Source organism: Humibacillus sp. DSM 29435 (genome assembly GCF_001758225.1).
In the GTDB taxonomy this organism is placed as follows: Bacteria; Actinomycetota; Actinomycetes; order Actinomycetales; family Dermatophilaceae; genus DSM-29435.
The window spans coordinates 1-115,343 of record NZ_MAST01000017.1; the positions used below are offsets into that span (position 1 = coordinate 1).

The 115,343-nt window shown below is 67.9% G+C and carries 100 protein-coding genes, 1 tRNA gene, 3 pseudogenes and 1 riboswitch (1 of these 105 running past the window's edge); of the genes and pseudogenes, 42 read left to right on the top strand and 62 right to left on the bottom strand.

What is annotated here, in order from left to right:
* Positions 1–290: transposase (locus tag BA895_RS12485; RefSeq protein WP_139142629.1), on the top strand; the 290-nt coding region annotated here is incomplete at its 5' end.
* 22 nt (positions 291–312) lie between these two features.
* Here BA895_RS12485 and BA895_RS23545 read toward each other — a convergent pair.
* The 8 genes and pseudogenes from BA895_RS23545 to BA895_RS12525 all read right to left on the bottom strand — a co-directional run.
* A pseudogene (locus tag BA895_RS23545) lies at positions 313–1,152 on the bottom strand (IS1634 family transposase); the annotation flags it as partial.
* A gap of 86 nt (positions 1,153–1,238) precedes the next feature.
* Complete coding sequence (locus BA895_RS12495) at positions 1,239–1,535, bottom strand: hypothetical protein (protein ID WP_070192240.1); 297 nt, start codon at positions 1,533–1,535, stop codon at positions 1,239–1,241.
* Between the two features lie 117 nt (positions 1,536–1,652).
* Positions 1,653–2,375 carry a class I SAM-dependent methyltransferase gene (locus BA895_RS12500; RefSeq protein ID WP_083283294.1) on the bottom strand — a complete coding sequence of 241 codons (723 nt, stop codon included), beginning with the start codon at positions 2,373–2,375 and terminating at the stop codon, positions 1,653–1,655.
* A complete protein-coding gene (locus tag BA895_RS12505; protein WP_139142630.1) occupies positions 2,362–2,655 on the bottom strand; it encodes a hypothetical protein in 294 nt (97 codons plus the stop codon). Before BA895_RS12505 ends, BA895_RS12500 begins: the two co-directional genes overlap by 14 nt.
* A gap of 1,794 nt (positions 2,656–4,449) precedes the next feature.
* A complete protein-coding gene (locus BA895_RS12515; protein ID WP_139142631.1) occupies positions 4,450–4,767 on the bottom strand; it encodes a hypothetical protein in 318 nt (105 codons plus the stop codon).
* A gap of 177 nt (positions 4,768–4,944) precedes the next feature.
* Positions 4,945–5,725 (bottom strand): annotated as a pseudogene (locus BA895_RS24485) (transposase); the annotation flags it as partial.
* Positions 5,726–6,299: 574 nt separating this feature from the next.
* A complete protein-coding gene (locus tag BA895_RS12520; RefSeq protein WP_175442313.1) occupies positions 6,300–6,962 on the bottom strand; it encodes a response regulator transcription factor in 663 nt (220 codons plus the stop codon).
* 38 nt (positions 6,963–7,000) lie between these two features.
* Positions 7,001–9,403: a hypothetical protein gene (locus BA895_RS12525; RefSeq protein ID WP_139142632.1), complete on the bottom strand. Its 2,403-nt coding sequence runs from the start codon at positions 9,401–9,403 to the stop codon at positions 7,001–7,003.
* Positions 9,404–9,873: 470 nt separating this feature from the next.
* Between BA895_RS12525 and BA895_RS12530 the strand changes: the two genes are divergently transcribed.
* From BA895_RS12530 to BA895_RS12545, 4 genes are all read left to right on the top strand, one after another.
* A complete protein-coding gene (locus BA895_RS12530) occupies positions 9,874–11,091 on the top strand; it encodes a toxic anion resistance protein (protein ID WP_070192247.1) in 1,218 nt (405 codons plus the stop codon).
* A gap of 139 nt (positions 11,092–11,230) precedes the next feature.
* Complete coding sequence (locus BA895_RS12535) at positions 11,231–11,743, top strand: hypothetical protein (protein WP_070192248.1); 513 nt, start codon at positions 11,231–11,233, stop codon at positions 11,741–11,743.
* Positions 11,743–12,306, top strand: a complete 564-nt coding sequence (locus tag BA895_RS12540; RefSeq protein WP_070192249.1) for a TerD family protein — start codon at positions 11,743–11,745, stop codon at positions 12,304–12,306. Before BA895_RS12535 ends, BA895_RS12540 begins: the two co-directional genes overlap by 1 nt.
* Before the next feature lie 557 nt (positions 12,307–12,863).
* Complete coding sequence (locus BA895_RS12545; RefSeq protein WP_139142633.1) at positions 12,864–13,379, top strand: hypothetical protein; 516 nt, start codon at positions 12,864–12,866, stop codon at positions 13,377–13,379.
* A gap of 1,591 nt (positions 13,380–14,970) precedes the next feature.
* Here BA895_RS12545 and BA895_RS12555 read toward each other — a convergent pair.
* A complete protein-coding gene (locus BA895_RS12555) occupies positions 14,971–16,227 on the bottom strand; it encodes an HpcH/HpaI aldolase/citrate lyase family protein (RefSeq protein ID WP_070192252.1) in 1,257 nt (418 codons plus the stop codon).
* Positions 16,228–18,061: 1,834 nt separating this feature from the next.
* Between BA895_RS12555 and BA895_RS12560 the strand changes: the two genes are divergently transcribed.
* Entirely contained in the window at positions 18,062–18,640 is a 579-nt protein-coding gene (locus tag BA895_RS12560) for a TerD family protein (RefSeq protein WP_070192253.1), read from the top strand.
* Between the two features lie 58 nt (positions 18,641–18,698).
* On the opposite strand, the gene BA895_RS12565 is transcribed toward BA895_RS12560, so the two are convergent.
* The 15 genes from BA895_RS12565 to BA895_RS12635 form a co-directional block, all read right to left on the bottom strand.
* Positions 18,699–19,256 carry a TerD family protein gene (locus tag BA895_RS12565; protein ID WP_070192254.1) on the bottom strand — a complete coding sequence of 186 codons (558 nt, stop codon included), beginning with the start codon at positions 19,254–19,256 and terminating at the stop codon, positions 18,699–18,701.
* The gene (locus BA895_RS12570) at positions 19,253–20,110 is read right to left on the bottom strand and encodes a hypothetical protein (protein WP_139142634.1); all 858 of its coding nucleotides are present in this window, start codon (positions 20,108–20,110) and stop codon (positions 19,253–19,255) included. Before BA895_RS12570 ends, BA895_RS12565 begins: the two co-directional genes overlap by 4 nt.
* 98 nt (positions 20,111–20,208) lie before the next feature.
* The gene (locus tag BA895_RS12575; RefSeq protein WP_070192256.1) at positions 20,209–21,276 is read right to left on the bottom strand and encodes a hypothetical protein; all 1,068 of its coding nucleotides are present in this window, start codon (positions 21,274–21,276) and stop codon (positions 20,209–20,211) included.
* Positions 21,277–21,372: 96 nt separating this feature from the next.
* Positions 21,373–23,289: a hypothetical protein gene (locus tag BA895_RS12580; protein ID WP_070192257.1), complete on the bottom strand. Its 1,917-nt coding sequence runs from the start codon at positions 23,287–23,289 to the stop codon at positions 21,373–21,375.
* A 1-nt stretch (position 23,290) separates the two neighbouring features.
* Positions 23,291–25,399, bottom strand: a complete 2,109-nt coding sequence (locus tag BA895_RS12585; protein WP_139142635.1) for a hypothetical protein — start codon at positions 25,397–25,399, stop codon at positions 23,291–23,293.
* Between the two features lie 132 nt (positions 25,400–25,531).
* A complete protein-coding gene (locus BA895_RS12590) occupies positions 25,532–26,377 on the bottom strand; it encodes a hypothetical protein (RefSeq protein ID WP_070192259.1) in 846 nt (281 codons plus the stop codon).
* 14 nt (positions 26,378–26,391) lie between these two features.
* Entirely contained in the window at positions 26,392–29,022 is a 2,631-nt protein-coding gene (locus BA895_RS12595; protein WP_070192260.1) for a hypothetical protein, read from the bottom strand.
* Positions 29,015–32,629: a tubulin-like doman-containing protein gene (locus BA895_RS12600; RefSeq protein ID WP_070192261.1), complete on the bottom strand. Its 3,615-nt coding sequence runs from the start codon at positions 32,627–32,629 to the stop codon at positions 29,015–29,017. The genes BA895_RS12595 and BA895_RS12600 overlap by 8 nt, the downstream gene beginning before the upstream one ends.
* 92 nt (positions 32,630–32,721) lie before the next feature.
* Positions 32,722–35,538, bottom strand: coding sequence for a VWA domain-containing protein (locus tag BA895_RS12605; RefSeq protein WP_175442314.1), 2,817 nt, complete (start codon positions 35,536–35,538; stop codon positions 32,722–32,724).
* Complete coding sequence (locus BA895_RS23950) at positions 35,538–35,753, bottom strand: hypothetical protein (RefSeq protein WP_175442315.1); 216 nt, start codon at positions 35,751–35,753, stop codon at positions 35,538–35,540. The genes BA895_RS12605 and BA895_RS23950 overlap by 1 nt, the downstream gene beginning before the upstream one ends.
* A 661-nt stretch (positions 35,754–36,414) precedes the next feature.
* Complete coding sequence (locus tag BA895_RS12615; RefSeq protein ID WP_070192264.1) at positions 36,415–36,996, bottom strand: TerD family protein; 582 nt, start codon at positions 36,994–36,996, stop codon at positions 36,415–36,417.
* A gap of 70 nt (positions 36,997–37,066) precedes the next feature.
* Entirely contained in the window at positions 37,067–37,777 is a 711-nt protein-coding gene (locus tag BA895_RS12620) for a Tellurium resistance (RefSeq protein ID WP_070192265.1), read from the bottom strand.
* A gap of 131 nt (positions 37,778–37,908) precedes the next feature.
* Positions 37,909–39,072, bottom strand: a complete 1,164-nt coding sequence (locus BA895_RS12625; RefSeq protein WP_371327714.1) for a DUF475 domain-containing protein — start codon at positions 39,070–39,072, stop codon at positions 37,909–37,911.
* An 81-nt stretch (positions 39,073–39,153) separates the two neighbouring features.
* Positions 39,154–39,732: a TerD family protein gene (locus BA895_RS12630; RefSeq protein ID WP_070192267.1), complete on the bottom strand. Its 579-nt coding sequence runs from the start codon at positions 39,730–39,732 to the stop codon at positions 39,154–39,156.
* Between the two features lie 318 nt (positions 39,733–40,050).
* Positions 40,051–40,635: a TerD family protein gene (locus tag BA895_RS12635; RefSeq protein WP_070192268.1), complete on the bottom strand. Its 585-nt coding sequence runs from the start codon at positions 40,633–40,635 to the stop codon at positions 40,051–40,053.
* Between the two features lie 446 nt (positions 40,636–41,081).
* Between BA895_RS12635 and BA895_RS12640 the strand changes: the two genes are divergently transcribed.
* Positions 41,082–41,429 (top strand): transposase, encoded by a 348-nt coding sequence (locus BA895_RS12640; protein ID WP_070192269.1) that lies wholly within the window; start codon positions 41,082–41,084, stop codon positions 41,427–41,429.
* A 799-nt stretch (positions 41,430–42,228) separates the two neighbouring features.
* Entirely contained in the window at positions 42,229–43,911 is a 1,683-nt protein-coding gene (locus tag BA895_RS12645) for a hypothetical protein (protein WP_139142636.1), read from the top strand.
* Between the two features lie 353 nt (positions 43,912–44,264).
* On the opposite strand, the gene BA895_RS12650 is transcribed toward BA895_RS12645, so the two are convergent.
* The 4 genes from BA895_RS12650 to BA895_RS24920 form a co-directional block, all read right to left on the bottom strand.
* Entirely contained in the window at positions 44,265–45,089 is an 825-nt protein-coding gene (locus tag BA895_RS12650; protein ID WP_070192330.1) for a hypothetical protein, read from the bottom strand.
* Positions 45,090–45,130: 41 nt separating this feature from the next.
* Positions 45,131–46,339, bottom strand: coding sequence for a cysteine protease StiP family protein (locus tag BA895_RS12655; RefSeq protein WP_070192271.1), 1,209 nt, complete (start codon positions 46,337–46,339; stop codon positions 45,131–45,133).
* Positions 46,336–47,868: a phosphoribosyltransferase family protein gene (locus tag BA895_RS12660; protein ID WP_371327715.1), complete on the bottom strand. Its 1,533-nt coding sequence runs from the start codon at positions 47,866–47,868 to the stop codon at positions 46,336–46,338. The genes BA895_RS12655 and BA895_RS12660 overlap by 4 nt, the downstream gene beginning before the upstream one ends.
* A 258-nt stretch (positions 47,869–48,126) precedes the next feature.
* Positions 48,127–48,399: an HpcH/HpaI aldolase/citrate lyase family protein gene (locus BA895_RS24920; RefSeq protein WP_175442316.1), complete on the bottom strand. Its 273-nt coding sequence runs from the start codon at positions 48,397–48,399 to the stop codon at positions 48,127–48,129.
* A 443-nt stretch (positions 48,400–48,842) separates the two neighbouring features.
* Between BA895_RS24920 and BA895_RS12665 the strand changes: the two genes are divergently transcribed.
* The 6 genes from BA895_RS12665 to BA895_RS12695 all read left to right on the top strand — a co-directional run bounded on the left by BA895_RS12665 (position 48,843) and on the right by BA895_RS12695 (position 54,301).
* Entirely contained in the window at positions 48,843–49,040 is a 198-nt protein-coding gene (locus BA895_RS12665) for a hypothetical protein (RefSeq protein WP_070192272.1), read from the top strand.
* Between the two features lie 217 nt (positions 49,041–49,257).
* The gene (locus tag BA895_RS12670) at positions 49,258–50,382 is read left to right on the top strand and encodes an ATP-grasp domain-containing protein (protein WP_070192273.1); all 1,125 of its coding nucleotides are present in this window, start codon (positions 49,258–49,260) and stop codon (positions 50,380–50,382) included.
* A gap of 313 nt (positions 50,383–50,695) precedes the next feature.
* Complete coding sequence (locus BA895_RS12680) at positions 50,696–50,875, top strand: hypothetical protein (protein WP_070192275.1); 180 nt, start codon at positions 50,696–50,698, stop codon at positions 50,873–50,875.
* Positions 50,876–50,931: 56 nt separating this feature from the next.
* A complete protein-coding gene (locus BA895_RS12685; RefSeq protein ID WP_070192276.1) occupies positions 50,932–51,765 on the top strand; it encodes a type IV secretion system protein in 834 nt (277 codons plus the stop codon).
* Entirely contained in the window at positions 51,762–53,204 is a 1,443-nt protein-coding gene (locus BA895_RS12690) for an SCO6880 family protein (protein ID WP_070192277.1), read from the top strand. Before BA895_RS12685 ends, BA895_RS12690 begins: the two co-directional genes overlap by 4 nt.
* 125 nt (positions 53,205–53,329) lie before the next feature.
* On the top strand, positions 53,330–54,301 hold the full coding sequence (locus BA895_RS12695) for an IS481 family transposase (protein ID WP_070192332.1): 972 nt from the start codon (positions 53,330–53,332) through the stop codon (positions 54,299–54,301).
* A 1,059-nt stretch (positions 54,302–55,360) separates the two neighbouring features.
* Here BA895_RS12695 and BA895_RS12700 read toward each other — a convergent pair.
* A tRNA-Tyr gene (locus tag BA895_RS12700) sits at positions 55,361–55,444 on the bottom strand.
* Positions 55,445–55,574: 130 nt separating this feature from the next.
* Here BA895_RS12700 and BA895_RS12705 point away from each other — a divergent pair.
* Positions 55,575–56,069 carry a YajQ family cyclic di-GMP-binding protein gene (locus BA895_RS12705; RefSeq protein WP_070192278.1) on the top strand — a complete coding sequence of 165 codons (495 nt, stop codon included), beginning with the start codon at positions 55,575–55,577 and terminating at the stop codon, positions 56,067–56,069.
* A 4-nt stretch (positions 56,070–56,073) separates the two neighbouring features.
* On the opposite strand, the gene BA895_RS12710 is transcribed toward BA895_RS12705, so the two are convergent.
* A complete protein-coding gene (locus tag BA895_RS12710; protein WP_070192279.1) occupies positions 56,074–56,856 on the bottom strand; it encodes a DUF4031 domain-containing protein in 783 nt (260 codons plus the stop codon).
* Positions 56,857–57,029: 173 nt separating this feature from the next.
* Between BA895_RS12710 and BA895_RS12715 the strand changes: the two genes are divergently transcribed.
* Positions 57,030–57,320 (top strand): WXG100 family type VII secretion target, encoded by a 291-nt coding sequence (locus tag BA895_RS12715; RefSeq protein WP_070192280.1) that lies wholly within the window; start codon positions 57,030–57,032, stop codon positions 57,318–57,320.
* A gap of 122 nt (positions 57,321–57,442) precedes the next feature.
* On the opposite strand, the gene BA895_RS12720 is transcribed toward BA895_RS12715, so the two are convergent.
* The 6 genes from BA895_RS12720 to BA895_RS12745 all read right to left on the bottom strand — a co-directional run bounded on the left by BA895_RS12720 (position 57,443) and on the right by BA895_RS12745 (position 63,193).
* Positions 57,443–57,958: a DinB family protein gene (locus tag BA895_RS12720; RefSeq protein WP_070192281.1), complete on the bottom strand. Its 516-nt coding sequence runs from the start codon at positions 57,956–57,958 to the stop codon at positions 57,443–57,445.
* Positions 57,959–58,071: 113 nt separating this feature from the next.
* Positions 58,072–58,956 carry a carbohydrate ABC transporter permease gene (locus BA895_RS12725; RefSeq protein WP_070192282.1) on the bottom strand — a complete coding sequence of 295 codons (885 nt, stop codon included), beginning with the start codon at positions 58,954–58,956 and terminating at the stop codon, positions 58,072–58,074.
* On the bottom strand, positions 58,953–59,951 hold the full coding sequence (locus BA895_RS12730; protein WP_070192283.1) for a carbohydrate ABC transporter permease: 999 nt from the start codon (positions 59,949–59,951) through the stop codon (positions 58,953–58,955). Before BA895_RS12730 ends, BA895_RS12725 begins: the two co-directional genes overlap by 4 nt.
* Complete coding sequence (gene ngcE, locus BA895_RS12735) at positions 59,948–61,372, bottom strand: N-acetylglucosamine/diacetylchitobiose ABC transporter substrate-binding protein (RefSeq protein ID WP_070192284.1); 1,425 nt, start codon at positions 61,370–61,372, stop codon at positions 59,948–59,950. Before ngcE ends, BA895_RS12730 begins: the two co-directional genes overlap by 4 nt.
* 32 nt (positions 61,373–61,404) lie before the next feature.
* Positions 61,405–62,196 (bottom strand): sugar isomerase domain-containing protein, encoded by a 792-nt coding sequence (locus BA895_RS12740; protein WP_070192285.1) that lies wholly within the window; start codon positions 62,194–62,196, stop codon positions 61,405–61,407.
* Complete coding sequence (locus BA895_RS12745; protein ID WP_070192286.1) at positions 62,189–63,193, bottom strand: MurR/RpiR family transcriptional regulator; 1,005 nt, start codon at positions 63,191–63,193, stop codon at positions 62,189–62,191. The genes BA895_RS12740 and BA895_RS12745 overlap by 8 nt, the downstream gene beginning before the upstream one ends.
* Positions 63,194–63,264: 71 nt before the next feature.
* Here BA895_RS12745 and BA895_RS12750 point away from each other — a divergent pair, with 71 nt between their 5' ends.
* Both BA895_RS12750 and BA895_RS12755 read left to right on the top strand, forming a co-directional pair.
* Positions 63,265–64,353 (top strand): N-acetylglucosamine kinase, encoded by a 1,089-nt coding sequence (locus tag BA895_RS12750; RefSeq protein ID WP_070192287.1) that lies wholly within the window; start codon positions 63,265–63,267, stop codon positions 64,351–64,353.
* A gap of 105 nt (positions 64,354–64,458) precedes the next feature.
* Entirely contained in the window at positions 64,459–66,420 is a 1,962-nt protein-coding gene (locus BA895_RS12755) for a DUF5107 domain-containing protein (RefSeq protein WP_070192333.1), read from the top strand.
* A gap of 46 nt (positions 66,421–66,466) precedes the next feature.
* Here the strand turns inward: BA895_RS12755 and BA895_RS12760 are convergent, their stop codons facing one another.
* The 3 genes from BA895_RS12760 to BA895_RS12770 all read right to left on the bottom strand — a co-directional run bounded on the left by BA895_RS12760 (position 66,467) and on the right by BA895_RS12770 (position 71,516).
* On the bottom strand, positions 66,467–68,953 hold the full coding sequence (locus tag BA895_RS12760; RefSeq protein WP_070192288.1) for a polysaccharide lyase 8 family protein: 2,487 nt from the start codon (positions 68,951–68,953) through the stop codon (positions 66,467–66,469).
* Positions 68,954–69,229: 276 nt separating this feature from the next.
* A complete protein-coding gene (groL, locus tag BA895_RS12765; RefSeq protein WP_070192289.1) occupies positions 69,230–70,873 on the bottom strand; it encodes a chaperonin GroEL in 1,644 nt (547 codons plus the stop codon).
* 217 nt (positions 70,874–71,090) lie between these two features.
* Positions 71,091–71,516 carry an HIT family protein gene (locus BA895_RS12770; protein WP_070192290.1) on the bottom strand — a complete coding sequence of 142 codons (426 nt, stop codon included), beginning with the start codon at positions 71,514–71,516 and terminating at the stop codon, positions 71,091–71,093.
* Positions 71,517–71,551: 35 nt separating this feature from the next.
* Between BA895_RS12770 and BA895_RS12775 the strand changes: the two genes are divergently transcribed.
* Positions 71,552–72,415 carry an MBL fold metallo-hydrolase gene (locus BA895_RS12775; protein WP_070192291.1) on the top strand — a complete coding sequence of 288 codons (864 nt, stop codon included), beginning with the start codon at positions 71,552–71,554 and terminating at the stop codon, positions 72,413–72,415.
* 93 nt (positions 72,416–72,508) lie between these two features.
* On the opposite strand, the gene BA895_RS12780 is transcribed toward BA895_RS12775, so the two are convergent.
* From BA895_RS12780 to BA895_RS12800, 5 genes are all read right to left on the bottom strand, one after another.
* Positions 72,509–73,492 (bottom strand): type IV toxin-antitoxin system AbiEi family antitoxin domain-containing protein, encoded by a 984-nt coding sequence (locus BA895_RS12780; RefSeq protein ID WP_070192292.1) that lies wholly within the window; start codon positions 73,490–73,492, stop codon positions 72,509–72,511.
* Positions 73,493–73,650: 158 nt separating this feature from the next.
* The gene (locus BA895_RS12785; protein WP_070192293.1) at positions 73,651–74,112 is read right to left on the bottom strand and encodes a GNAT family N-acetyltransferase; all 462 of its coding nucleotides are present in this window, start codon (positions 74,110–74,112) and stop codon (positions 73,651–73,653) included.
* An 80-nt stretch (positions 74,113–74,192) separates the two neighbouring features.
* Positions 74,193–74,492, bottom strand: a complete 300-nt coding sequence (locus tag BA895_RS12790; protein WP_139142638.1) for a DUF3263 domain-containing protein — start codon at positions 74,490–74,492, stop codon at positions 74,193–74,195.
* A gap of 169 nt (positions 74,493–74,661) precedes the next feature.
* Entirely contained in the window at positions 74,662–76,023 is a 1,362-nt protein-coding gene (locus BA895_RS12795) for a pyridoxal-dependent decarboxylase (RefSeq protein ID WP_070192295.1), read from the bottom strand.
* Between the two features lie 53 nt (positions 76,024–76,076).
* Positions 76,077–76,766: an HAD family hydrolase gene (locus BA895_RS12800; protein ID WP_254666451.1), complete on the bottom strand. Its 690-nt coding sequence runs from the start codon at positions 76,764–76,766 to the stop codon at positions 76,077–76,079.
* 141 nt (positions 76,767–76,907) lie between these two features.
* On the opposite strand from BA895_RS12800, the gene BA895_RS12805 reads away from it, so the two are divergent.
* From BA895_RS12805 to BA895_RS12815, 3 genes are all read left to right on the top strand, one after another.
* Positions 76,908–77,585 (top strand): uracil-DNA glycosylase, encoded by a 678-nt coding sequence (locus BA895_RS12805; protein ID WP_070192335.1) that lies wholly within the window; start codon positions 76,908–76,910, stop codon positions 77,583–77,585.
* A complete protein-coding gene (locus BA895_RS12810) occupies positions 77,582–78,394 on the top strand; it encodes an SGNH/GDSL hydrolase family protein (protein ID WP_070192296.1) in 813 nt (270 codons plus the stop codon). Before BA895_RS12805 ends, BA895_RS12810 begins: the two co-directional genes overlap by 4 nt.
* A gap of 139 nt (positions 78,395–78,533) precedes the next feature.
* Entirely contained in the window at positions 78,534–79,808 is a 1,275-nt protein-coding gene (locus BA895_RS12815; RefSeq protein ID WP_070192297.1) for a threonine/serine exporter ThrE family protein, read from the top strand.
* Positions 79,809–79,906: 98 nt separating this feature from the next.
* On the opposite strand, the gene BA895_RS12820 is transcribed toward BA895_RS12815, so the two are convergent.
* The 5 genes and pseudogenes from BA895_RS12820 to BA895_RS12835 all read right to left on the bottom strand — a co-directional run bounded on the left by BA895_RS12820 (position 79,907) and on the right by BA895_RS12835 (position 84,958).
* The gene (locus BA895_RS12820; RefSeq protein WP_256388448.1) at positions 79,907–80,902 is read right to left on the bottom strand and encodes a putative PEP-binding protein; all 996 of its coding nucleotides are present in this window, start codon (positions 80,900–80,902) and stop codon (positions 79,907–79,909) included.
* 33 nt (positions 80,903–80,935) lie between these two features.
* Positions 80,936–81,031, bottom strand: a pseudogene (locus BA895_RS24715) (PEP-utilizing enzyme); the annotation flags it as partial.
* A gap of 36 nt (positions 81,032–81,067) precedes the next feature.
* The gene (locus BA895_RS12825) at positions 81,068–83,233 is read right to left on the bottom strand and encodes a fructose-specific PTS transporter subunit EIIC (protein ID WP_070192298.1); all 2,166 of its coding nucleotides are present in this window, start codon (positions 83,231–83,233) and stop codon (positions 81,068–81,070) included.
* A 19-nt stretch (positions 83,234–83,252) separates the two neighbouring features.
* Positions 83,253–84,200, bottom strand: a complete 948-nt coding sequence (gene pfkB, locus BA895_RS12830) for a 1-phosphofructokinase (RefSeq protein WP_070192299.1) — start codon at positions 84,198–84,200, stop codon at positions 83,253–83,255.
* Positions 84,197–84,958, bottom strand: a complete 762-nt coding sequence (locus BA895_RS12835) for a DeoR/GlpR family DNA-binding transcription regulator (RefSeq protein ID WP_070192300.1) — start codon at positions 84,956–84,958, stop codon at positions 84,197–84,199. Before BA895_RS12835 ends, pfkB begins: the two co-directional genes overlap by 4 nt.
* Before the next feature lie 199 nt (positions 84,959–85,157).
* On the opposite strand from BA895_RS12835, the gene BA895_RS12840 reads away from it, so the two are divergent.
* Together BA895_RS12840 and BA895_RS23135 are read left to right on the top strand one after the other, a co-directional pair.
* On the top strand, positions 85,158–85,877 hold the full coding sequence (locus tag BA895_RS12840) for a dienelactone hydrolase family protein (protein ID WP_070192301.1): 720 nt from the start codon (positions 85,158–85,160) through the stop codon (positions 85,875–85,877).
* Between the two features lie 80 nt (positions 85,878–85,957).
* Positions 85,958–86,347 (top strand): NINE protein, encoded by a 390-nt coding sequence (locus tag BA895_RS23135; protein WP_083283302.1) that lies wholly within the window; start codon positions 85,958–85,960, stop codon positions 86,345–86,347.
* A gap of 17 nt (positions 86,348–86,364) precedes the next feature.
* On the opposite strand, the gene BA895_RS12850 is transcribed toward BA895_RS23135, so the two are convergent.
* Positions 86,365–87,306, bottom strand: coding sequence for a PKD domain-containing protein (locus tag BA895_RS12850; RefSeq protein ID WP_070192302.1), 942 nt, complete (start codon positions 87,304–87,306; stop codon positions 86,365–86,367).
* Positions 87,303–87,983: a DUF6318 family protein gene (locus BA895_RS23555; RefSeq protein ID WP_139142639.1), complete on the bottom strand. Its 681-nt coding sequence runs from the start codon at positions 87,981–87,983 to the stop codon at positions 87,303–87,305. Before BA895_RS23555 ends, BA895_RS12850 begins: the two co-directional genes overlap by 4 nt.
* Positions 87,984–88,087: 104 nt before the next feature.
* Between BA895_RS23555 and BA895_RS12865 the strand changes: the two genes are divergently transcribed.
* The 3 genes from BA895_RS12865 (at position 88,088) to BA895_RS12875 (ending at position 89,750) form a co-directional block, all read left to right on the top strand.
* Positions 88,088–88,495 carry a PPOX class F420-dependent oxidoreductase gene (locus BA895_RS12865; protein ID WP_083283303.1) on the top strand — a complete coding sequence of 136 codons (408 nt, stop codon included), beginning with the start codon at positions 88,088–88,090 and terminating at the stop codon, positions 88,493–88,495.
* Positions 88,496–88,539: 44 nt separating this feature from the next.
* Positions 88,540–89,052 (top strand): glycine cleavage system protein R, encoded by a 513-nt coding sequence (locus tag BA895_RS12870; protein WP_070192305.1) that lies wholly within the window; start codon positions 88,540–88,542, stop codon positions 89,050–89,052.
* A 293-nt stretch (positions 89,053–89,345) separates the two neighbouring features.
* Positions 89,346–89,750 (top strand): SRPBCC family protein, encoded by a 405-nt coding sequence (locus BA895_RS12875; protein WP_175442317.1) that lies wholly within the window; start codon positions 89,346–89,348, stop codon positions 89,748–89,750.
* Between the two features lie 53 nt (positions 89,751–89,803).
* Here BA895_RS12875 and BA895_RS12880 read toward each other — a convergent pair whose 3' ends face one another.
* On the bottom strand, positions 89,804–92,203 hold the full coding sequence (locus BA895_RS12880) for a TIM-barrel domain-containing protein (protein ID WP_070192338.1): 2,400 nt from the start codon (positions 92,201–92,203) through the stop codon (positions 89,804–89,806).
* Positions 92,204–92,302: 99 nt separating this feature from the next.
* On the opposite strand from BA895_RS12880, the gene BA895_RS12890 reads away from it, so the two are divergent.
* Positions 92,303–92,905 carry a DUF6318 family protein gene (locus tag BA895_RS12890; protein ID WP_139142640.1) on the top strand — a complete coding sequence of 201 codons (603 nt, stop codon included), beginning with the start codon at positions 92,303–92,305 and terminating at the stop codon, positions 92,903–92,905.
* Between the two features lie 53 nt (positions 92,906–92,958).
* The gene (locus BA895_RS12895) at positions 92,959–93,351 is read left to right on the top strand and encodes an SRPBCC family protein (protein WP_070192339.1); all 393 of its coding nucleotides are present in this window, start codon (positions 92,959–92,961) and stop codon (positions 93,349–93,351) included.
* A gap of 88 nt (positions 93,352–93,439) precedes the next feature.
* On the opposite strand, the gene BA895_RS12900 is transcribed toward BA895_RS12895, so the two are convergent.
* Positions 93,440–94,471, bottom strand: coding sequence for a cation diffusion facilitator family transporter (locus tag BA895_RS12900; RefSeq protein ID WP_371327716.1), 1,032 nt, complete (start codon positions 94,469–94,471; stop codon positions 93,440–93,442).
* Positions 94,472–94,554: 83 nt separating this feature from the next.
* Here BA895_RS12900 and BA895_RS12905 point away from each other — a divergent pair, with 83 nt between their 5' ends.
* The 7 genes from BA895_RS12905 to BA895_RS24925 all read left to right on the top strand — a co-directional run bounded on the left by BA895_RS12905 (position 94,555) and on the right by BA895_RS24925 (position 99,242).
* The gene (locus BA895_RS12905; protein WP_070192309.1) at positions 94,555–94,983 is read left to right on the top strand and encodes a cupin domain-containing protein; all 429 of its coding nucleotides are present in this window, start codon (positions 94,555–94,557) and stop codon (positions 94,981–94,983) included.
* A 39-nt stretch (positions 94,984–95,022) separates the two neighbouring features.
* Positions 95,023–95,931 carry an oxygenase MpaB family protein gene (locus BA895_RS12910; protein WP_070192310.1) on the top strand — a complete coding sequence of 303 codons (909 nt, stop codon included), beginning with the start codon at positions 95,023–95,025 and terminating at the stop codon, positions 95,929–95,931.
* 162 nt (positions 95,932–96,093) lie between these two features.
* Positions 96,094–96,561: a hypothetical protein gene (locus BA895_RS12915; protein WP_070192311.1), complete on the top strand. Its 468-nt coding sequence runs from the start codon at positions 96,094–96,096 to the stop codon at positions 96,559–96,561.
* 106 nt (positions 96,562–96,667) lie between these two features.
* Positions 96,668–97,681, top strand: coding sequence for a pirin family protein (locus BA895_RS12920; RefSeq protein ID WP_070192312.1), 1,014 nt, complete (start codon positions 96,668–96,670; stop codon positions 97,679–97,681).
* Complete coding sequence (locus tag BA895_RS12925) at positions 97,678–98,289, top strand: N-acetyltransferase (protein ID WP_070192313.1); 612 nt, start codon at positions 97,678–97,680, stop codon at positions 98,287–98,289. The genes BA895_RS12920 and BA895_RS12925 overlap by 4 nt, the downstream gene beginning before the upstream one ends.
* A 109-nt stretch (positions 98,290–98,398) precedes the next feature.
* Entirely contained in the window at positions 98,399–98,761 is a 363-nt protein-coding gene (locus BA895_RS12930; RefSeq protein WP_070192314.1) for an iron chaperone, read from the top strand.
* 241 nt (positions 98,762–99,002) lie between these two features.
* Positions 99,003–99,242: a DUF6596 domain-containing protein gene (locus tag BA895_RS24925; RefSeq protein ID WP_070192315.1), complete on the top strand. Its 240-nt coding sequence runs from the start codon at positions 99,003–99,005 to the stop codon at positions 99,240–99,242.
* Positions 99,243–99,253: 11 nt separating this feature from the next.
* On the opposite strand, the gene BA895_RS12940 is transcribed toward BA895_RS24925, so the two are convergent.
* From BA895_RS12940 to BA895_RS12970, 7 genes are all read right to left on the bottom strand, one after another.
* Complete coding sequence (locus BA895_RS12940) at positions 99,254–101,593, bottom strand: glycoside hydrolase family 3 C-terminal domain-containing protein (RefSeq protein ID WP_070192316.1); 2,340 nt, start codon at positions 101,591–101,593, stop codon at positions 99,254–99,256.
* Complete coding sequence (locus tag BA895_RS12945) at positions 101,580–103,079, bottom strand: FGGY-family carbohydrate kinase (RefSeq protein ID WP_217493900.1); 1,500 nt, start codon at positions 103,077–103,079, stop codon at positions 101,580–101,582. Before BA895_RS12945 ends, BA895_RS12940 begins: the two co-directional genes overlap by 14 nt.
* A gap of 192 nt (positions 103,080–103,271) precedes the next feature.
* Positions 103,272–104,534, bottom strand: a complete 1,263-nt coding sequence (locus BA895_RS12950) for a sugar ABC transporter permease (protein ID WP_070192317.1) — start codon at positions 104,532–104,534, stop codon at positions 103,272–103,274.
* Positions 104,535–104,538: 4 nt separating this feature from the next.
* Positions 104,539–105,492, bottom strand: coding sequence for an ATP-binding cassette domain-containing protein (locus tag BA895_RS12955; RefSeq protein WP_083283307.1), 954 nt, complete (start codon positions 105,490–105,492; stop codon positions 104,539–104,541).
* 75 nt (positions 105,493–105,567) lie between these two features.
* Positions 105,568–106,671, bottom strand: coding sequence for a sugar ABC transporter substrate-binding protein (locus BA895_RS12960; RefSeq protein ID WP_254666453.1), 1,104 nt, complete (start codon positions 106,669–106,671; stop codon positions 105,568–105,570).
* A 125-nt stretch (positions 106,672–106,796) separates the two neighbouring features.
* Positions 106,797–107,861, bottom strand: coding sequence for an alcohol dehydrogenase catalytic domain-containing protein (locus BA895_RS12965; RefSeq protein ID WP_070192318.1), 1,065 nt, complete (start codon positions 107,859–107,861; stop codon positions 106,797–106,799).
* A 90-nt stretch (positions 107,862–107,951) separates the two neighbouring features.
* A complete protein-coding gene (locus BA895_RS12970) occupies positions 107,952–108,908 on the bottom strand; it encodes a sugar-binding transcriptional regulator (protein WP_070192319.1) in 957 nt (318 codons plus the stop codon).
* Positions 108,909–109,126: 218 nt separating this feature from the next.
* Here BA895_RS12970 and BA895_RS12975 point away from each other — a divergent pair, with 218 nt between their 5' ends.
* From BA895_RS12975 to BA895_RS12990, 4 genes are all read left to right on the top strand, one after another.
* A complete protein-coding gene (locus tag BA895_RS12975; protein WP_139142641.1) occupies positions 109,127–109,393 on the top strand; it encodes a hypothetical protein in 267 nt (88 codons plus the stop codon).
* Between the two features lie 175 nt (positions 109,394–109,568).
* Positions 109,569–109,764, top strand: a riboswitch (cyclic di-AMP (ydaO/yuaA leader).
* Between the two features lie 2 nt (positions 109,765–109,766).
* Positions 109,767–110,717 (top strand): CHAP domain-containing protein, encoded by a 951-nt coding sequence (locus tag BA895_RS12980; RefSeq protein ID WP_070192321.1) that lies wholly within the window; start codon positions 109,767–109,769, stop codon positions 110,715–110,717.
* A gap of 175 nt (positions 110,718–110,892) precedes the next feature.
* Positions 110,893–111,666 carry a CHRD domain-containing protein gene (locus BA895_RS12985; protein WP_070192322.1) on the top strand — a complete coding sequence of 258 codons (774 nt, stop codon included), beginning with the start codon at positions 110,893–110,895 and terminating at the stop codon, positions 111,664–111,666.
* Between the two features lie 12 nt (positions 111,667–111,678).
* Positions 111,679–112,434, top strand: a complete 756-nt coding sequence (locus BA895_RS12990; protein WP_083283308.1) for a sortase domain-bontaining protein — start codon at positions 111,679–111,681, stop codon at positions 112,432–112,434.
* Positions 112,435–112,497: 63 nt separating this feature from the next.
* On the opposite strand, the gene BA895_RS12995 is transcribed toward BA895_RS12990, so the two are convergent.
* Entirely contained in the window at positions 112,498–113,070 is a 573-nt protein-coding gene (locus BA895_RS12995; protein ID WP_070192344.1) for a GNAT family N-acetyltransferase, read from the bottom strand.
* Positions 113,071–113,276: 206 nt separating this feature from the next.
* On the opposite strand from BA895_RS12995, the gene BA895_RS13000 reads away from it, so the two are divergent.
* Together BA895_RS13000 and BA895_RS13005 are read left to right on the top strand one after the other, a co-directional pair.
* On the top strand, positions 113,277–113,690 hold the full coding sequence (locus tag BA895_RS13000; protein ID WP_070192323.1) for a VOC family protein: 414 nt from the start codon (positions 113,277–113,279) through the stop codon (positions 113,688–113,690).
* 51 nt (positions 113,691–113,741) lie between these two features.
* The gene (locus tag BA895_RS13005; RefSeq protein WP_070192324.1) at positions 113,742–114,206 is read left to right on the top strand and encodes an HIT family protein; all 465 of its coding nucleotides are present in this window, start codon (positions 113,742–113,744) and stop codon (positions 114,204–114,206) included.
* Between the two features lie 96 nt (positions 114,207–114,302).
* On the opposite strand, the gene gndA is transcribed toward BA895_RS13005, so the two are convergent.
* Positions 114,303–115,343, bottom strand: the 3' portion of a protein-coding gene (gene gndA, locus BA895_RS13010) for an NADP-dependent phosphogluconate dehydrogenase (RefSeq protein WP_070192325.1). Its footprint extends 405 nt past the window's final position; the window shows 1,041 of its 1,446 coding nt (coding positions 406–1,446); the start codon falls outside the window, past its right edge — the gene reads right to left on this strand; its stop codon occupies positions 114,303–114,305.

Here is a 115,343-nt window from a genome sequence, read left to right on the forward strand (position 1 = left end):
TGGGCGAGTGCGAACCACACCTGATCCGGGCTCGGTTGTTCGACTTCTACGACGCTGCAGCGCGGGCTGACATGGACGAGACGACGCGGCTCGCGCGCACGATCGAGACGTGGTGGCCGGCTGTACTGGTCGCGCTCACCGAGGATGTGACCAACGCCCGAACGGAGGGCTTCAACCGGATCATCAAACAGACCAAACGTGTCGGGTGTGGGTTCACCAACATGGACAACTACCGAAGGCGCATCATGGTCCACATCGCCCTCACCCGAGGGCAGAGACCAGCAGCATGAATCAGGTGCCGCCCCGCTCAAATGCGGAGAGCCTACTGGCCCTGGAACCGACGATGAACCTCAGCCCGGCCTGATCGAGCTGGTACAGGTTGGTCGCCGACAGCATCCCGGCGTCAGCGGCGATGACCATGTCGGCCAGGTTGTGTCGGGCCGCGAACGCCTTCACGATCGGGATGATCGTGGTGGTCTCGGCCCGGTTGCCCTCGAAGCAGCCGATCTCTAGGGGGAACCCGTTCCGGTCGACCAGCAGCCCCACGACGATCTGCGGGTCCACGCGGCGTTCCTTGGAGAACCCGACCTTACGCAGGTCGTCCTCGTCTTCAGCCTCGAAGTACAACGTCGTCACGTCATACAAGCACAGCGACAGGTCCCCGCACGTCGCGGCATGGGCGAAGCACGCGGCCGCGATCTGGTCGCCGTACCCGCGCTCCTGGGCCCGGGCCAGAGACCGGAACATCATGCGCAGCGACGCGTGCCCGACGCCGATCTCAGCCAGTACCCGTACCGAGTCAGCCTTGGATGTCGGTTCCACGATCCGCGCCAACACCAACTGCTTGAACGAGGCGTCACCGACCACGTCGAACCCCAACCGGGTGTACGCGCCCGACAACACCTGCCACAACACGGCGCTGGCCTTCGCGGTGATCACTGCGTACCCGGCCGGCACCGCTCCCGCGCTCAGATCCAGCTCACCCTGCCCCGGGTACACCTTCCGGCGGGCCACCGCGACCAACGCGACCAGCTCGGCCTCGGTGTGCGCCGAACCCAGATGCTCGAGCACCCGGTCCCGCCCGTTCCGACGCTGCGCGATCTGCACCGCGGTCGCCCCAGAGGCCGTCCGGACCTTCCTCACGAACACCACCAGGTGAACCTACCGGCCCGATTAGTGTGTCAACCCACCACGGGTCACGGCCCTGAACTGCACAAACACCAGCCCGACCCCAAAAATCAGCAAAAGTGGCACGAGTCGGGCCAGAAGAATGAGAGGCAACGCTCCCAAGCTTGACCCCCACGACCTGAAGTCACTTGCCGCCCGGGGCCGGCACCCCACATGTGGACCAGCAGCAGCATTGCTTGCAGCGTCCCGAACACGCTGATCACCGCGCGACCCAAGGCTTTTCGGACGACGAGCATGGCGGCCGCCACGGTACTGGCGGTCATAGCCAGCGCCACCAGCACCTCCACCGCAAATAACCTGTTGCTGGGCACATACAAAATCGCCACGAAGAGGTTAGCCGCCAACATGGGGATGGTCAGGCCCAGTGCCAGCCTTCTCTCGCCTGATACGGTGCTCCTGCACCCGCCAACATCGGCGACTGTCAGCCAGAAACACCGCGTTGCCCGGTCAAGTTTGAAAGCCGATCAACCGACAGCTTCGGACGCCGACCTCTCACGGATCGCGTAAGTATTGAGGTGCACGGTGCCATGTACCACGCGAGCGTCAAGAGGTTCCCATGCCGAGCTCAGCCGGGCGTCATCAAGATGCTGGGCCAGATCTGAGGTTCTCCACCGGCGCACACGCAACGCCGCGCCGGGGACGCCGGTGATGATCCGCAAGAGGTTCGCGCGGGCGGCGCCGGCCCGGGAGCGACCCAGGCGTCGCTCGGTGCGCGAGAGAGCTTGTGGGTGGAGCCGGTCCACCGGCCAGGTCACCACGACGCGACCGAGGGGCGATGCGACTCTCATCGCCTCCAGCAGTACAGCGCTCGGGTCTTCGACTACGTGAAGCACATTGGCGAGCACGACGTTAGGGAAGGATGCGTCGGCCAACGGCAGTTGCGCCGCGTCTGCCTGCGTCACCCCGCGCACGCCATGTCGCGCCATGTGCCGGATCATCACGGGGTCAGCGTCGAGCGAGATCACCACGCGGCCGCCCTCAACGAGCTGCCGGGTGACCAGGCCAGTGCCACAGCCGACTTCGAGAACCGGGCCTTGCGGATCCAGAGCGCCAAGCACCTCGAGACCGATCTGCTCGGTCAGCGGCGAGTCCCAGATCGCGTCATAGGTACCAGCGTAGACAGACCAGTAACGTCGGCGAAGGCGCGACGCCAGTGATGCAGGTCCAGGCCGGTCAATAGACGACAAACCTACCGCCGAACATCACGTAGAGCCCATAGGCGCCGATCGCGACTCCGGCCACCATGGTGCCAGTCGGCGCGTCCTGCACGACGAAGATCATCAGGAAACCAACAAAAATTAGAACTGCGGCGTAGACGCGCAGCAGCACCCAGCCGATGCCGCGGCCGACGGTCTCTACCCCGGATACCGCCCTTCCCGCAGCGCCACCCTTCTCCTTGAGGTGCGAGAAGTACATTGACACACCAACTATGGCCGCAATGAACCCCACTCCCAAAACAACATCCATCTGTTTAGCCTCTCGCGAGCACGTTCACTTCTGAGGAAATGGAGCTATCTGCCCCGGTGAGGGAATCGGGCTAACTGCCCCGGCCGACGCCAACCTGAAGGTCCTGCAGGTTGTCACCAGAGTGACTCGGTTGGCTGCAATAGCTGCTGAGCATCGACACGTCAGCGCGATCGGACATGTCCCCCAACGGCCGGCCCCCGTTGGAGTTCTGCCATACATGGACAGCGTCCAACTGCTGAGCCGAGGAGGAGCTGACGAAGTCGGCGCATGACACGTGGTCGGCTGCCGTGCACGATTGAATGCCGAATATAGACGCGGCGATGACCGCCACCCCTCCCGCAACCAGGCGAATTCGCATCGAGGCCTGTGTCCCTTCTATGTACTCTAGGGTCTGCAGTCTTCGTCGCATTTGTTTACGACCGAAGGGTTTAATCCGACTTCAAGCACGTCGCTTCCCAGGTGCCCCGGACAGGCGAGAGATCTACCCGTTTGCAGGTTTCTGCGCAGCGGCGCCATCGAGTCAGCCTGCAACTGCAAACTGTCGTGGACGACAGCGATGTCCGTAAGTTCTCGCCTGCGAACAGGCTCGGCTGGCAACTGCGGCGCGCAACCCTGAGCCCGCAGAAGGCAATTGGTCTATGCGCCGGTTGTAGCCGCAGAAGGATGAATCCAAGATAGATCTCCTCATCACCGAGCGACAGAACTCAAGATCGACAGCCACGCTGCCAGCGCACGGCCACTGGCCGGCGGTGGAACTCTGCGACGTCGCAGGCAGACGCTAGCCGACTCAAGCCATCCCGGTGGGCGTTTTGGGGTTTCCCGGATCATGGAGATCTTCTTTACGCCGCCCCAGACTCGATTGCGGCCCAGGTTGCGTACTTGATGGGTGATCATCGCGAAGCGCATGTGGCCGAACCCGCCGAGTGGGACGGCCTGGTCCACGACAAGGTCCTCGGAGCGCTACGCCTCGCGGCACACCAGGAACCAGCCGCCGCCCGCCTCGCACAAGACGCTCTGGACGCGTTGAAGAGCCGCCAAAGCCGTCCGGGACGCGCTACCGGACGTGGTGATCGTGGCGGACAGGTTCCACCTCGTGGGCCTAGGCAACCTGCTGTTTCCGCGAATCTGGCAGCCTCTTAAGCCGTTCGGTCACCGCTTGGGCCTGGTCGTCGCGGCCCAGTCGGCGCCCACCGACATCAACTGATCTTGGGCGATCCTAAGACGTTCAACTTCACGGTAACCGTTGTATCTCCGCTTGTTGCGGAAACAGTCCCGACACCTGACTTCCCTTGGCTCGTTCTGAACTCAACATGGTGGTTTCCAGGTGTGACGGGAACACTGAGTCGGCCTTTCACCCTCAGTGCGCCGTAGGGTTGTCCGTCGACATAGACGTCTACTCTCGCAGCCCCGTTCAGCAAACTGGGTCTGACAAAGGTGAGTGTACTGTTCCCACCTGGGGCGGAAACCCCGCATCGTGGGCACGCTGCCGCCGAATCCGAAATTTCTGACTTACACTCTCGACACTGGATAAGCGCCATTTGGCATTTCCTTTCTTGGCGCTCTCGGAGAGAGTGCTCTCTTGTGGTTCAACAGGAAGCTGATGCTTCGTAACCGACGTTTCCCTCGTCGTTGGTCCGTCGAACTAAACTCGTTTTGAATACGAAGATCATCAAGGAATGTGGGCGGCAGCGCTGACTATTACTGACCGGGATCCCCCTCTGCAACGCCGACAACCCTTCACCCCAGAAGCCATTCCACCGTGGTTGCTCAGCCGCCAAGGACACAGTGGTGCCGCTATCGCGCGGCTGCACTTACGATCGCTGTGGCTTGCCGTTTGCCGGGTACCGAGATCGTGCGGCTCAATCCCCCGCCGAAGTAGATCTTCAGGAACTTCTCCTGGCCGCGACCATCCGAGACTTCGATCGAGGAGATTTGATTGTTTCGGATCACGGAGTAGTCTCCCGATTTCTCGAGCAGAAGGAGACGCCGAGATGTGACCGCGATCAATCTCTGGAACGTCGCTACTATGGCGACTAAGTCCTCATCGTCGGTGAGTACGTCACCAACGCGATCCACATCGGGCTGGCTCGCATCGAAATTTTGAAGTGCCATCTCAACTCTTTCTGCATTTGCTGGCGCTCCGAGGCGGTAGCGCCGTTTCCTCTAAATCCTAATCACGATCCGTATGAATCGGTGAGCGATTCGTCAAAGACGCTTGCATGGAGTCGGTGGACCTCCTGCTGACTGCTGACCTAACGTTGCTGGAGCCGGCGCCCAGCATTGGTCCTACGCGTCGCCCGCTAAGCTGATGGTGTGAAACGGATCCATGACCGTGACCGCGTCGGGCGGCTCCTCGGTGGTGGCGGTCTTGAACCGGTGAACCCGTCCGTCGCCACCACCTGCAACCCGTCACGCCAGGCCTGTGGGCGGCCAGCGGGCCACGCCTTGAAGGCTTGTTTGGAATGGCCCCTCGGGCATGTCCAACGGGCGGTCAGGCCCCGTCTTGGTGCGGCTTGGGGTCAGGTCGATGATCACGGTCACATACTTGTCACCATGCCTGTGTGCCGCCGCACGTGTTCGTCGACGCCAATGGTGCTGGCCCCCTCGAAGCGGGCCGGGTCGCTGATCAACACCCTCGTGCTCTCGGCCAGGACCGCGTCGTTCGTGGTGTTCACACCGCCCCAGGACCTTCCCCAAAGCGGGCCACGGTAAGATGCTGAGTAGCGGTCCCCTCCAACGCTTCCTCGCGGCCCACGGTGGGGAGAGCTTCGCCCGAGGATCGGCCGCGCGTGTGGTGTCCTTTCGCCACACGTGTCCGCACCCGCTGCACTCGCAGCGACGGTCCGTGACGTCCAGCATCCCCCCCGAAGGGTTGGTTCGCGAGCCGGCCCAAGACGCCGCCCCGCAAATCCCTGCCAACCCCAGCGGTGGCACCACTGATATGGCGCAATGGTCTGCGCGCCAAGACCGCGCGGGCGGGCTCAAGCCGCTGACAAATGGCAGGCTGGCCGAGATCGACCGAGCGGGTGAACACGGTCAGGTCAGGGCAAGCGAAGGTGCTGTCAGGCATGTCGCGGTCTTCCAGATGGGTAGCGTCAGAACTCCCATCATGCGATGCCATCGACCCCTACCCCGGGGACCGACTGGCCCACCCCTGCCACGTCCTGGTTTGTGAAGAGCCGGATCAGGGAACGTCATTCCCGCAGTACGGGCACTTGTAGGGTTCTCGATCTCCTCGCTTCTTGAAGCAGGTGTGTCCCTTGGGACAGGTTGCCTGGACGTCGTAGTTCCCGCTGGCGTTCTTTTGGGCTTCGGTTTTGAACATGTGATTCCTTTCGGTTATAGCCATGGGAACTTCCCAAGAGGCCTAAGAGGCTTAACCAATTTTCGTGGTTGAGCCAAGTACGTTAGTTCGAGCCTAGCTGAGGGCGGTGTCCGCGAGTGTCACCCGCTATGAGGATGTTCATGGCCTTGGTCCGTACTCGCGCCGCGGAGTTCGGTCACTTCTGTGTCGCCCCGGCCATTGAGGGGTGCTACCGTCGATGGCCGGTAGGGACGAACCTAGGCTTTCCAACAAATCGACGCACTCCCCACAATCGGGGGGTGGCCCGTGGGCGGTCCGCAGGGTGGCGGCTCAGGCCGGCTCAGGCTTTGTGATCGAGCCATCCCTCCTCGTCGGCTTCTCGGATGAGAGAGAGGGTGTTGGTGACGTTGCGTCCGAGGGTCATGTACTTCTCACGGACGGACTTCAGATGACTCCGCACCGTGCTCTCCTGAACGCCGAGCCGTCGCGCCACCTGTTGATGGCTAAGACCCTGATCGAGGCCCGTGAGAACTTGCGTCTCTCGCGGGGTGATGGCCGCCACGAGGGTCGGATCTGTGAGGAGGGCTTCGGCCACGATGCTCGAGCACGTGAACTCACTCTTGGCCGCCGCGACCAGCGCCTGGTACAGGGGCATCATCCCGTCGTTCTTGAGGACGAGGCCCGAGACGCCGACTGCTACGGCTCGCCGTAAGGGGACGGGGCGCTCCTCGGACGTGAACAAGATGACCGCCGAACCTGCTTCCCTCAGTCCGGGGATGGCGTCGATCGTGGGCTGGTCGTCTCTTCCCAGATAAAGGTCCAGCACGATCAGGCGTGGGGTCCATGTCGCTGCTGACAACGCTTCTAGGCCCTCGAACCCTGCACAGGGGCCGAATTGGTCCGGCCGGGTCAAGAGGTAGGCCATCACGCCCAACCGTGCTGCTTCGTGGTTGTCCACCACGGCGACGCTCCATGGTGGTTCGCCGAGGTCGAGAGATGCCATCGTAACTTTATAGTCGACCACCCGTGGCGTGGCCATCCTCATTTGTGGGGATCGGTCAGAAACAGCCACGAGACGAACTCATCCCCGCCCACCGCGGCCGACTCCAAGCCGTGGGCGCGCGACAAGCTAGCCATCTCGTCTTCGGACAACGGCGGGACGACCACGACCCGTACACCACGATCCTCACCGGTCAGGTAGGTGAGGATAACCCGTCGCGCGCCTACCCGGTCACGCACCAGTGCTTGCAGAAGGGCGCCCGCAGGTCCCTGTCCGGGGCCGGGTGGGAACCCAGGTCTGACGTCCACGACACCACCGTTCCTGCGGAACTCGGCCACCTCCTGGCGAAGATCCAGAGGGAAAAAGCCCGGCGCATACAGGTCATCACGCGTAGCCAAACTGAGCTGTGCTGCTTCTGCCCGGATGTCGGCCGCGTCGAGGTTGCTTCGTCCGCTGCTGACGGCTTCCAGCAGCGGAAGGACTGTCTCGATGGCACGGCTCAGGTACTGGTCCTTGACCTCTTCGACGGACGAGCGGCGCACGTCGGTCACCTGGGCTAGATGCACCTGGTGTCGCTGCTCCTCCACTTGCCGCCAGGAACGGCGCAGCGCCGTCCCTAAGAGCCAGCTGGTGACCGTGGTCGTGACGGCGGAGAGAAACCCCAATGAAGAGGTGAGGCTCGCGACTGGGTCACGCGCGACAACGAAACCGAGGACGGTCGCGTACGGGAGTACGAGCACGGCAAGGGCCGCGGGAGAGGTCACAAAAAACGCCAGAAGAATGAGAGGCAACGCTCCCAAGCTTGACCCCCACGACCTGAAGTCACTTGCCGCCCCGGGGCCGGCACCCCACATGTGGACCAGCAGCAGCATTGCTTGCAGCGTCCCGAACACGCTGATCACCGCGCGACCCAAGGCTTTTCGGACGACGAGCATGGCGGCCGCCACGGTACTGGCGGTCATAGCCAGCGCCACCAGCACCTCCACCGCAAATAACCTGTTGCTGGGCACATACAAAATCGCCACGAAGAGGTTAGCCGCCAACATGGGGATGGTCAGGCCCAGTGCCAGCCTTCTCTTCTCCGTCGTGAGGAAGTCGTGTCCGGTGTTCTCGTTCATCATGGTGACTTCGGACGCCAGGGGGCCTACTGGACCACGAAGAGTCCAAGTGCTCCCCGATCCGTCGCCTGAGCGCAGGGTAGCCGAACCACCCACCTCTTCCATTCTCGACATGATGGACGAGCTGATCCCCATTCCAAGGGTCGCCTCGCGCACAGAGAACCCGCTACCTCGATCACTCACTCGCACTTCGGCGCCCCCCACGGAAAAGTCGACTGTGAGCGTGGCCTCATTGACACCGGCATGGCGGCCGACGTTCCGCAGTGCCTCGCGCGCCGATAAGGCGAGTGCTCGGGCAACGCTCGGCGCGGGTGAGGGCCCAGCCAACGTGTGGGTGGATACGGTCAATGGAAGACCCTCCACGATGAGCCCTCCCAGGCCCGAGGCAGTCGCGGAAGCCTGAGGTCCGTCGACGCGAACGTGGGCGGCGTCCGCTGGGTCTATCAGCCGGTCGGCCGTGAGCTCACGGATGGCACGGGCCGCGTCGCGACATGCCTTGCGAGACGGCGCATCAACGGAGGTATTCGCGACCGCCACCGGCTCCGCCACGGACCGCAAGGCCGTGAGGACGTCATCGTGCAGCACCCTCCGAATGGTCTCTTGACTTGCGTGCTGCGCTTCGACCACGCGGGTCCGTAGCTCTGCGTCACGTAGCTGAGTCGCTAAGGCGTCGGAGGTGGTCACGGCACGGAAGAGCGCGTTCACCACCGCCCAGGCGGCCGTCAACATTCCTAACTGCAGAGCTCCCATCGTCGCCGCCGCCTGCCACCCACGCCCGCTCCACTGCAGTATCACCACGACGGAGGCGATCGTGAGACAGATCCCGAGTACGAGGGCGGGACGCCCCTGGATCGAGACCACCACCGCGAGAAGCAGGACGGCCGTTACCGCAGGTCCAACGAACTGGGCGAGAACAGAGAACGGCGCATAGAGGCTCGCCGCCACAGTGATGACCAAGAGGCCCGCGATCTCTCCCCAACTGAGGCGTCCGCGGGCGATACGGACAGCCAACACCAGTGACGCCGTGATGAGCATCAGGTCAGTGGGCAACGGTGACGTGGAGGCGCGATCGGTCAGCAAGACTGCCGCGGACAGCAAAGCAACCACACCAAGTGCGATGCCACAGACCATCGAGAGCGACCTCAAGACCATTGTTGAACTGCGACCCGAGACCTCCCGTAATGCGGGGTACTCCCTCGTCACCACGGCCATGACCTCATCCTCACACCACACAACCGAAAAGTTCGGTTGTGTGGTGTCGGCACGTTCACCAAGGCCCTCCACCCATGCCCGTGCACCAGGCCGGACCCGCTTGTACAGCCGCACGCGTTCATTTTGGTCAAGACTCTGGTGGCAATCGGGACTTCACAGCCTTGCGAACGAGACTTGGACTGCTTGACCAGTCGGGCGTCCAAGGTCCTTTCGTCATTGGTCAGCCACCTATCAGTCTCACCGGCCTGACTCCCACATCGCCCACAGGAATCTCGCCTCGACGGAAGACGAGCCAGCGCGCGATAGCCTCGACGTCATCCGGTCGAGCCGCGGGGCCGTCCGTGGGCTCCTCGTCGGCTGGGCGTTCACCTGTCAATAATGCAAACTTGATGACGGAGTTAATCATGTTGGTCTTCCGCAGGTGGAAGCGCAAAATAAATCGTGCCGGAACCGCCCCTTACCGACGGAACCGTAGCGGCCCGAGTACCCGTCGTCGTGCCTGGCCCCAGGTCGTGTCCAGATTGTTGGGGGCCAACGAAATGCCGCAAGTAACGATGGCCTGACCAACCCGAGGAGAGACCTGTATGTCCGAGCTCAACCTTGGCCCCGCCCCGGTGGCCGCCGCCGCCGTTCTCGAGCCCGGAGCTGACGCGCTAGTGCTGACCCCGCCCGCACCGGTCGCGACCGTGACGGCCGAACAAGCCGTGGCCGCCGTCCCGCTGGAGACAGCCGCGCAGACTACGCTGCGCACCAAGGCGGACGCGTTCGCCAGCGAGCTCGTCTCGCTCGACGTGAAGTCGCCGGTGTTCGCGCAGAAGCTCGCCTCGATCACATCGATGGGTGAGACCGAGCTGCGCTCGTCCGCGTCGATGTCCTCCCGGATGCTCGACCGGCCAGCGGCTGCCATGGGCAAGATCAACGACGGCGACGTCGCGACGCGGGTGTCCAAGACGCTCGTTGACCTGCGCACGACCGTGACCGAGCTCGACCCGAAACGCGCCAACCTCAACGTCTCGAAAAAGCTGCGCAAGTGGCTCCCGGGCGGCAACAGCATCAACGCATACTTCGCGAAGTACCAGTCGGCGCAGTCGCACCTGAACGCGATCATCCAGGCGCTCGCCTCCGGTGAGGACGAGCTTCGCAAGGACAACGCGGCCATCGAGACCGAGAAGCAGAACATGTGGGCGACAATGGCCAGGCTCACCGAGTACGGAGAGCTTGCTGCCGCGCTCGAGGTCTCTATCGCCGTCAAGGCCGGCACGCTCGAGGCGCAGGGTCGCGCCGAGGTGGCGGACACGCTGCGTTCCGACGCGCTCTTCGCGGTCCGCCAGCGCCGGCAGGACATCACGACGCAGATGGCGGTCAACGTTCAGGGCTATATGGCTCTCGAGCTCATCCGCAAGAGCAATCTCGAGCTCATCCGCGGCGTCGACAGGGCGCAGACCACGACTATCTCGGCGCTGCGCACTGCAGTCATCGTCAGCCAGGCCCTATCGCAGCAGAGGCTGGTCCTGGACCAGATCGACGCGCTTAACACCGTCGCCTCGAACCTCACCGAGTCCACGCCGATGCAACTGAGGACGCAGGGCGCCGCGATCCACGAACAGGCCGCCACCTCCACCATCGACGTGGTCAAGCTGCAGGCCGCGTTCGACAACGTGTTCGCGACCATGGACGCCATCGACACCTTCCGTACCCAGGCGAACGACTCCATGGCAGCGACCATCGGCGCCCTCGGGGAACAGATCCAGAAGGCTCGCCCGTACCTCGACCGCACACGCGCCAGCGAGCTGAAGGGCTGACAGCATTAGCCGGGCGCAGTCCTCAGCACTGGCCCACTCTCGTCACGTCGCTATCGCCCCCGCCCAGCTGATGCTGACCGAGGGGTGGAACGGCACACTTGGAGAGAACTTCAAACCACCCGATGAAGGAGCAGCACAGATGGCCTGGTTCAGGAGAGGGCACGAGCAACAGAACGCGCCCACCCCGGACGCCGCAGCGGCGGGCGCCGCGCCGGGCACCGACCTTAGCGCGAGCCCCGACGCCCTGCTCACGCGGGTCATGCAGCTGAACACCTTCATCAACGCGAACGCGGGCCGGCTGCCCGCAGCCGCCGTGGTCGCGGCCCGGCACCTCACCGACACCTTGCGCGAGGTCATCGACACCTCCCAGGTACATTCGCTCGACGTCTACGCGGTCATCACTGTCAAGGGCACCCTCGGGGACTATCTCCCCACGACACTGCGCAGCTACCTTGCGGTAGACCGCGACCTGCGCGACACCCCGCGCGGGGCCGGGCGGACCCCGACACAGTCGCTGCTGGAACAGATCGACGACCTCCAGACGTCTGTGTCTGCGACCCTCGTCGCAGTGCACAACCAGGACGCTGACGCCCTCATGACTCAGGGCAACTTCCTCCGTACCAAGTTCTCCCGATCGGACCTGGACCTCTGATGGCAGCCCCTATGCGGCGCGGCTCGAACGTCGCCCTCACGCGTGAAATTCCGAGCCTCGACGGGGTCGTGATCGGCGTAAAACTCTCCTCCGCCGAGCCTGTCGTGACCGATAATCTCGTCGTGGCGACCATCCTGTGCGATGAGGGCAGCCACGCACTGTCAGACGAGCACTTCGTCTTCTTCAACCAGTTGTCTACGCCGGAGTTGTCCGTGACCCAGCTGCGGGCCGCGGTCGGCGGTGACACCGAGCAGATCGAGGTTGACCTGCACGCAGTACCAACCGAGGTGTCCCGCATCGTCGTCATCGCGTATATCAACGAAGGCGTGGCCGCACGCCGGTCTCTTGGTCAACTGCGCGAAGCCAGCGTGCGCGTCCTCAACCTCGACGGGAACGCGGAATTGGTCCGGTCCGAGAACCTCGCGCCGGCCCTGTCAACGGAGACTGGCCTCGCGCTCGGTGAGCTCTACCGTCACCAGGGCGGGTGGAAGTTCAAGGTCATCGGCCAGGGCTACGACAAGGGCATCGTCGGCATGGCCGCCGACTTCGGGGTGTCCCTGTGAGCATCGGCAGCCCCGCAACGGCGCAGCCACGCATCGATCTGCCGTGGATGCGCCATCGGGCCCTGCGAAGGTCGGCCGGGACTCTTAGCGCCGCATCGACGACCGCCCCTCGCCCGCTGCCTGCGGTGGACTTCACCGCCGGTCGAGCCAAGCGCCCGTCCAGACGGACCTACAGCCCCGCGCCGGGTACTCCGAGCACGCCTTCAATCCCGACCGTGGACGGGTCACTGGACCTGTCCGCACTCGCTCCGCCCCGGGTCAGCGCACCAGTTGGCGTGGTGCCTCCCGCAACGGCGCCGCCGACACCGAAGGTCTCCACGTCGCTGGATCTCTCCGAGCCCAGCCCCCCGACGCACGCCCCCGAGTCGTCATCACCGGTCAGCCCGGCCGCGCCTGCCCACAGCTTAGACGGCACATCGCCGCTCGATCTGGCTGCGCCCACCGAGCCAGTCACGCCGACCTCCCCCGCTGGAAGCGGGCGACGCCCCGCGCGAGCTTTCGCAACCGCGCGCACCCGACGCGGAAGCGCCACAGTGCTGGACGCGGACCAGCCGACGGTGACCCTCACCCGCATCCAGTCCGGCGTGGGCGCGCTCACCTTGTCGGCCGCCTGCTCGGCCGCTGTCGGCGACGTCCGCCTCGGCTGTGCCTATCAACTCGCCTGCGAGCGATCCTCGCTCGTGCAGGCGGCTAGCGAGCTGACCCAGGCACCTGCGGCGACCCGCCGTCCTGTCATCGTGGCCGGACGCCACCGGTTCGAGACGCTTACCTTGGACTTGGCCCAGGTCCAAGACCTCGAACGAGTTGTCGTCTACCTCTACTCCGCGAGCGGGCAGACGTTGAACTGGGGTGGGACGCTCGTCATCGAGACCTTCGCCGACGCACGGGTCGAGGTCCCAATCTCTCGCCCCCCTTCCGGAGGGACCCTCGTCGCACTGTCGGTGTACAACGTCGACGGCGAACTCGTCCTGCGCAACGAGGACACCCTCATACGTGGGCCGGTCCGCGCGGCTGCGGCCGCATTCGGGTTCGACCGGATCAGCTGGCTCGATGACCACACCCCCCTCGACTGAGCAGCGCGGCTCCTGCCCCGGAGGCGCGTTCCCAACAGAACTGCCCTGTCCGGACCCTGCGACAGGACGACTCGATGGGGAGCTGACTAGGCGCGGAATGTTGACCTGACCTAGACGACCGTGACCGTGCAGTTCGCGTGGCCCCCCTTGCGGGCGGCCCGTCCGTCGTCATAAGCGCATTGCTACATGCCAACAACGAGAGGGTGCCCGCAGGCACCGACGTCGTCTTCTTCAAGCAGCCTGCCTACTTCAGCGGGGCTGTCCGCCACGTCGGAGTTGTTGCAGGAACCACCAGCCTGGAGGTCAACCAGCGAAGATACCTGCCTCCGTCGAGCGGATCGTGGTCGTCGCGCCCGCCGATGGTCGCACGATCGCCGCCGTGCAAGGGCTGCGAGCAGACAATGCAATCATGGAGACCGTCCTGGTCCCAGGCGAGATCTACCGGCGCGATGGCGCGCGGAAGTTCCGCTCAGGCGCTCATGGGTACATCGACAGGGTTGGCCGGTATCGCGAGGGACTTCGCTGCGCGGTCGATGACCCTGAGCCCGTGGCGGGGAGCGCGCTGCGGGTTGACTGGCTGAATTCCTCTGTTCTTCCGCTATGAGAACTGAGGAATGGTGCTTCAGTGGGATCTCGCTACCGCAAGACAGTGACACCGCTGCCACCGTGCGCACACGCGTCACCCGAAGGCCAAGTGTATTCCGCCGCCGTGCGTGGCGTCAGAGTCAGCCGATCCGCGACCGGTCGGGTCACCCGGCACTTCTCCATCCCCGGGACCGGTCACGCGCGGCGAGACCCCCTCGGTGGCGCCCGCAGACCCGCGGCGTCCACCAGCGGCCTCGCCGCGCCCTCCCGCGACAGCCGCGCTGCCGACACCGGCGGCCCCGAGACCGGGACTGTTCGCGCCCCGTCACCGCAGGGGAGCTTAATCAACCCGTCGTGCCGGCACCCGGGCCGGACGAGCTGGAGCCCTTACTCGGCGAGCCCCGGGAGGTACGCACCCTCACGGCTGCTCTCGAAGGTTCTTTCCAGTTTTTGATCGGCCTGTGCGACCGGTACACGGGAGTGCCTCGCATGGGCGTTCTCGCAGCCCGGACCCGTTCAGCCACCCAGGTCCGAGAAAGACCTCATCAGGACCACCACGACCGTCGAAGTCTCAGGCCGGGTGACAGCGACGCTGCCGATACACCGCACAGCTATCGCCCTCCCTGAGCTGCACCAGGACGCCGATGACCTCGATGCCGCGATCGCAACGACACGCCTACGCTGTTCTTCGCGTTGAGCTTGGTCGAAGCGGACCAGCACCGGGACGTGGTCGAGACCACTGACGGAATCAGCAAAGCCGACGACGTGTCCACGCTGCCGTGCGTGTTCCGCGGCGTCGCGCGAGCAGGAGTACCACGACGAAGGACGGGGAGGCGTTCATAAAGGCGCCGCTGTTCCAGTCGGGGTCTGCGGACGTCCTTCATCGCGCTCTCGTGGAGCCGGCCACCTCGTACCTGATTCAGAACCGGAACGCGCCGGCACGCGAGGACCTCGAGAAGATCCCAGCGGAGGGCTCACACGCTCCCGGCCTGGTAAAGGCGTTGGCTCAACCGCCTTCTTGGACCTTCCGACCCAGTTGGTTGGACTGGTCTGGCGGAGCAGGCTGGGTTGCGGTGAGCAAATCCACCACGCTGATGTCCTTATTTGCGACTCCGAACATCCTTGCACGGGTCAGCACCCTGCTCGCCCACGCGCGATGCGGGCCAGCCTCGTTCATCTTGTTCCGGTACGCCGACGCTGTCGCTCCGCCACCAGCCGTGTGCTGGGTGACGACGTCGAGCGCGTCGCTGTGCTCCTCATGGGACACGACGGACAGCGCGTGGACAGCCGGGATGTGGCTCGGGTGCACAACCGTCTTGCCGGTCAGCCCGTTCGCGCGGTCGAGGACGACCTCACGGATGAGTCCGTCGAGGTCCCGGCTGATCAACTCGTGCCTCAGGCGTGGTGCGTGGTTCTCCTCGAACAGGGTTTGACGCAGCTGCGGCTTGAAGAGGCGGTCCCGGTCGGGGAAGTACTCCCAGACGGGGCCGGTGATGGTGAAACCGGTCCCGTCGGCGCGACCGAGGACGTTGACAATATCGTAGATGACCTCGGCGACCGGGCCGACATCGTAGATCGTCAGCTCCCGGGAGCGGCGGATGCCGAGCGCGGCGCACAGGTCCGTTGCGCCGATCCGCACCGCGGGAATGATCTCGCGGTGGTGAGACAGCAGTGCTGCGACGCCCGCAAGGATCTCCGCGCGCGACTCCTGGTAGACGACTTCCGGGGACTCGATGACCGGCATGGCCAGCAGCATCTGGTCGTGGCGGCGGGACGCCTCGTGAACAGCCTCGAGGTAACGGGCGCCACTGACATCGGTGAATTTCGGCAGGACGAACCCGGCCAGGACGCCACGATGCTCCCCGAGCCCGTCCATGATCTCGCCGATCTGCTCCGGCTGCCGCACCCGGATGAAGGTCAGCGGCAGGCCGGTGCTCCCCCTCACACTGCCAACGCCGTCCGCTCGCGGCTCGCGCTCCAGGCTCGCGCCCAGCAGTCGGAGCTGCTCGATGGCATTGGCCTGTGCTCGTGGGACGTCGGCGTCGGCGATGGCGTCCTCAAGGCAGACGACCGAGCTGACAGCGCCGGCGGCACGCTGGCGGCGCAGGTCTGACGCGAGCCGCGGCCGCGTGGCTGGCATGTACAGCGTCGCGCCCAGGGCCATCCCCAGGTCCTCGACGCGTGTCTGCTCGTCGAAGCTTTGCGGGGGGTGGGCGAACAGCCGGCGCCGCTCCGTTTTAGGAAGGTGTTGGAAATGCAGCATGGACGCTCCCTTCGACGGTGGCCGACTTAGTCCGCTCCAGATGCCGCATGCGGCGCGCGGGTCCAGCCTGTGAACCCGCGAACGGTATCAACCATGTCGGCGCATGGGGGCCCTGGCCCGCCGCAACCGTCACGAACGCAAGTTTCGCTGGTCAAGTCCGGGTCGACGAGCTTCACGCGGGCGCCCGGGGTTTGGGCGTCGAAATCCGGACGACGAAACGAGGCCAGTAAAGATGTGGTCTAGTCCTACCTGAAGTGTGGCGGGCTGGCCCCGCCGGGATGGGTCGTGAGGGTAGCGGCCGTGGCAGGACTGTGGCTGTGGCTGTGGCTGTGGCTGTGGCTGTGGCTGTGGCTAGACGCTCGACGGTGGTTTGTCTTCCAGGACAACCAACGTCGATTCGCCGCAGTCCAGGGACCCTGGGGGTGAGGTGCGCGATCGCACCGGGGAAGGCCGGCAACGGCATCTCCCGAAACAGGTCTGGGGCCGAGTACCGGTCCCTGCAGAATCGCTCCTGACGGCGAGCGGCCAAGGGTCGCGCGCCCTGACATCCTCAACGTGGGAGTCGGTGCGCAGGGAGCACACGCGAGCTGGCGGAACAGGCTGTCCTCGTCCACGTTCTTGTCCGGCGCACCGTGCAACGCGCGATGTCCGGCGTGGCGGTCAGGCGACTGTGGGTCGGGGATACCACGGCGATCCGCAACCCGGATTCATGGTTGCTCGACAACGGCGCCCGCAGCCGATCGACGAGGGCCAGGGCGGTCACACTCGCCCAAGTCGACAACACGTCTTCGGCTGCGTGTACCTGCACGCGAACTTTCACGGGGGCCTCGCGCAGCCTAGCCATGGATGTCGTGCCGGCCGGGCGAGGCTGCTGGGGTCCGCCGCTGCCGCGTGCCTTGTCGACTCGCGCAGCCTGACACGTGCCAGCTGAACAGGCTTATTGCCCCCCCTCCTCTGGTCTCGGGTTGGCCCACTATCTGCGCGCCGATTGCGAGCTGGCGAGGGCCTCCTCGAGGGCAGCTCGCGCGCCGGCGACGGCGCGTCCGGCGGGACACATCCGTGAGCGCCACCGCGATGAGGGACTACTCATCGACCAGCCTGACGCAAGCTTCACGGCAAAGCGACGACCGAGTTCGAGTACGGCGACGCCTTGGCTTAGGACCGCCGTAACCTCATCCAGGCCCTGAAGACGCTGGCGGATCACGTGAGCCGTGGCGGCACGCAGTGCTGCCAAAGCAGGGCTAGCCGTGACGCTCGGGGATGGCTGCCGGCGTAGTCGAGCAACGTCTCTACGGTGCGCACAACGACGCGTGCGCCTCGATGCTGGCCAGCCTCGTGGAGATCTCGGCATGGTGAAGGGCCGCGTCGGCTTCGGCGCGCAGAAAAGAGCCTGTGCGGCCTCTCTGGTGAGCTGCTGGGCGTCTCCAGCGCCCCCCTGGCCCGCCCAACCGCCGTGGTGCTCCGCTGGGGCATCGATCCCCCGGCGGCCTCGTCGGCGCGTCGACCTAGGCCCGCGCGCGCAAAATGGGGTGTTGGGCGGCGTCGCCCGGCAGGCTCCCTAGGCCACCCGTCGCATGGTCGAGAAACGACGTGACGAACTCCTGGGCCCTTGCTGAGAACTCGAGCACGCCCGGTAAGGCGCACCCTGATCCGTAATAGTCCATCAATGGCTCTCGGATTTCATGACCCTGTCTGGGTCGAAAACCGTGAGCCGGCTAATGGATAGTCGCGTTCCCGGGACTATCGTGGGGTCGGTGGCTCGGCAGGCCACTAACGGCAGCCGTGACGACGAACGCCACCGAGTTCTCGGCTCGATAGCACCCAAGGAGGAGCAGTGTCCATTTCCCTGTCAAAGGGTGGCAACATCAGCTTGAGCAAGGCGTCCCCCGGTCTGATCCGGCTCCAGGTAGGGCTCGGTTGGGACGCACGGACGACCACGGGGTTCGACTTCGACCTCGACGCCTCTGTTGTCGTTTGCGATGCGAACGGGCGCTGCATTAACGACCGATGGTTTGTGTTCTACGGGCAGCTCGTCTCGCCGAACAACGCTGTAGTCCACCAGGGCGACAACCTCGACGGTTCGGGCGACGGAGACGACGAGGTCGTCAAGGTGGAACTAACCGCGCTTCCCCCCGAAGCCCAGCGACTCGTGTTCGTCGTCTCGATTCACGACGCCGAGGTCCGTGGCCAGAATTTCGGCCAGGTGCAGAACTCCTCCATCCGCATGGTCGACGAAACTACGGGCGGGGAGCTCGTACGATACGACCTCACTGAGGACTACTCCACCGAGACCGCGATGATCTTCGGCGAGTTGTACCGCCACGGCACCGAGTGGAAGTTCCGGGCGATCGGGCAGGGCTACGCCGGGGGCCTTGCCTCCGTCATCAAGGACTTCGGCCTCATCGCGGGCTGACTAGCGGCGCCTTCCCGCCGCATTTTTGGTGCGGGTGCGACGTACCCCACCCAACATGTCAGGAGATGTCGACGCCGTAATCTCGGCCGAATGCCGCAAGGCCCCCGGCATATCCCTGATCCACGGCGCGCAACTTCCACTGCCCCTGGTAGCGATAGATTTCGACAAGGATGAGGCAGGACTCGGTAGTGTACGTCCCCGAGTTCGCGTAGTCGACCAGCGTGGCGCCGTCTGCCAGATCGACGAATCGGACTGATAACCCGCCGCACTGCGCGAGGTTGCCACCCTCGGCGACGTTCGCCAGGGCGATGTAGACGCACTCGATGGCCGGCGCGACGAGGTCAAGGTTGATGAGCAGCTGGGCTCGGTCGACGGACGGTGACACGGCGCCCGGGGGCACCGAACGCAGGAATGCCTCCTTCGTCGGACTCGTCGGATGGTCCCAAAAGAGGAAGTGGTCGTCTCCGAGCACTCGCTTGTCCGGGCCGCACACGAGCGCCACGAGGTCGAGATCGGCCGCGGTGTTGGGCCACGTAACCCCGACCAAGGCCGACCCGACAGGCGGCCCGGCGGCGCTCGTCAGGACCGTGTTGGCCCCCTTGGCGAGGGTTGTCATGCCTGGACCGCCTTCATCGTCAGCAGGGTCTTCAACGGGTCGAGAACACGATAGGGGCTGATGCCGGAGGTGCTAAAACCGTCGTTCCCCGGGGGGCGCCCCAGCGCGGACACGGCGTACAGGTAGTACGGTAGGCCGCTCTCGGTGGCCGCGGCCTCGATGAGCGGAGCTCCGAGAACGGGCAGCAGGCTGCGTAGCTCTTGGCTGAGCAGCAGCCGATCCTGCGGGTCATCCCATTGGGTGACGTAGCTTGGGTCTCTCTGCATCGCGGCCCCCGGTCGCCCCATGATCGACACCCAGCGGTCGTTGTCGACGTTCTTGAGCCCCTGCAGGACGTCGAACTTGCTAATCGTCAGGGCCAGGACCTGTACCCGACCCGGGATCGCGTGCGCGGCCCGCGCCTGGAGGACACGCCGCAGAACCTGTAGATCATTACCGGCCTCCGCCGGGAGTGGGATGCCGGTGTCACGGACGATGGCACGCACGTCGGAGACCTTAAGTGGGTCGATAAGCGAGCAGATCATGTCGACCCCACCCAAGTAGGCGAAGGCATTCTGGTCGGGTGTTAGCCGCTCGAAGCTCTCACCGGCTGCATCCGCCAAGGAGAGGCAGAACCGCCGGCCCCCCATGGTGAACGACCACATCAACGGCTCAGGAACGTCAGGCGGCGTGGGGGGGATGATGCCTTCTTCACCGTATAGGTAGTTCTCGTACGTCCTCAGGAACCGATCCTCGGTGTCGTTCAGCGGCGTCAGGAAGGTGTGGTGCCTGTCGGCGAGGAACTGGCCGAAGTGCCTGATCATCACGCCGATAAAGATCGACTTGCCTGCGGAGCGAGCACCCGTGACGGCCATGGAGCACTGCACGTCCGTGAGCCAGTGAGGAGGGACCTCGAAGCCGCAGCCGCCGCAGGCCCCGGCCGCAGAGACGGTCTTAGTGCATTTCGGACAGGTCACGATTCACCCCGGCCACTGGCCCCCGGATAGAGCGCGTCGGCGACCTCGGCGGCCGCGTCGACGGCGGAGGCGAGGTCGGAGACCGTAACGAGCCGGTGATCAGGACCGCTCGCGAGCGGTACCAGTGCGGCGAACTCCTCGTCCCACCACTCCTTGGGACGCTGGGACGCGACGCCCTCGTACGCCGACCGGCCGCGGCCCACGATTCGCAGCGAGACGGTGCAGTCGGGGCTGGTCGCCCACTCGACGAGGGCGAGCGCATCCGCAGGCACTCCGTCAACAACGACGACGACTTCCCCGCCGGCGCCGACCAGCTCGGCGGCCTGCCTCACCGACGGCAGAGCCCTCGACCAGGGGCTTGGCTGGTCACCGAGCACGGACGGCCAGGCGACCTCGGCCAGGTCAAGCTGGCTCGTGAGATCACGAGGGCGCCCGGCCTGCGTGAGCAGCACGGCGTGTGGCCCCCCGCCGCGGGCCGCGGAGACGATGCCGAAGACGAGCTCCAGAAGAGGGCCAACCTCACCTCGCTGGTTCGCCACGAGCATCGACGCTGACCCGTCGATGACGAGCGCCCAGGGGCCGCGCTTGGCATTCCCACCGTCGTGGTGGGCGTGGTAGGCGAATCGACCGACGCTGTGCCAGTCGCGGGCGGTGAGCTCTCGGGGAGGGGTGATCCCGGGGTCGAAAGGGCCGATCGCGTCGGCGAGCATGAGCGTGGCGCCCCGCATCTCGATCCGCACGAGCGAGACGGTATGTCGGCCGCCCACGGACTCCGGGACGCGAACGACTGCATCCCCCGGCCCGTCCGCGGGGTGGCTGATGGTCAGCCCGACGCGCGCATCGGGCGCGAAGGGGCCCCCGACGTGCCGCACTCCGACCACGAGATCGTAAGGCTTGGGGAGGATGAAGATCTCGTTCAGCTGCCTACCGTCGGGCGCTACGGGGGCGCCGTTCTCATCCTGCAGGGTGATCTCGGCGCCGGGGCCGGCGTCGAGGTGGATCCGGAGCGGACCGGGCTTGATCCAGGGAATCCGCCCGTTCCGGGTGAGCTGGGTGATGGACATGTCAGTCGTTCCTCACAGCGGACGAATCGGAGGGAGAGGGAAGGTTTGGAGTAGGGGGGCTTGCGGCTCGTGGTCTCGCCACGGGGGTCATCATGCTCACGCCCAGTTATCGGCGACGACGCGAGCGAGCGGTCGTCCATCCGCACAGGGAAGGGACCACAGGCCAGCGGCTTGCGGCTCTGCCGCCCATCGCTCCACCTGGTCCCGACCCGCTCGACGCAGGGATGCGTTCGGGGGGTCGCACTGGACGACGAGCTCCAGGAAGGGCAGGGCAAGAAAGGCCGCCTCGTCCGGATCGAGCCCGGCGACGAAGTCGCCGAGGTCGCGGTGCCAGGCTGGCCGCTGCCCCCAAGGCAGGAGCGCGTCGCCACCGGCCGCCTCCGCCCGCAGTAGGAGGAGCAGGAGGGGGCTGAGGTAGCGGTCCAGCTGCGGGTCGTGGGCGAGCGCCGCCATGAGCCGGGCGACGTCCTCGTCGGGCAACGCCGTCGGGGCAGCCTGCGAGATGCAGTGCAGCAGGGCCAGTCGGCCGAGGGGGGGGAGCGTGAGGAGGAGGGGAACCCATCGGCGCGGCTCCCCGATGGCATCAAGGGAACAATGGCGCGCGACCATGGTCGCGGCCGGGAGCATCGATGCCGGGCCGGGATACGGCAACTCGTCGAGCAGGTCGGCCTGCCCATGCAGGTCAGGCGTGTTCTTGACGAGCATGACCTCGATCTCGGAGGTCCAGTCCGTCGTCGCGAACCGAGGCCGGGGTTCGACCACCGACGCCTCGTCGGCACTGAACACAGCGGGAGCGAGGTCGACCGTCGTGGCCGCGGCGAGAACGTCGAACTCCCGCGGTGTGGCGGCGACATTGGTCGACGATCCCGGGTCGAGTAGTGCCTGTGGAAGTGCGGGCCCAGCCTCTGCCACGAGGGGGGCGATCTGCGGGTGAGACCTCAGCTCGACCGGGAGGACGTTCTGGTCGAGCGCGGCCACGAGCATCTCACTACGCCCCATGATGACGGCACCGGGCGTCGCCAGGAGACCGAGTCGCACCGCGAGAGGTGCGGCATCGGCATATGGGAGCCCGGCAGCGAGGAGGGGGTCGTAGAGCTCGTCCCGCCGGCGCAGCGTCGTGTGCGCCGAGGCGGGGTCGAGCCAGATGAAGTCCCGCCCGACGGTGGCCCAAGCCGTGACGGGGAAATGAGTGCCGTTCGGCAACGCCCAGGAGCCCGACGTCAGTGCAGCCTCGGCGTCAACCTGCCACCGCGGGTCGAGTTCACAGACCCGGTCGCGCTGCGGCGGAAGCGGATCAGCACCGGGTACGGCGGCTAGCAGTGCACCGAGCTCGAGCGCCTTGCCCAGTGACGCGGGCTCCTCACCCGTCGAAAAGCCGATCCTGGTGCCAACGCTGCTCGGGAGCAGCCAGGAGATCAGGGCGATCCACCCCCAGGCATCCTCGGAACTCACACCGCGCAGCACGACCGGAGTCCTCGCCATCAAGGCCTGGATCGCCGTATCCACGAGCCACGACACGGCCGGCACCGCAACACCGCGCGAGCAATGGAGCCAGCGAAGGACTGCGGCGATGCCGTGGGCGGCCGGGTCCGTGGGGAGGGTGAAGTCCCCGCTGGGAGTCGCGTCGCGCACCTGGTCGGCGCCAAAGGGCGAGAGCCACTGGGGCGATAGGGCGAAGTCGGAAGGGCGGGTGTCGGCCGGGACCTGGCTGGCTACCGCATGGGTGAAGACGTTCCCGGGGCGTTGGGTGTGGTCCAGCCCGGCTTCGATCGATCGCCACCACAGGCCCACGGCCTCGTCGCGGCCGACGGCGTACCGCAGCCGAACCGGCCTCCTGGCCAGGTCCGCGGCACTGGGAAACTTCGACATCGTTGTGGGGAGGAAGACGCTTACTCCTTCGAGCAGGGACTTCTCGATGGCCGGGTCGAGGTCACCCACTCGCCGCAGGACACCCCACCCCTGGGCTTGGCGACCGGGAATCCCGTCGGCGGAACCGTAGGTCAGCTCCTGCATCTCAACACACCCCTCGCCACAGGTTGGCTGGATCCGGGTCGATAACGGCTATGCGGGCACAGTCTCGGCGGTCCGGGGGGCTGTAAAAAAGACGCACGAAGCCCATGTGCGTCCCCGGAGTGAGGTGGCCGAGGGTCTGAGTGACGTTGGCGATCAGAGGACGCAATTCACTGAGCAGCTCGCGTGCGCCCGGGTCGTTGGGCGACAGGGGTAGGCGCTGCGGGTGATGGACCACGACGAAGTGCGCCGCGTCGAGCACCTCGTTACTCAGGACGGTAACCGCGTAGCCGGCGAGATCGTCCGCGTTGACCGACCGCTGACCGTCCTGGCGAACGGCGACGATGTCGTAGGCGACCCTCGTGATCCCTGGGTAGTCGAGGGCGACGCCGTGCGAACGACGGGGCCGCCCACGCTCGTAGATCACCCCGAACAGGTGCAGCGAGCACCCGTTCGGCGGGAGGGTGCGAGTCAGGTGGATACCTCCCATCAGGACGTACTGCTCATGGGTCATCGACACGATCGGCTGAGAGCGTCCGACATCGAGCTCCTGGCTCTGACGGGGTCCTTGGTGCACCTCGACGATGACGTCGGCATCCTTAGATTGGGCGTCTGCGGCAGGCCAGGCAAACGTGATGATCTGGGTGTCGACCCGCTCGATGAGCTCGGGGTTGCGCGGAGGTCGCGGGAGCACGAGCCCCACCGTGGGGCCGACCCCCACCGCGTCTTCAGCCATGACGTGCGTTGCCACGAAGTAAGCACGGGCCCACTCGTCGGGAATGGCCACGCCTTGTATAACGGTGGTGTCGCCGAGGGAGAGCGTGGGATAGGGCAGCAACCGGTCAGGTGTGAGCCCCTGACTGCGGACGATCTCGCGGGTGCGGGATTCCTCCGACAGGCCCGCGGGGGGCGCGGACGGACTGAGGAAGACCTCGACCGCTCCGTGCTCCGGCGTCTCCCAGGAGATGTCGTACGTGCCGGGACTCACCCCGTTAGGCGAAACCGTGAGAGGCAGCGACGTCGGCCGGACCCGCACGGTAACGGTGCCCATCACGGGTTCGGACCACTCCAGGGAGCCATCACCGAGGCGCACCGAGGCGTATACGGCATAAGAGACCTCCCCGACGGGGGGGTGCGGGTCGACGAAGCCGTTTCCGACGAGAACGCTCGGGTCGAGGGCAGCGGCCTGGTTGAACCGGGGCTTGGACCCGGCACCGAACCGCTGAACCTGAATCGTGGCACCGGGTGGCACGTTAAAGGTGGCAGCCACGGTCTTGCGTGGCGTGACCTGAAGGGTCAAGCGGCTCGGGGGCCACACCACCTGCCCTTGGGCCACGAACACGGGGGCGGCCATGCGGGCCGCCACCTCGTCCTGGCCCGCATGGCACCAGACACCGATGAACGTGACGGCCGAGGTCGCGACGAGTGGTGCGGCCACGGAAGTCGACAGGGTGACGCCGACCGGCTCGGCCTGGCTCGGGTCGAGGGCCGGCCAGGTGTCGGCCGAGGCGACAACGCGGAAGATGCGCACCCGGCCGAGGTCGGCCGGGTCCTGCCAGTCCAGCGAGATGCCACCCTCGACGGCGTGGGTCAGCAGTGGCGTCAGGGGTCGGGCCTGGCCCTCACCGAAGGTCGACCAGTCCACGCCGGCGAACACGCCGGGGCTTTCCGACCACTCGCTGCCGGCGACGGGTTTCGGCTTCTCGGGCAGCTGCTCGGGGGCGGGGCGTTCGGAGACCACGGCCGCCAGCTCTCGGGCCAGACGGATATCCATGGGGATCGTGAGGCCCGCGCAGCGCGCCAAAACGTCGTCGGCGGAGTTGATGTTCTGGAAAGCAACGATCTGCAGGAGCTCCGGCGGCAGAGCAGCCACCTCAGTTCGCTCCGACTCGGCGCTCGCCCACTCACGTAGCCGCTGGAGGCGGGCCTGCTGCGGGCGCGGGTCGAACTCCTCGCTCACGGCCTGCGGAGTGTTCGGGCCAGCGTCGTGCGACGGCTCAACCTGCACCTGGGGCGGCAGCGGCGCGGCGCCGGTAGTGAGTATCTCCCTCAGGCCCGAGCCCCACTGCGCCTCGACGGCATCCTCGTTGGCCCAGAGCACTTGAGAGCGCACCGAGTCCGCAATCGGCCCGAGCGCCGCGAGCACATCGAGGTCCTCGGGTGCCGGGCGAGCCGTAGGGCCTAGGCCCAAGGCCCAGGTTGACAGCGCGTTTACGCGTTCACGGTAGCGTCGATCAGGCATGGATCACCACCCGGCCGGAGGCTGGCCCGGCATGGGCGTCGGTGCCCCGTTGCCAGGGCGTGCCATCGATGTCGGCGGCCACACGGGCGGGGCCGTCGTGGGCGCGGTCGTGGCCCGGGGACCCAGGGGCTGCGGCCCGGGCCATCCCGGGTCGGCGGTGGCGGCCAGCGGCGCCGTGTCGAGAATCAGAGTCCGCCCGCCCATCGTCACCATCCAGCCGACACAGAGCAGGAAAGAGCCAAGTACGGCGAACATCGCGCCGAGCCCGAGCTCGACGTGTGCTTCCGCGTACCCGGCCGTCAGGTTTAACGCGAGCGAGGAGGCATCGGAAACCAGCTCGGAACCGATGACCGCGAGAATCGTCATCGAGGCGAAGCCACCGGCGATGAACAGGCCGGGCAGTGAGAACCGCAAGCCCCCGTGCCACAAGTGCCCGGTCAGAAGAACTGCCGACAGGGTAACGGTGAGCAGGAGGACCACGAGCCCGAACGACGTGTCTCCGGGGCCCCCACTGGCCTGCTCGGCAAAGCGCGCCCCTTGGGCGTTCACTGCTCCGGACACGGTCGCCCACTCGCTAAATGCGGAGAGCACGATCCCGAGGAGACCCAGCCCCGCGAGGCCCACCCCGGCCAGGCGCCGCCAGCCACGGGACCTGGCCAACGATGGCTTGAGGCCAGTCGGCCGTATGACGGACGGGACGACCAGCCCTATCCACGGTATTACCCCGCCCGGAACGATGCCGACCCACAGCGGTAGACCGCGCCTGCGCGCGAGGATCGCGCCGGCATACCCGGACAGGGCCATGTTGATGACCGTTGCCACCACGAAAGCAAGAACGATGGTACCCACGAAGGCTCCCTTGGTCAGACGAACGGAACGTGCTGCGGTTCGACGGGGCCGTCGTCTCGTTCATCACGAGGTGTACCTCGCAGATCGGTGACGGGGTGGGCGTCACCGAGCTGTACGAGCACCGTAGCGAGCGTCAGTCCGTCGAACTGCTCCTGAAGAATGCTCTCCTGCACGTTGCGGACCGTGATCGACTGGGCCTGCGGTGAGAAGGCACCGTCGAGGAACTGCATTGGCGTGTGCGGGTAGTTGTGGTCCAGGCCTGCGAGGAACTGGCTGCGCGTCTGAGTTGTGACCGCCCCCGAGTGCCGGTCCGGCACCTCGACGACCGAGAGCAGGTGTGCGCGCGCCGCGTCGTCGGTGAGTGTGAGGCCCTTGACTTTGGTGACAAACCGGTGCGACGGGCCTCGGAAGGCGGCCTCTTGCGCTGCGGCGTGGCTCCACCGGGTGAGGGTCGGGCCCTGCCCGTCGAGGTTGCGGTCGGCGAGCAGCTCGCCGGCGTCGGCGGAAATTGCATACTTGAGATCGCCGAGGCCGGGCGGTACGTCCGTCAGGAACTCCGTCCAGCAGTCCGCCAGCCACCCGGCCTCGAACAGCGTGGACCGCCACCCGTTCGACACTTCGTCAATCGCGTCGGGCGCGGGCATGGCCGTACCGATGCTGATGGAGCGCGGGAGGCCTTGCCCCACGTGCAGGCCGACCCGGGCAGCATCCACGGCCCGCCCGAGTGGAGCGTGGACAAAGGCGCCGAAGGCGCGGGCCCAGTCAAGGTACTGGCGATAAACCCGCGAGATCCGCCGGAGGTCCTCCAGCGCCTCCAGCCGGTGCCGCTTGGCGGTCTCGAGGTCGGTGGCCGACTGAGCGATGCGGTGCAGATAAGCATAGAGACGACCCTGCTTCTTGAGGTACAGCATGGTGCAGCCGACCACCCACGAGACGACGGTGACGACCATTAGCAGCACGCCCAGCCACATGGCGACCCGCGAAAGGCCTGTCAGGGCCCCGAACAGGCCGAGGCCGACGAACGAGCCGAGAGTGAGGTACTTCATCTGTCGGGCGAGTGCCTCCTGGTCGTTCGCGATGTCGTCCTCAGGGGCCTGCTGGCTCAGCGCCGCGATCCCGGCGTCGAGGGCGGCGATCTCGTCGACGAGCTGGCGGTGGGCCCCACCGAGCCGCACCCCCAGTCGCCCAACGTAGGACTGGGTGGCCCGAGCCCGCCAACTGCGTAGCCGCTGCTGTTCCGCATTGGTCTCGTGAGCCAGGCTCGGGTTGGTTTGCTTGAGCTCGTCCAGCTTCTGGGAGAGCCGGCCGGCACCAATGTCGTCAGCGACCTCCAGGGTCCACCCGGGCAGGAAGGCCGCCATCATGTGTGGAAGCTCGAAGGTGTCCTCCTGAGCAGGAGCGACACGAGACGTGGTGGCGACGATGGCTCGCTGCGCTCCCTGCATCACCGGAGGCAGGTCGCCCGAGCGGCGGCCGGCATCGAGCAGAGTCATTCCCGCGTCCGCGAAGTCGGTCCAAAGTTCGGGGGTCTGCGGGGGCGACGACAGCTCGACGCCGGGCGAGCTGCGTTGGACGACCGCGTCGATGCCGCGCTCAAAGTCCGCCCATGAGGCGGGCGAGCCGTCGGCACGGACCCCCTTGACGACTACCGCGAAACCGGCATCCTGGGCGCCACCGAAGACGACGTTCTCGACACCACGGGCAACACCCTGCTTGGTCCGCGCGATGAGCTCCTCGGCGGTGCGCCGTGGAAGGTTACGCAGGGTGTTGATCAGGAACCCGAAGAACTCGCGCAGCGCCATCATGAAGTCGAGGTTGTGTTTCGCCACGGGGGGTGCGCAGACGCGTGCGTGCGGCAGCACATCGCTGTGCTTGGCGAGCAACGTATCTGCCATGCCGACCGCAACCGCCGCCTCATCCGGGGCCACGACGGCGCTCGTGCTGTCTACCCGGGGCGCTGGGTAAGCCTGGCCCACGTCGAGCAGGCGGGCGTAGAGGGCCCGCTCGACCGCCTGCGCGGAGAGCGAGCGACTATACACCCGCACGGGAACGAACTGTTCGCCCGCCGGCGCCTGGCGGTTGTCCAGCACTCCCCCGGCCTGCCCCTGCCAGAGCCCGAGGAGGGCGCACAGCGAGCCGACCACGTGGGTGATCCAGCGCGGGTCGTCGTGCGAGGGTGACAGAGGGGACGATCCCTGGCCCGGCGACGGGGAGTCCTCCGGTGAGATGACGACGTTGTGCCAGCCCAGCAGGGGCGTGACGGTACGCCTCCAGTTGTCCTGGGCGGAGCCCGCGTAAACGTGAGCCTGCACCTTAGAGGCCTGCGGCATAGACGATATGAGAGCACCCATAAGCGTCACCGCCTGAGCCTGCGTGACCACGTGGTCATCGTCTGCGGCGAAGCTGACCAGGCAGAGCCGCCCCAGCTCGTTCACCGACGCCGTGATGCCGTCCTGGAGGACCTCGACTGACGACCCGGTGGCCGTGAGGACGGTGGCGGGAATGCGCCCGTCATCGCGCTGAAGGGCGTCGACGTCGACGACCCGGACCGGACCGATGATTTCGAGTGCCACCCAATCGCGCAGGACCGCCTCGATCTGCAGGAGGGTGGCTCGACGAGCACCGATGATCGTGATGTCAGACAAAGTCCGGCCCTTCCATCAGTGGCTTGGCACCCCCGGACCCCATGGGGTCATGGAATGGGCCCTCTAGGGCAGCAGCGAGACACGCGTCCAGCAGGTCGAAAGCCTTAAAGGCTAGGGGCGCCAGCTCGATGGACAATGGAGCGCTCTGCAACTGGTCGCGAGTGTGGATCGTCAAGGCCCACCCAGGCGCGGCTTGCACATAGCCGGTGCTGCGGTACCAGGCGCGCAGGCTCTCGATCCAGTCCGAGACGGCCTTCGCCTTCGACTCGACCGGTGACGGCGGGGCCGCCTGGGCCTGGGGAGTGGGCCGCTGCTCCCAGGCCAGGCCAACGGGCTGACCGGACACCGCGCCACCCACCTGTGGCGTCGGGTTCGCTGCCAGAGATGAACGGCCCTCGGCCTCGGCGAGGATGCCCGCGAAGGCGTCGCCCTGTAACGGCGCGTCCCCACCCCCCGGCCGGGCGTTCTTCAGGGTCAACTGCCGGCCCCACAGCGCCTGTGCGAGCAGCTGAGTGCCCGCGAGATCGCGCACCTGAGGAGGCATCTGCGTCGAGCCGGAGGTGTCCATGAGTCGGCGCAGTGCGGCGTAGGGGGCCAGCGGGGTGAGGTGCGGGTCGCCGGAGCACCGGGCCAAGGCCCAGCTGTGCGACATCAGCACCGACGCAAGGAAGTCCATGGGGCCCTGGGCGGCCACCTCCCGCGACTCAAGGAGCGGCCCGAAAGCCAGCCAGCCCTCGGGTGCCCTAACCTCGGGGGCCCTGGGGTCGGTCTGGCGCACTAGGCCGAGGAGTCGCCCGAGGTACCACCCGGCGGCGATCCGGACTGCCTCGTCGGGGGACATCGCGAGGCTGGCGTGCAGTGGGCGGGCCCGCTTCCACAGCCAGAGGGACCGTTGATAGCTGGCGTCGGCCGTGGCCCAGCGATTCTTGATCGGGTCAAGTAGGGACGAATAGCAGAGCGGGCTGACCTTCTCGTAGCTGCCGAAAAGGCTGATCTTGCCGGTGGTCGCGTCGCTGCCCGCGAGCGCCCGCCCGAAGTTGTCCACGGTGCTGGGCTCGAGGTCGGCGTCACCGGCGAGCCGTTGGCGCACAGCTCGAGCGACCTCGTCGTTCTCCTCGAACGGGATCTCGCTGAAACTGTAGACGTACCTGACACTGCGGTTGCTGTGGATCCGCGGCACCATGGCGGCGTCGACCCCGACGACCGGCCGGGCGAGGGCCATCGTCTCTATGAATCGCCTTGCGAAGTCCTGCTGACGCTGCTCCCGGTCGAAGTCAGACACCGCCGGATCGCCGAGGTACTGTGCGATGGACTGCCCGGCGAACCGCTCGAAGACGTCGCCGCGCGCGGAGAGGCGGTCCTGAGCCCGGGCGATGAGGCCGGCTGCGGTCATTTCGAGGCGGTAGCTCGGCGTTGCCTGCGGGGTCGGCTGTCCGTCGAGGGCCGACCGATTGAGCACTGGAGCGCGCCAGTGGCCGCGCTGTTCGAGCACGGTGTGGGTCACGACGGGGCCGGCCGTCTGCCACTGACCGCCGATGATCTCGGAGCGGATCGCCGCGAGTCCCTCCGGGTACGTCAATGCGCGGTGCGCAGCGGTGACGTCGTCCCGGAATTGCCGGGGGAAGTCGCTCGAGGTCGTGAGGAGCACCTCGTTCTGGGCGTGGTCGAAGCGCGCGGGGACCTTCTCTGACTCGTCCGGCCAGTCGCCATAGGTGACGGAATGCAGTTGGGCCAGCCCGGCACCTGCGGCTGTCCTGCTGACCTCCGCCTCGAGGATCTTCAGCGACTCATTGGCTGTGCCCTGGAGACCGCGCAGCACCTCGCTGACGTAGGAGCGCAGCACCGCCGCCGCATACCTGGCGGCCTCACGGCGGAGCCGGTCCTCGCAGGAGCGGTTGAGCGACCCGGTGAAGGTCTGCCCCAGAGCGTGGGCACCGTTCACCACCTGCTTGCCGAGGGCGGTCGCCTGAATCACGAGCGAGGTGTCGACCGCGAGCGGGTCGGTGGCGTCCGCGGTCTGACCAGCGCTCGAGAGCTCGTCGATGAGGGCATCGCACTGCCGCGCCACCCGGGTCATGAGCTCACGGGCGTACGGCAACCCGAAGTCCGAGGTCGCGCGGACGAACTCGGCCTTGGCCGCTCCCTCGAGCGTGCCGGCCCAGCCCTCCGCCCACGAGTAGGCGAATCGTTGGATTTGGGCGACGACCTGCGGCCGGGCCATCCCCACGGCGGCCTGGGCCGTCGCGAGCCACGCCGCCGCCGGCGCCGCGCCGGTGTTCGCCATCGTCGTTGCCGCCTGAGCCGCAGCCTCACCAGCGGCGGCCTGGAGTGCGCCCGACGGGTAGGCGACACTTTGGAACCACACCAAGGCCGGCTGGCCGAGCTGAGGCAAGCCCATGTGTTGCATGCTCGCGCCCCACTGGTTGTCCATGAGCAGCCGCAGCTGGTCGAGTGACGGCAGCTGGCTCGTCGGGCTCAGATGACCCGATCGCAGGTGGTCCACCGCGGCCCGCGAGAGGCGCTGGGCTGCGTAGTCGAGGTAGCGGTCGCGCCCCAGACTGAGGCTCGCGAACCCCAGGGACCCGAACGGCAGCTGCGCGTCCCCGATCTTCCATCCGAAGAGTTCCTGATCCGTGGGCATCGGGGTCGGGTTGCCCAGGAAAGAGTCTAGGTACTGCTGGCTGGCTCTCTCCGACGTCATAATGCCGGCCAGCGCGCGGGCCACACCCCGGTAGACGCCGTCGGCAGTCCCGTCGCCGAAAAAGGCTCCGGCTCCCCCGATCCGTCGTCCGATCGGGATTACTCGAGCAAAGGCCGGCTCGTCGCCCATGAAGGTCGGAAGCCCCAGTGCGCCAAGGAGTTCCTTGTCCGCCTCGTCGCTCAACCCGGATACGGCAGCGATGACCTCACTGATGGCCGCCATCGCGTTGCCCTCCACATTGGCTCGCCTGCCGTCCGGGAGCTCACCGAAGACGTCCGCAGTGTAGAGCAGGCACCCGATGTTGGCGGCGTTGATGCCGGGAAGGGTGCCGAGCAGCCGACAGACGTCGAGGAACATCGAGGCACCAGATCCACCGGCCATGGAGGCGACGACGATCGGGATGATGACGTCACTCCCCTGCTCCGACGTGGGAATGGACCCCCAGGCGGTGGGACCGACGATCTTCGACTGCGCCTCGAGGAGGGTAGTTCTCAGCGCAGCCAACCGGGGAAGGGTGAGCATTCGACCGATGGCTCGGTACTGGCCCGCACCACTCGTGACCGGCACCGTGTTCGCAGCCGGCCGGTCCTTCGGGGCCCAGCCTACGAGTGGAGCCAGCGAGCGTGAACGGAGCTGTGACTCCACATTGAGGCTGGTCGCCTCGTACGTGTTCTGTGGCGAGCTGAAAGAGACATAAGTTCCCCCGAGGTCTCGGATGCTCCCCAAGCGCGTCGGCTCCCGATCAGGATCGACAGGGACGTCGATGTGGACGAACTGCCACGCTGCCGGGAGGTCGGCGCCGCGCAGGGACGGGTTGGCCCGGAAGTCGGCACGAATCTGGTCGATGAGCAGCCTCAGGGTCTTTCCCCCGGATCCACCACATCCCACGACGAGGAACTTACGCATGACAACTACCTTTCAGCAGGAACGTACGGTCAGTGATGGGCGGTGGGGCAGGGCTGCACACCGGAACGGGCCGAGCCGTGTGGCCAGCATCATCACCAGCCCGACGGAGGCTGGGGCGAGGAGTCAGGGTCGGGGTCTCCCTGGCGTGGGGCGGCTACAGGTGCCCCGCCCCAGGGGTCGAGCGGTGCCGTGACTGGTGGCACTCCAGGCACAGGCGGCGCGCCGACGGGGGCAGCGGGCACACCCCCGATCGGCGCACCGAAGACAGGACCGTTCGGGTTGGCAGGCTGAGCCCAGGGGTCGGCGCCCGTCCCTGCCGGGACTCGGCTCGACGCCCACGGGTCTGCGGGAATCCCTGTGTCGTCGCCAGCATCCGGCGTGGACTCCGGGATTTGACTGCGCAGCCCGCGAACAACCTCGGGAAGGGCCCGGCGCGCACCACTGACAAGGGTATCCCAGCCTGGTGCCCCCGTCACCGTGAAGAAGGTCACCTCGACTTCCCCGCCGCGCGGGTTGGTCGGGTCGAGGGCGACGCACCACTGGTTCTGAACGGCGAGCGGGAGCCTGGCGTGACCCTTGCTCTGAGCGCCGGTGGGCCCAGCAGCCGAGATACGACCTGGGTGCTCGACCCGCACGTACCCGGGCTCGGTCAGCCCGAGCCCGGCTTTGGTCATCAGCGTCTTACCATCGATGCTCACCCTCCGCGACCCGCCCTGCGGGAGTGGTTGGCTCAGGAGCTGCTGCGGCGTCAGCGAGCATCCTGCGTCGAGGAAGCTACCGCTTCCGGCGGAGACCTCGCCACGCACGCTGCCGGCGGACAGGCTGGTACCGGGGATCTTGGCTGTCACGAACTTGGCGAGGTATAAAAGTGCCACGGGAACGGCGACGCCGAGCAGGGTCAGCCCTACTAATGCGAGCAGGAAGTACCACGGATTGATGGGGCGCTGCATGTCCGCGGTAAAAGTGACCGAAACCTTGACTGGAGATGCGGTCCGGTCTTGTGGTAGCACCATCACCGTCGCAGACCCCGAGACAAGCCCGTCCCCCACGTCGTCGCTGGAAAAACTCAGCGGCAACGAGCCGCTCACGCAGTTGGCCTTATTCGTCGCCGTCGAGGTGATCCCAATCCCAGGAGCATCGGCCGGGGACGTCGTCACGGTGGGCGCGCCGTCGAGCCACACACAACCTTTACCGGTGACGGCCACGGAACCAGACACCTGGCCCGCCTCCGTGATGGTACCAAAGTCCACGCTCTTCGCCAGCGACGGATAGTTGGCGGGGGTGCGGATATCCACCGAAATGTCGTTGACTTGAGGTTCAAGGACTGTGCCCGGAACGGACCGACCCAGCGAAGCCCAATCCTTGGTCGTAACCGCTAGTGCTAACCGAAGGGTAGCGCTGCCGGGGTCGACCCCGGTGAGGTCAATGGTCTGGGGGGCTGCGATTGAGGAGCCGCTCAAACCGGTCGCCACCGGAAGGCTCGTGCCATCCGCCAGCACGAGGCTCGCGGTGAGCGTCGTCCTCGGGGAAAGTCTGGCCGGATCCACGGGGGAACCGTCGACGTGTACCAGTTGGAATGTGACGTCTTTGAGAACCTCTCCCGCGCGTAGAACTGTGCTCGTGGACGCCGGCCACTTTGGTAGGAGGTCGCCGAAGATGCGCAGACTGGACCGAGATGTCTTGCCAGCCGGATTGGGCGCAGAGAAGCGCAGACTCCATTGCCCAGTCCATGCCGTGTCGGCAGTACGCTCCACATCGACGGAAACCGACGCATCGCCGAGCCACTGCCAGGTCACCTTCCCACCTGGAAGACTGCCCGATCCACTGGCGCCTCGTGCCAAGTTGAGCCTACCGCCAGCGGGGTCGACCAACGTGATGGAGCTTCCGTCCGCATCGCTGTCCGCCAGAGCGTGGATCTTGCTGATGGACGAATCAAGGACGAAGGAGTGCGTGCCCTGAGGGCATGCCGTCGCACCGCACACCCCGCCCCTCTGCACGACCGCCGGGGTGTCTCCGCCGGCGATCTGGTCGAACCCGAAGAAGAGGTCCCGAATGTTCGCGGCTTCGATGAACGCTCCCGAGACGGGCTGGACGATCTTGCCGCACCCTCCCTCGCCGGTTGTCATTTTTCGCAAGAACCCAAAGTCGGGCTTCCTGTCGCTCGACAGACCGATACCAAACGTGATGATGTCTTGGGACCGTATCTGATCCGCGACACCTCCAGCACGACAGATGTCCTGCTCGCCGGCCCCGATCGCGGCGGCCACGTTGGCATCCGTCGAAAGATCGTTGTTGCGGTCGTAAGGTTTGGGCCCGCCAAGGTCAGCTATGCTCGGGTGGTTCCCGCCACGGGTGGTCAGCGAGTACTCGCCGTCAGTGAACAGCACAATTGCGGAGCAGCGCCCTTGCTTGCCCGCGCCTCGGCCCGCCAGCTCGCGGCGCGCCCCGGTCATCGCGTTCCAGTAGTCGGTGTCGACACCTTGGTTCCGTGCGGCGAACCGGTCGAGCGACTGGAGGAGGGCGTTGCGGCCACTTACCACCGGAGTCCAGTCCGTGACCTTCTCGTACCCCGTGTCGAACCCGGCGACGGCGATCTCGAGGGTCAGGTTGCTCCGAGAGGCAAGACTCGCCATCTGCTTGACGAGGTGCCCCGCAGCGGTGACTCGGGCGTTCTTCGGGTCAGTACCCTTGAGCGACCCAGACCGGTCGATCAGGAGGAGGAGGTGCCCCTGCCCTCCTCCCGCCAGGCAGGCACCGAATCTCTGAACTGCTTCAGGGGTTGCGCTGGCGGCAGAGGCGATAGCCCGCTCCGGCGCGGCGGCAGCGGTCGCGGGAAGGCCCGAGTTTCCCAACGCGCTGATGAGCAGTGCCCCCACGACGGCGATGGCCGCGATCCCACGTCGAGGCATCAAGACCACCGGCCCCGGGCGACGTCGTTGGCGATGAGGTACGCCGCCAGAGTGACCACCGCCAACGCACCCCCGATGACGAGGCGCCGGGCGAGGTCGCCGCCGCTGGCACCGGCGTACCAGGCGTTTTGGCGGGCCTTGGCGTCTGCCGAAAAGAACATGGCGACCGCACCGATCGCAAGAGGACCGCCGACGAGCCATGCGAGGGCACCCATGGTCGCTCCGCGGCCGGTCGCCAACGCGACGATCGATACGACTCCGCTCGCGAGGACGAGACCGGCGGCGGCGACCAACCACCGGACCGGGGTCTTGATGGGCGCATCGAGCGCCGGCTGCTCTGCGTTGAAAGACGGGGCAGCATTCGGCCCCGGGCCGTTTCCGGGAAGGTCTACATCGCCGCGGTCCGGGGCCGGAGTGTCGACGTGAGGCGGTGGAGGCTGCAGCTGGCTACCACCGGGCATCCCGCTAGGCGCGGCTGGAAACCCACCCGGCATTCCGGGCATACCTGGAAAACCCCCTGGCATGCCGGGCATGGACGGGGGGCCTTGGGCCGGCATGGCCGGGCCGCCGAACGGTGGCTGCGAACTCACGTAGACTCCCCTTGGTGCTGATGATCACTGAATTGCGATCCGAAAACCCCGCATTCACCGAAGACCCCATTCATATCAGAGGTCAAAGAGCTCCGCAGCAATGCCGGTGAACTCGGCAAGGCCCGCGCGAGATAGGCGCAACTGCGTTCTCCAAGCAGCATGACGCTCAAGTTCGCGCTGTTGAGGGCCTTCACCAGCGTCTAGGTCGGTGGCGTGAGGTCGGTGGCGGAGGCCCTAGAGACGTCCACCTCCGCGGCGGGATTCGCTGCGTCCTGGACGGTCCCTTTCACAGGTGTTGACCGATAGCCGGGAGTAGGTCGCGGAACGTCCGTCCGGACGCGGGAGCGCCGATGGCGGTCATCGCCCAGCCGGCCCCCTCACGGCTGACCTTCGCCATCACCTGAGCGTTGTGACGCCCGGACCCGGTAAGGTCGTAGCGCGCAATTTCTGTTCCACCGGAAGCCTCGTCGACGACACGGCAGAACGCGTTCTCGATCTGTGAGAAGTCCTGCCCTGTGAACGAGTTCACCGTGAAGACGAGCGTGTTCACGTGGCTTGGGACGCGGGTCAGGTCGACGGTGATCGACTCGTCGTCGCCGTCGCCGTCGCCGGTCTGGTTGTCTCCGGTGTGCTGGATGGAGCCGTCTGCGCTGCGCAGTTGCTGGAACCACACCTGGTCCACGAGCTTGCCGGAGGCGTCGAAGAGCAGACAGGACGCGTCCAGGTCGATCGTCTGGGACTTCAGGCCGCCAAAGAGGCCCTTCTTCTTCACGGCGTCCCAGCCGAGTCCCATGCGGACCCGTGTCAAGGTCTGTCCGCCGGCCTTCGTCAGTGAAACTTTCTGTCCCTTGCTGAGGCTGACACTCATGCTGATCTTCTCCCTATCGAGCGTTGTGGTGGCGACTTAAGGTTCTGATGTTCGGGCAGAGACGCGCCTGCTACTTGCGGCCTGCGGTCCAGCTAAGGTTCCAGTCGTAAGCGCGGTCGAGCTTGTCGTGACCGCTGACGTAGTTGACCTCACGGTTAACCGACAGCTCCCCGCCGCGGTTCTGAATCATCGCAATTCCGCACATGCCAGCGCCGCCGCGCGCCTCGTCGAGACGGACCTCGATGGTCGGTCCATGCGCGGGGAAGAGCGTCACGACACCATCGGCGGCGGCCCAGTTCGGGGCGCCCTCGTAGATGAAGGCGAACACGAGGATGCGTCGGATCCGGTGAAGCTGGCTCAGGTCGACGAAGAGGTTCTCGCCGGCGCTGTTCGTGCCGGACCGGTCGTCACCGTCGAGCCAGACGACAGGGTTGCCCGCCTCAGGGTTGCGGAAGGCGTTGCCGAGGGCTTGGACGACACCCTTGGACCCGTCGGTCAACTCGTAGAGGCATCCGAGGTCCAGGTCGATGCTGCTGGATGTCCCGGCGGCAGCGAGACGCTTGAGGAACCCGCCACCCTGGGCCGCGCCAGGCGGACGGGCGTTCCAGTTGAGGTTGACACGCAGCTGGCCGGTGGCCTGGCCCCGCTTGGTCAGGGACACATTCGGTAAGCTCTTGGTCAACTTGACCGGGCCGGTGGACGGCTGTGGCGCGACCGGTTGTGGCGTGGGTGGTGCGGAAGACTGCGGCGTGGCCGGACGCTTGGTGTAGTCGATCGGCATCGGTGCCTCCGGTGGTCCTGTACGGATGGATGAGTGCTGCTTGGTGCTGGTCGTGCGCGAGTCCACCTGTGGTGGACCCGGATCTTTCCGCCCGGATCAGGAGCCGCACTCTGACTCCGCTTGGGTCGTGCCTAAATGCGCGGGGACGTGGCGATGCTGGGTGGCGAGCTTCCGGTGTCCTGAGCGTGCTCGGTGTCGGCATCGTGGTGGCCGGCGTGGACCTCCTCGGCGAGTTCGGGGTGTCGACGGTTGCGCACGATCGAGGAGATAAATGCGGCGCCGATGAAGCCGACGCCGATGAGGCCGGTGACGACCTCGGGCACCTCATGCTTGATGCTGACGAGCAGGATGACGGCCAGTGCACCGATGGCCCAGAACGCGCCGTGCTCGAGGAACACGTACGACTTTAGGGTGCCCTTGCGGATGAGGTATACGGTCATGGACCGGATGTACATGGCGCCGACACCGAGGCCGACCGCGATGATGAAGATGTCCTGCGTGATGGCGAACGCGCCGATGACGCCGTCGAAAGAGAAGGACGCGTCAAGGACCTCGAGGTACATGAAGAGGAAGAACGCGGCCTTGCCGGAGGCCTTGAGGACCTGCGGAGGGCCACCGCGTCCTTCGACCCCAACCTCGGCTTCCTCGCCAGCGTTCTGGAACAACTCCCCGAGGCCGTTGACGAGCAGGTAGGTCACGATGCCGAGGCCTCCGGCGATCATGACGGCGCCGGCATCCTTGGCGAGGAACTCGGCGCCGAGCACGAGCACGACGAGCGCGACGACGACAGAGAGCTGGTCGAGCTTGCCGACCCTGGCCAGGGGGCTCTCGAGCCAGTGCAGCCACCGGATGTCGCGGTCTTCAAAAAAGAAGTCGAGGAAGAGCATGAAGAGGAACATGCCACCGAACGCCGCAATGGACGGGTGCGCTTCGTGCAGCAGGTACGCGTACGTGCCGGGCTCGGTGACCGCGCCGCCTTCACGGGCAAGGCTGACCGCCTCGACTGGGTTCAGGTGGGCCGTTGCTGCAACGATCAACAGCGGGAACAGCAGCCGCATGCCGAACACCGCGATGAGGATGCCGACGGTGAGGAACATCTTCTGCCAGAAGGCGTTCATCTTCTCGAGAATGGTCGCGTTCACGACCGCGTTGTCAAAACTGAGAGAAATCTCGAGGACACACAGAATGGCCACCAGCGCGAGCGCTGTTGGACCGCCCAGAACAAGCGATCCGACGAGAGCGACGGCGGTCACGGCAAATGACCATCCGAAAGTCTTGATAATCACGTGAGTCACTTCTGTCTGTGGGTTGCAAGTGAGAGATAGACACCGAGAGCTACGTGCCCGGTTACCTTTTCGGTGGCGCCCATGAGCTTTTCAGCCGACGTTGACCCCGTAGTCACGCGCGATGCCTGCCAGTCCGGACGCGTACCCCTGGCCAACGGCGCGGAACTTCCATTCGCCGCCGTGCCGGTATAGCTCGCCAAAGATCATGGCCGTCTCGGTAGAGGCGTCTTCGGTCAAGTCATATCGGGCGAGCTCTGAACCGTTGGCGCGGTCGACGACGCGGATGAACGCGTTCATAACCTGCCCGAACGACTGCCCGCGGGCCTGCGCGTCGTAGATCGAGACGGGGAAAGCAATTTTGTCGACGTTGCCGGGCACGGATACGAGGTTGACGTGGATGGACTCGTCATCCCCGTCGCCCTGGCCATCGAGATTGTCACCAGTATGCTCGACGGAGCCGTCTGGGGAGGTGAGGTTGTTAAAAAAGATGAAGTGTTGGTCGTCGACGACCTTGCCGGCTGCAGTGCACATCAGTGCGCTGGCGTCGAGGTCGAACTGGGCCCCAGACGTGGTGCGCTCGTCCCAGCCGAGCCCAACGGTGACGGCGGTCATGCTCGGGGCCATCTTGGTCAGGCTGACGTTTCCGCCCTTGGACAGGCTTACAGACATTGGTGAGTTCCTTCCTATTGCAGGCCCGAGCAGCCCTGCCGTTTCCCCGGCGCGAACACAGGCACCGTCTGGCGCACCATAGCCGAGTCTCGGCATTAGGTGGGGTGTTTCGCCTAAAGATGCCACATCGTACGTACCCGATCATCCGGGCTTCACTTCGCTCTCTTACTGTCAGCCAAAGCAGCGCAGTCAACACCTTCCTACCTCATATGGCGCTGCTGCGATGGGGGCGGATCCGCCTGAGCCATGCAGCAAGGGTTGAAAGCAGGCAAGACGGTGGCCCGTCCGGAGGCGACGGGCCACCGCTCAAAGTGCGCGTCAGCCGATGTTGACGCCGAAGTCCTTCGCGATGCCGGCTAGGCCGGAGGCGTACCCCTGGCCGACAGCGCGGAACTTCCATTCGGCGCTGTTGCGGTACAGCTCGCCGAACACCATCGCGGTCTCGGTGGAGGCGTCCTCGGACAGGTCGTAGCGGGCCAGTTCGGTCTGGTCGGTCTGGTTGATCACGCGGATGAACGCGTTCCGGACCTGGCCGAAGCTCTGGCTGCGCGTCTCAGCGTCGTAGATGGATACCGGGAAGACGATCTTGTCGATCTCGGCCGGCACCGCCGCCAGGTTGACCTTGATCGCCTCATCGTCACCCTCGCCCTCACCGGTGAGGTTGTCGCCGGTGTGCTCGATGGAGCCGTCCGGTGAGGTGAGGTTGTTGAAGTAGACGAAGTGCTTGTCCGAGGCCACATGGCCATCTGCCTTGACGCCGATCGCGGACGCGTCGAGATCGAAGTCGGTGCCCGTCGTGCTGCGCACGTCCCAGCCCAGGCCCACGGTGACCGCGGTGAGACCGGCTGCCCCGGCCTGCTTCGTCAGCGAGACGTTCCCGCCCTTGGAGAGGCTCACTCCCATGTCAATCCCCTTTGTGTCGAGTAGCAGCGGTGTCGACGCCACCACTGGGTGCTTCCTGATGCTTCGGGACCGCCGTCTGGGCGGCCGCTCGTGAGCGTAGCAGCGGGCTCCGTGCGCGAACTCGAACTGCGTGAGCTGGTGCCGCTGAGGCTGTAATCACCCTGCCTCGGCGGCAATGTTCGCCGAGGCAGGGAGATTTCGATCGGCAAACTCCGATCAGCGAATAAACGAGGCCTCATGAACACTCAGGGTTACGGGACGCTTCAATCAAGCCCGGATCGTTCACGTGTCGTGATCTAAAACCGGTCCCGGACGCGCGAAAGTGCCTGTCACGCAAGGAGATACGGGACTTATCTAGGGTTCAGCACTTCGTTTCGGAGGGCACTTCGCAGGTAGAGCATACGACGTGGGCGTCCGGGTTGTTTGTCGCGGCTGACGGGTCCGGGGTGATCGCCCACGCGGGGAGTGTTGCTACCCGCCTGCTGGCGGACCGGGTCGGGCTGACCGCGGAACTGTCGAGCGCGACCCGGCGGGCCGGCTTCCGGCCAGTGCATGACCGCGGACGGGTGGTGGTCGATGTCGCGGTCCTGCTCGCTGACGGTGGTGAGGCAATCGCGGACATCGACGTGCTTCGCCATCAGGGGCAGGTGCTCGGGCCGGTCGCATCAGCGTCGACGGTGTGGCGGGCGCTGGACGAGCTGACCCCGGCGGCGCTGCGCCGGATCGAGACAGGGCCATCTGTCAGGGCACCGAAACACCACAATTGGCGCGCGCTGCCCTGTCTGTCGGGGTGAGTTAAGGCAAATACGCTGGCGTACTCAGCGAGAAAGACCCCACCCGAGCGTCAGCACCCGCAGTGAGGCCGCGTTCGGCAACTTGGACGAGTTCCGGCGCAGGCGCGAGGTCGATTTCGAAGACGAGGCGTGACATCGAGTAGATCGTGCCGGGGCCCACCGGCAACGGTCCCGGCGTCAGCTCGCCGGGCATGAAGGTCGGGGACTACCCCGGCTTACCTCATGGTCGTAGGCCGCCGCCAAGACTGGCAGCTGCTCCCGGAGGTACCGCCCAAGGTACGACTCGGCAAATCTCGACATCGCCGCGGAGGCCGCGCACGAGAAAGCCGGGTGCATCATCGGCCGGTTCCAGCGAGTCATCTTCCATCCACCTGGTTTCGAGGAAACGACTGGTCGGCGACCGCCGAGGTGACCGGCGCCGACGGGGCTTCCCGCTGCTGCTGGGCGCACCTGCACGATTCCCAAGGGGACCAGCCACTCTCTGCGGCGACCTCGGCACCGACGGCCTGCGCCTGGGCGCGAACGGATTCGTCGGCGAGGAGAGGTCCTCGAAGGGGCTGCCCGACTGATCCGAAGGCATCCGTTCTTCGAGGTGGGGACCAGCTGATCCGCCGGAGGATGCGAACGTTCGGCCCCTCATGGTGCTTTCGTGGAGTCCCGCATCTCCAGTGCAGCGGCAGAGTACCTGCACTACCGTGTGGGAACGGCGCCCGGCCGGTAGCTCCGGGAAGCGTGAGTCCCACCCGGTTCGGGATGACGTAGGAGGGGCTGATGTAGCCCGGGAGCACAGGAGGCGAGCATGCGCATCTCAGGTACCGCGCCGAGGGCACGGACCGCACAGGCGGCGGCCGGCATCATTGTTCTGGCCGGGTCGCTGCTACTCAGCGGCTGCGGAGACGGGCGCAGCACGGATGCGTTTTGCACTGAGCTCAAGTCCGGCATGGGGTCGATCAATGCCAGGTACAAGCAGACCGGCAACGACGGCGTCAAGGCAATTGGCGGTCTCGTGACGAACCTCGGCGAGTTCAGCAGCATGCTGCACAAGCTCGATGAGGTTGCACCGGAAGAGATCAAGTCCGACATGACGCAGTCCGTCAAGGCGTGGGACAGCCAGGTCGGTACCGCGCAGGAGGCGGTAAAGAACCCGCTCGGCGCGCTGGCGGGTGGCCTGATGACAGGTTTGATGAGCTCAGGTTCGATGAGCGCCGTCGACAAGTTCGCATCGGCAAACTGCTCAATGTCCGTGTTCGGCTCGACCGAGCTGTCCGCTCAGCTCGGCAAGGGAACCGCCGCCGGTTCGGTATCTCCTGAAGTCGCAACCCCGGATGCTCTCGCAACTCCGGAACCGGAGACGACGACGACCGAGGTGGCACTCCAACCGGGACAGGTGAAGTCTCCAGGTCGAAACGGCGCGAATGTTGACTTCGTGCGTCGGGGCGGGGTCATCGCTCTGGAGGCAGACGGCGGTCTAGGTGAGCTCGGCCAGACCGACCAAGGCGTTTCGCAGGTCGGTGTCGTGGATGAGAAGACGTTCGAGGTCCAGACCGTCCTGCCCATGTTCGGAAATTGCAGCTGGGCGCTAGCAGCAACCCCGGGCGGCCGACCGCTCATCCTACGGGCCCGGGTCGAGACGACCCCTGCCGCAGGCGTGAACGCTGAGTCGTACCAGGCGTTCGTTGACGCGACCGACGCCCGCACGAACGCCAACGTCTGGAGCACCAAGGTCCCGGGGCATGACGCAACCGACTCGTCATGCCCTGAGTTCGACTTCGCCCAGCAGTTGCTGACACAGACGTCGGACTTCCGGTACGCGTCCATCGGCGGCCGCGCCTGGGACATCACGACAGGCGACCCCGAGGCTGACGTGAAGCAGGAGGTGAATGCGCTCGGGTCATGGTGGCTCACGGGCGCAAACGATGGGTCCGGTGAAGACTGGACGATTCTCGAACCCTCGTCAGGCAAACGCGTCGGCACTATCCCCGGCGAGGTGCTCGTCCCCCAGTGGGATGTGGCCACCTCGGAGAGCTACGCTCCGGTCTGGGAGGACGCCGGGCAGAGCGTCACACTCGTGACGAGAACTAATGACAACGGCGACAATGTCGTCTCCGCTGTCACCCTGCCATCTGGCAAGATCCGGTGGTCACTGCCGAGCACGGTGGAGGCTACGTTTCACGGGATCGACACTCAGACCGGCACCATCTTCGTCGGTAATGCTGCAGTTTCCCCAGCCGGGCATGTCCTGTGGACGGCTCAGGACTCTGTCACCGACTGGTGCGGGGCCAGCGGCGGAAAGGTGTGGGTCCTCGCTGCGACCGCCGCCACCCTCGACGAGAAGACGGGCAAACAGATCGGCTACGCGGACGGGCAGCAGTGCGCACAGGGTGTCAGCGACGGCAGCGTGCGGGTCGACGCGCAGGCGGACTCCGTCTGGTTCAGGACAGAGACTCCCGGCGCGGTGCTTCCTGACCTTCCCGCCAGTTGACACCTTTAGGGCTGGACGCCCTCAAGGGGTTGAAGGTGTCTCGACCCGCCGTCCCGGTTGGCAGGGCCTCGGTTGGGAGGTATCGGACTTCGTGGTCTCCGTTCATGAGGATCCGGCGGCCCCTAGAAAACCTCGCCCCGTGTCGCCGCTGCACGGGCCTGCCCTGCTGCTCGGAGTGGACACAGGTGAGAGTCGTGCGACGCATATTCGTGATGGACAGTGTCGCCCTGCGTCACGGTCAAGTGCCGAGTGGCAAAACCGGTGTGCAGCCCGTCCGGTAGGACCGGGTTCCCATCCGGGATGAGTTAGAGACCCCGTAGATGCGGCAGACGGGTCGTTTCACGGAGCTGTACTCAGACCGCGCGGGTCAGTCTCCGTTCCATTCCCACCTGCTGGAGCAGCCAGGACGCAATCTGCTCACCAGCAGCGACCCCCCTGCTCGCGGTGACTGTCACATGAGGACGCGACCAGCCGGTGTCGTCCAGCTCCCCATGCGCGGGGCGAATCGCGGCGTCCGCGGCCTCCAGCAGTTCCCCATCGAGCAATGAGTCGCCAGCGGCGGCCATCGCGTCAACGCCTAGACGCTCAGCAACCTCGAGTGCAGCCGACGCTTTGCTCAGTGAGTTTGGGACGAGGTACACCTTGCGGCCCTGAATGGACACCCGCCAGCCTCGCTCGGAGGCATAACCATGCAAGTGCTCGAACCACCCGCTTCGCACGTGGGAGCGCCGCACAACGGCGTAGCAGAACAGGTCCGAGGCGTTGTGTACCTTCTCGACGAACAGTTGTCCGTCCCCGGGGTCAGCCATGCGGATCAGCTCGGCGAAGACCTCCGTGTGTGGGGCGGACGCGGTGAGCTTGTTGGATACCGCAACGGTGAAGTCCTCATCCTCTACGCCGTCCACGAGCAAACGTCCGCCGTTCGCGCAGATGGCGTAGCGGGGCAAACGCCCCGGCAGGTGAATCCGGCGGTACTGCGAGACGGTACGTGTGGTGGCCGGCACGAGCATCCCGGTCGCGGTCAGATCGGCCAGGACGCCGGCAGCTGTCTCGGTGATAAACGACAGCGGCCGTCCCTTGTAGACTTCGACGCAGAGCAGCCGAGGTGCGTCCTGGTCCGCGCACTGCAGCATCAGCGCGGCTGGGGAGTAGATCAAGGTGCGGTCCAGGTCGCTCATCGCGGCCACGGACCTGAAGTCGGACGATCGCATGGCCGGCATCATTCTGGGGCCAGCGCCGTGCCGTCCGCGCCGGTCGCGCCGCGAGTGAACTTCGGGTGGATCAGCCCGACGCAGCTGTACTCGAGCCCGGGAACCTCGACAACATCCACGCCGCGCTGCTCTGCTAATAGCAGGATATGCGAGAGCTCTTCGGCTGCGTCCGGGTTGACGAGCACCTTCCACGGAACGCGGCGCAACATGACCCTGGTCGTCTCCCCGACTCCAGGCTTGACCAGGTTGACGCTCCCGATGCCGTACTCCTTACTGAGCCGTTCCACAGTCGACCACCCCGTCCACTGCGGGGTCCGGTCGGACGCGACGAGCACTGGCACGTCAACTCGGACCTGGTCCGCGACGGTGTCGAACTGCGCGACGACAGCGGCGAGGAAGGCGCGCGAGACGTCAACTGGCGCAAGCGCAGCGTAGAACTTGGCCCCGTGGAAGTCGCCAGGTCCGATGAGGTCCTCGTTGAGGACGGTGCGTGACACCAGGCCGGAGACGGTCGAGTTCAGACACGCGGAGGGGATGAGGAAGTCATCGCGGGTGCCGTATATGTTCACGCAGCTGCCGGTGTCGGCCAGCACGGCCATCTCGGACGAGAACGCAGTGCCCAGTGTCGCGTTCACGTCCTTGATGGAGGCAGCGAGCTCGCGGGTGATGGCGCCCTTTCCGGTCCAGCCGTCGATAAACATGACGTTGGCGGGGTCGTGGTGCCGTGCGATGTACGCGAGGGCAACATGGTCGATGCCGCGCCCGCGCACGATCGAGATGGCATAGTGCGGCAGGTTGAGGCTGTGCATGTGCTGAGCCCAGCGGCGCATGAGGACACCGACAGGTGTCCCAGCCCGAGCGAGGGAGACCAAGACAGCGTCGGGGCCGCGGGCAGCAAGGACCAGATCGGTGACGATCCCGACCGCGTACGCGATCTTGCCCGCCGAACGGGCGAGCGCATCGTTGAACAGCTCTTGGTAGTTTGCGCTCGGCAGGTACTCCACCGGCAGGGACTCGGCGTAGTGGGCGCGGCCAGCCTGGACCGCCGCCTCGCGCTCCTCCGTAGGCGCCTCCAGGTCGGCACCGGAAAGGTCCTTGAGCAGCCAGGTGACGTCATCGGCCGCGTAGGACCCGAAGGCGGGGCCAGCCAGCGGACAGCCCGCCGCCCCGGCGTTGTCCTGGCCCGGGGCAGCGGCGGTGTCGCAGGAAGAAGTCATCTCAGGGGAGTTTTCACATTGGGACTGTTCGACGGGACTCGGGCAGCGGGGCGATAGCTCGGCAGGACGACGAGAGCGACCTGGCGCGCGGACGCGGCAAGCTGCGCGAGCAGTCCACCGGGCAGGTGTAGGTCATCCGTGTCCGCGTCTGCGTCGACCACGAGAATGAGAAGGCCGAATCGGGGCTGCACTAAATCATCGGCCGAGGTGAGGTTGTACGCGAAGCGAGGACCGGGCCCGTCAACCGGGTTGTCATGCGCAGGGAAGGCCAGGCGGGTCCGAATCGCGTAGCCTCCGTCATCGACGGGCAGCACGGGCGAGCGTGTCGTAGTCGAGTACGTCACCGCGGCGGACGTGGACGCGGCAAGCGCCTGCGCGAACCGCAGCGGGGCATACATGAGCTCCTCGAAGCCGAGGACGTGCACGCGCTGCCCGGCAGCTACCAGCGGTCTGGCCTGCTGTGCCAGGGTCGCGACTGCTCCATCGAGGACGTGCCGGTCCTCAGGGGTGAAGCCGTGGCGGCCGCCCTCCTTCGCGCCGTCAGGCCAGTCGACGGTTAGCCGGAGTGCGTGTGAGGTGGTGACTGGCACGTTCTGTCCGCCGTTCGACAGACCGGATTCAGTGTCTGCGACGAGTTCCTGACCCCGGGCGAGGACGTCGCTCGGCAGCTCGACGAACCCGGCCGCCAGTGCGACGACGTCGACATGGACGCCGAGGCCGGCCGCGAACCGGGTCATTCGCTCTCGGTCCTCAGTGGAGCGCAAGTCGACCAGCGTGGCGATGACGTAGCGGCTCCGGGGGTGCGTGTCATGCAGTGCCTCGATGGTGTTCAGCGCCGTGGTGCCGGTGGAGAGCTCGTCATCGACGAGCACGAGCGGGCTGCGGCCGACGAGTAGCGCCGGGTCCTCCGGAAGGAGCAGATGGCTGGTGGCGTGACTGTGTTCCTCCTCGAACCCACCAACCGGGCGCACCCCTTCGACGGGGCGCCGAGTCGAATGCAGGTATGGCACCTCGATCGCGTCCGCGACCGCGTGCCCAAGGGCAGTCGCAGTCTCGGCGTAACCCACCACAACGGTCCCAGCCAGCACAGCGCTCGCACCATCGAGGCGCTGGCGCTGCCGCTGGTTCACGTGCCCGAGCAGGTCACCGCTGGCGCTGCGGTCTCCCGCCAAAGCGGCACGGACGAGCGCACCCGTGTGAGCATGCGGGTTCGGTGGTGAGTCGCCGGGTGCGCCGGTCAACAGATCAGCGACCAGCTCACCGAGTAGTCGACCGGAGGCGTACACGAGGTCTGGGTCGGTGGGCACGTGCTTTCCGAGAACGGTGGAGACGAGTAAATGCGCCCGCTTCGGGTTGCGTCGCACGGCGAGGCCGACGAGTTCGTGAAGCTTCACCCCGATGGATGAGGCGCTTGTGATGATGCGAACTGCCAGGGCGTCAGAGACCCAGCGTCCCGTCCAGTCGGTGCGGGCAGAGTCGCTCGTTGCCTGCTGGGTCAGCGGGGGCGCCGGGCTGGCTATGCCCCTCACACCGGCACCTGCCAAGCATGACCACCGGGACGGCCATCAACGTCGCGGGCGTCCATTGCGGTCCCAACTGTTGTGGAGTCCTCCGCGCGCTGGGCTCGGTGACGCCGAACGCGTCGGCGCGACGCGCGGTCTTGAGCGCCCACGCTCGGTACGGGTTGATCTGCGTAATCCTAGTCGCGTAATTGCCCCTACGTTCCCCGCGGCCAACTGCGTCCCCACCGAGGATGTCGGTGGGGACGCTGACGTGCATCGAGTGAATCAAGGCCTTCCCGGTGAGCCCGTTCGCCAGGTCGAGCCTGACCTCACGAATGGGCCCGTTGAATTTGTCTGCAATGCAGTCTTGGCAGACCCGCGCGCGCGATGCTCCTCGAGCGCCGTTGTTCGCAGGTTCGGCTTCCTCAGCCGCTTGGGGTTGGAGAAGTACTCCCCGACCGGGAAGGACACGTTGTACCCCCTTCCTTCGGCATGCCCGAAGATGTTGACGATGTCTCCGACCACCTCACCCACCAGGTTCAAGTCATGGATGACCAAGTCGCGCTGGTTGTGACACAGCCCGCACTTGGCTCAGTCAGTCGCCTCCCATCCACACTGTCAGGCTGCTGTCACAGTGTTTGGCCATGACGGCGGCGCTCCTACGCGGGCATCCTTTTGGGCTTCGCGGTAGGGGCCGGTATTCACTTAGCGCTCCTCAACCCTGTCGCGAACCAGGTCTGGGGTGGACGGCGGCAGAGGATCAACCTCTCGTGTCGCCGATAGACAGGGATTCGTAGATGGATACCCCCTTCGCTGCAAAAGTGAGGTTTCTCACCGGGCGGGGGCCGGGGTGGATTGAAGAACTAATAACACGCGCCTGACTCGCGTATCGCAAGGTGCACACCGAAACCGCTGCCCGCGTTTCGCGCGGGATCCAAGCCCAGCGCAAGGCAGCCGACCGCAGGCCGTGACAGCCGACCGCGACCTGCTAGACCCAGGCCGTGCTCGTGCTGCGCCGGATGGTCGACGCTACCGACATCCACCTGCTGGCCCGGGATGCCAAGGTGAGCCAAGCCAACAGCTTCAGGTACCTGCACGAGGCGATCGACGTCATCGCGGCGCAGGCACCGGACCTGACCGCCGCCCTCGCGTCCGGCCGGGAAGCCGGCTGGGCCTTCGGGTGGGTCCTTCACAGATAAGTGACTGGGCTCCTGGGGGCGTACCGTCATGCTCGATTGTGAAGGGCCCTTTGTGCCCGGCGCGGACGTTTCCCAGTGGCCTTCGCGTCCTCTGACGTGCCGGGTCCGCGCGTCTGCATATGCGGCTGACGTGGCTTGGTCCTCAAGTGGGGTATCGCACGGCCGTGGACGAGGCAAGGGTAACCTCGCCCCGTCCACACTCTCTTGGAGCTCCTCTGTGCTCAACATCTGGTTCAATCGCGCCTACTCGACGACCGCCCTGACCATCGCGTTGCTGCGAGACAACCCCGGCCGGGTGTCGGTCCGGGTCTTCGGGACGCATAAGGACCTTGACTCGCCCGTGATGGGCGCCTGCGATGTCGTCGCCCGGGAACCGGATGAGAGCGTCGTCGGGGATGCGTATGTCGACTGGGCGCTGGACTTCTGTCGGCGGCACGCGGTGAACGTGTTCATCCCGCGGCTTCACCTAGACACGATCTCAGGCGCCCGGGAGCAGTTCACCGCTGCTGGCGTCGCCGTCGTCGCCGGCCCGGCCGGTCCGGCCGCGCTCATGGAGGACAAGGCGGCCGCGTACGCCGATGCGGTGGAGGCCGGCCTCGCTGTCCCGCCGTGGGTGGTCGTGCGCACGGGTGCTGAACTGATCGCCGGCTACGAGCAGCTGCTCCCTCTAGGAGACGTATGCCTGAAGCCGGTCACCGGCGTGGGTGCGTCCGGGTTCCGGGTCTTGACCACGGCGGCGCCCACACTTGAGGAGGTGCTCGCAACCCCGGGCCCGCTCGCACGGTTGCGCGAGGTCGCGGACGTGCTCGACGCGCACCACGCCGCCGGCGGGGTCGTACCTCCTCTGATGCTGCTGCCCTACCTTCCCGGACCGGAGGTTTCCATCGACTGCCTCGCCGACCATGACGGCAACCTGCTCATTGCGGTGCCGCGCACGAAGATGTCCCGGCGCCGCTTGCTCGTCGAGGACCCGGCCGCGGTCGAAGTCGCCCGCTCCATCGTCGGGCGGCACAAACTGCACTCGGTATCGAACACGCAAGTGCGGTATTGGCAGAACCCGCTGACCGACAGCGAGCCCCTGCCGTATCTTTTGGAAACCAACGCGAGGATGTCCGGCGGACTGAACCAGACCGCGCTAGCCGGTGTAAACCTGCCGTGGGCTGCGGTCCAGCTCGCACTCGGGCAGCCGGTAGTCATGGTCACACCCGTCCTCGGGGTCGCCTATTCGATGATGGCCGCCCCGGTCGTCCTCGGCCGCGAGGGAGCACTCCGGGGCTATTCGCAAGGGACAACGTCGGCATCGCGGTCGAGCCGAACCGGCTCTTCACAATTCAGGATGTAGTGGGGTCGGAAGCCGCCGGCCTCAAGGAGGGATCCGGACATGTCAAGTCGGTTGAGACAGCGGCGGTTTACGCGCCGTATCCCTGAACCTCGAGGGCCCGCCGACCCGCCCCACGTGGGGATTCGTCGCGGTCATCGACTATACGGGCATCCAGGTGAGCTGACACGGCCTGCGAAGGTATCGAGCGGCTCAACCCGATCTGCTTACCGGTCAATGCCGCCGAGGCGGCCGTAACGGCCAACAAGTTCACCGACCCTTTCAGCACTATCGCCGGGTTCTTCTCCTCAGCCGCGAACAACGCCACCACCTGGTTGTGGGCTCAGATCACGACGCCACGACCCTTGACCTGCGATCGCCACAGCTGCTGCGTGAGATGACGATAACTGCGTCGATCGCGGCCACCCTCTGCGTCGGCCTCTTCCTCATCGAACTGATCACGGCGACCCTGCGCGGACATCGCGTCCTGCTCAAGCGGGCTTCACCGGCCTACTGATCAGCTTCCTGGGGTCGGCGTTCGCGATCGCGACCACCCGACTCCTGCTCGGTGCCGTGGACGCGCTGAGTAACGGCGTCATCCAGTTCACCCTGGACGCCAACCTCGACGGCCTCGGCGTGAAGTTCGCGTTCGCCAACCTTGCCGGGCTCACGAACCCGGCCGTGGTCATCCTGGTCTCCCTCGCCGTGCTCGCCTCGGTCGTCGTCGTCTGGGCGGCGATGATGATCCGCAAGCTGATGATCCTGCTGTCTGCCGTCCTGGCACCGCTCGCCTTCGCGGGCGCCACCGCCGACTTCACGCGGGGCTGGGTACGAAAGTGGATCGAGTTCACGGCCGCGATGATCGCCTCGAAGCTGCTGCTGGTCATCATTCTCAGCCTCGGCGTCTCCATCCTCAACGGCGCCGGCCAGTCCGGCACGGGCGACGGCCAAACCGCCACCCAGCTCATCGGCGGCTCCCTCATCCTGCTCCTGGGCGGGCTATCGCCCTGGGCCGCGATCCGGATATTCCACTTCGCCGGAGACAGCCTGTACGCCGCTCACTCCGTCGCGCGTCAAAGCGGAGCAGGCGCCCAGTCCGTCATCTCCGGCCCCCAGAAGGTCACCGCCCTCCAGGGCCAGGCCCGCGCCCTCAGCGCCGGGTTCGGGTCCCGAGGCGGGTCCGGTGGCGGGTGGGGCGGTGGGAGCCGGACACCGCCGCCTGTCCCCCGCCCCGCTCTGGCCGGTTGGCCTGCTCCCGCCGGGTCGCCCGTCGGCCCGGGGGGCAGGTCAGAGGCCGGAGGCAGTGCCGGAGGGACCGCCGGAGGGACCGCGCCGTCGGTCCAACCAACCACGTCTGCGACACCACCGAAGCAACCACCGACGAATCCCACCGAGGGCCGACCATGATCGACACGACCAGTCATCTCACTGTCCGCTTCGCCCGGCTGCCCCGCCGGGGGCTCCTGCTGGGCCTGTCTGCGTCGCGGGTGGCCTGCATCGCCCTGGCAGCGCTCGTGCTCATCCCGGCGATGTTCATTGCCAGCACCTTCGGGGCGATCGTCACCGCGCCCCTCTGGGGTGTGTTGGTCGCGCTCGCGTTCGTCAGAACGGGTGGCCGCCCCGCCATCGAAGCCCTGCCCACCTCGGCGCACTTCGGCCTGCGTCGGGCCACCGGGCAGACGAAGTACCGAGCCCGCCCGGCCAAGCCGCGACCGGCCGGAAGCCTTGCCCTGCCCGGTGACGCGGCCGCGATGCGGTTCCTGATAGACGAAACGAGCAGCACGGCGGTCCTGCACGACCCGCACGCCCAGACCCTCACCGTCGCCGCCGTGGTCAGCCACCCGGCCTACGTGCTCCTGGCCCCGGAAGAGCAGGCCAGGCGGGTCCACGGCTGGGGACGGACCCTGGCCAGCCTGGCGCACACGGGCACCGGGACCCGAGTGCAGGTGCTCGAGATCTCGCTGCCCGACGCCGGGCGCGGCATCACCGGCTGGTGGGACACCCACGGGGTCAGAAGCCCCGACCAGTGGGCCGTGCGCGAGTACGAGGCGCTGATGAAGACCGCCGCCCCGGCGGCATCGACCCACCGCACCCTCATCGCGATCTCCCTCGACCTGCACGCGGCCCGCGGCCACATCCGGCAGGCGGGGCGCGGCCTGGCCGGTGCCGTCGCGTTCCTGAGGCAGGAGATGACCTCGTTCGAGGCCAGCCTGCGCGCCGCAGACCTGCGCCTCGTGACCTGGCTCGGCGAGGCTGACCTCGCCGCGACGCTGCGCCAGGCGTACGAACCCGGTTTTGACAAGGAGCGCTTCGTCCCGTGCCGGCTCGAGTCGGCAGGCCCGATGGCCATCGACGAGCAGTGGGATCACCTGCGACATGACAACGCGCACTCCGCCGTCCTGTGGATCAACGAGTGGCCCCGCATCGACGCACCGCCCTTCTTCCTGCACGCGCTCGTGTTCCAAGCCGGCATCCGCAAGACGATCTCGATCACCGCCGAACCCGTCCCCGCCGACGAGGCGATCCGAGAGATCCGCAAAGCCAAGGTCGAGTACGCCACCGAGGCCGCGCAGACAGCCCGGATCGGCGCCCTGGCCGACCTGTCCGACAGTGTCGAGGCCGGCGACGTCCTCGACCGCGAACGCGCCCTCATCGCTGGGCACGCCGACATCCGATTCACCGGGTTGATCGCTGTCACCGCCGCGACGCGCGAGGCCCTTGAGGCCGCCGTCGCGGAGGTGAGCCGGGCCGCGATCCAGTCCGGCTGCGAGACCCGGCGCCTCTACGGGCAACAGGCGCGCGCCTTCATCGCCGCCGCACCCCCCCTGGCCAGAAGGGTCAACTGATGAGCAAGCTTTCTAGGTGTACTGACCACGGACGTTGGTGACACGGGTTCGGTACTGGACATGAGGAAGACCCCCGGGGTGGGGTGGAGCTGTCTGACGGCAACACACCCACCACGGAGGTCTTCATGTCCCACGCTAACGCCCCACTGACCCCGACCGGGCGCCTTCGCCTGGCCCGGTGCATCGTCGATGACGGGTGGCCCCTGCGGCGGGCCGCGGACCGGTTCAACGTCTCGGTCACCACGGCCCAGCGCTGGGCCGGTCGGTACCGCCAGCACGGCAAAGCCGCCATGGTGGACCGCTCGAGCCGGCCCACGTCGTGCCCGCGGCAGCTGGATCGGCGCACCGAACGGTGGATTATGGGGTTGCGGGTCTCGCGCCGCTGGGGCCCGGCCCGGATCGGGTACCGGCTGCGGCTGAACCCGGCGACCGTCCACAAGGTCCTGACCCGCCACCACGCGCCGCGGCTGTCGTGGACCGACCCGGCCACCGGGGCCCGGCTGCGGGCCAAACCCGCGCCGCGACGCTACGAACACGAGGCCCCCGGCGACCTGGTCCACGTCGATGTCAAGAAGCTCGGCCAGATCCCCGACGGTGGTGGGCACCGCATCCACGGCCGGGCCAAGGGCAACCGGATCAAGAAGGCCGCCCGGCCGGGGACCGCGTTCATCCACAACGCCGTCGATGACCACTCCCGCCTGGCGTACGCCGAGATCCTGGCCGATGAGCGCAAGGAGACCGCGTCGGCGTTCTGTGCCCGGGCGAACGCGTACTTTGTCTCGTGCGGGATCACCGTCAAACGGGTGCTGACCGACAACGGGTCTGCCTACCGCTCAGAGGCTTTCGCGGCCGCGCTCGGCCCGGGCGTACACAAACGGACCCGCCCGTACCGGCCCCAGACCAACGGCAAGGTCGGACGGTTCAACCGCACCCTCGAACAGGAATGGGCCTACGCCCGCCCGTACCGCTCCGAGGCTGAACGGGTCGCCGCGTTCCCCAGCTTCCTGCACACCAACAATCACCACCGCGGCCACACCGCACTCAAGGGCGCCTCACCAGCCGAGCGCGTACCCAACTTCTGTGGGCACAACAGCTAGCCGAGTTCGCCCAGGCTCCACGACTTCGGCAGGTTCTGGACGGCCTTGCCCTTCGGCTCGATGGCCTTCCCGCCGCATCAAGCACCGTTGCCCGCAAACGGTCTGCTCTCTACAGTGCGCTGCAGTATGCCGTCGAGGTCGAGCACCTGCAGGCGAATCCTATGGACCGCATTGCTTGGAAGGCGCCCACTCCAGACGGACTTGGTCGATCGCCGCGTCGTCGTTAACCCGACCCAGGCGCGGGGCCTCATCACTGCCGTTCGCACGATCTACCCCTCGCTAGAGGCCTTCTTCGCGTGCATCTACTACGCCGGTATGCGGCCGGCAGAGGTGAGGCACCTCAGCACGACGGACCTTCATCTTCCCGAGGACGTCACCGAATGGGGCACTCTGACCCTCGACGGCTCCACGCAGACGGCCGGCCGAGCATGGACCGACTCCGGGAGTCCGGACGAAGACCGCGCACTCAAGCATCGTGCACGCCGAGCCACCCGGGACGTTCCATGCCCGCCCGAGCTCGGACAGGCCCTTCGGCGACACCTCGCGTCGTTCACCCCTGGAGTCGGAGGGCGGTTGTTCGTGACTCGCGTGGGTAGTGCCGGAGTACCGGTGAGCCCTCCCTACGCGACTCCCCAATCGATGGGCACCGTCGATCGCGTTTGGGCCCTGGCGCGACGCAAGGCGTTCACTGATGGCGAATACCAGTCGCCTCTCGCGAAACGGCCGTACGACCTCAGGCACGCTGCTGTTTCGCTCTGGCTCAACTCTGGCGTACCGGCGACGCAAGTGGCTGAGTGGGCCGGTCACAGCGTCAACGTCCTCCCGCGCGTCTACGCCGCTTGCCTCGTCGGCCAAGACGAGGAGTCGAGGCATCGCGTCGAGCAGGCTTTGCGCGAACACGACCCGCTTGCAGGGCACGGGCAAAGCAGAACTTCCCCGCGTTTTCCCCGCGGACAGCCGTAGATGGCCGGTGACGGCCGTAACTGACCGGACACCATCGCGAGTAGCGGAAGGGCCCCTGACCGGCGTTTCCGCTGGTCAGAGGCCCTTCTGTGCAGGTGGTGGCAGGTGAAGGATTCGAACCTTCGTAGCTCTCGCGACGGATTTACAGTCCGTTTCCATTGGCCGCTCGGACAACCTGCCCCGTGCGCATGGAAGAATAGCAAGAGATGAGGCGCCCACCGAATCGGGTTCTTGGCGCGCCCGACCCGGCGTCACCTGATCAACGCCCGACCAGCAACCCGACCACCACCCGACCACCAAGGAGACCCCGATGGCCGACTCCTCGTTCGACATCGTCAGCAAGTTCGACAAGCAGGAGATCGCCAACGCCGTGAACTCGGCGTCGAAGGAGATCGCGACCCGCTACGACTTCAAGAACGTCGGCGCGTCCGTCGATCTCGCCGGCGAGGTCGTGAAGATGAAGGCGAACACCGAGGAGCGCTGCCTGGCCGTGCTCGACGTGGTGCAGACCCACCTGGTCAAGCGCAAGGTCAGCCTCAAGCACCTCGATGTGCCCGAGGCCGGGCCCCGACTGTCGGGCAAGGAGTACCACCTCGACGCCGCGCTGAAGGAGGGCATCACCCAGGAGAACGCGAAGAAGATCAACAAGCTGATCCGCGACGAGGGGCCCAAGGGCGTCAAGAGCCAGATCCAGGGCGACGAGCTACGGGTGTCGAGCAAGAGCCGCGACGACCTCCAGGCCGTGCAGCGCATGCTGAGCGAAGCCGACCTCGACGTGGCCCTCAGCTACACCAACCGACGCTGAGGCCCTAACGTTCGAGCGGGCCGAGCTCGGGGTAGATCTCGACCGCGAGCGGCCACCAGAACAGGTGGGAACAGAGTCGGACGAACTCGGTCGGGTCGACCCATCGTGTCTCTCGGATGCCGTCGTCGCCCTCGCTCAGTGGTTCCCCGTCGACATCGAGCCCGGTGCGGAACACCTGTAGATAGGGGCGCCCGGGCTCGATGAGGTTGTCGTCGGTATGCGGTGTGAACCGTTCGTAGCCGCAGGGAACCACCTGTCGGGCGTCGATCACGAGGCCGGTCTCCTCGAGGGTTTCGCGCACGGCGTTCTCGGCCGGGCTCTCCCCCGGTTCTCGCCAGCCCCCGGGTGAGCCCCACTCGTCACGCCGGATGCTGTAGACGACGGCGAACCGGCCCCGTGCGTCTCGGACGAAGACCATCGCGGCGAACACCTGGTCGTCGCGAGCCGGCGCTCGCCCGGCGACGAGGTCGACGTCGCTTGTGCCGTTCGGGAAGGGCACTGCGAGCTGCCGTGACACACCGCGGTCACCCTTGCGTTTGCGCAGGCGCAGGCCCGACGCGTTGAGCCGCCGGGCCAGGTCAACCCCCGTCGTCAGTGCGGCGCCCGCGTCGATGAGCTGCTGCCACCGCTCCTGCGGCACGTCGTAGTGGTCGCCGTCGAACGACCGTGGATGCAGCTTCTGCCCGACCGCGAAATCGTGCAGCTCGGCGTAGGAGGTGTCGCTGACGAGGTGTGCGAACAGCCGGCCGTGGGCGGGCCAGATCGGCTCGTCGATCCACAGGGTCATCCTTGGAGCCTAGGGGCCACTACCCGGGGGCTGCACGGCCGGGCCTGTGGATGACGGCCGAGGTGCCACGCGAGATTTCCCTAGGTTCAAGGGGTCAGGTCGCGAAGCGGCCACCGTTGCTCAAGGCCACGGCCCGTCAAGGCCGCCGGGGCCCGACCAAAAGGAGTGAACCCATGGCTCGATCCGTGATCGACACCGAGCGCATCGCCGTTGCAGCGGGCGACATCAACCGTCTCGCCGACACCATCAACAGCAGCGCCTCCGAGCTGCGCGGTCGCCTCGCCGGCATGGCGGGTGACTGGCAGGGCCCAGCCAAGGTTGAGTTCGAGCGCGTCATGCAGGACTACCAGCGCTCGCAGAACCAGATGACCGAGGCGCTGGCCGACATCGGTCGCCTCACCATGAAGGCGTCGACGGCCTACGCGGAGCACGAGAACGCGACCCGGGCGCTCTTCGCCCACTGAGGTCATCCCCGACGTGCCGGGCCGGCCACCGCCCCGGGCTGACCCGGCGCCCCCGCCGAAGGGTGGCTCTCCCCCGAGAGCCGCCCTTCGGTGCATCCCGCCAAGCGGCCACGCCCTCCGGCTCAGTAGTAGCCCTTCTCACCGTCGAGCAGCTCGCGCAGGAGGTCGAGGTGGCCCGCGTGTCGGGCGGTCTCCTCGAGCATGTGGTGCAGCATCCAGCGCAGCGAGGCCCGCCCCGCCGGCCAGCCCGTGTACCGGCCAGCCTCGTCGAGCGAGTGGGCGGCAATGATCTCGTTCGAGACGACACACTGCCGCTGGTAGCTCTCGAGCAGCTGCGTCAGTGACACCCCCTCGACCCGCATGTCGCTGTCGGGGTCGTCGAACTGCGCTTCCGCTTTGGGCCGGTCGAGGAACGCGACCTCGAACCAGGTGTTCTCGACCGAACACAGGTGCGAGACGATGCCGGCAACCGTCATCAACGGCGACGTGGGAATCACGACGCGGTGTGCGTCGGCCTCGCTCACGCCCGTGCATTTCCATCGCACGATCTCACGCTGCAGGTCGAGCCAGCCCACGATCTGGGTGCGTTCGTCGGCGACGAAGGGGGGGCGGCGGCGTTCTTCAATCGGCTGCGACATGAATCCCGAGGCTACCGCCGCCCCCGCCGAACCGGCATCCCCATTTCCAACCATCGAGGGGACAGCTCGCGCAACACGAACTGCCCCCTCGATGGTGGAGCGGAGGGTGACGACTACTTCATCGTGCCTGCCGATACCGAACCCTGCAGCTGGCGCTGGAAGATCAGGTACACGATGAACACCGGCACCACGGTGATGACGACGGCCGCGAACAGCGCACCATAGTCGACGGCGTAGTTCGCCTGCGACGCGAACGAGGCCATGCCCTGAGAGAGCACGTAGTTGTCGCGGGTGGTGTTGAGCGCCACCGGCAGCAGGAACTGGTTCCACAACCCGAGGAAGTTGAAGATCGCCACCGACGCCATCCCCGGCTTGGCCATCGGCAACATCACCTGGAAGAACTTGCGCCACTCCCCCGCCCCGTCGACCTCGGCCGCCTCGGCGATCTCGGCGGGCAGATCCTTGAAGAAGGGGTAGAGGAAGAACACCGTGAACGGCAGCGCGAACGCCACGTAGGTGAGGATCAGCCCCGGCAGGGTGTTGAGCAGACCGATGCTCTTGAGCACGAAGAACAGTGGCACGATCGCCAGGAACACCGGGAAGGTCAGCCCCGCCAGCATCAGGTAGTAGATCGCTCGCGCCCCGAAGAAGTCGAACCGGGCCAGCACGTAGGCGCACATGGCGCCCAGGACCATGACGATCACCAGCGCGAACCCGACCACGATGACCGTGTTGAGGAAGAAGGCGCCGATACCCGAGTCCGTCCAGGCGTTGACGTAGTTGTCGAAGTTCCAGTTCTTCGGCAACGAGAACGGAGACGCGAAGATCTCGGTCGTCGTCTTGAAGGAGGTCATCACGGTCCACGCCAACGGCACGAAGATGATGACCGACCAGAGGATCAGCACCGTGTGCGACGACAGGCTGAACGCCCGGTCGCCCACTGTGCCGCGGTAGGTCGCCGCTTTCGGTGTGACGCGAGGCTCGGTCGCGGTGCTCATCGGGCCTCCCCTTGCTGGCCCCCACCGGTGAGACGGTTGACCAGGAACACCAGGCCGGCGAAGACGAGCGTCATCGCAGCCAAGGTGACCCCCATGGCGCTGGCCAACCCGAACTGGCCCTTGCTGAAGGCCGTCGTGAACAGGTCCTGGGACATGACCAGGGTCGAGTTCTCGGGCCCACCCCCTGGGTTCATCGCCTGCATGTAGACGAAGGCGTCGAGCGCCAGGATGCCGAGGTAGATGTAGGCCGTCTGCACGTTCTCACGGATCAGCGGGATGGTCACCGAGAACGCCGTGCGCAGCCGGCCGGCACCGTCGATGCGAGCCGCGTCGTACATCTCCGACGGGATCCCCTTGATGGCCGCCACGAACAGCACCATGTAGAAGCCGACGAAGCTCCAGATGATGACGAACATGATGGCCGGCATCGCCGTTCGCGAGTCACCCAGCCAGGGGAAGGACGTGAACCCGTCGAGCCCGATGCCGGTGAGCACAGCGTTGAGCAGTCCGCTCGAGGGGTCGTACATCCGCGCCCAGAGGATCCCGGTGATGATGGCCGGGATCGTGTAGGGGAAGAACGACACGACCCGGTAGAAGCTCGAGTTGCGCAGCCCCCGAACGGCTCCGTTGCTCGAGCCCCCGACCGTCACCATCGTGGCGAGCGCAAGGCTGAGCACGATGGTGACGATCGGCACCACGATGGCGAGGATGACGTTGTTCTTCAGCGCCGTCATGAAGATGTCGTCGTTCCAGAGCTTCTGGTAGTTCTCCACCCCGATGAAGTTCATCTTCGAGGTGAAGCCCGACCAGTCGGTCAGTGAGTAGTAGAAAGCCTGGACGAACGGCCAGATCACGAACATCACGAAGATGGCCAGCGGCAGACCGAGGAAGACGAGCATGAAGCTGACTCGGTCGAACGTCAGACGGCGTCGGGATCGTTTCCGTGGCGGACCCGCCTGGCCGTCGGGGGCTGCGACCAGCGCGGGACTGGTCATGAGACCTTGACCTTCTTCACCGAGTCGTCATTGCGAACCTTGTCGGTGATCTTCTGCAGACCTGAGGTCAGTCCCGCGACGTCGAGGCTGCCGGCCAGGAAGCTGTTCCACACCACGAGCTGGTCCTTGTTGGTGCCGTAGAGGTCGACGAAGTTCCAGGTGAAGATCTTCTCTCCGGCCTTCTCCAGCATGCTCGTCTGCGAGACGAGAGCCGTCGACCCGAAGCCGTCGGGCGGCACAATGCCCTTGACGATGGTCGGCGACAGCCGCGTCTTGGAGAAGTTCGTGGCCGCCTCCTTGGAGAGCATGACCCGCAGCAGCTCCTTGCCGCCGGCGACGTTGGCGCCCTTGGTGGGAATGACGAACGGCTCGCCGGCCGCACTGTGCATCGCCTCGTAGGGCATTGACGCGCTGGAGTCGACGGTCGGCTCGGGCGCGCCGGTCATCTTGAAGCCCGACTTCGTCTGCTTGCTCATCTCGTTCTCGATCCACGAACCGGACGGGTAGAGCAGGGCCGACTGGTCGTTGCTCCACTGCGACTGCGCTGCCGTGAACTGGGTGCCGGCCCCGCCGGGCTTGAAGTAGCCGGCCTTGACGACCGCGCCCATCGCCTTGAAGACGGCCTGCACGGCCGGCTTCGACCAGCAGTCGCCCTCGAGGTTCTCCAGTGACAGCCGGATCTCGTCGCCGCCCTGCTTGATGGCCGAGGAGATCGCCAGCGTCTGGTAGTAGGTGGCAGCCTCCTTGCCCCAGACGAAGAGGTACTTGTCCTTGGCCTTGGCGGCGGCGCCGAGCTTCATCGCGTCGTCCCAGGTCTTCGGCGGCTCCCAGCCGTTCTGCTCGAACAGCGAGGCGGAGTACCAGAGCGCGTAGACCGTCAGCACGTAGTTGAGGGCCACGAACTTGTCGCCGAACGTCCCCGGCTTGGTGACCCCACCGAAGAGGGTGTCCTTGATCGGAGTGCCCTCGAGGTTCGGCGCCTCGATGACGCTGGTCATGTCCTCCAGCTGGTCAAGAATGCTGTTGAAACCGATCGAGCCGGCGCCGGAGTTGTCGATGAGGTCGGGCGGGTTGCCCGAGACGAAGCGCGGCTGCAGCTCCTGGGCGATCTGGGTCGACGGAGAGACCTTGACCGTGCTTCCGGCGTGGTTCTTCTCCATGATCTTCGCGGCGAAGGTCACGTAGTCGATGCCGTATCCGCCGTTGAAGATGACGGCGTCGACGGTGGCCTTGTCGGCCATGCCGAAGGGGTTGTCCTTGGAGACCTTGCCGGTCTCGCCGCCCCCTGCCGCGGGGGTGTCGTTGCTGCTGCTGCTGCCGGCGCACGAGGCGAGGGTGCCGGCCAGGGGCACCGCCAACGCTGCCGCGAGTGCACCTCTCATGAAGATGCGGCGGTCGATCGCCTTCTTCTCAATGTCCATTGTGGTGTGTTTCCCTTCCATGGGTGGGTGTTTCAGGCGTGCCGACGGAGTCGGTCGCCGTAGCGGTCTTCGAGGCCGTGGTTGTGTTCGTCGCCGCCGGGGATGTTCGCCGACAGGTAGACCGGCGGCGTGCTGCCGGATGCCGCGAGCCGCTCGGCAGCGCCGATGGTGAGCAGCTGGGCGATGAAGGCGGCGGTCATCGACGAGACCGCCCCGAGCCCGATGCCGCCGTCGCCGCCGCCCCCGTCGCCGCCCTCCACGCCCCCAAGGGTGAGCGTCGCGTCACCGTAGGGAGCGAGGTTGTCGATGACCACGTCGGCGATCTCGCTGAGGCGCAGGCCACTCGGGTGCTTGGGCGTCACCCGTGCGGTGTGCTCGAGGCTCGTCACGGCGATCACGCCGTGGCCGTTCTCCTTGGCCTTGAGGGCGAAGCCGACGATGGAGCCGTTGACCCCCGAGTTGCTCGCGATGAGAAAGACGTCGGCCGGGTCGGGGTCGGTCAGCGCCCAGAGGTCGTCGACGATCGTCGGCTCGCGTTCGAGGGCGGCGGCCTCAGCCAGCACCGACCGGTGCTGACCGCCGAGCACGACGACGTCGCTGAGGGCGATGCGGGCCGTGGGGATGAGCCCTCCAGCGCGCCCGGCGATCTCCATCGCGAACGCCTGTGAGTGCCCGGTTCCGAACGCCTGGAGGATGCCGTTGTCGGTGATCGAGCCGGCGATCATGGCGATGGCGGTGTCGAGGCCACCCTCGGCCGCCATCGCGGCGATCCGCTCGATGCGGCTGGTGGTCTGTTCGGTCATCTGTCTCATGAGGTCAGACATGCGCGGTGTCCTTTCCGGGCTGGCCACCCGGGGCGGAGGGAAGGGAGGTCGGTTCGTTGTTCTTGGACGCGGACGGTTGGCGGCGCAGCAGCCGGCGATGGGGAGACACGGCCATCGCCGAGGCCGCCAGCTTGGTGGTCGTGCGGGGAAAGTTCTGCTGTGCGACCAGCACGTACAGCAGGTCGAGCACGAAGAGCTGCGAGTGCTTGGCCGACAGCTCGTCAGGCTGGAGGTACTCGTCAGGGGCTGCCGTGTGCAGATGCTCGTCGGCGAGCCCGGCCAACGGCGAGTCGGAGCGGTTGGTCAGCGCGACCGTGAAGGCGCCGGTCGACTTCGCCTGCGAGAGCATCTGGATCGTCTCGTGGGTGCGGCCGGTGTTCGAGATGCCGATCGCGACGCTGCGCTCGTCCTGGATCGCGGCGCTGGTCAGGCCGAGGTGGACCTCCGTCCACGCGTGCACGTTGACGCCGATGCGGTAGAGGCGCATGGCCATCTCGTTCGCCATGCCGCCGCTGCCGCCGATGCCGTAGATGTCGATGTGCTCGCACGTCGCCATTCGAGCCGCGATGAGGGTAAGCTGCTCGAGGTCGATCGACTCGGCGGTCGCCTCCAACGAACGGGCGTGCGTGTCGAGCAGCGCCCGCAGCACCTCGCCGGCACTGTCGTCGGGATCGAACGCCCGACCGATGTCGGTGTGCCAGGACTCGTTCGTGTCACCCCGTCCGACGTCGGCGGCGACCCCCACCCGCAACGGCACGTAGCCGGCGTAGCCGATGGCCCGGCAGAACCGGGTCACGGTCGCCGCCGAGGTTCCGGCCTGCTCGGCCAGCTCGGTGATCGAGAGGTTGAGCGGCGCCGTCGGGTGCTCGAGCAGCAGCCCCGCTATCTTGTCCATGGCTACTGACATCTGCGGCCTTCGGGCGGCGATCCGGTGGGCGACGCCGAGACGCGAGTCGGCGGGGCCGACCCGGTTCGCCAGCTTTGGCGTCGTCACCATGATGAAAATTCATCTCACTCGTAGGAGTTGTTCACTGAAAATCTTTCCCATCCTGAGCGTGAGGTCAACGAATGAGCGATGACAAGTCGATAACGATGACCCACCACCTCGGCATCGACGCGGGCGGCACCTCCACCCGCGCCGTTGTGCTCGACTCTCACGGGCGTGCCCTCGGCTATGGACGATCGGGCAGCGGCAACCCCATCTCGGCCGGCCCCGTCGTTGCCGCCGCGTCACTTCGAGCCGCCACCGCCCAAGCCCTGGACGGCGCAGCCCTGGCCGGCTCGGTGATCAGCACGACGGCCGTGGCCATGGCCGGAGGCAGCAGCGTGACCGATGACCTCACGGTGGCCGCGAGCATCCGGGGGGCGCTCCTGCCCACCGGAGTGACGGCCGCCGTGACGATCGAGAAGGACCTGCTCGCGCTGTACTTCTCGGGAACGCCCGAGGCCGATGGCTACGCCCTCGTAGCCGGCACCGGGGCTGCGGCGGTGCGGGTCCGAGGCGGCGAGGTGGAGGCGGTCTGTGACGGGTTGGGCTGGCTGCTCGGCGACGACGGCTCCGGCTTCTGGATCGGACGCGAAGTGGCCCGAGCCGTCGCTGCCGACCTCGACGGGCGAGGCCCCACCACGGCGCTGACCCCGATGCTGCTCGCTGCGAGGAACCCGGGCCTCACGACTGGTAGAGCCCCCACCTCCAGCTCCGTTGTGCGGCATGAGCTTTCGAGCGAACGCGACCTACGACTGAGCGAGCTCGTGAGGTGGGTCTACGCCCTCCGACCGGTACAGCTCGCCCAGTACGCTCCGCTCGCCTTCGAGGCCGCCCGTGCCGGCCATGACGCCGTAGCCGAGCACATCGTCAACCAGGCCGGGCACGTCCTCGCCGCCACGCTGGCCGCCGTCGTCAGCCCCGGCCTCGACGGCCCGCTCGTGGTCGGGGGCAGCGTGCTGGTGAACCAGGCCGCGGTGCGTGACATCGTCAGCGACGTCGGGCCTGCCCGCCTTGACGGGCCGGGAGACCACCGGGCACACCGACGGCCCGTCGTCGTCGTGCCCGACGGACTGGTCGGAGCCGCAGTGCTGTCCCTGCGCAACGCCGGGATCCGGGTCGACAAGACGGTGTTCGACACCGTGACGCGTTCCCTGGGGCAGCTGCGCTGACCGACCCGTACGGTGGGCTGGGGCTGGGGCCGCTACCGGCCCGAGCCGACCACCATCAGCGCGGCCCCTGCCGACCGGCGACCCGCTCCTGGAAAGGAACCCACGGTGACGAGCACCCTGCACCTCCGCACCCTCTCGCTGCCGACCGCGCCGATCGGCCCACCCAACCCGTTGCCGCCGATCTTCGCGCCGTCCGACACGCATCAGGTGGCGGCGCCGGGTGACGCCGACGCGGAGATGCTGAACGGCATCCGGTACGGCCGGGTTCGCAGCGTGCTTCCCTACCTGCTCCAGGACGGCTACGACCGCTCGCTGACCGAGACCGAGCACGAGGTGGCGGTACTCGAGAACGAGGTGCTGAAGGCCACGTTCCTGCTCGGCGCTGGGGGCCGACTGGTCTCGCTCGTGCACCGGCCGAGCAACCGCGAGCTGCTCTTTCGCAACCCGGCCTTCCAGCCCGCCAACCTCGCCCTGCGAAACGCCTGGGTCAGCGGCGGGGTCGAGTGGAACATCGGCACGATCGGGCACAGTCCCCTCACCTGTGAGCCGCTGCACGCCGTTCGTGCCCGGCACGCCGACGGCTCCCCCGTGCTGCGGATGTACGAGTACGAACGGCTGCGCGGCGTCGTCTTCCAGATCGACGCCTGGCTGCCCGAAGGCTCTCCCGTGCTGCTCGTGCACGTGCGCATCGTCAACCCGAGCGACGCGACGGTGCCGATCTACTGGTGGTCGAACATCGCCGTGCCCCTGACCCCCGACGTGCGCGTCGTGGCTCCCGCCGACGCCGCCTGGCAGTTCGGCTACGACGCGACCCTTCGGCGCGTGCAGATGCCGGTCACGGGCGGTATCGACCGCACCTACCCGACGCGCAGCACCGAGGCCGCCGACTACTTCTTTGACATCCCTGCGACCGAGCGGGGTTGGATCGCCGCCCTCGACGCCGAGGGCACCGGCCTGGCCCAGGTGTCGACCAGGCGTCTGCGCGGTCGCAAGCTGTTCCTGTGGGGTCAGAGCGACGGTGGCCGCCACTGGCAGGAGTGGCTCAACGGACCCGGCCATGACTATCTCGAGATCCAGGCCGGCCTCGCCCGCACCCAGCTCGAACACCTCCCCCTCCCACCCAGGGCGGAGTGGTCGTGGGTCGAGGCGTACGGAATGGTCCGGTGCCCGCCCGACCACGTGCACGGGTCGCCGTGGTCGCTCGCCCGTGACGCGGCAGCCCGAGGAGTCGAAGAGCTCGTCACCGAAACCGCGCTCGAACGGGCCCTGACCGAGGCGAAGACCTGGGTCGACGACGAACCCCTCGAGGTGCTGTCGGTGGGTTCGGGCTGGGGCGCGCTCGAACGCACAGCCCGCGCCCGTTCGGGTGACGACTCGCTTCGGATGCCGGCAACTCCCTTCTCTGACAGCACGATCGGCCCAGCGCAACAGGTCTGGCTAGACCTTCTCGACGGAGGTGACAGCCTGCCGGGCGACCCCTGCGAGCCGCCTCTCTCGTACGAGGTCGACGACCGCTGGGTCAGGCTGCTGGGCCGGGCCACGGGCTGGCGAGCCGCTCTGCACCGAGGCGTGGCGCAAGCCGCCGACGGGGACTTCGACGCGGCCGAAACCGAGTGGGCGGCATCCGCTCACGAGCAGCCGAACGCGTGGGCGGTGCGCAACCTCGGGGCACTGGCCCGCTTCCGGGGGGAGCTCGGCCTCGCGGTGGCGAACTACCGCGCCGCGCACCGACTGCGGCCCGACCTGCTGGCCCTCACCCTGGAGCTGCTCGAGGTGCTGCTCGAAGCCGACGAGCCGGCTGCGGCACTGGCCGTGGTCGCTGACACGGCCGAGCCGCAGCGGGCCCACGGCCGGCTCCGCTTCGCCGAGGCACGAGCCGCGCTCGCGACCGGCGACCTTTCCCGGGTGTCCGCGATCATCGAGAGCGGCCTCGAGATCGCCGACATCCGCGAAGGCGAGACCTCGCTGACGGTCTTCTGGGACGCCTACCAAGACGCACTCTCGGCGGGTCTCGATCGTCAGCCGATGCCGCGCGCCCTCGACTTTCGGATGAAGGCGTCGGACTGACTCGTTCGGTCGGGAGGGACCGCATCCGGTTCAGGCGCGGGGTAGCTCAGGTGTGGAGCGCGAACTCCAACGTTCGGCCGGCCGACGCGCTCACGTCGATCGTCAGCGTGACGACGTTGCCTGACCGCACCAGGGTTACCCGGCTCGCGTCGACCCCCCTGACCCGGCGAGCCCTCGTGTTCGTCACCACGAGGGTGACCGTGCTCTGCGCCTGCGTCGGGTCACTCACGCTGATCCGGGCCATGCTCCCTGTTTTGCGGGCGATGAGGCAGAGGCTGCCGTTCGCGGTGAAGTCACCGACCGTTCCCGGCCTCCAGAAGTTGGCGGCGGTGAGGCCGCCTCGGCAGCCGAGACCCTGGGCCGTCGCGTCGTTGCGCAACACAGTGACGGTGGCGCGGCGGGCCTGGGCCTTCGTTCGAGCCACCCCCGCACCCGGCAGCACCACGTAGGCGTAGGTCGAACCGGCGACGTCGGCGCCCGACCCGTGGGAGTAGGCCAGGGTGGCGTACTGCCGGGTGCGCAGGTCGCCTGCCCCCGCGGCGGTACTGGTGTTGTTGCGCTGCCACGTTCCCTCGCGTGGGGCGACGCTGGCGGTGAGTCCCGGAGCCCCGTCGAGGAAGACGTAGCCGCCCGCCCCTTCCAGGTGGGCCCACCGGGCCCCGCCCACGGCAGAGCCGCCGGCGATCTCGGATGCCGCGCTCTTCGTGGCGTCAGCCCGGACCGTGCGGTCGGTGGCTCCCAGGCTCACGAGCAGCTCGCGTGGGCGGTCGCCGAGGTTGCGGTGCTCGACGACCGTACGCACCTCAGCGTCGCTCTGCGTGGAGATGTCGCTGCCCAGGGCCACGACCATGTCGGGCAGGGTGAACCACGACTTCCGGGCCACCAAGCCGGTGCCCCCCGGGGCGACGAGGTGCATACCGGCCAGGGCCAGATCATCGAAGGTGACGCCACCGGTCCACTCGTTCTGTGGGGTGGTCGCGCCCCACTCCCCCTCGGGGTTGGGGGGCAGCGGCGTCAGGTCGACCGTGGTGCCAGGGGGTGCCGTCAGGTCGAAGGTGGCCCAGTAGTCGTCGTCGAAGTGGTCGTCGTCACCCGCGAGGTAGAGGTAGGTCATGCCCTGGCTCGTCTTGACCCCCTCGAAGTTCTCGGCGGGGGTGCCCTCGTGCCACGCGATCCGTCGCGAGCACATCGCCACGCACAACGCCCAGGAGCTGCGCTTGCCTCGGTAGACGAGCCGGTCCATGGCCTGGAACAGCCGCGGGCCGGTCTCGTCCGCTCGCGCCGGCACCGACGAGCTCATCAGGTCGGTGACCAGGGCCAGGCGCACGATGTTGGTGGTGTCGGTGACGGTGGCCGCGGCGTTGTTGACGATCCACTGCTTGCACAGGCCTCGCCAGTGCCGCGCCGTCGCCGCGTCGGCGGCCTGCGCGAGCCGCAACGTGTACTCGATGAGCTGGTTGCCATCGTCGATGCTGCGCTCGGCGAACCGTGAGACGGCCCGCCCGCGAACGGCATCCATCATCTGGCCGTTGTACATCAGCGGTGCGAACGAGCCCTCCACCGCCGACGTCAGGTTGGCTCGGGTGGGGTCGGTGATGTCGAAGGTCGTGCCGGCGAGCAGGGCGAAGAGCTTGGAGAGCCCGCCGAGCAGCACCAGCCCGTAGGTGCCCGTGTAGCCGATGGTCGAGTGCTGGACGAACGACCCGTCCTTGAAGAACCCGTTGCCCTCGGTGACGTACTGCCAGGTCGGGCTGAGCGCCGAGACGGCAGCCTGGAGCAGGGCCGTGTCGGGCTGGACGATGGAACGCACGATGATCGCCTGGCAGATGTCGACCCGGTTCGCCCCGTCAGACGAGATGACCCCGCTCGGGTGGATCTGCAGCCGGGGGTCGCGGTTGGGCAGGAAGTGGTCGATCGATGCGCAGTAGGTGTCGATGGCCGACTGGTCGAGCTCGGCGTGCAGGATCGCCATGATGTCGGCGAGCGGGCGGGAGGCGCCGATGATCCACGACCACCAGTTGCCCCACCAGTCGGTGTTCTCGTTGTAGATCGTGGTGTGCAGGTGCTCGAGGCCGGCCTTGACGGTGTCGAGCACCGCAGCCGAGCCCTCGTGCGCCGAGCCCGGTGTGGCCCAGGCCACCGCCATCGTCTGTAGGTCGACGTAGTTGAGGCGCATGGCGTTCGACTGCGCCGTACCTTGGGGACCGCCCCAGTTGTGGTCGGAGAAGAACTGGGTGTCGCTCGGGCTCACCATCGCGAGGCGGGCGGTGACTCCTTGGTCGAGGGTGGCGATGGCGTCGGCGAACGTCGACGGTGAACCGGAGATGAGGTTCCGGCCGGTCAGCGAGTCGACCCAGCGAGCCCGCAGCACCTCGAGGTCGGCCCCGGTGAGCCCCGGTGCCGCGGCGGCTGCCTGCGCGAAGCTCGGCGCGAGGGCCGCGACGACAGCCAGGCCACCTGCGCCGCGCAGCACGGTACGGCGCGACAGGGTGATTGGCGATGGCTTCGCGGATGCCGTTGAGGTGGCGAACATGGGGGTGCTCCTCGGTCTCGGGGATCCGGCAACGTGCCGAACCCGTCCCGGCGACCGTAAAGAGACAGATCGGAAGGATTCAAGAAGTACCTCCAGATTTGCGGGACTGTGCCCTCCACCGGACCGACCGAACGCGAGCGGCCAGAGGGGAAACGCCGAAGGGCGGCCCCTCCCGTAGGAGGAACCGCCCGTCGGTACGTGCAGGTGGTGCAGTAGTTCAGTGACTCAGTGACTCAGTGATTCACTGACTCAGGCGTGCAGATGAAGCGGTGGGGCTCAGAAGCCCATGCCGCCCATGCCGCCCATGCCGCCCATGTCGTCGCCGCCGCCCATGGCCGGAGCAGACTTCTCCGGCTTGTCGGCGATGACGGCTTCGGTCGTCAGGAACAGGGCCGCGATCGAGGCTGCGTTCTGCAGCGCCGAGCGCGTCACCTTGACCGGGTCGATGATGCCGGCAGCCAGCAGGTTGACGTACTCACCCGTGGCAGCGTTGAGACCGTGACCGGCCTCGAGACCGCGCACCTTCTCGGCCACGACTCCGCCTTCGAGACCGGCGTTGATCGCGATCTGCTTGAGCGGGGCCTCGGTCGCGACGCGAACGATGTTCGCGCCGGTCGCCTCGTCACCCTCGAGGTGCAGGGTCTCGAAGGCAACCTTGGCGGCCTGGATGAGAGCGACGCCGCCACCGGCGACGATGCCCTCTTCGACGGCAGCCTTCGCGTTGCGAACGGCATCCTCGATGCGGTGCTTGCGCTCCTTGAGCTCGACCTCGGTGGCCGCGCCCGCCTTGATGACGGCTACGCCGCCGGCGAGCTTGGCGAGGCGCTCCTGCAGCTTCTCACGGTCGTAGTCGCTGTCGGAGTTCTCGATCTCGGCCTTGATCTGGTTGATCCGACCCTCGATCGCGGACCGGTCCTCCTGGTCCTCGACGATGGTCGTCTCGTCCTTGGTGACCACGACCTTGCGGGCCTTGCCGAGCAGGTCGAGGGTGGCGTTCTCGAGCTTGAGACCGACCTCCTCGGAGATGACCTGACCACCGGTGAGGATGGCGATGTCACCGAGCATGGCCTTGCGGCGGTCACCGAAGCCGGGGGCCTTGACGGCAACCGACTTGAAGGTGCCCTTGATCTTGTTCACGACCAGGGTCGCGAGGGCCTCGCCCTCGATGTCCTCGGCGATGATGAGCAGCGGCTTGCCCGACTGCATGACCTTCTCGAGCAGCGGGACGAGGTCCTTGATGCTGCCGATCTTGGAGTTGGCGACGAGCACGTAGGCGTCATCGAGCACGGCTTCCATGCGCTCGGTGTCGGTCACGAAGTAGGCCGAGATGTAGCCCTTGTCGAACCGCATGCCCTCGGTCATCTCCAGCTCGAGGCCCATGGTGTTGGAGTCCTCGACGGTGATGACACCTTCCTTGCCGACCTTGTCCATCGCCTCGGCGATGAGGTTGCCGATCTCCTCGTCAGCCGCCGAGATGCTGGCGGTGGAGGCGATCTGCTCCTTGGTGTCGACCTCGACGGCCTGCTCGAGCAGCGTCTTGGTCACGGCGTCGACGGCCTTCTCGATGCCCCGCTTGAGGGCCATCGGGTTGGCTCCGGCCGCCACGTTGCGCAGGCCCTCGCGGACCATCGCCTGGGCGAGCACGGTCGCCGTCGTCGTGCCGTCGCCGGCGACGTCGTCGGTCTTCTTGGCAACTTCCTTGACGAGCTCGGCGCCGATCTTCTCGAACGGGTCGTCGAGCTCGATCTCCTTGGCGATCGAGACGCCGTCGTTGGTGATGGTGGGGGCGCCCCACTTCTTCTCCAGCACGACGTTGCGGCCCTTCGGGCCGAGCGTCACACGGACGGCATCGGCGAGCACGTTCATGCCTCGCTCGAGACCGCGGCGCGCCTCTTCGTCAAACGCAATCATCTTGGCCATTCGGGTGGTTCCTCCCACACGAAACGTTGGTGGTGGGACGCGTGTCGCCCGCGACGGACGGACCCGGCTCACGCAGTTCACGTCGCTGCGAGCGCCGAGACCTCGGCACACGGCCCATGGTCTTTCTGTCACTCCCCTAGTGAGAGTGCTAACGACATTATTGGCACTCTCACCCCGAGAGTGCAAACGTCCGGACGGCCGGTTCGGCAGATTCCGGTCAGGCCGGGGGCGGCGTGTCGAGCACCGAGCGGAGGCGGGCGGCGTAGTCGGCCGACTCGGCCTCGTCGGCGTAGGTGGTGCGTGGCCAGAAGAAGCCGCGCAGGCCGTCGCCCCTGGTGCGCGGCACAACGTGCACGTGCAGGTGCGGAACCGACTGGCTCACCAGGTTGTTCATCGCCACGAAGCTGCCCTGGGCTCCGAGCCCGGCAACGACGGCCCGGGCCAGCCGCTGGGTCGCCTCGAGCAGGGGCGCGTGCAGATGCGGCGGCAGGTCGAGCAGGGTGTCGACGTGCCCGCGGGGCACCAACAGCACGTGGCCCTTGAACACGGGTCGGCGGTCGAGGAAGCCCAGCAGCTCTGGCTCGTCGAGCACGATGTCGGCCGGCAGGTCGCCGGCGACGACGGAACAGAAGGTGCACGGCATCCCCTCAGCGTGCCATCCGGCCCTACGGTGGGCCAATGGTCGTGCCGAGCGGGTTCGTCGAGGTGGCAGACCGGGTGCTCGTGGCCCGGTACCCGCAGTGGAACGTCAACGTGGGGCTGGTGCTCGGGCGAGACGGCGCCGTCGTGGTCGACACCCGGGCCAGCGACCGACAGGGCTCGGAGGTCCAGGGCGACATCCGGGCGCTCGGTCGCGACATCGTCGTTCGCCACGTGGTCAACACTCACGTGCACTTCGACCACACCTTCGGCAACTCCGCCTTTGCGTCGGCGACCGTGCATGCGCACGACAACGTCGGCCGAACCTTCGTCGCCGACGCCGAGCGCATCAAGGCTGAGTTCCGGGCCGACCCCGGAGACGGCCCCGAGTACGGCTACACCGAGGCGGATGCCGCAGCCGTGCTGGCGACCGTGGTGCGCGGCCCCGACTGCACGTTCGGCAAGGGTGCGACCATCGACCTCGGCGACCGGGTCGTCACCCTCGCGTACGCCGGTCGGGGGCACACCGACGGCGACATCGCCGTGCACGTGCCCGACACCGACGCGATGTTTCTCGGCGACCTCATCGAGGAGAGTGCCCCGCCCTCCTTCGGGGGCGACTGCTGGCCCCTCGACTGGGCCGACACCCTGGGCTCGCACCAGAACTGGCTCGGGCCGGCCAGCGTGGTCGTGCCCGGGCACGGGCGGTGCGTCGACGCGGCCTTCGTCGAGCGCCAGCGCAGCGAGATCGCGGCGGTGGCGGCCGTCATCCGCGAACGGCGCATCGCCGGGCAGTCGTGGGCCGCTGCCGTGGCCGAGCCCGACGAGCGCCTGGCCTACCCGCTCGACGGGCTCGAGGCGGCCTTCCGCCGGGGCTTCGACCAGTACCTGGGGTCAGTCTGACCGGTCTGGTCGGAGGGTTGGCAAGGTCGGGGAGGCCTATCGGCACCTACTGCCGAGAAACCTCCCCGACCTCTTCGAGGTCTGCCTCACCGCTCAGCCGGCCGCCCGAGCAGCGACCTCCACCGGGCATCCGGCGTCACAGGCGACCGGCGAACCAGCCCAGCCGCGTGATCGAAGCAACCGAACGAGCTGCCCCGCTGTACGGCACGGTTCGAGCACATGGCCCCAGCCGAGGCGCACCGTGACCTGGCCGGTGATCGCCGACTCGATGTCGCGCTCGAAGTCGTCCCACCGACGTCGCGAACCCGCATGGGCCAGCCGTCCGTCGAGCTCGACCAGTGTGGCGAAGTCGGCGTACTCGACATCGCGGTAGGTGATGCCGCCGCGCGTCGCCACCCGCACCTGGCGTCGAGCCGTCGGCAGACGGTGCCGGCGCTCGACCTGGGTCAGGTAGCGGCGCTCGAAAGCCGACAGGGCACCGTCGGCCACGTCATCGAGCACCGTGAGCAGTGTCTTCCGGTGCCGCAACCTGCCCCGGGGCAGCAGCGTCGCTCGCAGTCGGTCCGGCGTGGTGCGCCCCTCCTGGCACGCGTCTGCGAGCACCGCCACGGCACTTGCCTCGTCACGGCAGCCCGAGGCCACGTCGAGCAGCGCCTCGTCGATGCGCAACCGCGGTGGTGAGAGGTGCAGCTGCACCCGGTCGTCGAAGCGCCGGCGCCGGGTGAGCAGCACACCCGCCGGAGCCCACCCCCTGCGGTCGTGAGCCACCACGACATGGATGGGCTCGGTGCTCACCGATGAGAGGCCGCCGCCGGCCGAACGCACCCCATGCACCCGCAGGGCCGATGGTCCCGCCAGTGCCGCCGGCCAGTGGAACAGGGTCGCCGCCCAGGCCCGCTCGATCCAGGTCGGCTCGCCGGTGTGGTCGACGTAGACGCCGGGATGGACGCGCGACCACTCACGCCGACGCAGCATTCGCTCGATGTCGTCGTCATCGAGGCCCGACGCCAGCACTTGTCGGCGAGCGATGACACCACACTGGCTCTCGAGAACCCGTTCGGCCGCTGGCTCGCCCATGACTCGAAGCCTGCTCCACGCGGCCCCTGCCGCGTACGCCCAGACCCGGCCCCTGTGGATGACGAGCAGGCGCCGGCGGGGTCGGGGAGGTCTGTCGGCACCTGGCGCCGATGAACCTCCCCGACCCTGCTCGAACGGGGCGCATCGAGAACAACGGGTCAGGAGGGCTCGCGCAGGTCGAACTCCATGAGCCGACCCGGCGAGCTGAACCCGAGCCCGTCGTAGAGCCGGCGCGTGCGGTCGTCGGCGGTGGCGCGCACCGAGGTGATGTCGGTGCTGTGGGCCCACTCGATCATCGCCTCGGCAAGAGCCTCCTCGACCCCGAGCCCGCGATGGGCCGGCGCAACGAACAGGTTCTCGACGTGCAGGGAGGTGACCTCCGGCTGCGTCGGCCAGGGCAGCGAGCGCAGGCGTCTCGTCTCGAGGATGCCGGCATGCTCGCCCTCGCGCTGGGCGATCCACGTCGGCCAGTCAGGGCGTGCACGCAGCCAGGCGTCGACGAAGCGGTCGAGAAAGCCGGGTTCAGCCCTCATCCCGAGGTCGCGCGCCGACTGCAGGTGCAGGGCCGCCACGACGAACGCATCGTCGGCCCCGGCACGACGGATCGTCACCTCTGCCATGGGGGAAGTGAACCACGGGGTTCACCGGTGGGGCGTGAGGCGACGCACGCCGTGCTCAGACGGCAGAGGCGTCGGGCCCGTCAGAGGTTGAAGCCGAGGCGACGGCTGGTGCGGGCGCGCTGACGGCTCGAGCGCATCCGGCGCAGCCGCTTGATCAACATGGGGTCGGCCTCAAGGGCAGACGGGTTGTCGAGCAGGGCGTTGAGCACCTGGTAGTAGCGGGTCGAGCTCATGTCGAACAGGTCCTTGATCGCCTGCTCCTTCGAACCCGCGTACTTCCACCACTGCCGCTCGAACCCGAGGATCTCGCGGTCGCGGTCGCTCAGCGGCGCCTGGCCGATCGACGGGTCGGCATGCTGCGTGGCGTGGTCGGTGCTCATGTGCTGGCTCTGGGTCCTGTCTCGCTGTCGTGGGCGGCTCATGCCCTCATCGAGCCACCATAGACCGGGAATGACACCGTTGTCATTCAGCCCGGAGTGTCGCTCCCACCTCACTCCCCAGCAGGCAACACCGGTCACACGCACCCCACCACACGGCATCCGCCGCGGGTCACATCATCGTGTCGAGGATGGCGCTGATGTACGCCTTCGTGGTGCGGGGGTTGACGATGGCGAACCGGGTCAACGTCTCGCCGCGGAAGGTGGTCGGCACGACAAAAGCGAAGTCGTCGGCCAGCAGCCGGTCGGTCCAGGCCTGGTAGTCGGCCGGCGACCACCCGAGTCGGCGGAACACCACGACCGAGAGGTCGGGCGCGCGAACCAGCTCGACGTAGTCGCGCTGCTCGATCTCGGCGGCGGCATGACGCGTGACCTCGAGCGTGCTCTCGACGGCATCGACGTAGGCCTGGGTGCCGTGCACGGCAAGAGAGAACCAGAACGGCAGCCCTCGCACGCGTCGGGTCAGACCGATCGAGTAGTCGGTCGGGTTGAACGCGGCCGCCTCGGTCAGCACGTCGAGGTAGCCGGCGTGCTGGGTATGCGCAGCCCGGGCCAGCTCGGGGTCGCGGTAGATCAGCGCGCAGCAGTCGAACGGCGAGAACAGCCACTTGTGCGGGTCGACGATGAACGAGTCGGCCTGCTCGATCCCGTCGAACAGCGCCCGCACCGACGGCGCGGCCAGCCCGGCGCCCCCGTAGGCGCCGTCGACGTGGAACCAGATGCCGAACTCGCGGCACACCTCGGCGACGGCCGCGAGGTCGTCGACGACCCCGAAGTTCGTCGTGCCGCTCGTGGCCACCACGGCGAAGAAGGTCTCAGGCCCGGTCTCCTCGATCACCCGACGCAGCTCGGGCCCGGTCATGCGCAGGTGGTCGTCGACGGGAACCCCGACGACCTCGGCGTCCATGACGGCGGCCATCGACACGATCGACGAGTGGGCGTTGTCGGTGGCGGCGATCCGGAACGGGCGGGCCCCCGAACCCGCGGCCAGCGCTCGGGCCCGCGCCGCATGACGCGCGGTGACGAGCGCCGACAGGTTGCCGACGGTTCCTCCGGGAACGAACGTGCCGCCGGCCTGCGGGGGCAGCCCGGCGATGTCGGCGATCCAGCGCAGGGCCTGGTTCTCGGCGTACACCGCGCCCGCGCCCTCGAGCCACGAGCCGCCGTAGATGGAGGAGGCGCCGACCACGACGTCGAAGGCCGCCGCGTCGCGGGTCGGCGCGCACGGGATGAACGAGAGGTAACCGGGGTGGTCGGTCGAGATGGTGGCCTTGGCCAGGGTCTCGACGAACAGCTCCATCGTGCGGGCGGTACCGAGCCCGCCTGGGGTGATGGTCTGCCCGACGAGCTGCTCCAGCTCTTCGAGGGAGCGAGACCGGTCGAGCGGCACCGGGTCCATGAGCAGGCGACCGCGGGCGTAGGAGAGAACGGTGTCGACGTCCGCGGGGTCGACAGGCTGGTCGAAGCTGTGCACGACCAGATGCTAGGCCCCCCACCCGGAGTCGCCGCCGCCGGTGGGCGCCCGGCTCAGCCCAGCAGGATGCCGGTCAGCTCGGCGGTCGTCGTCGCGACCACCGTGGGACGCACTCCCGAGAGGGCGGCCAGCTCACCGGCACCCCAGGTGACGGCGACGGTGTCCATGCCGGCGGCCTTGCCGGCGAGAACGTCGACGACGGCGTCCCCGACGTAGACGGCGCGCGAGGGGTTGCGGATGCCGAGGCGCTCGATCGCGAGCAGCAGCGGCGTGGGGTCGGGCTTGTGCTGGTCGGTGTCCTCCATCGCCACGAGCACCTCCACGTGCTCGGCGAGGCCCAGCAGTTCCATCGCCTGCTCGGCCGACTCACGACGCTTGGACGTGGCGACCCCGACGAGAACACCGGCCTCGCGCAGAGCGGCGAGCATCTCGGCGGCGCCGTCGAAGCCCCGGATCAGCCGCTCGGTGTTCTCGGCGTTCCATTGCAGATAGGTCGAGTACAGCTCGTCGGCCGATTCGGCGGAGTGCTCACGGAAGGCCTGGATGAGCGGCCTCCCGATCCACGACCGGATCACGGCCGGGTCCTCCTCGTGCCCGATCACGGTGCGGAACGCGTGCTGGTACGACTCGACGATCAGGTTCACCGTGTCGGCGAGGGTGCCGTCGAGGTCGAACACGACCACCGGCCAGCGGGGTGCGGTGGGTCGGGCGGCGGTCGGGTCCGAAGGCAGGCTCTGGGTCACCCCGCCACCCTAATGACCGGCACCGGTCGATGCGTCACCTCGAGCGCGGGTGATGGTCGGGTCTGAGTGGTCGGCGGGTCTGAGTGGTCGGCGGGTCTGAGTGGTCGGCGGGGCCACTGCGGTCAGAGGTAGCGTGTGCGGGTGCCCGTTCGCCCTCTCGCCGACCTCGTACACCCGTCGTGGGTGCCGGCGCTCGAACCGGTAGCCGACACGATCGCCGCGATGGGGTCGTTCCTGCGCTCCGAGCTGACCGCCGGTCGCGGCTACCTGCCCGCCGGCGACCTCGTGCTCCGCGCGTTCACGCTGCCCTTCGACAGGGTGCGGGTGCTCGTGGTGGGCCAGGACCCGTACCCGACGATCGGTCACCCCGTGGGCCTCAGCTTCAGCGTGGCCCCGGACGTGAGGCCGGTGCCGCGGTCGCTGCAGAACATCTACCGCGAGCTCGACACCGACCTGGGGTTGCCGACGCCGGACTACGGCGACCTCACCCCGTGGTTCGAGCGCGGCGTGATGCTGCTCAACCGGGTGCTCACGGTGGCGCCCGGGAAGTCCGACAGCCACCAGGGCAAGGGCTGGGAGGCCGTCACCGACCAGGCCATCACGGCCCTCGCCGCGCGTGCGGGCCCGCTGGTCGCCATCCTCTGGGGAAAGAAGGCGCAGTCGTTGGGCAAGCTGCTCGGTGAGGTGCCGCGGATCGAGAGCGCCCACCCCTCGCCACTCTCGGCGAACAACGGCTTCTTCGGGTCGCGGCCGTTCAGCCGCGCCAACGACCTGCTCGTGCAGCAGGGCGGCGAACCGATCGACTGGAGACTGACATGAGCCAACAGGCCACCCCGCGAGTGTGGACCCGCTACGTCGCGATCGGTGACTCCTTCACTGAGGGGATGTGTGACGACGACCCCGCTCTGGCTCGCGGCGGCGAGTTCGCCGGCTGGGCCGACCGCTTGGCGGCTCACCTGTCTGAGATCGCCGCTTCCCACGGCGAGGGTTTCGGCTACGCGAACCTGGCCGTGCGCGGTCGCAAGCTCGCCGACGTCGTCGGCCCCCAGCTGAGCGACGCGCTCGCCCTCGAGCCCGATCTCGTGAGCATCGTCGGTGGCGGCAACGACATCCTGCGCCCCAAGGCCGACCTCGACGCCCTGGCGCTCGAGCTCGAGGCCGCCGTGGCCCGCATCCGTGAGACCGGCGCCGACGTGCTGATGGCGACCCCGGTCGACCCCGCCGACGCCCCGCTGGTCAAGGCCACGCGGGGCCGCGCGGCGATCCACTCCGCGAACATCTGGAGCATCGCCATGCGGCACGACGCCCACGTCATCGACCAGTGGGGGCTGCGGGCGCTGCGCGACTGGCGGATGTGGTCGGAGGACCGCATCCACATGACGAGCGAGGGGCACCGTCGGGTCGCGCTGGCCGCGCTCGAGGCCCTCGGCCACCCGGCAGCCGAACACGACTGGCAGGCCCCGCTCGACCCCGCGCCGCCGATCGGTCGGCGTGAGGCCCTCCAGGCGAACGCCCAGTGGGCCAAGGAGTACGTCGGCCCCTGGGTGCACCGTCGCCTCACCGGCCGCTCCTCAGGCGACACCCGCCACGCCAAGCGTCCCGAGGTCACACCGCTCGACCCGTCCTGAACTCGGCCCTGCCTGAACTCGGCCCTGCCTGACCTCGGCCCTGCCTGACCTCGCCCCTGCCTGACTTCGAAACCGCCTGACTTCGGCCCCGCCTGACTCCGTGCGGGCTGGCGGGCCGCGGCTCTGTGAGACTGTGCCTATGTCGGCATCCGGATCGTCTGAGCAGGATCACGAGACGGAGACCCGCGCCCTGCTCGCCCATCTCGGCACCGCCATGATCGCGACGGGTCAGCCGGTGCACGAGGTCGAGGAAGACCTCGCCGAGGTCGGTGTGCACTTCGGCTACCCCGACATCCAGATCGCCGCCGGCCCGACGGGGCTGATGCTCTCGCTGACCGACGGTGGGCCGTCGACCGTTCGCTCGGCCCGGGAGAGCCTTCGGCTCGACCAGTCGGCCGGCGTGCGCCTGGTCCGACACCAGTTGCTGGTCGGCGAAATCAGCGCGACGCTGGCCCGTCAGCAGCTGGTGGCCGTGGCGGCGAGCGAGACCCGCTACCCGACGTGGGCCGTGCGCCTCGCCTGGCCGCTGCTGGCGGCCGGCATCGCCATGATCCTGCAGCCGGGTTGGGCCAACATCGCCACCGCAGCGGTCGGAGCCGTCGTGGTGCTGATCCTGGTGCAGCTGGCCGAGCACACCCAGATGCTCCGCACGCTCCTGCCCACCGTGGCGGCCTTCGCGGTCTCACTCGTCGTGTTCGGCGCCGCCAACGCCGGGCTGATCGACGGGCCACTGCGCACGGTACTGCCGCCGTTGGCCGTTCTTCTGCCCGGCGCCCTCGTGGTCACCGGCATGTCAGAGCTCGCGGCCGGACACATGCAGGCCGGGTCGGGCCGGCTCATCTACGGCCTCGTGCAGCTGGGCCTGTTCGCCCTGGGCCTGCTGGCGGCGACGGCGCTGCTCCGCGTGCGGCCGGCCCTGCTGCTCAACGTGCGGGTCGAACAGCTCGGGTGGTGGGCCGCCCCGCTGGGGCTGCTGGTGATCGGCTTCGCGATCTGCTTCATGGGGGGCCTACCCCTGCGCCTGCAGGGTTGGGTGCTGCTGGTGCTGACGGTCGCCTTCAGCGCCCAGCTCGCCGGGCAGTATCTGGGCTCCGCCGGTCTCGGCGGGTTTCTCGGGGCGATCGCAGCCAGCCTGGGGGCCACGCTGGTCGAGCTGCGCCGTCCTGAGCTGCCGCGGCTCGTGCTCTTCCTGCCGGCCTTCTGGCTGCTGGTGCCCGGCAGCCTCGGACTGCTAGGCGCGACCCAGATCGCGACCGGCCAGGCGCCCGCCTCCCAGGCCACCCTCGCCGTGCTCGGAGTCGTCAGCGCCATCGCGCTCGGGCTGCTGGTGGGGTCATCCCTCGGGCGGTCACTGCGCGGACGGCTGAGACCGCGATCCATCCCCGACGTGACCCACACACCCACGGTTCGGTGACGAGTGGGCCTGACCCGCCAGATGCCCCGAGAGGGTCTCCGACGGGCCGCCTGCGCGTGCCCCCGAGCCGGCCGCATCGGGCGGCCGGCCCCGCGGCTCTACAGCAGGTCGGTGAGCTCGCTCCTCGCGGCGTCGCGAACGGCGGTCAGGGCATCGACGGCAGTTCGGGCCGCCCGAGCGGCTGCCGCGAGGCTCTGACACTCTGCGACCGAGTGCAGCGAGAGGGCCAGCCGAACGACCGGCACCTTGCTGGGTGCCATCGACAGCGACGAGACGCCGAGCCCGACCAGCACCAGGGCCAGCAGAGGGTCGCCCGCGGACTCGCCGCACACGCCGATCGGCCGGCCGACCGCGGCCGCTCCCTCGCAGGCCGCCGCGACCACGTCGAGTACCGCCGGCTGCCACGGGTCGAGCAGGTCAGACAACGCGCCCTGCATGCGGTCGGCGGCCATGGTGTACTGCGCCAGGTCATTGGTGCCGAGCGAGCCGAAGTCGACCTCCTCGAGCACGTGCCGGGCCCGTAGAGCAGCACCCGGCACCTCGATCATCACGCCAGCCTTGGGCAGACCATTCTCGCGAACGCGGCGGGCGAACCACGCTGCCTCTTCAGCCGTGGCGACCATGGGCGCCATGACGCGAACGTCGGCGCCGGTCTCGCGGGCGGCGATACCAAGGGCTTCGAGCTGCGCGTCGAGCAGGTCGGGCCGCTCCGCCGAGAGCCGCAGCCCGCGACGCCCGAGCGCCGGGTTCTCCTCCGGCCCGAGATCGGCGAACTTCAGCGGCTTGTCGGCTCCGGCGTCGAGGGTGCGCACGACGACGCGTCGGCCCTCGAACGGCGCGAAAACGCCGCGGTAGACCTCCGTCTGTTCCGCGACCGTCGGGGCCGTGGTGGCCGAGAGGAACACGAACTCGGTGCGGAACAGGCCGACGCCTTCGAGGTCGAGCGCCCCGGCCGCGACGGCATCCTCGACGCCGCCGATGTTGGCCAGCAGGGCGACCGCGTGACCATCTGAGGTGGCCCCAGCCCCCGACAGATGCGACAACGCCTCCGCCCGTCGGGCCGCGCGCTCGCGCTGCTGCGTCACGAGCTGCATGTCGGGCGCGATGGTGACCTCACCCGAGTCGCCGTCGAGCGCCACCGCCGTGCCGAACGGAATCGACGTGGCTCCTGCGAGCTGCACCACCGCCGGGATGCCCATCTGCGCCGCCAGGATCGCGGTGTGGGAGGGTCGAGAGGATGGTGCCGAGCTGGGTGGAGGTCAGACGGTGGCGACGGCGTCGACTTGAGCAAGCTTCGGGTCGCGTGACTTCAGGGCGACGACGATGCCGCACGTTACTGCGACGCCGATGACGAGCGCGAGGATGAACAGCAGGAAGTTGCCGATGAGGGGCAGCACCCAGATGCCGCCGTGCGGAGCCCGCAGGGTGGCACCAAAGGCCATCGCCAAGGCCCCGGTGATCGACGAACCGATGACCGAGCTGACGATGATGCGAATGGGGTCGGCCGCGGCGAACGGGATCGCGCCCTCGGAGATGAACGAGGCGCCGAGCAGCCAGGCCGCCTTGCCGTTCTCGCGCTCCGGCTCGCTGAACAGCTTGGGCCGGATGGTGGTGGCCAGGGCCATGGCGAGCGGGGCCACCATGCCGGCGGCCATGACCGCAGCCATGATCTTCAGCTGTGGGGCGTCGGTCGAGGCACCGGCTGCTGCCAGGCCGGTGGTGGCGAAGGCGTAGGCCACCTTGTTGACCGGGCCGCCGAGGTCGAAGCCCATCATGGCGCCGAGGATCAGACCGAGCACGATCAGGCTCGACCCGGTCATACCGTTGAGCGCGCTGGTGAGCCCGTCGCTGAGGCCCTTGATCGGGCGGCCGAGCACGGTGATGAACAGGCCGATCGTGATCAGCGAGCTGACGATCGGGATGACCACCACGGGCATCACCCCGCGTACGCCCTTGGCCACCTTCCACCGCGAGACCCAGCGGGCGGCGAGACCACCGATCACACCGGTGACGAGGCCGCCGAGAAAGCCGGCACCCATCGTGGCTGCGACCGAACCGCCGACGATGCCGGGCACGAGGCCGGGGCGGTCGGCGATGGCGAAGGCGATGAACCCCGAGAGGATCGGCACGAGGAAACCGAAGGCCGCGCCACCGATCACGAAGAAGAGCGCCGCCCACGACGTCAGGTCGGTCGGGCTGAAGGTCTCGGCGATGTTGAGCGGGTCGCCCGGCTTGAGGTTGTAGTTCACGATGTCGACCGCGCCGTTGCCGCCGGCGAGCTGGGCGAGCATGAACGAGAGGGCGATCAGGATGCCGCCGGCAGCGACGAACGGGATCATGTACGACACACCCGTCATCAGCCACTGGCGCACCCTGGTGCCCAGGCTGGCGCCGCTGTCGACCTTCGAGATGAGGCCACCGCCACCGGATGCCGCGGGGCCGGCGGCGAGCGCGGCCGCGGCCTTGCTGGGGTCGGCCCGCCACTCGGCTGCGAGGTCTGCGGCCTGCTGGATGAGGGCCGGGCCGTCGGAGATGCCCTTCTTCACGCCGACGTCGATGGTCGGCTTGCCGGCGAACCGGCCGGCATCCTTCACCGGCAGGTCGTGGGCGAAGATCACAGCGTCGGCGGCCGCGATCTCGGCCGGGTCGAGCGGCGTCGTTCCGGCCGAGCCCTGGGTCTCGACCTTCATGATGTGGCCCGCGGCCTTGGCCGCGTTCTCCAGGCCCTCGGCGGCCATGTAGGTGTGGGCGATACCGGTCGGGCAGGAGGTGACGCCAACGAAGTGCAGCACGCGCGGCGGCTCCTGCTCGTTGACGGCCGTCGTCGCTCCCCCGCCCGATACCACTGTGCTGGAGGCGCTTCCGGTGGGCGACGACGCGGTGACCGCCGCCGCGCCCGTGGTGTCGGACGTCGGGTCGGACACGGCATCCGTGCGGGCGGCGACCGTTGGCGCGGCGGCGGCCGACGCGACCGGCTGGTCGAGCTCGACCTGGGCGCTGACGATGGCTACGACCTCGGCCTCGCTGGTCGCGGCGGTGAGCGCAGCCTTGAAGTCCTTCTTCATCAGGGCCCGCGCGAGCTTGGGCAGCATCTGCATGTGCGCGTCACCGCCGCCCTCGGGCGCCGCGATGAGGAAGATGAGCTTGGCGGGGCCGTCTTTGGCGCCCCAGTCGATGCCGTCACCCGAACGGCCGAACACGAGCGAGGGCTCGGTGATCGCTGCGCTGCGGGCGTGCGGGATGCCGATGCCGCCGGGCAGCCCGGTCGCCATGGTCTCTTCGCGCTTGCGCACGTCGTTGATGAACTGGTCGAGGTCGGTGCAACGGCCGGAGGCGACGAGGCGCTCGCCGAGCGTCCTGGTGGCCGCGTGGCGGTCGGCACCGGTGAGGTCGAGAACGACCTGCTTTTCGGTGATGAGGGACATGTTCTTCCTTTCCAGGGGTTCAGCTGGCGATGGTGCGAATGAGGTCAGGCGTGCGGGTGAGCTCGGCGCGGATGCCGGCGAGGTCGGTTGGAGAGGGAACACGGCTGCCCGGCAGGGTCACGGCCGCCGCCCCCCAGGTGACGCCCATGACGAGGGCGTCGGCCGGGTCGAGACCGAGTGAGAGCCCGTGCAGCAGGCCGGCCAGCATGCAGTCGCCGGCGCCCACGGTCGACAACGGAGTTGAGATCGGGGCGATCGCGTGGGCGCACTCGTCGACGGTGACGACCAGGGCGCCGTCTCCACCGAGGCTGACCGCCACGATGTCGATGCCGTCGGCCACGAGGTCTCGGGCGGCGTCGCGCACATCGCGCAAGGTGGGGAGGGCGTGCCCGACCAGTTCGGCGAGCTCGTCGTGGTTGGGCTTGATGAGGTTCGGTCTCGCTGCGACAGCGGCCGCCATCGCCTCACCGGAGGAGTCGATGGCGACTCGACCACCGCGGGCCCGCACGTGCGTGACGAGCGCGGCATACAGCTCGGTCGGGGCACCCGGGGGAAGGCTTCCGCACCCCACGACCCAGTCGGCTTTGGCCCCGCGCTCGAGCGTGGCGGAGAGCAGCGCACCGGCTTCCTCGTTGGACAGGTCGGGGCCGGGCTCGTTGAGCTTGGTCGTCGTGCCGTCGGGCTCGAGCACGCTGATGTTCATGCGCACGCTGCCGGCGACCGGCACCCCCACGTGGGGCACCCCGGCATCCGTGAGCAGCTGTTCGAGCAGGTGCCCCTCGGGGCCGCCGCTCGGCAGCACGGCGAGGGTCTGGCCACCCTGGGCTGCGACTGCTCGAGAGACGTTGACCCCCTTGCCACCTGGGTCGATTCGACTGCCCGTGCAGCGGTGCACCTCCCCACGGTTCAGCGCGTCGATGAAGACTGCTCGGTCGATGCTCGGGTTGGGCGTGAGTGAGACGATCACGCGGTCACCACCTCGGGTCCGGCCGCACGGAGCTCGGCGGCGACGTCATCGTCGAGATCGGTGTCGGTGATGATGACATCGACCTCGGCGACCTGGGCAAATCGGTGCAGGTGGTCATCGCCTGCCTTGCTCGAGTCGGTGAGCAGCACACACTTGCGCGCGGCCGTGACCATGGCGCGCTTGACGAGCGACTCCGACTGGTCAGGAGTCGTCAGCCCGCGAGCCACCGACAGGCCGTTCGTGCCGAGCAGGGCGACGTCGACAACGACCCCGTCGAGCGCCCCGGTGGCCCAGTCACCGACGGCCGCGCTGGTTGTGCCGCGTACCCGCCCGCCCAGCAGGTAGAGCGAGATGCCGGGGTGCGTCGCAAGCACGGTTGCGGCCGCCAGGCTGTTGGTCAGCACGGTGAGGTCGAGGTCGGGTGGGAGCAGCTCGGCAACGGCGACGGTGGTCGAACCCGAGTCGAGGATGATGCTGCCGCCGGTCGGCAGCTCGTCAAGAGCTCTGGCGGCGATGCGCCGCTTCACCTCCGAGAGGCGCCCGGTGCGGGTGGCAAGGGTGGGCTCGACCTCGAGGCGCTCGACCGGGATCGCGCCGCCGTGCACCCGGTGCAGCGAACCGCGCCGTTCGAGGGCGGTCAGGTCGCGGCGCACGGTCTCGGTGGCCACCCCGAGAGAGTCGGCCAGGGCGTTGACCTCGACGCGGCCCGCGCGGCGGGCCTCGGCGATGATGCGCTGCTGTCGCTCTGCTGCGTACACCCTGACCTCCTCGTCATCGAGCTGCCGTCGTGGCCGGGGCTCTGGTTGCCCCGTTCGATGATCAAACCATCCTTCGCGACCGAAGTAAAGAGATACGGGCACCCGTTTTTGTGGCTTTCTGAACGTTGCTGTGGGAAATCCCCGCTGGCCTGTAGTTCTCGGGCCGACGGCCGGATGGTGGGAGCCCTAGAGTGTCGCCATGGCGCAGACCACGAACGTGACGACGGAGGCAGGCGCAATGCCGGCCCTACTGTGGCTTCCCCCCAGCGGATCGGGCCCAGGAATCGTGCTTCTTCAGGAGATCTTCGGCGTCACCGGCTACATCCAGCGGCGCGCAGCCCACCTGGCTGACCTCGGCTATGTCGTGCTCGCCCCGCAGATCTACTGGCGTCTCGGCGTCACCGAGCCGGTCGAGGGCGCTGACGCCCTCGAGCTCGGGATGGGGCTCGTTCAGCGACTCGATTGGGATGCCGCCGTGGCCGACGCCGTCGCCTCCGTCGACTGGCTCCGCGGCAACGGCGAGGTGATCGGCGGCGTAGGTGTGGTCGGGTTCTGCTTCGGCGGAGGCCTGGGGTTCATGACTGCGGCGGCCCTGGAACGCCGCGACCCGGCAACACCGGCTGCAGCGCTCGTCAGCTACTACGGTTCTTCGTTGCCCGAGCTCGGCGATTCGATGCAGGTGGCCGCGCCGAGCCTGCACCACTTCGGGCTCGCCGACTCGTACATCGACAGCGATACCGTTCGGGCGATCGAAGCCTCGGTGACCCGGCAGCCCGCTACGACGTTCTACACCTATGAGGGCGCCGACCACGCCTTCGACAACGATGAGATGCCGTTGCACCACCCAGCGGCGAGCTCGTTGGCCTGGGAGCGCACCTCCGACTTTCTCGCTCAGCACCTGCCCACGACCAGTCCCTGAGTCCCGGCGTCGGTGGTGCCCCAGACGCGCTTCTGCGGCATCCTTGGTGGAACGGCGGCACGCAACCGAGGGAGATCGACATGACCCAACCACCTGCTCCTCGCGAGATCCCGGCCGGCTGGTACCCCGACCCGGAGGGCAAGCCCGCCACCCGCTACTGGGACGGCGACTCCTGGACCGACCAGATCGGCCCGATGCTGACTGCTCCCAGCATGCCCTCACCTTTCGCGCCGGTGGCGGTCGACATGATGGGGATGCCGGTCAGCACCAGCTCACGCCTCGTCGCGGCCCTGCTCTGCTTCTTCGTCGGGGTGCTCGGCATCCACCGGTTCTACGTAGGCAAGGTCGGCACTGGACTGCTCCAGCTGGTGACCGTCGGAGGCCTCGGCATCTGGACCCTGGTCGACTTCATCGTCATTCTCGTCGGAACGTTCCGCGACAAGCAGGGCCGTCAGCTCATCAACTGGTAAGTCTCACGCAGAAGTCATCACTGCTGGACGAGGACCGCTCTGGCTTCGCGCACCGTAACGGGCGTGGCTGGCTGCTGTACGACAACGGTCGTCGGCAAGTTGAGCCAGGCCCCGCCATTGATGCGGAAATCGGCGCCGAAAGTGGCCACAACCCGGGTTTGGTAAGCGCCCGGCCTCCGGTACGTGTGCACGATGTCACCATTTGGGTAAACTCCGCCGAGTGAAGTCGTCGGTCCCTGAGACTCTCCGTCTCCAAAGTCGTAGACGAACCCGACCAGTTTGGGGCGCACGTCAACTCTGAAACCGAACATGGTCGCAGGGTCGAGGCTGTCGGTCTCTCCCGGCTCAAACCCTGAGGCAGACCAACCGACCTTGTAGAAGGTCTTGAGGTTCACCAGCGTCACGTTGCCCGTCGGCTGTGTGGAGATGGCGCCCTTCGCCCAAGGCGTTAGATGGAAAGCTCTGACGATCATTTCAACCGATGGAATCGGCGCCGAGCCTGGCATGTCCTGCGGGAAGCACGTGTTCCCGATCAGATCCCAGCCCTGGTTAGGTGCAGCAGCGAGTTCAGCAGGCGTAGCCACCTTGCCGCCGATCATGACCGCTCCGACCGGGTCGACCATCCGCCGCCTGATGTCCGTCAACGGGCCCAACCCGTACGAGGGGTCATTGTTGATGCAAGCTTGGACTGCTTCGTCGTAGCAGAATGAGTTCGCGCCCGAGCCGCCACCGATATCGCAACCGGCGATGGTCAACTTGTAGTCGTATCGCGGACCGCCAGCCGCCACCATCTCGGCGAGTTCGGCCTTAATGGCGGACCGCTCGCCTTTCGACATCCCCATCGTGGTCGTGCCCTGTGCGTTTGTGTCGCCCCGCACTCCCGCGAATGCGGCCGGCCCGATCAACACGCTGACTACACAGGCGACTAGACCACTGCCAAATCGCTGCAGCGCCATCACGACGTGACCAACTGCGAGCTGTAGACCTGCCAGCCGCGATCGCCCCAGGCGAGCGAGTACACAATGCGCACGGACTCCCTGGGGTCAGTAAGGATGATCGAGCCATTCTTTGTTACTACGTTCCGTTTTTCCTGGTGCCCCACCATTAGTATCGGGAGGCGGCCAGCTTTCTCGGCCAGCGCCGTGAACGAGGTTACGGAAAGCGGAGGGCCATCGTAGTGGTGATCCTTCGCCTTCAGGTCGGTCGCCGTTCTGAGGTAAGCACCGCACGCTTCGAACCGGTCTATGCATAGGGGCGCGAGAATGGCCGGGTCCGGCTTGGTCCAGGACCGGTTGAATTCATCAACAAAATGCTCAGCGAACGCCTTGGCGCCCTCAGGCGTTCGCTTCTGGGCAGCGGCGGGCACTCCCTCGGGGAACGCCGAGCCGCTCGAACTAGTCGTGGCAGAACCGGACGGTGTCTTGGTGGGCGGCTTGGTCGCCGTCGTGGGGGGTGTTGTCGCAGCCGTCGTGGAGGGCGTCGAGGTGCCGCTGGGGTCGGGGTCGTTGTCTCCGCCCGTGCAGGCACTGAGCAGCAGCGCGGACGCCAGCACAGCGGCAGACGCCACTCTCATCGGTAGGCGAAGTCTCATGGCGGTCCCCTGATGGTCGAGCAGGGCCGGCCTCAACGTCAGCACCGGCGAAGTGTGGGCCCGATTCTGCCCGACCGACGGCTGAGGCGCTGCATCCTGTCCACAGGGCGCTCCCGACGCTCTCGCGTTCCGCCGCCTACGCTGAAATCGTGACCGAACAGGCGAGCGCCGACCCCAGCGTCTTCGACGACGTGCAGTACGTGTCTCTCACGACCTTCCGCAAGACGGGGGTCGGGGTGCCGACTGCCGTCTGGATCGCCCGCGACGGAGACCAGCTGGTGGTGACGACCGTCGACAAGACCGGCAAGGTCAAAAGGCTCCACAACAACCCGGCCGTCGAGCTGCGGCCCTGCGACATGCGCGGAAACGTGGCCGACGGGGCGCCGACCTACTCAGGCACGGCGCAGGTGGTGCGTGACACTGCCGGTATAGCAGCAGTGAAGCAGGCGATCGCCCGGAAGTACCCGTTGGCGCGGGTCGGTGACGCCGCGAACAAGGTCACATTCGGGCTGCTGCAGCGCTCACCGCGTGCCGGCATCCGCATCAACCTCACCTGACCGTCTCACGAGAGGTCGGCGGGGTTCGCCGCTAGTCTGACCTTGTGCCTCGACTTGTGCTTACCGTCATCGGCGACGACCGCGCCGGCCTTGTCAGTGCCCTCTCCGCCGTTGTCTCCGATCACGGTGGCAACTGGGAGCAGAGCCAGCTCGCCGAGCTCGCGGGAAAGTTCGCGGGCATCGTCGTGGTCAGCGTGGATGCGGAGGGGATCGCGGACCTGACCGCTGCCCTGAGCACCCTTGACGAGATGCTCGAGGTCACCCCCCACCCCGGCAACGAGGCGGCCGGCACAGATGAAGAGCGTCAACGCCTGACCCTCGACCTGCTCGGCACCGATCGACCGGGCATCGTGCGCGAGGTGACAGCAGTGCTCAGTCGTCACGATCTGTCCATCGAGACGATCGCCACGACGACCCGGGACGCCCCGATGGCTGGTGGGGTGCTCTTCGAGGCGCAGGTCGTCGTGCAGGTGCCTTCCGGCTCCGACACGGAGCGGCTGCGGGCCGAGCTCGAGAAGCTCGCCGGCGAACTTTTCGTGGACATCACGGTCGCTTGAGTCTTCGATCTCGTGGCGGGCCGTCCACGTGGGCCGAGGCGTGGAGAGTGCTACGTCACTGACCCGCGGGGTGAATCAGTGACGTAGCGGTTGCGACGTCAGTGGGTCGCGCTGCTACGTCACTGATGCGTGGGGTGAATCACTGCCGTAGCGGCCAGCCGCACACCCGCCGGCGGAGCCCATCGTGCCGCCTCGCCGGATTCAAGACCCCAGGCCACGGGTATGACAGGCCCGTACGAGCATCTCGGCCACCGTCACTCGTGGGTCGAGCCGATTCCGAGAAGGAGCCGCTCATGCCCAGCTACACGCGCACGACGAAGATCGACGTCGACCAGGACACCGCCTACGCCTACCTCTCCAAGGCCGAGAACCTCCCCGAGTACTTCCCGCGCATCACCGAGGTGACCAGGAAGAACGGCAGCGAGGTCAATACCACCGCTGTCATCGAGCCGCCCGGCGAGCCGGAGCAGAAGGTGCACGGCACCGCCTGGTTCAAGACGGACGACGACGCCCGCAAGGTCGAGTGGGGCTCGGAGGGCTCGAACCACTACCACGGTGAGCTCGACTTCGACCCCGACGGCGACGACGCCTCCACTCTGCGGCTCACCCTCAGCACCGAGAGCGACCACCCCGGAATAGAGGAGTCGATCGACGAGACGCTGGCGACCATCTCGGCGAAGCTCACCGAAGGCTCGTGACCCACCGCGCCTGACGAAGCAACACCGGACAAGCCCGCACCTGACGCGTCGCCTCAGCCGGAGTGCCGCACCACGGTGAACGACTGTCGTCGATGACCGTCGTAACCCTCCCCCTGCGTCGACGTTTCGACGCTCACCTGCTGGCCTGACCGCTCGACCGCGACCGTGGTGGTGAGGCGAGCACCGGTGAGCGAGCCGAAGGTGAGCCCGTCGTCCTCGACAAGCGTTGACTCCCACCGACCGTCGACTACCGGGTCGAACACATGCAGGTCGATGGTCTCCGGCGAGTAGCCAGCGGTGGATGCCGGAACGTCGGGCCACAGAGGAATGGCGGCGCCCGCTCTGGCGTACAACGGGATCCGGTCCATCGGGGTCGGTGCAACGACGTGCCGACCCCCCTCGTGCAGCTCCCCCGTGTGCCAGTCGTACCAGTGCCCCGCCGGCAGGTAGACCTGACGAGCCGTCATGCCCGCCTCGGTGACGGGCGCCACGAGAAGGTCTCGCCCGAGAAGAAACTGGTCGTCGGCCGCCACTGCAGCGGGGTCGTGCTGGTGGTCGAACACCAGCGGGCGCTGCACCGGCTCACCGGTTTCGGTCGCCCGCACGAACGCGGAGTAGAGGTAGGGCATCAACCGATAGCGCAGCCGCACCGCCTCGCGCACCAGGTCGAGTACCTCCGCCCCGAACGACCAGGCGTACTGGTCGATGTTGCCGGTCTCGGAGTGGTTGCGGCAGAACGGCGTCAGTGTGCCCAGCTGCATCCATCGCAGGAACAGCTCACCGTTCGAGTCGCCCTGGAATCCGCCGATGTCCGCGCCCACGAACGGCTGACCCGACAGCCCGAAACCCGAGCCCATCACTGCTGCGAGCCGCAGATGGTCCCAGCGGGCCTGGTTGTCACCCATCCAGTTCGCCGCGAAACGTTGGATGCCGGCGAACCCGGAACGCGACAGGATGAACGTGCGCAGCTCTGGTCGCGCCGCCCGCAACCCCTCGTGCGTTCCCATCGCCATCAACAAGGCGTATTGGTTGTGATACTTCACGTGCGACGCCGCGCCACCCTCGAACCGCATTCGGCCGGCTGGGATGTTGCCTGTGGCGGGCTCGTTCATGTCGTTCCAGATGCCGGCGAGGCCCGAGGCCACATGCGTCGCGTTCAGCTCGCCCCACCAGGCTCGCGCGGCCTCGGTCGAGAAGTCGGGAAAGACCGTGTTCCCGGGCCACACCTGGCCGATGTAGGTGCCGCCGCCGGCCGTTCGGCAGAAGACGTCATGCTCGAGTCCCTGGTCGTAGACGCCGTACCCGGGGTCGTGTTTGACGCCCGGATCGACGATCGAGATCACCTTGAACCCCTCGTCGTCGAGGCGTTGCAACATCCCGCGAGCATCGGGAAAGCGCTCACCGTCCCAGGTGAAGACCCGGTACCCGTCCATGTAGTCGATGTCGAGCCACAGGGCGTCGCACGGCACGTCGTTCGCGCGGTGTTGGGCGCCGAGCTGCTCCACCTCGTCCTGGCTGTAAGCGTGCCACCGGCACTGGTGATAGCCCAACGACCACAACGGCGGTAGCGCCGCCCGCCCGGTCAGCCACGTGTAGGCCTCGAGGATGCCGGCCATCGACGGGCCCGCGAACACGTACTCGGTCCATTGACCGCCCTCGAACCCGATGCGGTACTCATCGGGCCTGCTGAACTCGTACGACCCCCGGTAGCCGTTGTCGATGAACGAGCCGCTCATCGTTCCAGCAGGGTTCGCCTGGTGGTAGAAGAACGGGATGGTGACGTAGTAGGGGTCGAACTCGACGCTCGACATGTCGGCCCGAGGATCGTCAGCGGCCCGGCCCGCCCGGAACTCGGCCGTGGCGTCGCCGTTCAGCACGTCGGTGTTCCACATCGTGAAGTCGCGGCCCGACCTGTCGAGGTTGCCGCCCTTCTCGCCCAGCCCGAAGAACGCGTCACCGCGGGTGCGCCGGCGCCTGATCTCGAACGCGTCGTTGAGGGTGGCGTAGGTGGCTGCCGCGCCCGACGCGTCGAACGCAGTCTCAACGACCGGCGAACCGTCGGTACGGTGCACGTCGACCCGAAAGGGAGCCACCCCGACCGTGACCACGAGCTCGTCGGTGACAAGGCGCCACGTCGAGGTGCCGGTGGCCCCACCGGTCTCGTGTGTCTCGTGTGGCTCGTGTGCCTTGGCGGTGCCCTCACCCGTTGGAGCGACGGCCTCGACGCGCCAGTCGACCTCACCCCGCCGCACCGGATCGAGCGGGTCGACGCAGACGGCATACGTGGGCTGCTCGTCGAACACGCCGCCTCGGCTCAGCTGCAGCCGCACGACGTCGGCCCGGCACACGTCGACCCGGAAGCGCTCACCGTGCAGCTCGGCCATCAGGCCCGTGTCGGTCTGTACCACCGAGGTGACCTGGTCGAGGCGAAGGAAGTGGTCCGACGAATTCATGTCGACCACCGTATGCCGCGCAGCCCGCCCGCGGTCGCTGCACCTCACCGCCGGTCGTCAGTGGGCGCATCGACGGCAGCGGTGGGGCAGACTGGCGTGGTGCGTCGAAACTTCGTCGGGGCGGTCGCGGCCCTGTTGACGGGCGCCACCTTGCTGACCGGATGCAGCAGCACCGGCCCGGCCCCGGTCGGGGTGGCGGCCACCGGGTCAGCGGGGAGCACAGGCGCGGCTCGGTCACCCACGAGTGGTGTCTCCGGGCCGACGGTGCCCGGCCCGGTCACCAACCGCCTGCCCGCTGCAGCACGCGCCGCCACCCCGGCGGGGGCGCAGGCCTTCGTCGACTTCTATGTCGAGTCGATCAACACGGCATTCGCGCAACCGAGCGGCACTGCCCTGCAGGGTCTTTCAACACCTTCGTGCGATGTCTGTTCAGCCCTGGAGGCCCGGGCCGCGCAGTTCGCCAGCTCGGGGCAGCACTACGCCGGGCCGATCTACCGCACCCGAAGCTCAAGCGCCTCGGCCCAGCCACCAGGCCAGCGGGTGGTCGTCGACATCGAACAGTTCGGCGTAGCCACCCTCGACCGCGACGGCAAGCAGATCGACCGCAACCAACCCTCACAGGCCCGGTTCGCCGTGTCACTCGAGTTCACCAACGCCTGGCAGGTGACTCGGTGGTCCGAGATCCCCACCAGCACCGCCTGAGCAGCACGGCGTCACCCACAGCGCCCGACCAGACACCCGACTCGAAGGACCCCATGACCTCCCTCACCCTGCGCGCCAGCGGCCGAGCATCGACCGAGCTGGCATGGCGGCGCTACGCCGACACGCGCCTCTGGTCGAGCTGGTCGCCGCAGATCCGCCGCGTAGAGCTCGGCGCCGGCACCCACGAGCTGCGACCCGGCCTCACCGGCCGCGTGGTCGGGCCCGTCGGAGTGAGCATTCGGTTCGAGGTGGAGTCGGTCGACGAGAGCGCGATGACCTGGGCCTGGCGGGTGCATGCCGGGCCGATCACGATGCGCCTGCGCCATGCCGTGCACGCCGAACCTGACGGGTCGTCGACCACCCTGACCATCGACGGACCGGCAGCGGTTGCGGTGTTGTACTCCCTGCTCGCCCAGCTCGCGCTCCACCGCCTCGTCCGACCCTGAGCAGGTGCGGGCGCTCCACCACGGTCGAGCAGCCAGTATTTTAGGCAGCCAGGATCTCAGGCAGCCAAGAGCTCAGGCAGCCGGAGCTTCAGACCGAGATGGCCGGGTCGGACGGTCGCGAGAGGGTGATGATGGCCCGCTCGATGAGCACGTGGTCTTCGATGCGGGCCGAGATGTCGTTCAGACGCTCGGCGACGGCCGCCTCCGTCTCGTCGCCGACGAGGTCGACGGCAGCCACCAGGAACACCTTGTTCGGGCCCACGAACTCCAGATGCAAGAAGGTGATCCGCTCGATCTCCGGACCGGCCTGCAACCGCTCCATCGCGGTAGCGCGCAAGGAGGGAGAGACGGCCTGGCCCACCAGGAAGTCGCGGTTGCGCGAGATGAGGAAGACGGCGACCACCCCCAGCAACAGCCCGACCAGGATCGACCCCGCGGCATCCCAGCGGGCGTCTCCGGTGATCTGGTGCAGCCCGATGCCCGCGGCCGCGATGACCAGGCCGACGAGCGCGGCCGCGTCTTCGGCGAACACGGCGCGCAACGTCGGGTTCGAGGTGTCGGCGATGAACCGCAACGGGTGCAACCCGACCCGACGTGCCTCCGTCTCGCTCTGCCGACGCGCCTGAAGGAACGAGGCTCCCTCCAGCACGAACGCCAGGGCCAGCACCGCATACGCCCAGCCGTAGCTCGCCTCGTCTCCCGACGACTCGGTCAGGCTCTGCAGGCCGTGCCAGATCGAGACGATCGAGCCGGCCCCGAAGAGCCCGAAGGCGGCGAACATCGACCACACGTAGGCCTCCCGGCCGTAGCCGAGGGGGTGCGCTTCGTCGCGGGGTTGGCTGGAGCGACGCTCGGCCAACAACAGGAAGACCTCGTTGCCCGCGTCGGCCCACGAGTGCGCCGCCTCGGCCACCATCGACGCCGAGCCGGTGATGAGCGCCACGACCGTCTTCGCCACGGCAATGACCGCATTGGCGACCATCGCGACGAGTACCGTCACCATGCTCGCGTTGCCGCCCCCGTCGGCAGGCTCCGAACCCCGGTTCTCGTCAGGTTCCCGGCCGCCCTCGGGGCCCGAAGACGACGGCTTCGCCCGGCTGCTCGCTGCATCGCTGGTCACGCCGTCAGTCTTACCCTCCGGATCGGCCCACTCAACCCGAGGCAGAGCAGCCAGAGACGAGAGGGGAGGCGTTGAATAGGGCCATGACGGCGCACCACGACCCTGCCCTGCCCTGCACCCGTGTCGGAGCCGACGAGCTCTCGGCCGCCGACCCCACCCCGGGCATGACCCGACAGGTCGCCCTGCACACCGAGACGATGTGGTCGGGCACGGTCGACACCGACGGCGGCTCCACCTCCGCCTGGCACCACCACGGTGACCACGACACCACGCTCTACATCGTCTCGGGCCGCATGCGCCTGGAGTCGGGGCCGAACGGTGAGCACGTGGTGGAGGCGGGGCCGGGCGACTTCCTGCGGGTTCCGGCGGGCGCCGTGCACCGCGAGTCGAACCCGACCGACGAAACGTCGCGGGCCGTCATCGTGCGGTGCGGGTCAGGCACGCCGACCGTGAACGTCGATGGTCCCGCCGGCCCGGCAGCACGGGTAGCACCGGAGCACCGGCAGGGGTGACCCCGACACGATCAGCGCAGGCGACGTAGCGTAGGTCGTATGGCCTTCAACGACGTCACCCGGTTCGTGCAGCGGCGCCTCGGCCTCGCGCTGCGGTCGCGCGTCGCCGGCGACGATGCCCCCGTGCACGCCCAGCGCATCTGGGGTGCAGAGGGCGAGCGCTGGTTCACGCCCGACGACCCGATCTGGAAGGTGCACGCCGACGCCTCCATGTTCTCCGGCGGTATCGCCTCACTGCTGCTCCAGTCGCTCCACCCGATGGCGATGGCCGGGGTCGCGGGTCACAGCGGCTACAAGGGTGACCCGTGGGGCCGTCTGCAGCGCACGAGCCACTACCTCGCCATCACCACCTACGGCACCGTCGAGCACGCGCACGAGGTGATCGGGCACGTGCGCGGCATCCACGAGCGCGTGCGAGGCAAGGACGAGCTGGGTCGGCCCTACTTCGCGAGCGACCCGCACCTGTTGCGCTGGGTCCACCTCGCCGAGATCGACTCCTTTCTTCGGGCCTACCAGACGTTCGGCGCTGAGCCGCTCTCGCCGCGTGACACCGACCGCTACGTCGAACAGGCCGGCATCCCGGCCGCCCTCCTCGGCGTCGTCGACCCACCGAGCAGCGTCGTCGAGCTGCGCCAGGCGTTGAACGAGTACCGGCCCGAGCTCGAGACAACCACCGCCGCCCGGGATGCCGCTCGCTTCCTGCTGCTCAACCCTCCCCTGCCCTACGTGGTGCGCCCCGGATACGGGACCATCGCGTCGGGTGGGGTGTCGCTCCTGCCCCAGTGGGCCCTGGAGATGCTCGACATCCCGTTGCCCGGGCCCGTGAGCCGGTTCGTCGCTCGCCCGCTCGGTCACGTCGGTACGAGCGCGGTGCGCTGGGGAATGTCGGGCCTCGCCGACCGCAGGCCCTCGGACGCGCTGCCGGCGGCCGAGGCCGAGGCCAGCTGAGGCGAGCTGAGGCGAGGGGGCCGAGGCCGCCCTCTCGACGCGAGCGACGGCGCGGGGGCCCGACCCTGACCGGCCGGTCAGGGGTGAACTCAGGGGTGGGTGAGGGGTCACTCGGGGTCGTCCCTCATGGTGGGCGCGCCCGCGCTGCGACACGGTTGAACCATGACCACTCACGCTCTGCCGCAGACCAGTTCGACGCTTGGAGTCGAAGCGCCGTCGAGCGATCAGAGCGTGCGACGCCCGACGGAACGGGTCGGGCTGCTAGCCCTGGCTGCTCCGCTGCTGCTCTTCGCGGACGGCATCCTGCGCTGGGTCGACACCGTCACCACCCTCGGCGACCCGGGTTCGCCACCCCCGCACACGACCCTCGACTACGCCGCCGGCTCGATCGGAGTCGTGGCCACCGTCGTGCTCCTGGCCAGCATCGCCGCCTTCGGCTGGCTGGCCGTGGAGGTGCTGCGTCACCCCAGGCTGAGCGAGCGCCTGTCGGTAGGCAACCTGGTCGTGGCTGCGGTCGGCGTCGTGACGATCGCGCTACCCCTCGGCCTGTTGCCGCTCGGAGCGCTGCTCGTGCTCGTCGGGTTGGCCCCGCTGTCGCGCGGCTCCCAGCCCTCGGTCCCTCGTGACTGAGACGTCAGTCCTGCCCACCGGACTGCCGGGCCCCCTCGCCCCTTCGCCCCCTCGCCCTGGCCGCTAGGGTCGACGAAGGTTCACGACCGCGACGAGGAGGATGCCGATGAGCAATCTCGAGAGGCGTCCCGACGAGGTCGTCTCGCCGGCCACGACGCCGGCCACCCCCCTCGAGGTGCTGCCGTATCGCGAGGTCCCACTGGGCGGGCCGCGGGCCATGACCGTGCGTCGCACCCTCCCCCAGCGCGAACGGTCGCTCATCGGCGCCTGGTGCTTCGTCGACCACTACGGGCCCGACGACGTGAGCGACAGCGGCGGCATGCAGGTGCCGGGCCACCCGCACACCGGGCTGCAGACCGTCTCATGGCTCTTCAGCGGCGAGGTCGAACACCGCGACACGACAGGCGTGCACGCGCTGGTCAGACCGGGCGAGCTGAACATCATGACCGCCGGGTCGGGCATCGCCCACAGCGAGTTCTCCACCGCCGCGACCACCGTGCTGCACGGCGCTCAGCTCTGGGTGGCGCTGCCCGACGCCGAGCGCAGCATCGCGCCCGCGTTCGAGCACTACGTTCCGCCGGTGACCGAGATCGACGGTGCGCGGGCCCTCGTCTTTCTCGGGTCGCTGCTCGGACAGAGCTCTCCGGTCGCCATGCACTCGGGCATCGTCGGCGCCGAGATCAACCTGGAACCCGGGCAGTCGCTGAGGGTGCCGGTCGACGTGAGCTTCGAGCACGGCATCCTCGTCGACTCCGGCACCCTGACGGTCGGCACCGTGGAGCGGGGCGACACCGTCGAGGCGAAGCGGGGCGAGCTGGCCTACGTGCCGACGGGGCATGAGGAGATCCGGCTCGAGGCCGGTCGGCACGAGTCGGCTCGGCTGCTGTTGCTCGGCGGCGAACCGTTCGGCGAGCAGATCGTCATGTGGTGGAACTTCATCGGCCGAGACCACGACGAGGTGGTCGCCTTCCGCGAACAGTGGCAGCACGAGCGCGGCGAGCAGCCGCCCACCCTCCCGGGCCGGTTCGGCACCTTCCCGACCGAGTGGGATCACACCTTGCCGGCACCCGAGCTGCCGAACCTGCGCCTGCGCGCGCGACCGACGAGGCGCGAGCGATGACCACGGCTCGCGACCCGATCCGGCCCTACCGCCCCAACGACCGCGCCGCCCTGTACGCGGTGTGCCTGCAGACCGCGGCGACCGGCGGCGACGCCACACCCCTGCACCGCGACCACTCCCTGCCGGGGAAGGTCTGGGTCGGGCCGTACGTCGAGTTCGAGCCCGACCTGGCCTTCGTTCTCGACGACGGCGCCGGAGCGCAGGGCTACGTGCTCGGGTCGCTCGACACGCGGGCCTTCGAGGCGCGCCTCGCTGCCGAGTGGATGCCGCCGCTGCAGCGTCTGCATCCCGCCGACGAGTTCGAGCCCCACACCCGCGACGCCGCCCTGGTGCGGCTCATCCACCAGCCGATGGTGGCGCCCGAAGCGGTGGTGAACGACTACCCGTCGCACCTGCACATCGACCTGCTCCCTGGCTGGCAGGGCGGCGGCTGGGGTCGGCGACTGATCGACACGCTGCTGCGCCGACTGGCCGAACAGGGCTCCACCGGGGTGTTTCTCGGCGTCAACCCCGAGAACGAGCACGCGGTCGGCTTCTACCGGCATCTCGGCTTCGAGCCGGTCAGCAGCGACGGTGGGCTCTGGCTCGCCCGGTCGCTGGGCACCTGAACGGTGCCTGATGGCTGATGAGACGGCGCGCCCTGGTAGCGCGGACGGCCGACGCCGCGTACCTTCGAAGCAGCCAGGGGCTCGACCGAGCAGAGCGAGGCAACGACGCGTGGCGACCAAATTCGAGACGATCGATGACTACCTGGCGTCCTTTCCGCCCGCCAGCCGGGCCGCTCTGGACGGGGTTCGAAGCACGATCCGCGAAGCCGTGCCCGACGCCCGCGAGAAGATCCGCTACGGCATGCCCACCTACCTGTTGGGTGGTCGACCGCTGCTCTACTTCGCCGGCTGGAAGAAGCACGTCGGCATCTACCCCGTGCCCACCGGTGACAGCTCGTTCGAGGCCGAGGTGGCGCAGTATCGCGGAGCCAAGGAGACGGTGCGTTTTCCGCTGGCTCAGCCCATCCCGCTCGACCTGGTGCGCCACATCGTCGAGCTCTGTCTCGCCTCTCGAAAGCAGCCGACACCCTGACCCGTGCCGGATCGGGGTCTTCGCCCGCGGGCTCGGGTCGCCCGACGCCGGCAGCCTCATCGACAGCAGAGAGGTCGAAGTGCTGCCGCCGGAAGGTCGAGGTACGCCCGTTCCGGTGACCGCATTCCCTACTGCGTGCCGTCCGCCGAGGATCTTCAGGAGCGGGTGTCGGGCGTGCTCGCCGTGCTCTTCCTCGTCTTCAACGAAGGGCTACCTCGCGACGGGGCCCGACACCGACCCCGTGCATCACGAGCTGACCGCCGAGGCGATCCGGCTCACCCGCGTGGGGCGCAGCCTCCTGCCGAACGACGGTGAGGTCGCCGGGCTGCTGGCCCTGATGTTGCTCACCGAGGCCCGCCGCGCTCAACCGCGCCGTTGCGGTCGCGGAGCTCGACGGCGCCGCGGTGGGCCCTGGCCATCGTCGACCGCCTCGAACCCCAACTGGCCAGCTCAGGTGACACCGGAGGACACCTGGCCGTAGGCGTACCGCCCTCAGCTCGCCGGCCGGTCGTCGGCAGAGGTCGCCTCGTACTCGGCGTTGGCCTGGTCGAGCAGGCCCTGCACCTGCTCCTTGGTGACACCGGTGCCGGGAAAGCTGACCATGCGCCCGATCGGCGCCGACGCCATCATCTTGAGCAGAGCGGGGTCGGAGAACATCGCGCCGGCCCCTTCCGACGCCGCGCGCCTGCCCTCGGGACGATCGCCGTCGGCCTGAGCGAGAGCCCCCGTGACGAGCGCCGCCGCGGCCGGGTCGGCCAGCACCTCGCCGATCGAGGAGTCGAGGGTGAGCGGCATCCTGACGTCGTCTCCGACCACCGTCACCGAGCCGGCCAGGCGAACATCGCGGCTCGAGGCGCCGACCTCGACGGCGACGTCACCACCCTCGAGCACCCAGCGGTCGACGCGCAGGTCCCAGTGCGCGAGATCGTCGCGGCGAACCTGGATCTCCACCTCGCGGCTCTCTCCGGCCGCAAGGTCGACCAACGCAAACCCCTTGAGCTCGCGCGGTGGTCGCGCGACCGACGAGTGGGCCCGGCCGGTGTAGACCTGCACCACCTCTCGACCGGCGCGCCCACCCGTGTTCGCCACCGTGAGGCCCACCCGGATGCCGTCGGGCTCGGCCGCCAGAGTCAGGTTGCCGTAGTCGAAGGTGGTGTACGACAGACCGTGCCCGAACGGGAACTGCACCGGCAGGTCGCGCGCGTCGTACCACCGGTACCCGACGAACAGGCCCTCGCCGTAACGCACGTGGCCGTGCTCGCCCGGGAAGTCGAGGTGGGCGGGGGTGTCCTGCAGACGCAGCGGGATCGTCTCCGCAAGGCGGCCCGAGGGGTTGACCTCGCCATAGAGAACGTCAGCGACGGCAGTGCCGCCCGCCTGACCGAGCAACCATCCCTCGAGCACCGCCGGCGCCAGGTCGACCACGTCACCGAGCCGCACCACTCCCCCGTTCGAGAGCACGACGACGGTGCGGGGGTTGGCTGCCACCACCGCGCGCAGCAGCTCGACCTGTTGGGGCGGCAGCTCGATGTCGTTGCGGTCGAAGCCCTCCGACTCGAGCTCGGCCGGAAGGCCGAGAAAGACGACGGCAACCTCTGTGGAGCCGGCCAGCTGGGCCGCTTCGTCGCGAAGCCGTGCCGCCTCAGACGGTTCCACTGCGGTGAGTGCGAAGCCCGCGGCGAAGAAGGTTCTGTCCTGCCCGGCATAGCCCACGATGGCGTCGACGGCCCGGTCGAGCCGGGTCGGGTTGATGAGCGAGCTGCCGGCGCCCTGGTATCGAGGCGTGTCGGCGAAGGCCCCGATGACCGCCACCGACGAGCCCGGCGACAACGGCAGCAGATCACCGTCGTTCTGAAGCAGCACGATACTGCGACCGGCAGCCTCGCGGGCCAGGTCATGGTGGGCCTGTTCGTCGAAACCGTCTGGGGTCGAACGCCGCTCGGCTCTCTGCACAAGAACGACCACTCTCTCGGCGGCCTGGTCGAGCACGCGCTCATCGAGGTCGCCGTCGCGCACGGCGGCGACGATCTGGGCGTCGGTGCGACCTTCGCTCGACGGCATCTCGAGGTCCAGCCCGGCCGCGAGCCCCTCGACGCGGTCGTTGACGGCGCCCCAGTCACTCATGACGAGCCCGTCGAAGCCCCACTCTCCGCGCAACACATCGGTGAGCAGCCACGGATGCTCCGACGTGAACACCCCGTTCAGCCTGTTGTACGAGCACATCACGGTCCACGGCGCAGCCTCGGTGACCACCCGCTGAAACCCGCGCAGGTAGATCTCGCGGAGCGGCCGGGGGTCGATGTCGGCCGAGACCCTCATTCGGTCGGCCTCCTGGTTGTTGGCGGCGAAGTGCTTCAGTGAGGCACCGACCCCCTGGCTCTGCACGCCACGCACCAGTGCGGCGCCGAGAACACCGGAGACGACCGGGTCTTCGGAGAGATACTCGAAGTTGCGGCCGCATAGGGGCGACCGTTTGATGTTGATGCCCGGGCCCAGCAGCACCGCGACACCGAGCGCTGCGGCCTCCTCACCGAGCGCAGCCCCGACCCGCTCCAGCAGCGCGGGATCGAAGCTCGACCCGAGGGCGACCGCCGGCGGGAAGCACGTCGCCGGGATGCTCTCGGTCAGTCCGAGGTTGTCGGCGCCCGCTCGCTGCTTGCGCACCCCGTGCGGCCCGTCGGTGAGCAGGATCTGAGGGATGCCGGCATCCTCGATGGCCTTGGTCGTCCAGAACGTCGCACCGCTCGTGAGGGCGGCCTTCTGCTCCACGGTGAGCGACGCGACGACTTCCGCGGCCGATCTTTCGGGGGAGGCTGATTCAGGTCTGGTCACTTGCTGACTCCTGCAGTAGGGCGAGGTGATGCATCTGGTCTTTGGTGGCGGGGTAGAGCGAGCAGTACTGCTCGTAGAGCCCGTCGTAGAGGTCACGGGTGGCCGGGTTGGGCTCGGTGACCTCACCGGCGCTCGCCCAGTTGGTCGACGGGTCGACCAGACCGGTACCGATGGCCGCGAGCAGCGCGTCGCCGAAGCTGGCGCCGATCGTCTGCGCCGGAATGACCTGCTCGCGGCCCGTCACATCGCTGACGATCTGGGTCCACAGGCCACCCTGGGTTCCGCCGCCGACCGCGAACAGCTTCGTGACAGGGGCCTCGGGGTGGTCGAGAAACTCGACGATCTGCCGGATCCCGAAGGCGATCCCCTCGTAGACAGCGCGGAACAGATCGGCCCGGGTGTGGGTCAAGGTGAGGCCGAGCACCATTCCACGGGCCCGCGGGTCGAAGATCGGGGTGCGCTCGCCGGCGAAGTAGGGCAGCAGCAACAACCCGTTCGAACCGGCCGGGACGCCCGACGCCTCCGACACCAGCTGGTCGAAGGGGGCGTCACCGGTGAGACCCTGCACCCAGCTGGTCAGGCTGCCTGACGTCGACATCCCGGCCGCCATCGTGAAGGTGCCCGGCTGCACGCCGATCGTCGACCACAGCATCGGGTCGGAGCGCAGCTCGTCGACGACCTGCACGAAGAACATGGTGGAGCCGTACATCAGCATCAGCTCACCGGGCTCGCGCACGCCGGCGCTGAACGCCTCGGCCCACGCGTCGATGGTGCCGACCGACACCGGGGTGCCCACGGCGAGGCCGGTCAGCTCGGACGCGCTACCGTGCACCACCCCGACCACCTCGTGCGGCCACGCCAGCCGGGGCATCGCGATGTCGCCCAGGATGTCGGTGCACCACTGCTCGTGCCAGGCCTGAGCGCCCATGTCGTAGAGCGGGTCGCACTGGCTCGCCGTGTGGTGGTCGAGCACGTACTCTCCGGTCAGTCGCGCGACCACGAACGAGTTGGAGTTGAACCAGTAGGAGCTGCGCGCCCACACCTCCGGTTCACGCCGACGCACCCAGAGCGCCTTGGGGCCGACGGCCTGGCTCGAGAGCGGGGTTCCCCCCACCCGAAGGATCTCGTCTTCGCCGAGCCGGTCGTTGAGCTCGGCGATCTCTGAGGTCGCCCGCCCGTCGATGCCGTAGAGGATGGCGGGACGGGTCGGCCGCAGATCGGCGTCGGTGGGCAGAAAGCAGGGGCCGACACCGCTCACGCAGAGTCCGCGCACCGGGGTGGCGCCGGCCGCCTCGACCAGCTCACGGCAGACCGAGACGAAGTCGTCCCACCAGACAGACTCGGCGTCGACCTCGGCCCAGCCAGGACGCGGGAGGTTCATCCCGTGTCGGCGCGACGCGGTGTGCACGATGTCGCCGTCGAGCGTGGTCAGCACTCCCTTGGTGCTGCCCGTGCCCATGTCGATCCCGACGACGTACTCGTTCACTTCGCCTCACCCTCGTTGCGCTGCGGATCGGCGGTACGCGATCGCTGGGGTCGCGAGCCGCGCCGCCGTGGCCGGTCGTTCGATCTTCACACACCAAGGCCGCTCGGGCGCTCATCCCGGTGGGCCCAGAACCAGAGGTTCTGAGCCCACCGGGCGGTCAGCTGCGCCCGGGCAGCCGAGGGGTCGAGCGGGTCACCCCTTGCCGTGCGAGGCACGCGACCGGCGCGCCACCGAGTCGAGGGCCACCGCGAGCAGCAGCACGGCCCCGGTCACCATGAAGCGGTAGCCACTGCTCAGGTTGAGCAGGGTCAACCCGCTGGTGATCGACGTGATCACGATGATGCCGACGAGAGCCGCCCAGGCCGAGCCGCGACCGCCGAACAGGCTGGTACCGCCGATGACGGCTGCCGCGATGGCGTTGAGGTTGACGTCACCCGTGCCGGTGGCCGGTGTCGCCGAGCCGAGACGGGCGGCGGCGAGAATGCCACCGACCGACGCCAGCACGGAGCAGACGACGAAGCCCCACGCGTAGACCCGATTGACGTTGATGCCAGAGCGCCGAGCCGCCTCGGCGTTGCCACCGACCGCGAAGATCGACCGGCCCCACTTGGTGCGGGTGAGCATGTAGTTCGAGATGACGATGAGCACGAGGAAGAACACGAACATCCAGCCGACTCCGCGGTCGCGGTTGAGGTACCACGTGGCCACCCCCAGACCGACGAGCAGGGCGCCGCTCTTGATCAGCAGGCCGTTCGTCGACGGCGCCGACAGACCCTTGTCGCGACGCGCCTTGGCGTTGTAGAAGCCGCTGGCGAACACGGCGGCCACCGCCACCAGCACCAGAACGTACGACACGGCATCCGGCATGAACGAGATCTGCGCGAAGCGCACCAGGCCGGAGTCGAAGGGCAGGTTGATCGAGCCCTGCTCGCCCAGCAGCCACAGCTGCACGCCGAGGAAGGCGAGCAGTCCGGCGAGGCTGATCACGAAGCTCGGCACCCCGAACCGGTTGAACATCAGCGTGTAGATGAGCCCGACGACGACACCCACCCCGATCGAGGCGGCGATGGCGACCGGGGCGGGAAACCCCTTGACGACGAACAGGGTTGCGACCGTGGCCGCCGACAGCCCGCTGACCGAGCCGACGGAGAGGTCGATCTCGCCCAGCAGCAGCACGAACACGATGCCGAGGGCGATGACCCCGGTGGCGACCGACTCGAGGGTGAGGTTCACCAGGTTGGCACTCGAGAGGAAGATGGGGTTGAGGATCTGGAACGTCGTCCAGATCACCACGATGCCGACGATGACCGGCAGCAGGCCGAGGTCCCCTCCCCGGAACCGGTCGATCCAGCTCTGGACCCATCCGCTCAGGCCCTCGCGGGCCTGCAGTCGTTCGTCGAGACGGTCCGAGGCCACGGGAGCCCCTTGCGGAACCTTGGGCGGTGCGGTGGTCATCAGGTCACTCCTTCTCGCTCGTCAGGGCAGTGGGATTCGACGACGAGTCGTCTCTGGCGGATGCCGTGTCGTCGGACTCGCCGGCATCCGTCGTCGCGTCTCTGGTGGAATCTGTGGTGGCGTCGGGCGGGGCCTCGGTCTCCGGGGTGGCCGGGTCGCGCCGAGAGGCCCGTTGGGTGACAGCGTTGTCGGTCGCACCGGTGATGGCGGCGATGATCTGCTCGATGCTGACGTCTCCGACGGTGAAGAACCCGTTGTTGCGCCCGAGCCGAAGCACGGCCACCGTGTCGGCTACCGCGAGCACGTCGGCCATGTTGTGGCTGATCATGATCACGCCGTGGCCGTTCTCGCGCAGTCGCTCGACCAGGTTGAGCACCTCGGCCGTCTGGGCGACTCCGAGCGCGGCCGTCGGTTCGTCGAGGATGATGATCTTCGGAGCGCCGAGCAGCGAGCGGGCGATCGCGACGGTCTGACGTTGACCGCCGGACAGCGACGCCACCGGGATACGCACCGTGGGGATCTTCGCCGACAGCTGCCGCAACAGCTCCCAGGCCTTGACCTCCATCGACACGTCGTCGAGGCGGGCCGGCCGAAGCTCCTGACCCAGAAAGAGGTTCTCGACCACGTTGAGGTTCTCGCAGAGTGCGAGATCCTGGTAGACGGTGGCGATCCCGAGATCCTGGGCGTCGGCGGGCGAGTGGATCCGCACGTCCTGACCCTCGAACGAGATCGTTCCCGAGTCGGCGGCGTGCACCCCCGCCAACACCTTGACCAGGGTCGACTTGCCGGCCCCGTTGTCTCCGACGAGGGCCACGACCTCGCCGGCGTGCACCGTGAGGTCGATGCCGGTGAGGGCCGCGACGGCGCCGAAGTGTTTGGTGACACCACGCAGGGCGAGCAGCTCGGTCCCCACCTTCGGGCGCTGAGTCGTCGGTGAGTCAGTCGCTGGTGCGGTCATGACAGCTTCCCTCTCGTTCCAGGTCGAGTCGACGGGCCCGCTCCGTTCGGCCGGTGCGGGCCACCATCACCGGGTTCACTTGATGCCGAGCTTGGTGCAGCCTGCGACGTAGACGCCGGTGCAGGCCTCGGAGGCCTTGGTGATGCCACTGTCGAACATGACCTTCTTGACGTTCTCGGTCGTCACGACCTCGGGCACGAACAGCTGTGACGGGGTGTCGAAGACGGTCGCCTCAGACTTGGGCGTCTGGCCCTGCAGGAAGGTGAAGGCGTTCTGCGCCGCCGCCTCGGCCACGGTCTTGATCGGCTTGGAGATGGTGTTGTACTGGTCTCCGTTGATGATCCGCTGGATCGCCGCGAGCTCGGCGTCGTTGCCGGTCACCGGGGGCACGGCGTCGCCGGAGGCCTTGAAGGCCGCGATGGCGCCGCCACCGGTGCCGTCGTTGGCCGCCACGACGCCGACGATCTGCTTGCCGAAGCGGGTGATCTGGCCGGTGGTCCACTCCTGGGCCTTGGCCGGCTGCCAGTTCGGGGTGTCGTACTCCGCGAGCAGCTTGAAGCCGCCCGGGTCGACGGCGCTGTGCACGCCCTTCTTGATCAGGCCGGCCGCCGCGTCGGTGGGTGAGCCGTTGATCTGCAGGATGCCGCCCGATGCGTTCGTCTTCTTGAGATGGTCGATCAGGCTGGCGGCGATGAGGTTGCCGATCTTCTCGTTGTCGAACGAGACGTAGAAGTCGGCCTTCGCCTTGGTGCTCGGACGGTCGTAGGCGATGACCTTGGCGCCCTGCGACTGCGCCGCCTGCACGGTCGAGGCGACGCCCGCGGAGTCGACCGGGTCGATGACGAGCACCTTCGCGCCCTGGGCGAGCGCCGAGTTGGCCTGTTGCTGCTGCTTGCTCGCGTCAGAGTCGGCGTTCTGGTAGATGACGGTGCAGGTCGGGCACAGCTGCTTCATCTTGGCCTCGAAGAGCGGCTTGTCCTGCAGCTCGTAGCGCGTCGAGGCAAGGTCGGGCATGAGGAAGGCGACCTTGGCGTTCTCGACCGAACCGCCCGCTCCACCTGCACCGGTGGCGGTGCCGGGCGAGCTGCTGTCGGCGCTCTCACACGCGCTGAGGCCGATGGTCGCGGTGAGCGCGAGGGCGAGAACGGTCGCCCGGCGCGGGGTGAGGTTGAGCATCATGGTTCTCCTAGTGAGTGCCGAAATGGATCTTGCGAGGTGTGGCGGGTGATGGGGTTGCGCGACGGCGGGTGACCGGCGGGTGACCGGCGCGAGGTGCTGCGGGTGGGCAGCGAGCGCGCGGGCGATCAGCCCGGGATCAGGGCGACCTTGATCGAGGCGGTCCCGTCGCCGACCAGATCGAGACCCTTCTGAAAGTCGGCGAGGGGCAGCTCGTGCGTGACGATGTCGGCCATCGGCAGACGACCCGACTCGAGCATCCGGGCAGCGGCGGGCCAGCAGTGCGGGCCCAGGTGGGCTCCCAGCACGTCGAGCTCCTTGTCGTCGCTGATGATGGTCCAGTCGACGGTGACGTCGGAGCCGAACACGCTGTACTCGACGAAGGTTCCGAGCTTGCGCAGAACGTTCAGGCCCTGGATGACGGCACTCGGGTGCCCGCTCCCCTCGAGGTAGACGTCGGCACCGAGACCGCCAGTGAGGTCGCGAACGGCTGCGACGGCATCCAGCTCGGTGATGTTGAAGGTGTGGGTGGCCCCGCACCGCTTGGCCAGCGCGAGCTTGTGGTCGGCAGAGTCGAGCGCGATGACCATCGACGGCGACTTGGCTGCGGCGCCGGCCACCATGCCGAGGCCGATCGGGCCGCAGCCGGCCACGACGACCACGTCACCGAAGGTGATCCGGGCCCGCTCGACGGCATGCAGCGCGCAGCTGAGCGGCTCGACGAACGCTGCGTGAGCGGCCGGGAGATCAGCGGAGATCCGGTGGACCAGGGCGTCGGCCGGAAAGACCATGAACTCGGCCATCGCCCCTGGCGTGCGGCGTTTGAACCCGTAGATGTCGTGGGGCACGCACATCCAGTACTGGCCGCGCTTGCAGAAGTGGCAGTTCCAGCAGGGCACGATCTGCTCGGAGGTGACCCGGTCACCCACGGCGACCCCCCAGCGGTCGGCGGCGACCTCGTCGATCGTGACGACACGGCCGACGAACTCGTGCCCGGGGATGACCTCGGTCTCGGCCCACGCGGGCCTCGAGTCGTCGCCCCAGAACTTCGCTGCCCCGTGGTAGCACTTGAGGTCGCTGGCGCAGATGCCGACAGCCTCGACCTGGATCAGCGCCTCGCCGGGCCCGGCGACCGGTTTGGGCACGCTCTCGAGCGCGTACTTCTCAGGGCCATGACTGACCACTGCCTGCATCGTTCCCACATCGACTCCTTCGTCGGCCGGCCGAGCTCCTCAGGAGCCGGCACCCGCCACGATAGGAAGTGTCAGAACGAATGTCCAGAACTATTGTTCTGTTGAAGATAACAATCGTGCAGTGGTCGGGTCGGTCACCAGCCGGTTGATGTAGCCGCCGCGCGCGGCCGCGCGCACGCTGACCACCTTGTCGGCACCGGCTGCCACCCCGATCGCGGCGGGAACGTGATGCAGCTGCTCCGGGGTGATCGCCACCACTCGATCGGACCCCTCATAGACGACGGGCGCGCCATCGACGTCGAAGAAGCGCGAGCAGACGTCGCCGACACTCTCACGCAGGGCGCGCTCGTCAGACGGGAAGAAGGCCGCTCGTCGCGACCGGAGCAGCGGCGGGGCTCCGACGCCCAGCAACGCGGCCTTCGCGGTGTCCCACATGTGAGCGATGCGCTGGAACGAAGGCTCGAGCTTCAGGGACTCGCTGAGCAACGGGCTCGGCAGGGCCGGCGCGTACAGGTAGACCGGGTGCCCCGACAGACGCTCGGCGTAGAGCCTTGTGATCTCATTGGTCTGCCACCACGGCTCAGGTTCCTCGAGGCCGCCCACGGTGGGCGCCACCAGGATCTCCGGGCAGGGCGACAACGCCTGCATCCCCACCTCGTGCAATGTTCGACCCGACGAGATGAGCAGTGAGTCGCCACTGGCGAGGCCAGCATCATCGAGCGCCCGCTGCACACCGGGTGCCATCAGCGCACCGATGGAACCCACGCCGGAGCCGCTGACGACGTAGACGCGATTCAGCCCCAGCGACCGGGCACACGCATGCTCGAGGTCGGACGAGTCCTCATCATCGAGACGATGCACCCGGATCTCGACGATGCCTCGGCGCCGCGCCTCGGAGAGCAGCCGGCTGACCGTCGGGCGACTGACGCCCAGAGCCTTGGCGATCTGGTCCTGGTTCTGCTCGTGGAGATAGTAGGCACTGGCCGCAGCGAACATCAGCTCACTGGAGAAGCGTGCTCCGGCACCGGGCCCATCAGTGGTGCTCATCTCGCCCTCCCGACTCGATGGCGCATCTCTCGAACGATAGTGCAGAAACCGCGTTCCATGGACCCTCGCTGCCACCTCACGGTAGTCGGTCTGCGGCTCGAAGATCGGTCCGCGCCCGCTCCACCTGACGCCTCACCAATCCACCCAGGTCATCGCGACGAACCCTCCCCGAAGGCATCCACGACTCATTGCCCCCACTGACCGAGGAGGACCGCCCGATGAACCGGAACAGCCCGCCCCGCACTGTGACGACCGGGCCCTGGCTCGCGTTGGTGACAGCCCTGGCCCTCGTGGTCGCGATCGTGGCCCTCATCTCGACCCTGCTCGGACATCCAGGGCCCAGTCGCGCCCAGGACGCGATCGCCCACATCCCGGTGTCGACCGCGACCCCGTACCCCTACGCCACCACGGCGACGCCCTGGAAGACCCACACCGCCGACGCCACGACGGGCGACCCGAGCCCGGCGCCGAGCCCGTCCCGCTGAACCTCCCCAGCAGGGTGTGACCTATCCCTCACCTTCTGCACGGTTGAAGGTGGCATACGCCGGCATTCCGGGCGGCAGTTGGCCAGATGCTGACTTTTCCGTTACCGGGATGTGACATTGGCAACCTGGCTGGTCTAGTGTCGCGGGCAGTCCCACTGTCGAAGGTGGGGCTGCTCGAGGCGGACCGCCGAGTCCTGCCACTGCCTCGGGGCCCATCAGCACACAGGCAGGAGCGGGGGAACCAATTCCTCCGGATGTCCGCGGACATCCTCGGGGTGAAGCCCTTTGCCTGGTCGTCACGACCAGGTCAGGGCCGGGCACGAACCTCTGCCCGAACCCGACAGCTAACTTCGTAGGCGTTGAGAGGTAGCGCATGACCAACCCCAACGTCCGCGGACGCCATCGCGCCCCGGGTCGACACCACCCCCTGACCGAGCTCAAGGCGATCGCACGCGAGTCCGCGCAGCCCGCCATGAAGGGCGCTGCTGTGGTGGCTGCCGCCGGTGGCCTCGTCGCCACCTTCGCCACCCCGGCCGGCGCTGACACGCTCACCGCAGCCGACACCAACGTCGCCGTTGCCGCGGTTGCCGCCCCCGCCGCCCCTGCCGTGGTCGGGCCTGCCACCGCGACGCCCGACACCGCGACCGACCTCGCCTCGTTCGGTTTCGCTGCCCCCACAGCCGCCAAGGCGAAGGCCGCCAAGCCGCAGGTCATCGAGGACGTCGTCGTCAAGGCGCAGCGCGCCGAGGCTGCCCGCGTCATCGCGGCCAAGGCCGCCTCCGACGCCAGGGCGAAGTCAGCGGCAAGGGCTGCCGACCGGACCAGGACGGCCGCGAAGGCGGCCGCCAGCCAGCGCGAGTCCTCCTCGCAGCGCAGCTCACGCTCCACTACCCGACGCACGCTGACGAGCTCGACCTCGGCCACCAAGTCGAGCTCGAACTCCTACACCCCCCAGGCATCGTCGGGCAGCCGCAGCGGACGCAACTGGGCGACGCCTGGCCAGTGCACCTGGGGTGCGCTCGCTCAGTGGTACGCCTCGGAGGGCTACTACCCGTCGGGCTGGACCGGCAACGCCCTGGTGTGGGGTTCCGGAGCCGCACGGTCGGGTTACACCGTGAGCAGCACGCCGCGGGCGCGCTCCATCCTCGTCATGCAGCCCGGCGTGCACGGCTCGTCGAGCTACGCCGGCCACGTCGCCTGGGTCACCTCGGTGAGTGGCAGCTCGGTCACGATCATCGAGATGAACGCTCTCGCCGGTGCCTACCGGTACAACACCCGCACGCTCACCAGCATGGGTGGCATGCGCTACATCTACGCTCCCTGACCCGGAGCCGGTCGACGAACGTCCGAAGGGGAGGGTGCCATCTGGCGCCCTCCCCTTCGGCGTCCACTCCAATCCGATCAGGTGGCGGCGCCGAACCGGTTCATGGAGACGGTCGACCGACCAGCGCCGACCCCCAGGGGCCTGGCGGCTCAGTCTCCCTTCAAGGAGGAAGCACATGCGCACCAGAACTGCTCGAATCGCCGGCGTCACCTTTGCTGCGGCCGGGGCCATGGCCCTGACCGTCGGGCCGGCCTTCGCCGCCAACAACGCCTGGGTCTCCGGCAACCTCTCGCCCGTGGCGAACAACAACGTCTCGACCGTCAGCGGTACCGCGATGGCCGAGGTCGACGGCAACACCGTCACCGTCACGGTTGCCGCCTCCGGGCTGCTGGCCGGCTCTCCGCACGCCGCCCACATCCACTTCGCCCCCGACTCGCGACACGCCTGCCCCACCATCGCCGACGACAAGAACGGCGACGGCCACATCAACACCTCTGAGGGCGGCCCCGCCTACGGCAGCGTCATGGTCTCGCTCACCACCAGCGGCGACACCTCCCCCAAGAGCGCCCTCGCCATCGACCGGTTCAGCACCGCCCCCGGCGGCAAGATCAGCTACGAGCGCGGCAGCATCACGGTCACCCCCGAGCTCGCGAAGGCGATCTCGGCCGGCCAGTCCGCCATCGTCGTGCACGGTGTCGACTACAACAAGAACGGCAAGTACGACGGCGCCACCAAGAGCGACCTCGACCCGAGCCTGCCCACCGAGGCCACCGACCCGGCCCTGTGCGGCATCCTCAAGGTCGCCCCGGCCGGCAGCATGCACACCGGTGGTGGCGGCGCGGCAGCCGGCTCCAACGAGGGCATGCTGTTGCTCGGTGGCGGTCTGCTGATCGGTGCGATCGGCACCGGCGCCTACGCCAAGCGTCGCAACAACGCCGTCAAGGCCTGATCTCTCAACCTCATGTCCCATCTCCAGCAGTCAGAACGCGGTCGTCGCGGCACCTTTGGTGTCGCGGCGGCCGCCGCCCTGCTCCTCGTCGTCGGACTGGTGGTGCTCGTCCTCGGCATCCGCGGCCACGACGGGCCACCTCAACCAGCCGCCGCCCCGACCGTGTCGGCCTCGGCCGAGGCCGGTCCCTCCGTGACCCCCTCCCCCGACGCCACGACGCCTTCAGGGGGCAGCACCACGCCGAAGGCCACGAAGGCCACGAAGGCGCCGGCACCGAAGTCAGACCTCGGGCAGTTTCTCGAGGCCTCGGCGCCGACGAGCATCGAGATCCCCGCCATCGACCTGCGCTCCACGACCTTCGTGCCGCTGTCGGTGCAGTCGAACGGCACGATCTCGGTGCCGGGCACGGTCGACGAGGTCGGCCTCTACCGCGACGGTCCCACGCCGGGCCAGCTGGGCCCATCGGTGCTGGCCGCGCACGTCGACTCGCCGTCGGGCCGCAAGGGCATCTTCTACAAGCTGGGGGCCGTCAAGGTGGGCGACCAGGTGCGCATCACCCGCGCCGACAAGAGCACCCTCACCTTCACCGTCGACAAGGTGTCGGCCTACCGCAAGACCGAGTTCCCCACCGACCTGGTCTACAAGGGTGACTACAAACGCGCCGAGATCCGGCTCGTCACGTGCGGCGGCCCTGTCGACAGCGCGAACGAGTACCGCGACAACGTGGTGGTCTTCGGCCACCTGACGAGCGCTCGAACCACCGCCTGAGGATGCCGCTGGGCCCGCCTCACGCTCCGTGCGCGCGACCGCTGTGGCGGGTCGGCAGGCACGTCACCGAGGCTCCGTCGGTGGCTCGCCCGAGGCGTCGGCGAAGGCGTCCGCGCCGGATCCGATGGCGCGCTGGTACCAGGCGACATCGAGCCACTGCCCGAGCTTGTAACCGACTCGGGAGTAGGTGCCGACCGGCTCGAAGCCCAGTGCGGTGTGCAGCCGTGCACTCGCGTCGTTCGGTTGCGTGACTCCCGCCGCCACCGTTCGAAAGCCTCTCTCGGCCAGCCGGGCGAGCAACGCTTCGTAGAGTCGCCGCCCGCCACCGCTGCCCCGACGGCTCATGGCGAGGTAGACCGAGACCTCGCACGAGAACCGGTAAGCGGCTCGCTCCCGGAAGAGGCCGCCGTAGGCGTAGCCGGCCAGCTGGCCGTCAGGCTCCTCGAGCACGAGAAACGCGTGGCGCGCCTGCGCCACCTCGATGCGGCGACGCAGCTCAGCGGCATCCGGCGGCGTGGCCTCGAAGCTGATCGTCGTGTCGGTCACGTAAGGGGCGTAGATCGCCGCACAGGCCGAGGCGTCGGCGGCGGTCGCGTCGCGCACCACCCGGTCGTCGCGGGCCTCAGTCACCTGCATGACGCCGTCCACGACGCCGCCCATGGGGGGCAACACTCATGGCGTCAGCCTACGTCCGCTCCCATTGGCCGTCTGGGCCCGCTCTCGACCGCGCGAGTCAGACCACGGCCGGCTTCGCCCAAGCGCCGGGTGCCCGCACGACCGGGCTCAGACCACGGTCGGGCTTCTGACCGGCGTGGGAGGATGCGTGCGGATCGGAGGCCACCATGACTGACTACCCGCAGCTGTTGCACACGGCGATCGACACCACCGACGCTCGCGAGCTGGCCGAGTTCTACCGGCAGCTCCTCGGGCTCACCTACCGTCCGGGCGACGAACCTCCGACGGGCGAGGGGGCCGACCAGGCCGACTGGCTCGTGCTCGTCGGGCCAGACGGACGTCGCAAGCTGGCCTTCCAGCAGGTCGAGCGCCTGGAGCGCACGACCTGGCCCGCCCACGACGTACCGATGCAGATGCACCTCGACCTCACGGTGTCCAGTGCCGAGCAGCTCGAGCCCCAGCGAGAGCGCGCCCAGGCCCTCGGAGCCGTGCTGCTGCTCGACCGCACCGACGACGCCGATGAACCGCTCTACGTCTTCGCCGACCCGGCGGGCCACCCGTTCTGCCTCTTCGTCGGCTGACCGTGACGTCGGGTCCAGCCCGATCCCACTCTGCCTGAGAGGTTCTCCGCCATGACCACCCCCGACCTCGTGCCCGGCTGCTTTGCCTGCAACCACCAGGCGCGCAGCTCGCTGCCACCGAGAGAAGACGTCACGCACACCGACCACTGGCGCGTCGCACACGCCTTCAACAGCACGCTGCCCGGCTGGCTCGTGATCAACCCCACCCGGCACCTCACGTCGTTCACCGAGCTGGCACCGGCCGCGGCCGACGAGCTCGGTGGTCTGGTTCACCACCTGAGTGCGGCGCTCGAGCAGGTGACCGGGTGCACCAAGACCTACCTCATGCAGTTCTCCGAGGCCGACGGGTTCTCGCACCTGCACGTGCATCTGGTGCCCCGGATGCCGGACCACCCGGCTGACGCGCGGGGGCCCAAGGTCTTCGCCTACCTCAACGACGACCCCGCGCAGTGGTTGCCCGAGAGCCGGCGCGACAGCATCGGCCTGGCTCTACGAGAGGCGTTGTCGGCGCCCTGACCACGTCCAGCCGGATGGCGCGGTCGGAGTGGCGGGGCTCGAGGAGGGCGAGGCCGGGGCTGAGCCGGCACCTGACGGCGTCGACGCTCCTGCGGGTCAGTCGACCTGCGACTCGGTGCGGTCCTCAGCCCACGCGGTGTGGAAGGTGCCCTCACGGTCGACCCGCTGATAGGTGTGCGCGCCGAAGTTGTCGCGCAGCACCTGGATGAGCGCTGCCGGCAGACGCTCGCGGCGCAGGCCGTCGAAGTAGGCCAGTGATGAGGCAAAGGCGGGGGTGGGCACGCCGGCTGACACGGCCACGCCGACCACCCTGCGCCAGGCCTCGACGCCCGACGAGACGGCATCCGCGAAGTACTCGGCGGTGAGCAGCGACGTGAGGTCAGGTTCGGTGGCGTACGCCTCTTTGATGCGGTCGAGAAAGCGGGCCCGGATGATGCAGCCGCCGCGCCAGATCGTGGCGACGGTGCCCAGGTCGAGATCCCAGTCGTACTCTCGCGAACCGGCGGCGAGCTGGTCGAAGCCCTGTGCGTAGGCGACCACCTTCGAAGCGTAGAGAGCGGCACGCACGTCGTCGACGAACTGCTCGCGGTCGGCCTTCGACAAGGAGTGGGATGCCGCGTCGCCGCCGAAGAGCTTGCGAGCGGCGGCGCGCTGCTCGGTGTGGCCCGACAACGCGCGGGCGAAGGTGGCCTCGGCGATCCCCGTGACGGGGATGCCGAGGTCAAGGGCGTTCTGCACCGTCCAGCGACCGGTGCCCTTCTGCTCGGCCGCGTCGGCCACGACATCGACGAAGGGCTTTCCGGTGGAGGCGTCGGTGTGCTTCAGCACGTCGGCCGTCATCTCGATGAGGAACGACTCGAGATCGCCTCCGTTCCAGTCACGGAAGACGTCGGCGATGGCAGACGGCTCGAGTCCACCCACCGAGCGCAGCAGGTCGAACGACTCGGCGATCAGCTGCATGTCGGCGTACTCGATGCCGTTGTGCACCATCTTGACGAAGTGGCCGGCCGCGTCGGGCCCCAGGTGGGCGGCGCAGGGAGTGCCGTCGACCTGGGCGGCGATCGACTCGACGACCGGGCCGATGCGCTCGTAGGCGTGCTCAGAGCCGCCCACCATGATCGAGGGGCCGTTGAGGGC

Excerpts from the sequence above, each read along its gene's own strand:
- BA895_RS12705 (WP_070192278.1), top strand. The coding sequence starts at position 55,575 with ATGGCCGACTCCTCGTTCGACATCGTCAGCAAGTTCGACAAGCAGGAG.
- BA895_RS12730 (WP_070192283.1), bottom strand. The coding sequence starts at position 59,951 with ATGACCAGTCCCGCGCTGGTCGCAGCCCCCGACGGCCAGGCGGGTCCG.
- BA895_RS12580 (WP_070192257.1), bottom strand. The coding sequence starts at position 23,289 with ATGCAGGAGCTGACCTACGGTTCCGCCGACGGGATTCCCGGTCGCCAA.
- BA895_RS12955 (WP_083283307.1), bottom strand. The coding sequence starts at position 105,492 with ATGACCGCACCAGCGACTGACTCACCGACGACTCAGCGCCCGAAGGTG.
- BA895_RS12645 (WP_139142636.1), top strand. The coding sequence starts at position 42,229 with ATGCGCATCTCAGGTACCGCGCCGAGGGCACGGACCGCACAGGCGGCG.
- BA895_RS12615 (WP_070192264.1), bottom strand. The coding sequence starts at position 36,996 with ATGAGTGTCAGCCTCAGCAAGGGACAGAAAGTTTCACTGACGAAGGCC.
- BA895_RS12690 (WP_070192277.1), top strand. The coding sequence starts at position 51,762 with ATGATCGACACGACCAGTCATCTCACTGTCCGCTTCGCCCGGCTGCCC.
- BA895_RS12910 (WP_070192310.1), top strand. The coding sequence starts at position 95,023 with ATGGCCTTCAACGACGTCACCCGGTTCGTGCAGCGGCGCCTCGGCCTC.
- BA895_RS12980 (WP_070192321.1), top strand. The coding sequence starts at position 109,767 with ATGACCAACCCCAACGTCCGCGGACGCCATCGCGCCCCGGGTCGACAC.
- BA895_RS23135 (WP_083283302.1), top strand. The coding sequence starts at position 85,958 with ATGACCCAACCACCTGCTCCTCGCGAGATCCCGGCCGGCTGGTACCCC.
- BA895_RS12925 (WP_070192313.1), top strand. The coding sequence starts at position 97,678 with ATGACCACGGCTCGCGACCCGATCCGGCCCTACCGCCCCAACGACCGC.
- BA895_RS13000 (WP_070192323.1), top strand. The coding sequence starts at position 113,277 with ATGACTGACTACCCGCAGCTGTTGCACACGGCGATCGACACCACCGAC.
- BA895_RS12635 (WP_070192268.1), bottom strand. The coding sequence starts at position 40,635 with ATGGGAGTGAGCCTCTCCAAGGGCGGGAACGTCTCGCTGACGAAGCAG.
- BA895_RS12725 (WP_070192282.1), bottom strand. The coding sequence starts at position 58,956 with ATGAGCACCGCGACCGAGCCTCGCGTCACACCGAAAGCGGCGACCTAC.
- BA895_RS12810 (WP_070192296.1), top strand. The coding sequence starts at position 77,582 with ATGAGCCAACAGGCCACCCCGCGAGTGTGGACCCGCTACGTCGCGATC.
- BA895_RS12915 (WP_070192311.1), top strand. The coding sequence starts at position 96,094 with ATGACCACTCACGCTCTGCCGCAGACCAGTTCGACGCTTGGAGTCGAA.
- BA895_RS12655 (WP_070192271.1), bottom strand. The coding sequence starts at position 46,339 with ATGACTTCTTCCTGCGACACCGCCGCTGCCCCGGGCCAGGACAACGCC.
- BA895_RS12875 (WP_175442317.1), top strand. The coding sequence starts at position 89,346 with ATGCCCAGCTACACGCGCACGACGAAGATCGACGTCGACCAGGACACC.
- BA895_RS12710 (WP_070192279.1), bottom strand. The coding sequence starts at position 56,856 with ATGACCCTGTGGATCGACGAGCCGATCTGGCCCGCCCACGGCCGGCTG.
- BA895_RS12985 (WP_070192322.1), top strand. The coding sequence starts at position 110,893 with ATGCGCACCAGAACTGCTCGAATCGCCGGCGTCACCTTTGCTGCGGCC.
- BA895_RS12950 (WP_070192317.1), bottom strand. The coding sequence starts at position 104,534 with ATGACCACCGCACCGCCCAAGGTTCCGCAAGGGGCTCCCGTGGCCTCG.
- BA895_RS12540 (WP_070192249.1), top strand. The coding sequence starts at position 11,743 with ATGGCAGCCCCTATGCGGCGCGGCTCGAACGTCGCCCTCACGCGTGAA.
- BA895_RS12515 (WP_139142631.1), bottom strand. The coding sequence starts at position 4,767 with ATGGCACTTCAAAATTTCGATGCGAGCCAGCCCGATGTGGATCGCGTT.
- ngcE (WP_070192284.1), bottom strand. The coding sequence starts at position 61,372 with ATGGACATTGAGAAGAAGGCGATCGACCGCCGCATCTTCATGAGAGGT.
- BA895_RS12555 (WP_070192252.1), bottom strand. The coding sequence starts at position 16,227 with ATGCTGCATTTCCAACACCTTCCTAAAACGGAGCGGCGCCGGCTGTTC.
- BA895_RS12745 (WP_070192286.1), bottom strand. The coding sequence starts at position 63,193 with ATGGTGACGACGCCAAAGCTGGCGAACCGGGTCGGCCCCGCCGACTCG.
- BA895_RS12495 (WP_070192240.1), bottom strand. The coding sequence starts at position 1,535 with ATGTTGGCGGCTAACCTCTTCGTGGCGATTTTGTATGTGCCCAGCAAC.
- BA895_RS12975 (WP_139142641.1), top strand. The coding sequence starts at position 109,127 with ATGAACCGGAACAGCCCGCCCCGCACTGTGACGACCGGGCCCTGGCTC.
- BA895_RS12695 (WP_070192332.1), top strand. The coding sequence starts at position 53,330 with ATGTCCCACGCTAACGCCCCACTGACCCCGACCGGGCGCCTTCGCCTG.
- BA895_RS12520 (WP_175442313.1), bottom strand. The coding sequence starts at position 6,962 with ATGGCATCTCTCGACCTCGGCGAACCACCATGGAGCGTCGCCGTGGTG.
- BA895_RS12815 (WP_070192297.1), top strand. The coding sequence starts at position 78,534 with ATGTCGGCATCCGGATCGTCTGAGCAGGATCACGAGACGGAGACCCGC.
- BA895_RS12620 (WP_070192265.1), bottom strand. The coding sequence starts at position 37,777 with ATGCCGATCGACTACACCAAGCGTCCGGCCACGCCGCAGTCTTCCGCA.
- BA895_RS12605 (WP_175442314.1), bottom strand. The coding sequence starts at position 35,538 with ATGCCTCGACGTGGGATCGCGGCCATCGCCGTCGTGGGGGCACTGCTC.
- BA895_RS12880 (WP_070192338.1), bottom strand. The coding sequence starts at position 92,203 with ATGAATTCGTCGGACCACTTCCTTCGCCTCGACCAGGTCACCTCGGTG.
- BA895_RS12720 (WP_070192281.1), bottom strand. The coding sequence starts at position 57,958 with ATGTCGCAGCCGATTGAAGAACGCCGCCGCCCCCCCTTCGTCGCCGAC.
- BA895_RS12905 (WP_070192309.1), top strand. The coding sequence starts at position 94,555 with ATGACGGCGCACCACGACCCTGCCCTGCCCTGCACCCGTGTCGGAGCC.
- BA895_RS12960 (WP_254666453.1), bottom strand. The coding sequence starts at position 106,671 with ATGATGCTCAACCTCACCCCGCGCCGGGCGACCGTTCTCGCCCTCGCG.
- BA895_RS12750 (WP_070192287.1), top strand. The coding sequence starts at position 63,265 with ATGAGCGATGACAAGTCGATAACGATGACCCACCACCTCGGCATCGAC.
- BA895_RS12780 (WP_070192292.1), bottom strand. The coding sequence starts at position 73,492 with ATGGGCGAGCCAGCGGCCGAACGGGTTCTCGAGAGCCAGTGTGGTGTC.
- BA895_RS12895 (WP_070192339.1), top strand. The coding sequence starts at position 92,959 with ATGACCTCCCTCACCCTGCGCGCCAGCGGCCGAGCATCGACCGAGCTG.
- BA895_RS12825 (WP_070192298.1), bottom strand. The coding sequence starts at position 83,233 with ATGTCCCTCATCACCGAAAAGCAGGTCGTTCTCGACCTCACCGGTGCC.
- BA895_RS12535 (WP_070192248.1), top strand. The coding sequence starts at position 11,231 with ATGGCCTGGTTCAGGAGAGGGCACGAGCAACAGAACGCGCCCACCCCG.
- BA895_RS12920 (WP_070192312.1), top strand. The coding sequence starts at position 96,668 with ATGAGCAATCTCGAGAGGCGTCCCGACGAGGTCGTCTCGCCGGCCACG.
- BA895_RS12990 (WP_083283308.1), top strand. The coding sequence starts at position 111,679 with ATGTCCCATCTCCAGCAGTCAGAACGCGGTCGTCGCGGCACCTTTGGT.
- BA895_RS12505 (WP_139142630.1), bottom strand. The coding sequence starts at position 2,655 with ATGGATGTTGTTTTGGGAGTGGGGTTCATTGCGGCCATAGTTGGTGTG.
- groL (WP_070192289.1), bottom strand. The coding sequence starts at position 70,873 with ATGGCCAAGATGATTGCGTTTGACGAAGAGGCGCGCCGCGGTCTCGAG.
- BA895_RS12530 (WP_070192247.1), top strand. The coding sequence starts at position 9,874 with ATGTCCGAGCTCAACCTTGGCCCCGCCCCGGTGGCCGCCGCCGCCGTT.
- BA895_RS12565 (WP_070192254.1), bottom strand. The coding sequence starts at position 19,256 with ATGACAACCCTCGCCAAGGGGGCCAACACGGTCCTGACGAGCGCCGCC.
- BA895_RS12775 (WP_070192291.1), top strand. The coding sequence starts at position 71,552 with ATGGTCGTGCCGAGCGGGTTCGTCGAGGTGGCAGACCGGGTGCTCGTG.
- BA895_RS12790 (WP_139142638.1), bottom strand. The coding sequence starts at position 74,492 with ATGAGCACCGACCACGCCACGCAGCATGCCGACCCGTCGATCGGCCAG.
- BA895_RS12570 (WP_139142634.1), bottom strand. The coding sequence starts at position 20,110 with ATGGCCGTCACGGGTGCTCGCTCCGCAGGCAAGTCGATCTTTATCGGC.
- BA895_RS12760 (WP_070192288.1), bottom strand. The coding sequence starts at position 68,953 with ATGTTCGCCACCTCAACGGCATCCGCGAAGCCATCGCCAATCACCCTG.
- BA895_RS12965 (WP_070192318.1), bottom strand. The coding sequence starts at position 107,861 with ATGCAGGCAGTGGTCAGTCATGGCCCTGAGAAGTACGCGCTCGAGAGC.
- BA895_RS12820 (WP_256388448.1), bottom strand. The coding sequence starts at position 80,902 with ATGCAGCTCGTGACGCAGCAGCGCGAGCGCGCGGCCCGACGGGCGGAG.
- BA895_RS12770 (WP_070192290.1), bottom strand. The coding sequence starts at position 71,516 with ATGCCGTGCACCTTCTGTTCCGTCGTCGCCGGCGACCTGCCGGCCGAC.
- BA895_RS12995 (WP_070192344.1), bottom strand. The coding sequence starts at position 113,070 with ATGCAGGTGACTGAGGCCCGCGACGACCGGGTGGTGCGCGACGCGACC.
- BA895_RS12630 (WP_070192267.1), bottom strand. The coding sequence starts at position 39,732 with ATGTCTGTAAGCCTGTCCAAGGGCGGAAACGTCAGCCTGACCAAGATG.
- BA895_RS13005 (WP_070192324.1), top strand. The coding sequence starts at position 113,742 with ATGACCACCCCCGACCTCGTGCCCGGCTGCTTTGCCTGCAACCACCAG.
- BA895_RS12715 (WP_070192280.1), top strand. The coding sequence starts at position 57,030 with ATGGCTCGATCCGTGATCGACACCGAGCGCATCGCCGTTGCAGCGGGC.
- BA895_RS12785 (WP_070192293.1), bottom strand. The coding sequence starts at position 74,112 with ATGGCAGAGGTGACGATCCGTCGTGCCGGGGCCGACGATGCGTTCGTC.
- BA895_RS12740 (WP_070192285.1), bottom strand. The coding sequence starts at position 62,196 with ATGTCTGACCTCATGAGACAGATGACCGAACAGACCACCAGCCGCATC.
- BA895_RS12650 (WP_070192330.1), bottom strand. The coding sequence starts at position 45,089 with ATGAGCGACCTGGACCGCACCTTGATCTACTCCCCAGCCGCGCTGATG.
- BA895_RS12840 (WP_070192301.1), top strand. The coding sequence starts at position 85,158 with ATGGCGCAGACCACGAACGTGACGACGGAGGCAGGCGCAATGCCGGCC.
- BA895_RS23950 (WP_175442315.1), bottom strand. The coding sequence starts at position 35,753 with ATGGGTGCCCTCGCATGGCTCGTCGGCGGTCCTCTTGCGATCGGTGCG.
- BA895_RS12575 (WP_070192256.1), bottom strand. The coding sequence starts at position 21,276 with ATGTCCATCACCCAGCTCACCCGGAACGGGCGGATTCCCTGGATCAAG.
- BA895_RS12970 (WP_070192319.1), bottom strand. The coding sequence starts at position 108,908 with ATGAGCACCACTGATGGGCCCGGTGCCGGAGCACGCTTCTCCAGTGAG.
- BA895_RS12600 (WP_070192261.1), bottom strand. The coding sequence starts at position 32,629 with ATGCGTAAGTTCCTCGTCGTGGGATGTGGTGGATCCGGGGGAAAGACC.